This window comes from Arthrobacter methylotrophus (genome assembly GCF_039539965.1).
GTDB classification, from domain to species: Bacteria; Actinomycetota; Actinomycetes; order Actinomycetales; family Micrococcaceae; genus Arthrobacter; species Arthrobacter methylotrophus.
Window position 1 is genome coordinate 4,178,484 of the sequence record NZ_BAABED010000001.1, and the last position, 110,181, is coordinate 4,288,664.

Consider the following 110,181-nt stretch of genomic DNA (forward strand, 5'->3'; position numbering starts at 1 on the left):
TTCCGCTCCGGCGCGCCGGTCCAGGCCCTGGGCGGCGGACACGAAGGCGGCCCTGCCCACGCCGTGCCCGCTGTCACGGGTCCACTGACGCTGATGCTCCGAGCACAGGTCCGACCCGCCCGTGCGGGTGCGTTCGCATCCCTGGACCACGCACTCCCACCGGTAGATCGCGTGGCCACGCGGGATCGCGATGACCTCCGGGCGGAAGATCGGGTCGAACGACGGCCCGCTGATCAGCGCGGTCAGGATCTCCAGCCGGTCCCGGCCGACCCGGTCCGGACGCCCGGCGAACAACGGCCGAAGGTACTCCTGCCGCCGCATCACGCCTCACCCCAGACCGCGCGCAGTGCGGCGTCGAACGCCGGGTCGTGGACGTCGACGTGCCCGTAGACCTCATCGACCATCGCCGCCGACGCCCAACCGCCCGCGTCACGGGCGATCAGCAGGTTGCCGTCCGCGGCGTCAAGAACCGCTGAAGCAAACGTGTGCCGGAAGGCATGAGGTTTCACGAGCCCCAGACCGGCGCGTTTCCCGGCCCGGCCGAGCATCCGCCGGGCCCCGACCGGGGACCACGGCTGACCGGTATCGGTGCCATGCAGCTGGACCAGGAGCATGCCGTGGCCGGCGCCGGCCGGGTACTCGGTGATGACGTACTCGAAGTAGGCGTGCACCATCGCCGGACTGACCCGCTTGATCAGCCCGCCGGTCACAATGCCGTGCTCGACCCGCCAGGGATGCTTGGTCTTCGCCTCGGCCCGGTTCGGGTTTCCCGGACGGTGGCAGACGTGCAGGTGCGGGGCGCGACACTCGCCGCACCCCGCGTTCTCCCGCAGGTGCAGGTCGACCATGTGCAGCCCGCACAATTCACCGATCCGCAGGCCACCGTCCGCGAGCCAGGTCACCACCAGCCGGTCCCGGGCCGCATTCACGGCGGCCAGCAGCTTCCCTCTTGCGCCGTCCGGGAGCATCTTCGGATGCCGGCGGTGCGGCCCCGAGGGCGCGAGCTGGTTGGCCGGCAGCGTGGACTTCACGTGCCCGAGGAAGGACCGGCGCCGGTCCGCCCGCGACGGCAGCCGGGACGTGTCGAGCTTCCTGCCGAGCTCCCCGTTGATGCCGAGGGAGGACTGGTGCAGGTAGAAGCCCTTCAGACAGGCCGCCGCAGTAGACAGGGCCGAGCGTCCGTAGGGGCGCTTGCCGACCCTCCACGGTTCGCCGAGCGGCATGCGGACCTCGGCGCCGACGATGCCCATGTAGCGCTCAAGGTCCCGCAGCCGGACCTTGTCCAAGGCCAGGCATTCGCGCTCCAGCCACCGCAGGTGGTCCACCAGGTAGTACGCGTACGTCTTCTGCGTCCCCGAACCGTCATGCCGCCGCAGGAACCGGTCCGCCTCCTCATGGACTGTCCCCTCGGGCCACACGATCGTCCACGACCGCTGCCCGTCCTTCCGATTGATCTGCTGGACCCTCAGGTCCCCGACCACCACACGCTGTACCACTTCGTCCTCCAAACCGACACCAGAACATGACGAACGTCCCGGTCCCGGTCGGTAAACGGGCCCGTGACGATCGGATCACAGGCTCGAACGGACATCACGAACAACACAAATCACGGTCGGTAAAGTCCACGATGACGAGGTCTGTCTTTGCGTCTGTGAGGACCTGGCAGACGGCGTCGGCGATGTCGGTGACGTTCTGGCGGGGGCGTTGGGGCAGTCCGAGGAAGTTGGCGAATTCGCTGGCCAGTTTCCGGGGCGAGCCTTTGGGTGGCGTGGTGATGTAGACGACGGGGATGCGGTCCTGTCTGGGGTACTTCCGCTTGATCAATAGCTCATGCGTTTTGCCGAGGAGTTTGATGGCGGTGGTTTTGCCGGAGGCCCAGGGGCCGGAGACTACCAGTCCGCGCCGGGCGCTGATCTCACGCTGGTTGAGCATCATCAACAGCCGGCCCTGGTTCGTGATGGAGCGCACGGTTGAGGTTTCCACGATGACCAGTTCGGAGTGGTAGCTGATACGTTGCTCGTCGTAGCGTTCACGCTCGATGGCACTCATAGCCGCCAGTACCGCCGGGTCGGGCGGATCCATCTCGGGCGCGACTGAACTGACGAAGCTCCGCCAGCCCTGCAAAGTCGTGGTTGGCGCGCGGCTGGCGCTGGGAAGTTCTGCTGTTTCTACCACCATTCGTCGGCCTTTTCCTGGGGGTTGTATATCTTCAGCGGAATGACCTTCGCCAGCTGCGGGGTATCCGCTTCTCGTTCCGTGGCTGGTCCGGTCACTGGGTCCGGCGTCGGGGGCTTTTCCAGAGCAGGCTGAACGGTGTGTGGCCGCGGACGTTGGGCCACCACGGCAGCAGTATTGCGGGCGGCGGCCCGCTGGTCTTTCCTGTTCCTCGCCCGCGGTTTGGCCGGGGGTGAGGCTTTGTCGAGGATGCTGTCCACCGCAGCCTTGATGGTTTCCTCTGAGGGGTTCGTGATGCCGCGTTGCCCGACGATCTGGCGTCCGTAGTCCCAGATGTCGTCCCCGAAGGGTTGGGGAGAGGCGGACAGGTGTCGCCAGTAAGCGGTGATCCAGCCGCCGTCGTGGTGGTTGCGGATCCAGACACAACCGGCGTCATAGGGGTCGTATCTGACCTCCCATAGGTCCTTGAGCGCTTTCATCCCGGATTTCTGGCCGCGGTAAGGATTCAAATCGGCGGTGTCGTAGACCCGGTGGCGGATTTTGACACCATAGCTGTTGATCACCCGTGTTTCGGCGGGCAGGAGTTCCAGATAGTCCTCGGCGCCGAGCGGTACCGGGATATAGCCGCTGACCGCAAGAAGGGCCGCGTATTTCTCGTTCGGCGTCAGTACCCGGGAGGGTGTGAAGGGGTCCCGGAGCCCGTCGTGGGGGCGGTTTTGCCAGCCGGTGACGATCCATTCATCGAGAAGGTCCTGGATCTCCAGCAAGGAGAACACGGCCTGGTGCTCGGCGTTCTTGCCGCGTCGTTCGACGGAGGAACCCAGGTAGCCGGTGACGTATTGGGCGAAGAGTGTGCCGATGGACTGCAGGGTGCGTTCAATGACTGGCTTGTCGGTGGGCGTGTCGGGGTGTGCTGGCTGCAGGCTGATGCCCTGGCTGCGGCACGCGCTCTTGAAGGTGTTGGAGAGGTAGGCCTTGCCGTGGTCACAGACAATGGTTTCCGGAACGATAATCGGTTTCGCGGCGGCGTACTCGAGTCGTTCGTCGATGGATTTCATCGACCGGTAGGGCAGGGCGGAAGCGGCCATGGATGCCGCTTGGGCCCAACCAGGCCGCATCAGCTCGGGGGTCAGGCACCGCGCGAGCAGCAGGGCCGCGTCAACAGCCTTCGTTGCCGGGCGCACGACCGCTGCCGGGATGCTGCGAGTTGCGATGTCGACCATTGCGGTCAGTTCGACGCGGCCGATGACGCCGTCGTCGAGTTCGACGGCGATGTCCAGGGGAGTGGAGTCAATCTGCATCAATTCCCCGGGCCTGACCGGGTAGACGGCGCCGAAAGGTCCTTCCGGTTGCTGGGCAAGTGTGCGCCGGGTCCGGGCTGACCCGGTTGCGTGGCGCCCCTCGGCAAGCCTGCCGATGAGGCGGTGGAATGTGGCCCTCGACGGCAGAGGGACAACGTCCGGCCCGTGATCGGCTTCGAGTTGCTTGCGTACTTGGCGCATCAAACGGTCCGTGGTTCCTGATGACTGATGGGTGTTGCCTTCCAGCACTGAGAGGATGGCATCGACCACCCGCTGGTCCGTCCGGCCTGCCAGGGGCGTTTGGCGGATGAGCCGCCGGTCAACGAGCCCGAGGATGCCCCTTTTCTCGTAGGCATGGCGCAACCGCTGCAGCGAGCCGATGCTCATGGTTTCGCCCAATTCGTGAAGCTCCGCCAATTTGGCCTGTTCGCGTTGCCGCAAGGATGTGAGTTCGACGTCGAAGGTCCTTCTGGCGGTCTGGCCCGGATCGGCATTGCAGGGGATGCCCTCCAGGACTTCGGTCATGTGGCTTTCCATCCACCGCGCTCTTGCCTGCACGTCGGAAGGGAGCGATTCGAACAGCGGTGACGGGCCTGCGATCCGCCGCCGCGTTGGCTGAGTTCCCACGATCCTGAAGGTCTTGTCTGCCAGGAGTGATCCGACTTTGATCGCGACAGGTGCCTCGCCGGCAACGGCAAGCATGGCGACCTCACCGTCAAGAGCAGTTAGCCGGTAGATGACCCCTCGGAGCTCAACGTCATCACCGAGGGTCAATACGGCCCGCCCGCCCATCACGGTGCTTCGCCGTTCAGCCAGACCATCGTGCCCTGATGGAGGACCCGGGCGCAGATGTCAGTGCCGATGCGATGGGTCCAGAGAAGGTGGAACAACGGTGCAAGGATCGTGACAGGGTCACCGGTTGCAGCAGCCAGGCTACGTATTGACATCGGGCCGTCGGCGGCGAGCCTGTCCAGGAGCTTGGCTGCTGTCGACGGCCGAACACACCTCGGGTGCCGGTATCCGGACAGCCACCGCAGATTTGCCAGAAGAACAGCCGGCAACCCTCCGAGGCGCCTGTACGCCCAGCCGACCGTCGCGCACAAGTCCTCCGTCGCATGAAAAATGTCCTGATCCGCCGGAGTCACCCTGTTGTCAGGCCGGACATCGATCACGGCGGCCGAGCCATCCGCCAGCCGGACGAAGTAGTCCGGCACGTGTGAACCCTGGGGGAGGGAGGAAGGCAGGGTCATGCGGAAGGGTTGGGATGAGAAGCCGGCGACATCAGGGTCGAAGTCCAGAAGCATCAGATTGTCACGTTCGCACCAGGATTCGAAGCCGACGTGCCGCTGGTTCGTGGCGCACCACCAGAGACCGGCGAAGTTACGCTGTCCCTTGAATGCTGTCAGACGCCGAATCGGCAATGAGTTCTCAAACGGGATCATCCAGCAATCAGCGAGATAACCAGTCCTGGACGCAGAGGAAAATTGCTCCCTGTAGGTCAGGGCGCCTGGAGCAAGATCGCGTCCGGCACAAGCTTCGGACGCCGCCGCAGCGTGTCCCATGCCACAACTGTAATGAGACAAAACCGGCCAATGCCTTAAGTGAGGTGAGACACGCCGCACCAATGCCTTAACTGCAGTGAGACAAAAAAGGCAATGCCTCATCTGTAGTGAGATTGCCTCACCTTAGGTGAGACAGGACACGCCCTCCCGATTTGAAGTTTTTCCGACTCAGCTGCCGGAGACGCTACTTGACGGAATCTTCATTATCGGCGTTTTGGGTGTGTTTTAGGGTGTGTTTTAGTCCTTGATTTCACCTGCTTTCCGTGGGATCATCAGGTATGACAGCAGTGACGGGAGCCCGTGGAGGGCTAAAGGCCCATCAGGATTCCATCCGTCTTCCCGACCCGGAGCTGGTCCGCGATCTGAGGGATCTGCTGGGGGCGAAGCTGGTCGCGTACATCGGATCGGTGAAGGAAACGCGCGCTGTACGGCTTTGGGCGGACGGGGAAAGGAAGCCCTCCGCCGATGTAATGCGGCGCCTGCGCACGGCCTACCACGTGGCGGCCCTGCTCGGTGAGCGTGATTCCAGGGCCGTGGTGCAGGCCTGGTTCCAAGGGATGAATCCACAGCTTGACGATGTCCCTCCGGCGCGTTTGCTCCGCGAGGGGCAGCTGGACGACGCCGGCCCGCTCGTCCTGGCCGCTGCACGCGCTTTCGCGGCGGCAGGCTGATCGGTGGCTTCTGAACAACTGACCGCGACTGAAGCCGCGGCAAGAGTCTGGCGCGTCGGATTCCAACCGGAGCCATGGGCCTGGAGCGGCTGGGAATGGGCCACGGACGGCAGATTCCCGGGCCGATGGGACGACCTGCACGGCAACTTCCGCACAATCTACGCAGGCTCGAGCCTGCTGGCTTGCCTGCTCGAGGTTCTGGCCGGCTTCCGTCATGACGCCAGACTCAGCATGGAGCTGGACGAGATCATCGAGGACGACGAGGACAAGGTCCTGCATCCGACAATTCCCCCTGGACAAGTCCCCAAGGAATGGCTCGATGAACGCGCGGCCGGATCGGCTGAGTTGTCGGGCCGCTACTGTGCGGTGACCGCCTCCGGCAGCGTCGCAGCCCTGTACCCGCACTTCATCGGTGTGGCCCTGAGCCTGGGCCTGGCTGACTTTGACGCAGCGGCGCTGAAGGACGCCCGGCCGCGGCGCCTGACACAGGCTGTCGCCGCGTGGCTCTATGAAATGACAGACTTCGATGGCGTCACTTTTACTCTCCAGTCTCCCGTTTCGGCCCGGCCAACTACACTCTCACAAGACCATTGCTTTGAATCAAAAGAAACGTTCGTAATCTAACTAGAACCATTGACTAGAACAACCGTCCATGTGAAGGTGAACCAAGGCTCTGAAACCGAGCCTCCGGACGACGGTTCAGTACCCGGCACGCGACAAGACTGGCCAAAGGATCCCTGATGGCATGGCTGCTACTTATTTTCTCCGGCGCACTTGAAGCCGTCTGGGCAGCAGCGCTTCACCGTGCTTCCCAGGCCTCGGGCAGGCATCGCCTCGCCCCCGCCGCCGTGTTCCTGGCCTCCGTGTCCGCCAGCACCGGCGGTATGGCCATCGCGATGCAGTCCATTCCCACCGGCACCGCCTACGCCGTGTGGGTAGGCGTCGGCGTGGTGCTGACCTCTGCGTATGCCGTCATCACCAAAGTTGAAGGCTTGACGGCGACGCGCCTGCTCCTGCTGTCCGGCATCGCCGCGTGCGTGGTTGGCCTAAAGGTGGCCGCGTGATGCTGCAGCGTTCCATCCCCTGGTTCGTACTTCTGACCTCGGCCGTACTGGAAGCCGTGTGGGCCACAGCCTTAGGGATGTCCGACGGCTTCAGCAAACCCCTGCCGACCGTGGTCTTCGCCGCCACAGCAACGCTGAGTATGCTCGGGCTGGGCTGGGCTATCCGCACAATCCCACTCGGCACCGCCTACGCTATCTGGGTAGGTATTGGTGCCGCACTCACGGTGGGCTGGGCGATGGCAACCGGCGTGGAGCCCCTCAGCCTGCTGAAACTGCTGTTCATTTCGGGCATCGTGGGCTGCGCCGCTGGCCTGAGAGCCCAGCCCAGTGGTGCTCCCGAGGGGGAGCTCGAGGCAGTTTCTTCCCGCCGCTGACTCGGAGTGTTCGTCCGGTGAAAAGTTCGCTAGATTTTGCATTCTTAGCTCCCCAGCAACCTTAAGGGGACGCGGCATGCCACACCTAGGCAACAGGTAACTCTTCGGACGGTCGCCTCCGGCACATTGGAGCCTGCATGCTAGAGGCACACCCCAACCCGACGTCAGCCAGGTATCCGAAAGCTGTCAGAATAGGGTCCGATTCTTCTTTTTCTGACAAGGAGTCGAGAATCTCTTAGACCGTAATCTGACAAAAGTGGCACGATCCCAACCGCCAGCGCGACGTATGGGCAGACAGCGGCGCACAGATTTGTGCGGGCACCTTTGCGCGTTCTCGATTCCCCAAGTTGATTGGGCTGGCGCGCAAGAGCTTGCTGCGTCCGACGGTGACGCACGCGTCTCATTCCTTGGCCGGCAAATCCTTAAGTTAGTGGCCGAGCGCTCCACATTTCTCATCCCTCGGCATCCGGAACGCACTTCCCCATCATTCACACGTCTGGCATCCAAGCCAGTAACAGCCGGCTATCGATCGAAAAGGGACAGCCGCCTATTGCCGCCGCTGGTCATGTGCCCGAACCCGTTGCGGACGATGAAGGGGCGTGAAGCAACGGCGAAACACCATCATCACCCCCAGCCCGGTATGCGGTCCCTGCCGGCATTCCGCGGCTGTTCCTGGGCCATTGCGGTGACGATGTCCATTGCCCGGCTGTCTGCGGATGCCGGGGTCAAGTACCCGCTGAAGACCACGGCCCATGGTGATGTGACCGTGCGCGATCTGACGGACTACTACACGAAATCCGGTAACCCGCCCGGGACCTGGCTGGGCAGCGGCATGGACGGCATCGGCCTTGCCCCCGGCACCGTCCTGACGGATGATTCGGCGAAGGCAGTCTTCGACGGAGCACTGCATCCGGTCACCGGTGAGCCGCTGGGCCGCCGACACGGGCAGCGGGCCACTGTCCCGGCAGGGCCGGGCCGGAAAACCGGAACATCAACGCGTTACCCCGTCGCCGGGTTCGACTTGACGTTCAGCGTTCCGAAGTCGGTCTCGGTCCTGTGGGCGCTCAGCCCGCAAGACATCCGGGATCAGGTATTCGCGGCGCATCACCGCGCCGTGCAGGACACCCTGGTCTGGCTCGAGCGCCGGGCCATACGCACCCGGACCGGCCGCAACGGCGTGGCCCACGTCCCGGTCCGCGGAGGAATCGCCGCCGCGTTTGATCATTGGGAATCCCGGGCCGGTGACCCCCAACTGCACACCCACCTGTCATCGCCAACCGCGTCCAACGAACCACCGACGGGGCGTGGACCACTCTCGATTCCCGGACCCTGTACAAGGCGGTGGTCGCGGCCAGCGAGCACTACAACGGCCTGCTCTTCGACGAGCTGCGGCGCAGCCTGGGAACCGAGACCGAGCTGCGGACACCGGCCTCGGTCGAACGCAACCCCAGCCGCGAGCTATCCGGGATCGACGCCGGGCTGATCACCGAGTTCTCCGCCCGGGCACGGATCATCGAACTCGAGAAGGACCGGCTGGTCCGGCTCTGGAACCTCGAACACGGGACCAATCCCTCCGACGCCACCATCCTGAAGCTGCGGCAACAGGCCACCCTGTCCACCCGGACGGCCAAGGACGCCCAACCCGTACCGCTGGCAGAGCGGCTTACATCCTGGCGTCGCCGGGCCGAAGGCCTTGGCTGTTCGCCGGAACGTTTGAGTGCCGGCACTGTCCACCAGTCCCGCACCCGGCCCCTCACGGGTGCGGACCTGTCCCTGGAATGGCGGCAGGTCACCGGGCAGCTGGTGATGGACCTTGTCGCCCAGAAACGCGCCACCTGGAACCGGTGGAATCTGCTCGCCGAGGCCGAACGCGTCTGCGCCGGCATCCGGATGGCCAGCCCCGCCGAACGCACAGCGATGATCGACGCCCTTGCCGACGAAGCCCAGACACTTTCTGTCCCGCTCAACGACTACCGGTATATCGCTCCGGAGAACGCCCGGGCTGATCTCGCCGCCGACGGGCACACGGTTTTCGACCCGGCCACCGACCGGGTCTTCACCAACGCCCGGATCCTGGCCGATGAGGAGGCCATCATGGCTGCCAGCCACGCCACCGACGCGCCCGGATTGGAGCCCTGGGACGCCGTCGACGCCGTCACCGCCACGCCCGGCAGTGCGGGGTCCGTCCTGTTCGCGGACCAGCAGGACGCCGCCCTCCGGGTCCTGAGCAGCCGGCGCCGTCTGGACGCGCTCACCGGCCCGGCCGGGGCAGGGAAGACCGCCACGATGAAGGCCGTGAGCGATGGCTGGCAACGGATCCACGGTCCCGGCAGCGTGGTCGCCCTCGCCCCGGCCGCCGTGTCCGCCGACGTCCTCGGCGACGCGTTGGGACTCGGAGCGGAAAACGTGACGAAATGGCCACCGCGGCAGGCGCGAAACTGGTGCTGGTCGGTGACCCTGCCCAGCTGGATTCCATCGACGCCGGCGGGATGCTCGGCTGGCTCGACCGCACCGGCCGGGCAGTGCGGCTGACCTCACTGCACCGCTTCACCCACGCCTGGGAAGGCGCTGCCTCGCTCCATCTGCGGGCCGGGAACTGGGACGGGATCCTCGAGTACCAGCGGCACGGCCGGATCCTGGCCGGAAACGACCACCGGATGATCGAGGCTGCGTACGCGGGATGGGCCGCGGACGAGAAAACGGGGCTGGCCTCCATCCTCATCGCCGCGGACAATGACACCGTGACCGTCCTCAACCGGCGCGCACAGGACGACCGGGCCGCCGCCGGAGCCGTTGACACCCGGCACACCGTGCCCCTGGCCGATGGCCTCACAGCCGGTTGCGGGGACGTGATCCTGGCCCGGCGCAACGACCGACGAATCAGGGACAGCCTGGGCGGGTTCATCCGCAACGGCACCCTCCTGACCATCACCGCACCCCCCACCAAAGCCGGCAGCGTGTCCTGCGTCAGAAAAGACACCGGCGCCACCATCAACCTTGACCGAAGCTACCTGTCCGGGTTTACGGAATTGGGGTACGCAACCACAGCGCACCGCTCGCAGGGAATCACCGCCGACACCGGGCACATCGTCGTCACCGAAGGCAGGCTCACCCGCGAACTGTTCTACGTCGGCATGACCCGCGGCCGGACCACCAACACCGCCTACATCGTTGAACCCGACACCGACGCGGACGAGCAGATTGATCCGACAGCTCTGCCTGGCTGGCCAGAGATCCTCGGCCAGGTCCTGGCCGCCGAAGGTGCCGAACACACCGCACACGAAACCCGGCAGGAACTCCAGGACAGCACCGATACCCTCCACCATCTCGCCGCCGAGCACGACTACCTCACCCAACTCGCCGCCGACGAGGACCTCGCGGATTTCCTCACCACCAGCTTCCCCGGTTCGGCCGGGGATCTGCAACGCTCCCCGGCATGGGGACCCACTGTCGCCGCCTGGAAGCGGCTGGCAGCACATGACCGGAACCTGGCCGAACGCGAAGTGCTCAACGCAATGGCGCCCCGCGGCGAAGTCCGCGACCTAACCGCCATCATCCACAACCGGCTACGCACCGCCGCCAACCTCCACGAAGCACCCGAAGGGCTCGTCCGATGCCCCGGCAACCGACCCGACTTGAGCAATCTCATGACCCAGGTCGAACAACGCATCCGCAACCGCGCCAAACTCGTAGCCACACGCATCCCCACCCGTCAGGAACCATGGGTGCAGGACCTCGCCTCACAACTCCAGAACATCCCGGACCCGGACCGGCGACGGCGAACGCTACAGGAAATCCTCATCTACCGGGACCGCTGGGCCATCACCGACAACACCAACCCGCTCGGAACCCCAGTCAGCTGGGAGGAACCCGACATGCAAAACCAACGCCAACGCCTCCAGACAAAGCTCTCCCCTGCTACCCAGACTCGCACCAGCCCCGCCAACGCGACAGCGCACCCCTACCAGCCGTCCCCGTCGACACTGGACATGGGACTGGGGATCCAGATGTCGCTCATGTCGTAACCGAGCATGGCAGCGTTTTGTCCTGCGAAAATTCCGGGTCGGTAGTCCGTGTTTCGCTTACAAATTCTTGTCGGATAACCGCCGCTTCGCGCCCATCACGTCCGGCAGTGCAAATAGCTACAGTTTCAGCTACACCTAGATGCACTGAATCCCCAAGAAACGAAAAAACCCCCGAATTATCGGGGGTTTAAGGTGGCTCCGACCGGCGTCGATCCGGTGACCTTTCGATTTTCAGTCGAACGCTCTACCAACTGAGCTACAGAGCCTTAGGTGACAATGTCACCATGATTGCCGGAATTTCTTCCGGCAATCAGAGCGACCCTGACGGGACTTGAACCCGCGACCTCCGCCGTGACAGGGCGGCGCGCTAACCAACTGCGCTACAGGGCCTTGCAGTGTAGTATCTCTACTACGCTCGCAGTATCTCTACCGCGATTTTTTCAAGGATCCCAGCCTACCAGACTTTTCAGTCCGACCTGACCAGTTCCTTGCGTACCCCCAACGGGATTCGAACCCGTGCCGCCGCCGTGAAAGGGCGGTGTCCTAGGCCGCTAGACGATGGGGGCCTGGAACAATCCGAATTCGCGACGGTCAACAACGCCATGCGATTTCCCGCCTGCGTCCCGCTTCTCGCTCGTCCGAACTGGACTCTAAAACTTTAGAGCATAGTCAGGGATATTCCCAAATCGCGCACTTAGCTGTTCAAATCGGGACGCAACCGGGCCTCAAACGAGGGCCGCTAACGGGCCTCAAATCCACTTCGATAGAGTTGGCGGTTTCTTGTTGAAAGACGTCCGAAAACCGCCAGTCCGTCCTGCAATTGGCGGGCTAGATTGGCATCATGGCCACAAGCACCCCAAGTTCTCCGGCGACCACCAACTCCCGGACCATCAGCAAGCTCGGCATCGCCGCCGTCGTCGTCACCGTTGTCCTTTGGGCGTCCGCCTTCGTAGGCATCCGCGCCGTGGGACCCAGCTTCTCCCCCGGTTCCTTGACGCTCGGACGGTTGGTGGTTGCCGCCGTCGCGCTCGGTATTGTCGCCCTGCCGCGGCTCAAGCACTGGCCTGAAGGTCGCGAATGGCTGCCCATCCTCGCCTATGGCGTCATGTGGTTTGCCGGTTACAACCTCGCCCTGAACGCCGCCGAGCACATGCTCGATGCCGGAACCAGCGCGATGCTCATCAACGTCTCACCGATTCTGGTCGCGGTTCTCGCCGGCGTCACCCTGAAAGAGGGATTTCCACGCTGGCTGATCATCGGCAGCCTCGTGGCATTCGGCGGGGTTGCGCTGATCGCGCTCGGTTCGGGGCAACGCTCGACGGCGGACGTCACCGGAGTGCTGTTATGCCTGCTTGCCGCTGTGCTCGCCGCCGTGAGCATGACTGTCCAGAAGCCCGTGATGCGCAGGTTCTCAGCAGTGCAAGCCACCTGGTTCGGCATCCTGGTGGGCGCCGTGTGCTGCCTGCCGTGGGCCGGTCAACTGGTGGCCGAAGTGCAGGCCGCGCCCCTTCCGGCAACGCTGGGCTTGGTGTATTTGGGGATCTTCCCCACGGCTATCGCTTTCACCACGTGGGCCTACGCCCTGTCCCTCATCCAGGCCGGGAAACTCGCCGCCACGACGTATCTGGTTCCAGGCACCACGATCCTGATTTCTTGGGCGGTGCTCCAGGAGATCCCCACCATCTGGGGCTTGGTAGGCGGCGCGATCTGCCTACTCGGCGTCGGGCTGACGCGGCGCAGGTCCCGCTAGGGGCCGCTCCTACCTTGCCATCCCCGCGAGAAGCTCGCGGTGGGTGGGCGGGTTGGCCCCCGGGCGCCCGACCGTAATTGCGGCAGCCATGGAGGCGGTCTGTCCGATGCGTTCGAGGACCGTGGGGGCAAGTCCTTGGCTACCGCGCAGCAGGAGTCCGAGGATGAGCGCCGACATGTAGGAATCGCCGGCGCCGATCGTGTCTGCAACCATCGACGTGACGGCCGGGACCGTGATCCGGGTGTGCGGCGTCGCCATGAGGGAGCCTTGGGCGCCCCGGGTGAGAACAACCAGTCCGGCGCCGAGGCCCAGGATGTGTTCGGCGCTCTCTTCCAAGGACTTGCCGGGGTAGAGCCAGAACGCGTCGTCATCGCTGAGCTTCACGACGGTGGTCAGCGGGACGAGCTCTTCGAAAATGCGGAGCGCCTCGCTGTGGCTGCCGAGGAGGTCCGTGCGGATGTTGGGATCGTAGGTGACGATGGACCCGCCTTGTGCCTGCTCCATCAGGTTCCTGACGACGGCAGCACCAGGCTCAAGGAACGTGGCGATCGATCCCGTGTGCAGCACTTTCGGGGCGTAGGGGAGGGCTGCGGGGGCCAGCGTCCACTCGATGTCGAAGGTGTACTCGGCCGAACCGTCCGCGGCGATCTCCGCCGTCGCCGTCGCGGTCTTCGCGAGCGATTGCGAGCCCGGCAGCACCACCACGCCGGCGCTTGCAAGGTGCGCCGCGATGGCCTCGCCCCGCGGATCACGCCCGACGGCGGTCAGCAGCCCGGCCTTCACGTCGAGCCTTCCGAGGCCGTAGGCGACGTTTGCCGGCGAACCGCCGGGGTATTCGGTTTGCCCTTCGGGCGAGTTGACGATGTCGATGAGCGCTTCGCCGACGACGACGACGTCGAGCGGCTCGGGCGCAAGGGGCGCGGAGTACTTCATGCTGTTCCTGTTCCTTGGGTGGGGAGTTTCAGTGGCAACTGGTGGATTTCGGGGGCGCTACGGAATGGCGTTCGACAAGGGGGCATTCAAAATATTCTGTGCTGCCGTCGCGATCCGCACCGGCCAAGATCAGTTCGACGGCTCGCCTGCCCATCTCAAGGAAGGGCAGCTGCAGGGTGGTCAGCCCGGGCCGCAAGTGCGGTGCGAGCGTTTCCTGGTTGTCGAAACCCACCAGGGACACATCGTGCGGGATAGACACCCCGAGCCGGGCCAGCGCTTGGTAGGCGCCCCAGGCAGTGCGGTCGCTGGCGCAGAAGATGGCCGTGGGTGGCCGCGGTTCGGCCATGAGTGCAACGGCGTTGGTGAAACCGCTCGATTCATGGCCGTCACCACTGCGGTGAAGCCGGGGATCGGCACGGATGCCAGCCTCCTCGAGCGCGCGGAGGTGGCCCGCATAGCGTCCGACGACGGCGGGAAGCTCACTGTCCACCGCACCGATGTTGATCATCGCAATGCGGCGATGGCCGGCGTCGAGCAGGCGTTTGGTGGCGGTGTACCCGCCCAGCTCCTCTTGCGGGACGAAGCTGGGGAAGCGTCCGGAACGGTCGCGCGAATTGAGCACGACGGCGGGCACTTCCGCGAGGACGTCGGGCACGTCAAGGACCCGGTGCTCCATGGCGGCATAGACCACTCCGGCCACCTTGTACGACAGCATCGTCTCCAGCGAAGCGGCTTCTAACGCTTTGTCCCCGCCGGTGTTGACGGTCAGGAGCAGCAGTCCGGCCTCCCCAGCCCGGGCCTGGGCGCCCTCGATGATGGTGCCCGCGAAGGGCGCGGTGGCCACGAAGTCGCCCACGAAGCCGAGCATCCCGGCCACGCCGTCCCGCAGAACCTTGGCGTGGGCGTTGGTCCGGTACCCCAGTTGATGGGCGGCAGCATGGACCCGGTGCCGGGTTTCCTCCGAGAATCTGGTTCCCGCTGCATCGTTAAGCACCAGGGAAACCGTGGCCTGGGAAACGCCCGCAGCGGCAGCGACGTCGTTCATCGTCGTGCCGGGCCTACTCCCGGGGCGGGTCATGTGCGGGCCTGTCTGTTGGAGCGTTTGGGTGCTGGTCACAGGATCTGCACGAGCGGCTGGGCTTAATCTAGGGCGTGGTTATACGAATTACCGGCCTGGGAAACTGTAGCTGCCAGCAGATCCGGCGTCAACGACCGGGCCGCGGACTAGAGTCGGAACATGCCCGCGAATTTACCTCCCGGCTTGCCGATCGTTCCCGACGGCGAAGCCCCCGGCGGCCAGCATATGTCCTCGTCACTCCCCGGAACCGGGCCGGCGCCGCTTGGTGTGGCTTCGTTCAGTATGTCGCCGGAAGACTTCGAGGCTGCAGTCGGTGACGCCCTGCTCCTGATCCCCGACAAAGCGGCCCGTGCCATGGACAATGTGGCCATCTTCATCGAGGACGACTACACACCACAGCCCGGTGACGATCCTGGCACGGTGCTGCTTGGCCTGTATGAGGGGGTGCCTCTGACGGAACGGGACTCGTGGTGGGATGCCGGCTCCCTCCCGGACCGGATTACCATCTTCCGGCAACCGATCCTGGATATCTGCGGATCGCGTCAGGAAGTGATCGACGAAGTCGCCATTACCGTGATCCACGAGATCGCCCATCACTTCGGAATCGGCGACGACCGTTTGCACGAGCTCGGCTGGGGATAGCCTTGTAGGCATGGGGCACGATCACAACCACTCACACGGCGTCACCGCAACGGGCAAACACCGGAAGCGGCTCATCGCTGTCTTGGGCATCACCCTCGCGGTGGTGGTCATCCAGGTGGCGGGCGCCGTCGTCTCCGGTTCATTGGCGCTGCTGGCTGACGCAGGCCACATGCTCTCCGATGCCGCAGGCGTGTTCATTGCGTTGCTTGCCGCCTGGATAGCCACCCGGCCCGCGAGTGATCAACGCACTTACGGGTACCAGCGTGCCGAGGTCCTGGCGGCGCTGGCTAACGCCCTCATTTTGATTGTGATCTCCGTGGTGATCTTCATCGAGGCGCTCCGCCGTTTCGGGGAGACACCGGAGATCCACACTGACGTCATGCTCTTTGCTGCCATTCTGGGCGCGGTCGCCAATCTGGTCTCACTCCTCATCCTGCGCGGGGCCCAGAAGGAGAGCCTGAACGTCCGCGGCGCCTACCTCGAAGTCCTGGGCGATCTGTTGGGTTCGTTCGCCGTCATCGCGGCCGCGATTGTCATCACGGTCACTGATTTCCGGGCCGCCGACCCCATCGCCTCCATCCTGATCTCGCTCATGATCCTGCCCAGGGCCTGGCATTTGCTGCGCGATGTGGTCGACGTACTGCTGGAGGCCACGCCCAAGGGTGTCGAGGTCAAAATGATCCGCGAGCACATCCTCTCCGTCGAAGGCGTGGTGGCCGTTCACGACATCCACATCTGGACCATCACCTCGGGCGTTCCGGTCTTCTCGGCCCACGTAGTGGTGGAGGACCGGATACTGGACGCCACAGGCGCGGACCGGCTCCTGGACCAACTCGGGTCCTGCCTCGGCTCGCACTTCGACACCGAGCACTGCACCTTCCAGCTGGAACCCGCTGGCCACTCGGCACACGAAACGCACCAACACGCCTAGCTCGGCATTGAAATCGAGCTAGGTGGCCACCGTCCCCGTGGCGCCGTCCACCGTGATCCTCTGGCCCGAACTGATCCGGGACGTGGCATCCGGGACGCCCACGACTGCCGGGATCCCGTACTCCCGGGCCACGACGGCGCCATGGGAGTTGGGCCCACCCATCTCCATGACGAGGCCCCCGGCAGTCAGGAACAGGGGCGTCCAGCCGGGATCCGTGGACGGTGCCACCAGGATTTCCCCGGGTTCGAGATGCGCGCCCACAGGGTCCATGATTACCCTGGCCGCAGCGGTCACCGTTCCCGCCGACGCCGGGGTTCCCAGCAGCATGCCGTCCGACGGCGGAACTCCGGTCCCTCGGCGCAGGCCGGAGGGCAGCGCTTCCGGTTCCGTGCCGTCCGAGAGCAGCACGCGGGGCACGTGCCGACGCCTGAGTTCAAGCTCATAGGCCTCACGCCTCTCCGCTACCAAGGCACGGAGATCCGCGCCCTCCAGGCTGCGGTGGGCGTCATCGAAATCCAGGAAAAATATGTCCCCGGCGTCCTCGATTCTTCCCTCGTCCGCCAGGACCTCCCCGACGGAGGCCAGCTGCGCGCGGACCGCAGCAAAGCCCAGCACCAGGTTGTACTTGGGATGTTCGCGGAGTCCCGCGAACATCCGCGTCCGCTCAAGTGCCATTTTCACGATCCTGGCGTGGAGCGGACTCCTGGACCGCGCACGGGCCACCAACACGGCAGCCTGTTCCTCGGCGTCGTGGGCTGCTTTCTCGAACTGTTTGTCCGGCGACAGACGGGTATTGTCCAGGCGGAGATAGTTGGCCAAGACTCCGACGATGTGGGTGGGGTCCTCGGACCAGCGGGGCACGCCCAGGTCGATCTCCGCGATGGCCCGGTGCCCGTAGTCGCGCAGGAACGCCGCCAAACCCGACTGCGCGACGGCGGGCAGCCCGCCGTCGCGGTAGCTCTCCGCGAGCGGAGCGGGCTCGCCGTTTGTAAAGGCCCCGGCGGAAGCTGGATCGTCGCGGATACTGCTTGCGAGTCGCCACAGCGCAAGGTCCATTTCCGTAGTCACGTTGTTGGGCAGGCCGCGGATGACCGTCTGGAGCTCACCCCAGGAGGCCTGCTCGCCAAGGAGTTTGCGGACCAGCCCCATCATTGCGAAGCCAAGTGCCACCGGGGGCAACATGGCGGGGAGCATGGGGAACAGTTCCTCGCCCAAGATCCGCTCTGCGTGGTCCAGCCTTTCCCGGGCTGTGGCATCGGCGGAGATTTCGAGCGCAGCCTTCAGCTCGCCTCCCACCCGTTCCACCTTGTCCAGGGCGGCGGTCGGCCGGAAGAGAGCGCGAAGGAGGTTTTCAGGGACGCGGAAGCGGAGCAGGATCGGGGCGACGTGCCGGATCAGCTTGAACGGCGTCCTGCTGGTGACGGCGAAAAGCGGGTCCTCGAACAGGGCGCGCATCATCGCCGCCGAACGCGCCTCCATGACGTCGAAGATCCTGGGCACGAGGCTCCGGCCGGTCTCGCTCCGCAACACAGAAGAGAAATCAAAGTAGATCCGCTGCCCTGCCTCGTAATAGGGCGAAGGGCCGTTCCGTGGTTCGGGAACCTGGAATCCCGCCGCGCCAGCTACCGAGGACGCCATGAGCCTGATGCCTGCCAGGCCCATGGGAGTCAGGGGACGGGTCAGCCCTTGGGCGAGGCTGAAGCAAAGGTACGCGTGCGGACCAGGGACTGCGGGCTGGCGGGTCATTTGCGGGTAGAGCGTGGTGATGGGCCGGGCCTGGGTGAGCCACAGCTTGCGGTCGCCGTCGATGGCCCATTCGGTGTCCTGCGGTGCCCCGAAGTGCTCCTCGACGCGCTGGCCCAAGACAGCGAGCGCCCTGATTTGGGAGTCGTCAAGGCAAGCAACACCCGGTGCGTTCCGGGATTCGGGAGCGTCGATCCGTTCGGTGCCCCCTCCGGGGATGGACCGGATCAGCAGCTTCCGGTCCCCGATCCTTCGTTCCGTGATCCTGCCCGTCAGCGAGTCCACCACGAAGTGGTCCGGATTCACGGCGCCCGAGACCACGGCCTCGCCAAGTCCGGGACTGGCATCAATGACCGCCTCGCGGCGCCGCCCGGTCACCGGATTGGCGGTAAACAACACCCCCGCTGTCTCAGCGTCCACCATCCGTTGAACGACGACGGCGAGGCTCACCGCGGCGTGGTCAATCCCGTTGCGTGCCCGGTAGCTGACCGCCCGGTCCGTCCACAGGGAGGCCCAGCACTTGCGGACGGCTTCCAGCACGGCGTCCGCACTCACGACATTCAGGTAAGTGTCCTGCTGTCCGGCAAAACTCGCGAAGGGCAGGTCTTCGGCCGTGGCGGAGGATCTGACGGCCACCGCGGCTTCCGGGTCCAGCGCCGAGTAGGCCAAGCGAACTGCGTCCTCGACGGCGGCCGGGATCCCGGCGTCGAGCACTGCTTCCCTTGCCCCGGCCGCAAGGGAAGCGAGCCCCTCGAGGTCGCCGGGATCTGCTGCCCTAAGACCACGGAGAATATCCCCGAGCCCTCCCGTTCCTGGGCTGGCTCCGGGCTGAAGTGCGCGCCGATACGCCTCGGTGGTCAGGCAAAACCCGGGCGGGACCGGAAGCCCCGCCCAGATCAGTTCGCCGAGGTTGGCCGCCTTGCCGCCGACCCTTGGCAGCATGTTTGCCCGGATCCGGAACAGTTCGATGATGTAGCCAGGGTCTGTGTAATCCGCCATCTTCGCCTGCCCGCGTCCCCCGGTCCTTGGCCGCTTGAGAGCTATACGGCGCCGAGCATGGGACCGAAGCTGACGCGGTCTGCCAACCTGGGATCCTCGCGGTCAGGAACAACCAGCACAGGGCCTTTGGCGTGGTGCAGGACTCCGTCGGACGTCGATCCCAGGAGCATCCCTGCGAAGCCTCCCCGTCCTCGGGTGCCGAGCACGACGAGTTCGACGCCGCGGCTCACTTCCACGAGGACTTCAACGGGCGAACCATCCAGCAGTTGCGTCTCCACGGGAAGCTTGGGGAAGTGGCTCTTAATCCATGCCAAGCCTGCTTCGAGTTGAACCTTGATGTCCTTGAAGAGCGCTTCCCGGTCCAAGGGGGCCGGAACCCAGGCCAAGGAGCCGCTGTACTCAGGTACGGCGCAAATGACACGCAGCTTTGCACCCATGCGTTGGGCTTGTTCGGCGGCTTCCAATACAGCTACACGAGCCTGTTCCGAACCGTCTACACCCACTGCCACCACATTCTCGATCATGTGGGGACCGGCCTTTGCCCGCTCGGCCTTGATGTGCTTGTCCTCCGTGGTTTCGCCCAAGCGGTCCGCGCAGAAGAGCGGGACAGTCACGGTGGGGCACTTGGAGTGCGCCGGAAGGGCGCTGCTCACGGAGCCCAGGAGCCTGCCCACGAATCCGCCGCGTCCCCGGGTACCGAAGACCAGGAGCTCTGCCGTTTCGGATAGATCAAGCAGCACACCGGAGGCATCTCCGTTCTCCACCGATCCATCGACGTCGATGGCATAGCCGGAAACCTTCTCAAGGGCCTGCTTGACGATTGCCTCGGCACCGTCCCGGATAACGGAGTCATCCACGGTTGCATAGCCCCCGTCCAAGCCGGAAGCCGCGAAGATAGGCACGGAGTAGGCCGTGACTACATGCAGCGGAAGCTGCCTGCGTTCGGCCTCGCGTGCAGCCCAAATGAGGGCGCATTGACCGTGTTCGCTACCGTCAACGCCCACCACGATCCCGCCGGGGGCAATCGATGGTTCCACTCTGTTGCCTTCCGTCTCTGCATGATGACTTTCAGAGTGTTTGCCGTGCTGGTCCATGGGCCCTGCTTCCTCGCACTGCTGCTGGCTGATGTTGCGGCTATTCTGCCAGAGGCCGCGCCAACAACGTGTTTCTTGCTTGACTGCCGTGAGTTGCGGTCTCCAATGCTCACTATTCTCGTTTGCAAGGGCCGAATCAAGCGGCACGAATCGCTGGTGGAAACCCGTCCGAGCGGCTTGGATTCGGTAGGATCGCCGCGTAAAAAACGCTTTGGCAGACATGCCGATGACGGGGCTATCCACCACGCGATTTCTTCTGTAATGTTCGAGGCACTGGTGACCGGGGATGGTGTTTTTCAACACGTCAACGGCCATCATTTGCGACCGCTTGGGGGACCCGGACGCCGCCCGTGTTGCCTTCGGCAATGCATCTTTCAAGGAGGAGCCAAGCTGTGTCAACCATGCCTGCTGCGAGTACGGAACGCACCACCACCGTGGTCATCGGTACCGGCATGTCCGGCTTGGCCGTAGCTAGTGAACTCAGCCGCTACGGAGTGGACGCGATCGTGGTGGACGGGATGTATGTCCCCCGTACTTCGCAGCCGCTCAACACCGGCATCCTCCAGCGCTGCGACGCCGCTGACGCGGCCTGCCTCCAGGAGCGCAGCGAAATCCTGAGGCACCTGCGCAACTACGCAGCCAGCCACAGCCTCGATGTACGGAGCACGACGCGAGCTGTCCGCCTGGATCGTTTGGACGAGGCCCCCGCCGGCGCGGTCTCGCCGGGCTTGGCCTCTCCAGAAGCGCCTTCCCGCCAATGGGCCATCCACACGGCCAACGGAGTACTTCTAGCCGACCACGTTGTTGTCACTCGCTGCGGGCAGAGCCAGTTGCGGAGGATGCTCGCCGAACTCGGCATCGCGATCGGACAGAACCTCGTCGCCGCCATGCGCGCGATGGGAATGTATCTGGTGGGCGTTGGTGAGCTCGCCACGCCCACGCCGAAGGAAGTCCTGCGCCAAGCCAAGGTAGTGGGCCAGGCGATTTCCGCCAAGGTGCACCCGGGCAGCGTCCATGGGGCCCTTACTGGCACCTTCGCAGCAGTTCCGGCCCTGGCCTAGCCTTCCTGACCTTCTTTGAATTCCCCACGCGCGCGACACGCTCTTGCTGAGGTATGTCGCGGGAATTTCTGGCTCAAACAGGGTCAGGAAGGAGCGTTCCGGCTACGGTTCCTTTGACTCATCGTCGCTGGACTCCTCGGAGTCCCCTGCCAGCCGGCGTCGTGCAGTGACACCCAGGAACACCAAGAGCCCCGCGGCCACTACTGCGAAGGCCACGATGCTCCAAGGGAAGGGCTGGGAAGCATCGGTGGTGTTTTCCGGCGTCGTGGTGGACCCCGGAGCCGCAGTGCCGGCGGTGGGAACCTCGACCGAAGGCGCGGGTCCCACCGCGCCGCCGCCCGCCGTCGTACTTCCTGACTTCGCAGTGAAAGTGAACGTGCCCTCAATGGGGTGCGAATCCGAACTGACCACACGCCACACCACCGTGAAGGCCCCGGCAGGTGCCCCGGACCGCAACTTCTGCGATACCACGGTGTCCACAATGTCCACGGAACCGTCTGCCCAGTCCTGCCCGGACGCGTCCTTGACCTGCACCTGCGAGCCGAGCAAAAGCGGCCGGTTGTTGAAGGTGATCGACACGGAATCGGGGACGCTGGCAACGGTTGATCCGTTGGCGGGCGAGGTTGACTCGGCGACGTCGTGCGCGAAGGCAGGTGCCGCCGAGAACAGGGCGGCCGAAAAAAGGGCCGCGGTGAAAGCGAGGACGACGGCCAGCAACTGGCGGATGGGGCGCATGAGCGATGGACTCCCTTAGTGTTGGATTCCTTACAGACTAGGCGAATTCGCGAGTGCACCGAAGCTGCGGGCATAGGATTTGAGAGCACATTTCCCCGATTCCCGGAGACCTCCATGCTCAAACAGGGCTCAGCCATCGATCGCTACTTCAAGATTTCGGAACGCGGATCCAACTACTCGCGGGAAATCCGAGGCGGCTTCGCCACCTTCTTTGCCATGAGCTACATCGTGGTCCTCAACCCCTTGATCCTTTCCGGGGCGGACTCCCATGGCGCCTCGCTAGGGTTCGCCGCCGTCGCCGCCACCACTGCCTTCGTGGCAGGCATCATGACCATCATCATGGGAGCTTGGGCAAAGCACCCCTTCGCAGTGGCTACCGGACTGGGCGTCAATGCGTTCGTGGCCGTCACGATTGCCTCGCATCCCGGCCTGACGTGGCCGGACATGATGGGCCTCGTCATGCTCTCGGGGTTGACCATGCTCATTCTGGTGCTCACCGGTTTCCGGACCGCGGTGTTCAAGGCCGTACCCGAGGCACTGAAGACTGCGATCGTGGTGGGCATCGGCCTCTTCATCGCCCTGATCGGCCTGGTCAATGCCGGCTTCGTGCGCCGCATCCCGGACGCCGCCGGTACCACCGTCCCCCTCGGCCTGGGCGTCGACGGGAAGCTGCTTGGCTGGCCCACCCTGGTGTTCGTCGTTGGCCTTGTCCTGACCATCGCCTTGGTGGTCCGCAAGGTGCGTGGCGCCATCTTGATCGGCATCATCGTCTCCACGGCCCTCGCAGCCATCCTGGAATTCACCCTGCACATCGGTCCGAGTTTCGACGGTAAGAACTACAACCCCCGCGGCTGGTCCCTGGTTGCCCCCAAGTTCACCGAGTGGGCCGCCCCGGACCTGTCCCTCATCGGCAAGGCCAACCCCCTCGGCGCCTTCCAACACCTCGGCATCATCGCCGCCACCCTCTTGGCTTTCGTGATCCTCCTCAGCATCTTCTTCGATGCCATGGGCACCATGGTGGGCCTGGCGAGGGAAGCCGGAAACATCGACAAGCACGGGAACATCCCCAATGTGGACCGTGTCCTCCAAGTGGACGCCCTCAGCGCGATCGTGGGCGGCGGGGCCTCCGTGTCCTCCAACCAGATCTTCGTGGAGTCGGGTGCGGGCATCGGCGAGGGCGCCCGCACCGGGCTGGCTTCGATCGTGACGGGCCTGTTGTTCCTGGTGGCCATGTTCTTCACCCCGCTCATCAACTTGGTCCCGTTCGAGGCTGTGGCTCCCGCCCTGGTGGTGGTGGGCTTCATGATGGTGTCGCAAGTGGGGAAGATCCATTGGCAGGACTGGGGTGTGGGCATTCCTGCGTTCCTGACCATGTCCCTCATGCCGTTCACCTACTCGATCGCCAACGGCCTGGGTGCGGGGTTCATTTCCTTCGCCCTGATCCGCACGTTCCAAGGCCGGGCCCGCGAAGTCCATCCGCTCATGTGGGCCGTGGCCGCGGCATTCCTGCTGTTCTTCGGGATCGGTCCGGTCGAGGAAATCCTGGGCGTCAAATAGGCCTTTCCGGAATACCGGACACCCTTCGGCCGCCGGAGGTGTATTTCGGCGCCGCCATGAGCTGAGCTTGGATCATGGAGATTTCCCCGGCTGTTGCCGACATACGCCCGACGCCGTGGACCGGCCGTTTCGACGGCGACGGCGAGCAGCACCGGCGCTGGTGGCAAGTGGTGACGCCTTACACCCCCTGCGCAGAATCCCCCGGCGCGAGCGAAGCGGGTCCCCGGCCCGCCGTCGTCGTGGGGTTTCGCAGTGATGAGGGGGTGCGGCGCAACAAAGGCCGGACCGGCGCGGCGGCCGCGCCGGTGGCTATCCGGCAAGCCTTGGCTCCGCTGGCTTTCCATCTGGACCGGGACGTCTTCGACGCCGGCGACGTCGTTGTGGAGGACGGCTCGCTGGAGGCGGGGCAGGAGCGCGCCGGCCGCGTGATCTCCGCATTGCTCGACGCCGGCAAGCTCACGGTACTGCTCGGCGGCGGCCACGAAACCGCCTTCGCAAGCTACCTGGGCGTGGCTGGCTCAGAGGCCATGCGCAGTGGGAAGCGGCTCGGTGTGCTGAACCTGGATGCGCATTTCGACCTGCGTGACGAGCCGGTGCCGAGCTCGGGCACGCCGTTCCTGCAGATGGCGCGAGCGGAAGCCGCCGCCAGCCGCGAACTGAAATACGCCGTCGTCGGAATTTCCGAGCCCAACAACACCCGTGCACTCTTCGACACGGCGCATCGCTTGGGCGTGAAGTACTTACTGGATGAGGACTGCTCCGCGGAAGCCGTTCGGGAGTTCGTGGGGCGGTTCCTGGACACCGTGGACGTGCTGTACCTGACGATTGACCTGGACGTGCTTCCGGCATCGGTGGCTCCCGGCGTGAGCGCTCCCGCGGCGTATGGCGTTCCGTTGCCCGTCATCAGCGCTGTGTGCCGGCAACTCGCCGCGAGCGGGAAGCTCCTGCACGTGGACGTCGCCGAACTCAACCCCGGATTCGACATCGACTCGCGGACCGCCAAGGTAGCCGCGCGCTTGGTGAACACGCTGCTGGGCTAGCGGTCTGGTCGCCCGCCCAACTGACTCGCATTTGTTGTCGTTCTGAGGCGTTATAACGATACCTACTGCGAGTTAGTTGGGCGCCTGCATGTTGGACGACAGCCGGTGATCCAGCTCCCAGAATGAAGGACATCCCACGACTCTTTGCTACCTTTTGATGCAGGAATTGCCGCTCCCCCCTGCGGCACCCTGCAGAAGGAGCCCCCAATGAACACCGCAACAATTGAACACAACGAAATCCGCTTGTCCTTTTCGTCCGTCGACGAGGTCCACGCCGGGCTGAACCGTGCTGTGGGCACCCTCATCGAGGCTGCAGCAGACAACGGCCGCTGCGGGATCCTCGTGACCCGCCACGAGCCTGGAAACTACACAGTGGCCCTTGACGAGTCCGTGCCGTTCGGCCAGACCCGCGAAGTCATCGCCGCCTAGTTTCACATGCCAAGGAGCGGCCCTTCCGCGTCATCGGGAGGGCCGCTTCTTGGCATCGAAATTCACTTGTTCGACTAGCTACGCCCGGCGCAGCACCACGCCGTCGGACTTCATGAAAAGCTGCTTGGCGGCTTCGTCAGCACCAGGTCCGGCAGGTTCAAGCCACACAACATTGCCGCTGCCCGAGACTTCCTGCACCTCCCCCGCCGCGACCACGTGTGCATGCCTTAAGACTTCGATCCGCTCCCCCACCTTCAAGCTTCCCCAATTGGAAACGACGGCGGACTGTGCGATTCGCCTGGACAGGACTGTCCCGCGTGCCTTCATTGAACTTCTACCCCTTTGTGGATGTTCGTTGTTTCAGTTGTGAACGGATATTCCCCCGGCAGGCCCACGACATCGTCGGCGTGGACATGCCGTACCCCATAAGTTCTACTACACAGAAAGCGCCCCGTGGCACGTATTGCCAAACATTTCCGGGGCGCTTCCGTTTTTTCACCCGAACGGTTTTTTGTTCGGTCTCAGGCGAGAATTCCGACGGCGGATTCGGCGGCCGCCCGCACCTCGCCAGCGGCTACCAAGCGGTCCGCCGCTTCCAGTTCAGGTGAGAGGAAACGGTCGGTTCCGGGGCCGTCGACGACGCCGCGCAGCACCTCGATCACGGCGGCGCCAGCGGGTCCCGGAGTAAGTTCGCCGCCGGACAGTTTCGTGCGGATGTCCAGTGCGCGTGCACTTGTCACGAGTTCCACGGCCAAGACGCGGCGCAGGTTCTCGATGGCCTTGCGCAGCTTGCGGGCGGCATGCCAACCCATGGAGACGTGGTCTTCCTGCATGGCGGAGCTCGGGATGGAGTCCACCGACGCCGGCACGGCCAAGCGCTTGTTGTCCGAGACAAGACCGGCCTGGGTGTACTGGGCGATCATGAGGCCCGAGTCCACGCCGGGATCGTCGGCAAGGAAGGCCGGGAGTCCGTGTGAGCGGGCCGGGTCCAGCATGCGGTCCGTGCGGCGCTCTGCGATGGAGGACAGGTCCGCGACGGCGATGGCCAGGAAGTCCAGCACGTAGGCCACGGGGGCGCCGTGGAAATTTCCGTTGGAGGACACTCGGCCATCCGGAAGCACCACGGGGTTGTCGATGGCGGCTGCCAACTCCCGGGAGGCGACGAGCTCAGCGTGCGTCACCGTGTCGCGGACTGCGCCGGCCACCTGGGGCGCGCAACGGAGCGAGTATGCGTCCTGGACCTTCGTGTCATTCACACGGTGCGAAGCAACGATCGGTGAGTTGGAGAGCACCCTCAGCATGTTGTCCGCGCTGGCTGCCTGGCCCGGGTGGGGACGCAATGCTGCGTGCAGCTCAGGCAGGAAAACCTGGTCCGTACCGAGCAGCGCCTCGACGCTGAGCGCAGCGGTGATGTCCGCCGTCGTGAGCAGCAGGTGCAGGTCGGCGATGGCCATCAGGAGCATGCCGAGCATGCCCTCGGTGCCGTTGACCAGCGCCAGGCCTTCCTTTTCCGCAAGGACGACGGGCTCGATGCCGTGTTCGGCGAGCAGCACGGCGACAGGCTTCGTGCCGGCAGCGCCATAGAGTTCGCCGTCGGGACCGATCGCTTCACCTTCGCCCATCAGGACCAGGGCGCAGTGGGACAGCGGAGCAAGGTCTCCGGAGCAACCGAGGGATCCGAATTCGCGGACGACGGGGGTGATGCCGGCGTTGAGGACGTCCACCATGGTCTGCAGGACCACGGGACGAACTCCCGTGCGGCCCGATGCCAAGGTCTTGGCGCGAAGAAACATGATGCCGCGGACCACTTCGCGTTCCACTGCCGGGCCCATGCCGGCGGCATGGCTGCGGATGAGCGACTTCTGCAGCTGGGTGCGGAGTTCGTTGGGGATGTGGCGGTTGGCCAGGGCGCCGAAGCCCGTGGAGACACCGTACGCGGGGACCTCGCTGTGGGCGAGGTCGTCGATGTGTGCGCGGACCTTCGCCACCGTGTCCAGGGCTTCCTGGGAAATGGTCACCTTGGCGTCGTGGCGTGCGACGGCGACGACGTCCTCCGGTGTGACTCCGCTGGAGCCGAGGGTGACGGTCTTTGGTTCGTGTGTTGTAAGTGTCATGGTGTTCCTTTCTCACCCAACTAGCTGGCAGTTAATGTCGTTTTGAGCGCTCAAAACGACATCTAGTGCGAGCTAGTTGGGGTGGATTCGTTCATGGGGATGCGGACGCCGCGTTCCCTTGCGACTTCGACGGCGCGCGGGTAGCCGGCGTCGACATGGCGGATGACGCCCATGCCGGGGTCGTTGGTGAGGAGGCGTTCGAGCTTCTCGGCAGCGAGCTCGGTGCCGTCGGCAACAGAAACCTGCCCGGCGTGCAGGGAGCGGCCGATACCCACGCCGCCGCCATGGTGGATCGAGACCCAGGTCGCGCCGGAGGACGTGTTGAGCAGGGCGTTCAGCAAGGGCCAGTCGGCAATCGCGTCGGAGCCGTCGGCCATGGACTCGGTTTCCCGGTACGGGGAGGCGACCGAACCGGAGTCCAAGTGGTCGCGGCCGATCACGATGGGAGCCTTGACCTTGCCCTCCTTCACGAGCTGGTTGAAGAGCAGGCCGGCCTTGGCCCGTTCGCCGTAACCGAGCCAGCAGATCCTCGCCGGCAAGCCTTCGAACTCGACCCGCTCGGCAGCAGCATCGAGCCACTTGTGCAGGTGGGTGTTCTCCGGGAACAGTTCCTTGATCGCCGCATCGGTCACGGCGATGTCTTCGGGGTCACCGGACAGCGCGACCCAGCGGAACGGACCAAGGCCCTCGCAGAACAGCGGACGAATGTAGGCCGGGACGAAACCGGGAAACTCGAACGCCCGGCCGTAGCCGCCCTTGCGGGCCTCGTCGCGGATCGAGTTGCCGTAGTCGAAGACCTCGGCGCCGGCGTCCTGAAACTCCACCATGGCCTGCACGTGCCGGGCCATGGAGGCCTGGGCCTTTTTCGTGAAGCCTTCCGGGTCCGCCTCTGCCTCGGCGTGCCAGTCGGTCACGGTGATGCCCTCGGGCAGGTAGGACAGCGGGTCATGCGCGGACGTCTGGTCGGTGACGACGTCGATGGTCAGCTCGCCGGCCTTGTGACGGCGCAAGAGTTCCGGGAACACCTCGGCAGCGTTTCCGACGTAGCCCACGGACCAACCGCGGCGCGCTTCCTTGGCCTTGACGACCTTGGCGATCGCGGCGTCGAGATCGGTTTCGACCTCGTCCAGGTAGCGCTTGCCGGCACGGCGGCGCAGGCGGCTCTCGTCGACGTCGACGATCAGGCACGCGCCGCCGTTGAGGGTGACAGCCAAGGGTTGGGCGCCGCCCATGCCGCCGCAACCGCCGGTCAGGGTCAGGGTCCCGGCCAGCGGGCCTTCCGTGGAGCCTTCGGCGACGGCGGCCAGGCGACCGGCAGCGTCATGCCTTGCGGCCCCGAGTTTGTTCCCGACGGCGGCAAACGTCTCGTAGGTGCCCTGCAGGATCCCCTGGGTGCCGATGTAAATCCAGGACCCGGCGGTCATCTGCCCGTACATCATCAGGCCTTCGGCCTCGAGGCGCCGGAACTCGGGCCACGTTGCCCAATCGCCCACGAGGTTGGAGTTGGCCAAAAGCACCCGGGGTGCCCATTCGTGGGTGCGGAAGACGCCGACGGGCTTGCCGGACTGGACCAGCAGGGTCTCGTCCTTCTCCATGGTTTCCAGGGTGCGGGTGATCGCGTCGAACGCGGCCCATGAACGGACGGCACGGCCTGTGCCGCCATAGACGACCAGGTCATCCGGGTGTTCGGCGACCTCCGGGTCCAGGTTGTTCATCAGCATGCGCAAAGGCGCCTCGGTCTGCCAGGACTTGGCAGTGAGCTTGGTGCCGCGGGCGGCCTTGACCGGACGGGCTCCGGTGGTGAAATCGGCGGGTGCCATGATGACTCCTTCGTCTCTGGAGGTTGCTGGATGTAAGTCCTTCTGTATCCAGTAGAGCCCCTCCGCATCCTTCTTGGAACGGCTTTATGAAGGGTCCTGTCCGGAATACCAGACTCAACTGACTCGCAGTTAATGTCGTTTTGAGGGCTCATAACGACAACGATTGCGAGCTAGTTGGGTGGGGTTGCCGGGAGGCTAGGCGGGGCGGCCGTGGATGCGCACCGACAGCTCGTCCGCCGTCTTTTGGATTCGTGCGGCGAGGGCGGGCCAATCCTCGGCTGGCACCCGGTCCTCGAGGAAGGTCACGGCGACTGCCGCCGTCGGCCATCCCAAATGGTCGGTGACGGCGGCAGCCACCGAGCCGAAGCCGGGGGTGACTTCGCCGTGTTCGGTGGCGTAGCCGCGCTGACGGACTTGGTCCAGGTGCGAGGACAGGGCCGAGTACTTCATGATGGGCGATTCCATCTCGTGCCGGGCCGTGAATGCCGCCGCATTCGGATACAGGGCCCTCACCTGCGATTTCGGCAAGGCGGCCAGGATGGCGCGGCCGCTGGCAGTGAGGTGGCTGGGAAGCCGGACCCCGACGTCGGTCACCAGGGACGGACGGTTCTTGGCGCGCTCCTCCACGATGTACAGCACGTCGCGGCCATGGAGCACCGCCAAATGCGCGCTCTCGCCGATTGAATCGACGAGGGCGGCCAGTACGGGGCGGCCGAGCCGGGACAACGGCTCTTGCCGCGAGTACGCCGAACTGAGTTCAAAGGCACTGATGCCCAGCCCGTAACGCTGCTCCTCATGAAGGTGCAAGACGAAGCCGTTGGCCTCCATGACGCCAAGCAGGTGATAGACGCTGGATCGGGGCAGGTCCAGCGCAGTGGCTATGTGGGACGCCGCCATCGGGCCGCGTCGGGAAGCGAGCAGCTTCAGGATGCGCAAAGTGTTCTCGGCGGCGGGAACCTTGGAAGCGGCCCGGCGTTGGGTGGACGACTGTATGGTCATAGCTCCTCTTCGAGTCCACGGAAGTATCCGGACGCCCGGCTGGCGCAGGCCATCAGGCGGGCGTCCGTGATCCCGTACTTAAGCGTGCGCCCCCTACGAAGGGTCGCAAGGCCAATCACAAACCCAATTGTCTGGAATACCAGACAATTGCGATCCTATTGGATCAGACATGCTTTAGCCGGTCCCGTCATGTCCCCACAGACCCGGCAACCCCGTTGGCTGCCGCCTTGGCGGCAATGTGGATGTCAAACAACCTGCCGGAGGTACGCGGGTCCCCGCCCAAGAGTTCCTGGATCTTGTTCAGGCGCTTGTGCATGGTCTGCCGTTCAATGTTTAATGTCGCGGCGGAAGCCGTCGTGTTGCATCCCAATCCCAGCCAGCAAACCAGCGTTGCCAGCAGGTCCGTGCCATGCTTCCGGTCCCACTCCAGCAACTCCCCCAGACTTGAGCGCACATATAAGTCCAAAAATGCAGGATCGGGCACCGCACCGAATATTCGCCGGCCCAGGAACTCCATGGCGTCAAGCACTTGGCCCACGGCTGGCATGTCGAGTCCCAGGATTTCCCGTGCCTCCACATAAGACTCATGCGCACTGAGGCCGTCAACCACGTTCGGCCCGAAGGACGCGCAGATGTCAGAGCCGCCCACAGCCTCCCGCGCCGCCATAATCAGCGCTTCGCGCGCCGCCCGTGCATTGTTCGGTCCCAGGGCGAAAAGCACCACCAGCTCCCCGTCCCGCAGGTGTGATTTCACGTTCACTCCCCCAGCACGCAGGGCACGTTCGACGGCGGAGAAGTTGACTTCCCCCCTGCCGGGCGTTCGGAATACGGCCACAACCGCTCCATGGCCGGGCTGCAGCCCGGACTGCAGCCACATCCGCCGGACGTCGGCCGGGTCTCCACCCTCGATCACCGACTCCAGCAGGCGCGCCTCGGCCACTTGGGCCGGCGTGGGGCGGAAGGCCTGCGCCAAAGCCAGGGCCAGGATGCCGGACAGTCGGTCGGCCGCCAGCTCCAACAGGAAGGGATCCGGCGACGGGGACCGCAGCGTGAGCTGGGCAGCAAGCTGCCCGCCGACCACAATGTCGGCCACGGCCATTGACCCCTGCTGTTCAACCGCGCTGCCCGCATGGCCCAGCGGCAGTCCATCAACAGCGGCCAGCGACACCTGTGCCGCCAACCCCGTCGCCACCAGTCCAAGTATGGTGGGCAGGTGGGGGCCCCTGTCGGTGATCTGGCGTGCAATCCGGCGGGAGATGTCGTCAACCACGAGGTGGGCATCCGCCTGTTCATTGACCACCCTGCGGTTCACCGCCTCGGCAATGTCAACGAACGGCGCCACCGCGCGCAGTTCGATCAACGGCAGCCCGCTCTCATTGGCGGCGGCAATCAGCCCGTCCGGCAGCGGGGCCACCCGACCGGCCGTCTGCACGGCCAGGGCCGTGACGTTCCGCCCCGCCAGGCTGCGGACATAATCAAGCTGCTCGCCCGCAGGAAGGGCCAGTAGCGTCTCGCCACCCGAGAGCAGCAGCTCCCCTCCGCGCAGGAGCGGGGCAATTTCGAGCACCTCGCTTGAATGCACCCAGCGGACGACTCGCGCCAGCGTACCCGGGACATTGCTGCACAGCCGCGGGTCCGCGGCGGACATGGGCGCCGAGGCAAGGACTTCAGCAAGGGTGATCATGGACGTCCAAAGATTGGATGGCGACATTTAGTCATCTGATAATGAATAAGTGTACTCATTATGTCTCTGTATTGTGGGCCAAGTCACCAATAGGCTGGAGCAAGATTGCATTCCCCTCACAATGTAGTGAATCGAGTACGGCATGAACCGCACCAAACAACGGTCGAACGAATCGGCGACCATCGAGGTCGAAGATGTTCTGCAGCCCATCCCTGAATCGGCACGAACCAACAAACTCTCAGGCCAGTTCTGGATCTGGGCGGGAGCCAATGTCGCCCCCATCAACTGGATTCTCGGGGCCCTCGGCATCCAGCTTGGCCTGGGCCTCCGTGACACCCTCATCGTGTTGATCGCAGGAAATGCCATTGGCATGGCCGGCTTTGGATTCTTCGTCATCCTTGGCCAGCGGACGGGCGCCACAGGCATGCTCCTGGCACGCGGGGCCTTCGGCCGGCGCGGCGCCTACCTCCCGGCCGCCATCCAGGCGACCATCGCCATTGGCTGGTCCGCCGTGAACACCTGGGTCATCCTGGACCTGGTCATGGCCCTGTTCGGCATGATCGGCTGGGTGGACCCAAGCCAGCGCAACCTCTTGGTTCGCATCGCCGTTGCGGCCGTCATCATGAGTATTCAAGTGGCCATCTGCTACCGCGGATACCGGGCCATCGCCAAGTTTGAACGCCTCACAATGCCACCAACCATCATCGTCCTGGTTGCGATGTCCATCATCGCCTGGACACACCTTGACATTAATTGGGGCTACGCGGGCCCCGCCGGAGCAGTTTTGGAGGGCATGCCGCGAATCGCCGCTATGTCCGCGATCATGACCGTCATCGGCATCGGGTGGGGAATCGGTTGGTTCACCTACGCCCCGGACTACTCCCGCTTCGTTAGCCGCAAGGTCAAGCCGGCCAAGCTGTTCACGGTCAGCGTCCTGGGCCAGTTCCTGCCTGTAGTCTGGCTGGGCATCCTTGGCGCCAGCCTCGCAACAAAGAACGGCTCGGCCGATCCAGGGGAACTGATCGTCTCCAACTTCGGTACCATGGCCATCCCGGTGATCCTGCTGGTGATTCACGGCCCTATCGCCACCAACATCATCAACCTCTACACGTTCGGCGTCGCTTTCCAGGCACTGGATGTAAAGATCTCCCGACGCAAGCTATCGATCCTCGTCGGCATCTTGTCCATGGTTGCCGTCATAGCCTTCATGTTTGCCGAGGACTTTGCGACGATACTCGATACTTGGCTCGGGACCATTGTGGCTTGGGTGGCCACCTGGGGTGGCATCATGGCCGTCCACTACTTCATTTTTGAGCGCCACCACAAGGACTATTCCTACCTGTTCCTGGATTCAAAGTCCACGGCCCTGAAATCCGTCAATCCCATAGCATTCATCGCCTTCTTCGCAGGCATCATCATGACCTGGATGTTCATGTACGGCGGGATCCCGGCCCTCCAAGGCCCTATCGCCACGGCCATGGGCGGCATCGATCTGTCCTGGCTGGCCGGCACCCTCACCGCATCGGTCGTCTACTTCGCACTCGGCTACCCCCGCTTCCGCAAGCGCATCAAGGCGGGAGTGCCACTCGGCATCCGGGTTGGACTGGATGAGGATGCCGTGCTGGCTGAGCACGGTGACGCCTGCGAGGAAAAGGTTCCGGCTCCCGAGCCGGCGCTCACGGCCTAAGACCTTCCCCACCACCCACCCGGCCGCCGAAGTACCTGCCATTGGCCAGCGGCCTTTACCGAGGAACACCCCCAATATGAACAAGTCAGTATTTCTGGAAGACCTGGACGCCTTTACCTACCGCGAAGCCCTGGCGTCCGGAGAGGCGATAGTCCTCATCCCTGTCGGTTCGCTAGAGCAGCACGGACCGCACCTGCCGCTAGGAACGGACACTATCCTGTCTTCGCATTTCGCAGAGGGTGTCGCCAAACGCCTCGGGGCACTCGTTGCCCAGCCCATCGCCTATGGGTACAAGTCACAGCAGAAGTCCGGCGGCGGCAATCACCTCCCCGGAACCACCAGCCTGGACGGTGCCGCACTCATCGGTGTCGCGCGCAATCTGGTCAAGTCCTTCCTTAACCAAGGCGTCCGGCACGTGGTCTTTATCAATGGGCACTTTGAGAACTACCAGTTCCTCTACGAGGGGATCGACCTGGCCTTGGAAGAGCTGGGAATCGGCCCGGGGGCGGAACAGAGCGTGCTGCTGCTTTCCTACTGGGACTTTGTCAGCCAGGACACGCTGGCCCGGGTCTACCCCGACGGCTTCCCGGGTTGGGAGATCGAGCACGGCGGTGTCCTGGAAACCTCGCTCATGCTCCACCTTGAGCCGGCTCGTGTGGCCATGGACCGGCTGGTCGATGGCCCCGCCGCCGTTCTCCCCCGCTTCGACCGGCTCCCCGTAGTGCCGGAGCGGACGCCGGCCACCGGCTGCCTTTCATCGGCAGCCGGGTCCAGCGCGGACAAGGGCGTACTGCTCTACGGCCAAGTTACCGACCACCTCGCCCTGGAACTGGCCGGCGAGCTGCTTGGCCAACCCGCAGTCATACCGGTCTAGGCTGCGTTCCTCTTTACAGGCGTAGATAGGAAGGCAGGCTGCAATCGACCAGGGCCTGCAGACTTCACGCTCCATGGCCCCTGCATCGCGCGGCAGCGTCTGAGAACCGAGACAACAATGTGCCGTGAGACCCATCACAACCCGCCGCGAAATGGTGTGCTGGATACCAGTCCCCTCCCAATGACGAGAAGGTATTCGTATGCAGCAGGCACCAACAGCCGTCAGGACACCAGCGGTCCAAGCCGTCGAAGGCATGGTAAGCACTGTTCTCAGCCGCGGCCTCAACGTCCGCCACATCCGCTTTATGGCCCTCGGATCGGCCATCGGAACAGGGCTCTTCTACGGCTCTGCTTCCGCCATCCAAAAGGCAGGCCCGGCCGTCCTGTTCGCGTACATCATCGGTGGCGCCGCCGTCTTCATGGTGATGCGGGCCCTCGGCGAAATGGCTGTCCGCCATCCAGTCTCCGGCTCATTCGGCCAGTACGCCAGCCGCTACCTCGGACCGCTCGCCGGGTTCATCACCGGCTGGACCTATGTCTTCGAAATGGCCATCGTGGCGATCGCGGACGTGACCGCCTTCAGCATCTACATGGGCTTCTGGTTCCCGCACGTGGACCGATGGATCTGGGTCCTGGCGATTATCCTGCTCCTTGGCGCCATGAACCTCCTGAGCGTCAAGGTTTTCGGGGAGCTTGAGTTTTGGTTCTCCCTCATCAAGGTGGTGGCGATCATTGCCATGATTGCGGGCGGGGCGGGGATCATCGTGTTCGGCTTCCACTCGGGCGACGGCGGTGTGGCACCAGGTGTGGGGAACCTCGTTGACCACGGAGGCCTGTTCCCGAACGGCTTCGAAGGGCTCCTGGCCTCGTTCGCCGTCGTCATGTTCGCCTTTGGCGGGATCGAAACGATCGGCATCACCGCAGGCGAAGCCGCCGACCCCAAGAAAGTCATTCCGCAGGCCGTCAACACGGTGCCGGTGCGCGTCCTGCTGTTCTACGTCCTCACCCTCGGCGTGCTCATGAGCCTGTTCCCTTGGAACGAGATCGGAAACAACGGCAGCCCGTTCGTGCAGATCTTCAGTGGCCTCGGCATCCCCGCCGCTCCCCACATCCTCAATGCGGTGGTCATCACGTCGGCGCTGTCCGCCATTAATAGCGATATTTTCGGCGCCGGACGCATCCTCTTCGGACTCTCCCAGCAGGGACATGCTCCGAAGAGCTTCGGCAAGATCTCGCGCCACGGGGTTCCATGGATGACCGTGGTCCTGATGGGCGGCATCCTCCTGGTGGGCGTGGTGCTCAACGCCGTGATCCCCGAAAACGTGTTCCTGGTGATTGCCTCCATCGCAACCTTCGCGACGGTGTGGGTGTGGGTCATGATCCTCGCATCGCACGTCGCCATGAAGCGGGAGATCAAGCTCAGGGGCTTACCGGCGTCGGAATTCGCATCTCCCTGGTGGCCGGCCGCGTCGGTGTTGACCATCGCCTTCATGGCCTTGGTAATCGTGATTCTTGGCGTCTTCGAGGACACCCGCGTTGCCTTATATGTGGGCGCATTATGGCTCGGGCTGCTGGTGCTGGCCTACAGGTTGTGGGTCCGCGGTGGCGGGCTTATGCGGGCGGAACTGGTCGATGAAACTTCTCAGCCGGCCGGAATCCAATCCACGCGCGAATCTGAATCATAGACCCGGCAGACACGCACTCCGTCCTGGGAAGGACCATCGACAAGCTTCGTGGTGATCTTCATCAGGACGTCGTACGACGCCTTTCCGGAGGCCGCCGTTGACCGTGCCGGGGTTCCGGAGAAGGCGACGGAAACAATGGTGAATGGCCGGGGCACCACCGTTCCGGTCACGATTGAAGAGTGGCTGGCATCGCTTTGCAGCCGGGCTGTGCAAGCATTCTCGATGCGCTGGACCCCCGAGGCGTCGAGCCCCGGTGCTGCCGGAGCCGGCACGGCGGGAACAGGCGCAGCCGACGCTGGTGTAACCGGAACGTCAGGCTTCGCGCTGCCCGGAGCGGACGCCGCCGGGGTCGCGGCCTGACTTGAGGGCGCAGCGCTGACTGAGGGGTTGGCGGCAGCACCGGCGCTCGGCGCCTTGGCGGAGCCCGTTGCGGAGGGCGCCGCGCTTGCGGTGGCCGACGGCGGGGCGCCGGCATCTGCGTGGGATGCTGTCTGTGTGGCGTTGAAGGTGATCGCGCCGGCCAATCCCACCGCAACCACGCCCGCAACCACGATTCCTGCTTTTGCCGCTTGTTTCATTGTTCCCAGCTCATTTCCCTGACCTTTGCGCGGCCAACGGCCGTGCCCTCCCATACGTGAAGCTCCCGATGTTTCACATTGCCGGCGCCCCGACCGTGTCGTACATGGCGTAGTCGTCAGTAGTCAGCGTGCCGTTGCTGAAAAGGTTCAGGCCGAAGCTCACGGCTGTGGCACCGTCCGGTAGCACGGGAGTGGTGAAGCTGGCTTGGGTATAGGTGTCCGACGCCGCCAGCCAGGGACTCGAGGTCCAATAGACCCAAGTGCCCGTAGCATCCCGGTAGTACACCGTAAACTGGGTCACCGCCGTCGACGTGTACCAGGTCCTGAGCGAATAGCTGTGGCCGGCGATGGCCGGCGGAGCGCAGCTGCCGTTGTCCATTGTCTGGAGCAGTTTGGCGTCGCCGTCGGTGTAACCACTGACAGTGAGTTGGACCGCCGTCGTGCCGCTGTGCGCAGCTGGCACGGTGCTGAAGCCCGGGGTGTTCGTTCCATAGCCCCCGGTCTGCCAGCATTGCGGTGCCCAGCCGATTCCCGCCGTCTCAAGGCCGGCGTTCTGCACCAGGTTGGTGCCGGGAGCCGGTGGTGTCGGGGCAGGCGCTGTGGCGGTGTCAAACATTTCGTAGTCATCGGTGATGAGAGTGCCGTTGCTGAAGAGGTTCAAGCCGAAGCTGATTCCGTTTGCTCCCGCCGGGAGTGCGGGCGTGGTCCACGCAGCCTTTTGGTAGCTCGTCGCCGCAGCAAACCATGGGCTGGATGTCCAGTACTTCCAGGAGCCCAAGCCAGTTCTGTAGTACAGGGTGAATTGCGTGGGCACGGTGGACGTGTACCAGGCTCCGATGTTGTATTGATGCCCCTCAGTTGCGGTGGGCGAGCACCCGCCCAGGTCCAGGGCCGGCAACAATTTCGCGTCGCCGTCCACGTAACCGGTCATCACGAGCTTCTCGGCGACCGCGCCCGTCCGGCCAGGGCTGACCACGGAGTAGCTGGGCGTATTGGTGCCATAGCCACCGGCGAACCAGCATTGCGGCATTCCGCTCACCAGGGTCTCCAGCCCAGGGTTCTGCACAAGGTTGCCACTAGGTGCCTGGGGAGGCACCGCCGGGCCGGCGACCAGCGGCTTGACCGCTCCGCCGATCACTTGGTTGACGGTCTTCACCGTGGTCGTTGCGGGACGTGCCTTGAGCCATGTCAGGAATTGGTCGAAGAGGGCTGGTTGGATGTTCAAGGGGTCCGTGCTGTTCGCATCAATGTGGTGGAAGGTCAGCTGCACCCAGCCGCCGGCCGCCTCGGCTTGGGTGACCGAGGTCTGCAGATCCGCCAGCGTCCACGTGGAATCCACCTCATCGGGCGCCGCGGTGTTGTAGGGATTGGCCGGCGGCATCGTCTCAGCCAGGGCGCAGGTGGAACAACTGAAGCGCGTCTTGATATCACCAAGGCCACGGGCGCTGTTGTAGCCGCAACCCTGCGCGATGGTCTCGGCCGCTGCGTTCTCCGAAGCAAAGGGGTAGGCGAAGTCGGTGATCGAGAACCCCCAGTTGCTCAGGTTCACCCTGTCGTTGCAGATCTGACGCTTGGCTTCGTCCGCAGGCAAGGTGATCAAGTCGGGGTGGGTTACGGTGTGACCGCCGATCTCGTTGCCGTCCGCGACAAGTCCGTGGAGGTCCGCAACGGACAGGTAGCCGGGATTGTCCGTGAATCCGGAGGTGATGAAGAACGTCCCTGCCATGCCTTGGGCCTTCATCGTTTGGGCCGCGTTCAGCTGGTCCGCATTCCCGTCGTCGAACGTCAGGGAAACCACGGTGGGATTGGCAGCTTGCGCGGCGGGGGCCGCCACTACCAGCCCGACGCTGGCCAGGGCGATGGCGGCAACGGCCGCGATCGCACGGGAACGACGACGGCGGGAGCCCGCCGTCGGAATGACCCGCGGCTTGAGCTTCTCTTGAGTGGACGGATTGGACAAGTTCATAGACAGACCCCATCTGGCTGCGGCTCAAGGAACCGTAACGGCACGCAGAACGGGGATACCGAACAGCCCCCGGAACTGACGGAACATTTGCCTTGAGCCTAGGGACCGTTCGCCCGGCCTGGCATGCGTGGCGCCTACCCGTCTTTTGCCGGTACTACTCGGCTCACCACTTGCGGAGGCCGAGGATCCATCCGAGTAGTTGACTAAGTGCCGTGAGTGGCCTGTGTGGCAAAACGGGTGAAAGTCACTCCTGCGTCGCGAGTGTTAGGCGCCTACCGTGGGCACAACCGGGCTGGAAGGAGTGGTTCTCATGCTTGATCCCCGATCAAGAGACACCCTAGGGGTGTTGGTGCCTGTTTTGCAGTGGCGCCGATTCGTGCTGAGCCCACGACTGCGCCAAGCACTTTCCCGGGCAGCGGAGCTGGCCAAAGCGGCGTCGTCCCCTTTCAAAGTTGGCGACTACGTGTCCGGTGACGATCCTTTCAACGGCTGCCAGGAAGGCGTAGTAACCGCCATCAACGGCTCATCGATCGGGTTGCGGACAACCGCCCCCACGGCCGGGGCTGTTGTCTACTACGACTACCGCCAGTTGCGGAAGCCGTGGTGAACATGTCCGCCGCCGGCTTTCCAGCCAACCGTTTCATGACAATCGCAGAGGTCGCCGAGGCCTTGCGGGTATCCAGGATGACTGTTTACCGCCTCGTGAATTCGCACGCTATCCATGCAGTCCGCTTCGGGCGGTCCTACCGCGTTCCGGAATCGGCGGTGGAGTCCTACATTGAACATGCTGCCGTGGACGAGGCCGAGCAAAAGGCGCGCGACGACGGCCGCCAGCAGCACGATTGACAGGCGCCGACGTTAGGACGTTGCACAGACCACGCGGTTCCGCCCGAGGGACTTCGCCTGGTACAGGGCTTTATCAGCGGCCGCGATCATGTGCGTTATCTCGGCGTCGTTCGCCGTGCTGGGCGCGATGCCGTAGCTCACAGTGGGGAATGTGATGCCCTCCGAGGACTTTGCCGCGGCCAAACGGCGGCTGATTTCGCTCGCAACGATCTCGGCGCTCTCCACGTTGGCTCCTGGAAGCAGGATGGTGAATTCCTCTCCGCCATACCGTCCGACGAGATCCGTGTTGCGGACCGAGGCCCGGCACGCGGCGGCAAATGCCTGGATGGCCGTGTCGCCCGCGGCGTGGCCATGGCTGTCATTAACGGCCTTGAAGTGGTCGAGGTCGGCAAGGATCAAAGTGGAGACCGAGCCTGCAGAGTGCAATCTGTTGATTTCCTGCGTGGCCAACTCCATGAAGGCCGTGCGGTTGAGGAGCCCCGTCAGGCCGTCGTGTGTTGCGCGTTCGTTCAGCCCATTAATCAGCTGCTCGTTGCTCAGCGCCGTCATGCTGAAGGACACCGAGACCAGCAGCACCAAGGTGACTACGCTGGTGCTTGCCGAGCTGAGATAGGTGCCGAAGTCCGGCCCGTCGGGTCCTTCCACGAGGTACGCGACCCCTTGGCAGAGAAAGAATGCGGCGAGGACTCCCGCGGCCGCTGCCAGGGACCGGTGGGCGTGTGATGCGCTGGGCTTCAAACGCCACAGTTCAACCGTTGCCAAGCCCATGCCCATGGACATCATGGCCAGATACACGAGTCCGCCGGACCATACATTCGTTGCAGGGTTCTCGAGCGCAGCGGCCACAGCGGTGACGATGGGTCCCGTGAGGAGCTGCCACCACGGCATCGGGAGCAAACGCAACGAACGCGAACCCGCCCACACGCTGAAGGACCCCGACACCAGCAAAGTGCTGCCAAGGGGGACCGCCCAGATTTGCTGTGACGTCCCGCTGAGCAAGTACGCCACGTTCCCCGAAAGAAGGAACACCAAGGCGAGGCACCACCAGCCGCTATACGGAGAGCGGGTCCGGCGGAACGCACCGAAAAACAGCAGGCAGAGGGTAAACGCGACGACACCCAGAGCTATCTTCAGACTGACCGGATCGAGACCCATATTCGCTTCCCCTCGTGCGATACAAGCCTACGGCACCACAGATGATTCGCCCCGGTAACCACCATCGAACCGTTGCCGGGCCGAGCCGGCGTCAGCGGGCGGACCAGCCCCCATCCATGGTGTAGCTTGCCCCGGTGACCATACCGGCGTCGTCGGACGCTATCCACGCGGCCAGCGACGCTACTTCCTCCGGCTCCACGAGGCGCTTCACTGCTGACTCCGTCAGCATGACCTTCGCGAGGACCTCCGACTCCGGGATATCGTGCAGCAGGGCCTGGTCCGCGATCTGCTTCTCGACGAGGGGCGTACGTACGTACCCCGGATTGATGCAATTGGAGGTGACTCCATGCTGCCCGCCTTCGAGCGCGGTGACTTTGCTTAGACCCTCGAGTCCGTGCTTCGCCGAGACATACGCGCTCTTGAACGGCGATGCCCGCAGCCCGTGGACCGAAGAAATGTTGATGATCCGGCCGAAGCCGTTGGCGTACATGTGCGGAAGTGCGGCTCGGATGAGCAAGAAGGGCGCCTCGAGCATGAGGGTCATGATGCGGCGGAAGTCTGCCGGTTCAAACTCCTCGATGGGAGCAACCTTCTGGATGCCGGCATTGTTGACGAGGATGTCGCAATCCAGGCTGAGGCCCGCCAACGCTTCCGTGTCGAGCAAGTCGACGGCCCAGGCGGTGCCGCCCAACGTGTCGGCGAGCGCCGCGGCTCCGGCCGCATCGACGTCGGCCACTACAACCTTCGCGCCGCGGGCGGCGAGGGCTGTAGCACATGCTGCCCCGATGCCGCTCGCCCCGCCGGTGACCAGGGCCTTGCGGCCTTCCAGGGTCATGCTCGGACACCCACGGGAAGGCCGTGGCGAATGGCATCGGCGTTGTCGACGTCTTCAAGCGCGACGCCGCGGGTCTCCTTGAGCGTCAGCACGACGACGGCGGTAATGGCGCATGAGATCACCAGGTAGACGGCAGTGGGAAGCCATGACCCGGTGTCCTTGAGCCACTCGGTCGCGAGGAGCGGGGCCAGCGAACCAGCGAAGATCGACGTGACCTGCGAGCCCAGGGAAACGCCCGAGTAGCGCATGCGGGTGGGGAAGAGCTCGGTCATGATGGCCGGCTGTCCCGCGTACATGAAGGCGTGGAGGCACAGGCCGATGGTCACGGCGGCAACGATCACCACGGGGTTCTTGGTGTCGAACATGGGGAAGGCGAAGAACGGCCAGGTGGCACCGCTTATGGCACCGATCAGGTAGACCGGCTTGCGCCCCCAGGTGTCTGCCAGCCTGCCTAGCTGGGGGATGATCACGAAGTGGGCGACGTGTGCGATCAACAGGGCGAGCAGCAAGGACGAGGTGTCGTACTTGTCCACGGCTTTGAGGTAGACGATGGAGAAGCTCACCACGAGGTAGTACATGATGTTCTCGGCGAGCCTCAGTCCCATGGCCTGCAGGATGCCCTTGGGGTACTTGCGGATGACTTCGCCGACGCCGTAGCTCACGGCCTGTTCTTTCTCCACCTGGGCTTTTGCCTCAAGGAAGATCGGTGCTTCGGTCACGTGGGTGCGGATGTAGTAGCCCACGAAGACGATCACGGCGGAGAGCCAGAAGGCCACACGCCATCCCCAGCCGAGGAAGGCTGCGCTGCTGAGGGTAGTGGACATGATGAACAGGACCAGCGTGGCGAGGAGGTTGCCAACCGGCACGGCGGCCTGCGGCCAGCTCGACCAGAATCCGCGGGACTCCTTGGGGCTGTGTTCTGCCACCAGGAGCACGGCGCCACCCCATTCGCCACCCAGCGCGAAGCCCTGGATAAAGCGGAGTGCCACGAGCATGGCCGGCGCCCAGTACCCGAGGTCGGCGAAACCGGGCAGGCAGCCCATGAGGAAGGTGGATACGCCGACAATCACGATGGTGAGCTGAAGTGTGGGTTTGCGGCCGAGCCTGTCGCCGATCTGGCCGAAGACGATGCCGCCCAACGGCCGGGCCACGAATCCCACCGCGTACGTCAGGAATGCTTGGATGATGCCGTCGAGATCGTTGCCGGTGGGCGGGAAGAAGTACTTGCCGAATACCAGCGTCGCTGCGGTGGCGTACAGGAAGAATTCGTACCATTCCACCACGGTGCCCACCATCGAGGCGGCGACGATCGTCTTGAGGCCTGTGCCTTTGCTTGAGGCCGTGGCGCCTGCGGAGCGTTGTCCTACGCTCATCTCCAACTCCTTAGTGTCTGCGCTGACACGCGTTGTGATCCACAACACGAAATGCTCCACTGAGTATTGCCGCACATTTCTGTCGCTTCAATGGCCAAAAAGGCACCAAGTATGTGCAGAATTGCAGATATGAACCCGAATCCCGACGACCTTCTGGTCCTCCTCGCCGTATCGCGCTCAGGAAAGTTCACGACGGCGGCCCAAGCCCTGGGGCTGAACCACACCACCGTTTCCCGAAGGATCGCCGCGCTCGAGAAAGCGCTCGGCGGCCGGGTCCTGGCGCGGGCAGCCGGAGGCTGGGAAGTGACGGAGCTCGGAGCCGAGGCAGTGGGCGTAGCCGAGCGGATCGAAGCTGCGGTGGGCACGCTGGGACCGGAGGACCGCGCACCGGACCCCATTGCCGGCGTCGTACGCATGACCGCAACCGACGGTTTCAGCGCGTACATCGCGGCGCCCGCCGTGGCGCGCTTACGGCGCGTGCACCCCGGGCTCACGGTCGAGATCATCACCGTGACCCGCCGGGCGCTCCAGCAGCGTTCCGGCCTGGACGTCGAGGTTGTGGTGGGCGAACCCCAAGTGCACCGGGCCGAGGCGTTGCTGTTGGGCGAGTACATGCTGGGGATGTATGCCTCGCGTGAGTACTTGGCCTTTCACGGCGTGCCCGGCACCGTGGAAGAGCTGACGCAGCATCAACTGGTCTATTTCGTGGACTCGATGCTGCAAGTGGACGATCTCGACGCCCCTCGCCGGCTGGTCCCCTCCATGCGCGATGGCTTGAGCTCCACCAACGTCTTCGTCCACGTGGAGGCGACGCGCGCCGGGGCAGGCATCGGCTTCCTGCCGTGCTTCATGGCCGACCGGCACGCGGACCTTGTGCGGCTGCTGCCCTCGGACTTCGCTGAGCTGCTCCCCTACTGGATGGTCCTCCGGCCCGACTCGATGCGCCGCCCGGCCGTTGCCGCCGTCGTGCAGGCCCTGCGAGAGGAGACGGCCGCGCACCGCGAGCTCCTGCTCGCCCGCCGCTAAACCCCGCTCACGGCCGGGACTAACCCCCGCGCGAACTGGCAGTTGATGCCCTTAAATTCGCGTTTCAAGGGCATCAACTGCCAGTTCGCCCCTGTGTTTCGGCAGGGGGTCGTGCCGGACCTGGGCTCCGACGGCGAACGCCCGGACCTTGGCATCGTTCCAGATGTGCGCGGGAACAGCTCCGCCGAGCAGCTTCCGGGCCAGTTGAGGATCGTCCCCGAAGGGTTCGTGGCTCCCCGCCATGATCATGTTGCCGTACCGGCGCCCCTTGAGCATGGCGGGATCGGCGATGATCATGGTGTGCGCGAACGTGTCCGCGATGGTAGCGGCGTCCTCGCGGGCGTTCTTGAGGTCCGGGGCATCGCCGGAATTCACCACATAGAGCCCACCCGGAGCCAGCACCCTCTGCGCGTGATCGTTGAATTCGCGGGTTGTCAGTGACCTGGGAGTGAAGGCGCCGGCAAAGACGTCCCGGATGATGAGGTCCCGGGTGTCCGGAGTGAGGCTCTCGGTGACCTCCCTGGCTTCGCCCACGCGGATTCGAAGCAAGGGGGCCTTGGGGAGATCGAACCAACCACGGACGTATTCGGCCAGCTTGCCGTCGAGCTCCACCACCACTTGGCGCGCATCCGGGTAAGCGGCATGGAAGTACCTGGCGAGTGAGCATGCTCCCCCGCCAAGATGCAAGGCGCGCAGCTTCGGCCGCGACTCGGGCGGCCACTTGGATTCGACCAGGGCCGCAATCCAACGCATGTACTCGAAGTCCAGGAACAACGGCTCTGCAACATCGATGTGCGAACTCATCACGCCGTTGATCCTCAAGAGCCAACCGTTGGAGTTGTCCGGGTCGGCGACGAGTTCGCAGTCACCGGTGTCGATGTAATACACGCCCTCCACCGGACCGTTGGGCTTCGTGCCGGCCGGTACCTCAATGACCCCGGCGACTTGTCCGGCGATCCTGCCCTTGCCACGCTTTGCCACTACAGCAGCCCTCTTCCGGTCATGCTTCAACCCTAATTGACGCGGGGGTCAGGGATTCAACGCAGTTAGCGTCAGACCACCAGGGCAATCGCGAAGCCGTCCCACCCCTTGGATCCAACCGTTTGGATGGCCGTTGCATCGAGGCGCGGATCCTTGCCCATCATTTCCAAGGCGCTCACGATGCCCGGAGCGTTCACCTCGTCCATGGAGGGATCCAGGATGGCGCCCTCCCAGATGACGTTGTCCATGACGATCACCGTTCCCGGCCTCCCGAGCCGGATGGCCCAGTCCAGGTAGCTGGAATCGTTCTCCTTGTCGGCATCTATGAAGACGAAGTCGAACGGGCCGTCCCGGGCAGGATCCTCGGCCAGCGCAGCGAGGGTCTCCAACGCCGGCCCGATCCGGATGTCCACCTTGTGGCCGATCCCTGCCATGTCCACGTTCGCTCGGGCAACCTCAGCGTGCTTCGGCAGGTATTCGCACGTGACCAGGCGTCCGTCGTCGGGCAGTCCCTGCGCCATCCAGATCGCGCTGAACCCGGCCAAGGTACCGATTTCCAGCACGCGCCGCGCACCGGACAACTGCACCAGCATCTTGAGCAGCTTTCCGGCGTTGGGCGCCACTTCGATGGGCGGCATCCCGGCGTCAAAGGCTGACTGCACCGCGTGCCTTAGCGCCGCATTCGGGCGAACGACGGCGGCGGACAGGTATTCCTCGACGGCCGCCCAGGTGGGCTGGACCTTGTGTTCAAACCTGGCGTGTTCAAGCATGGCCCCAGTCTGGCACCGGGTCCCGGTGGAGGGAAGGACCGGCTATTCGCCTTTCGCGATCGCGTTCTCCAGTCGCTCCACTTTGCCAGTGAGCTCTCCCCTGTACCCAGGCCGGATATCCGCCTTGATGACCAGGGAAACCCTGCTTCCATATTTTCCGACCGCCTCGGTGGCGCGCTTGACGACGTCGAACACCTCATCCCATTCGCCCTCGATGGTGGTGAACATCGAGTCCGTCTGGTTCGGGAGCCCCGATTCGCGGACGATCTTCACGGCCTCGGCAACGGCGTCGTGCACCGAGCCATCGACGGATACGGCGCCAGCAGCGGGCTGGCCGGACGGGGCAACTGAGAAGGCAAGCAACATGAAACCAGTCTTTCACGCGCAAGAATGTCACAAAAGTGACGGAAGCCCCTCCGTTGCTACTGTGAGCAGCATGGACCGGCCCGTAGAACGCAAGCCCCTCAGGGCTGATGCTGCACGCAATGTGGACAAGATCATCACAGCAGCACGCCAGTGCTTCCGCGAGCTGGGGCCCGAGGTTCCGCTTCAAACGATCGCGGCCACCGCTGGTGTCGGCCCGGCTACCCTGTTCCGCAACTTCGCTGACAAAGAACAACTCGTCCTCGCCGCACTGTCGAGGGAGCTCAGGCTCCATGTGGACCCGGTCGTGGAAGAGTCCCTCGCGGGCATGGACGCCGCCGTCGGGCTCATCAACGTGATCGACGCCGTGGTGCAGGTTGCCAGCGAAGACGCGAATCTGCTTGGCGCCGTCGCCGGCCGCCGCGGGCTGCTGGTTGGCATCACCGGGGGCTTGATCGACTCCATGGCTGAACTGCTGATGCGCGGCCAAGGGCAGGGTTCGCTGCGCAAGGATATTTCGATCGAGGACATGGTGCGACTTGTTGCCATGCTGATCGGTGCCGTTGACACCATGGAGCAGGGATCCCGCGCATGGGAGCGGCCGGTTGCCCTGCTTGAAGACGCCATCCGCAGCGAACGTCCGTCGCGCCCCCTGCCGCAGCAAACCCCCATCCCGGGGATGGCGTTCGAGTAGATCGATTGCCGGTTAGTGCCAGCCGAGCAGCCGCAGGCAAGCCGCCGCCGCTGATCCGACGATGACCACCACGAGGAAAGGGGCCCGGAGCCACAAGGCGATGGCCCCCGCAGCCAGTGCGCCGAGGCGGGCGTCGAAGGCGAGGGCCTGCCCCGACGCCACCGCGTTGACCACGGTCAGGGATGCCAGCAGGCCGATGGTCATGGTGCCGGCCACGCGCATCATCCGGGGACTCCGCAGCAGCTTCGCGGGCACGAAATAGCCCGAAAGCTTGGTGAAGTACGCAAGTCCACAGGCGACGAGGATCCAAAGCCAGAGGTTCATTCGGCGCTACTTTCCCGACTCTCCTGGCCACCGGGTTCCGCGTGGCCGTGCGCGTAAGGGTCGACGTCGGGCTCCATGCCTTCATCGCTCCGTCCGTGACTGAACCAGCCGATGGCTCCGGCGACTACGGCAGCTACGAGGATGGGCACGCCGGCCGGGACAAACGGTACCGCAATGACGGTTGCCAAGGCAGCAGCTGCGGCAATCGCCCAGGGCTCTCGGCCCTTGAGTCGCGGCCACAGCAAACCCAGGAACGCCGCAACTGCGGCCCCGTCGAGCCCCCATTGCTTGGGATCGCCCAAAGCATCGCCAGCCAAGGCGCCCACTGCCGTGAAGATGTTCCACAGCACGAAAATGCCGATGCCCGCGGTCCAGAAGCCGCGGCGCCGTTCATCCGGAGAGCTTTGGCCCGATGCGGTGGCCGTGGATTCGTCGATGGTGATGTGGGCTTGAGGGTATTTGAGCCAGCCTTTGGGGCGTAACAGCGCGTTCATCTGCATTCCGTAAATGCCGTTGCGCAGTCCCAGCAGGGCGGCCGCGGTCATGGCGGCAACCCCGGATCCGCCACCGGCCACCACACCAATGAACGCGAATTGCGAGCCACCACTGAACATGAAAAGGCTGAAGGTCATGGTCTGCCAAAAAGTGAATCCGGACGCCGAGGCCAACGCCCCGAACGAGACGCCGTAGAGGCCTGTTGCGATGCTGATGGACAGGCCGACCTTCACCGCCGGGGATTCACGGAGTTTCATACGCGTGTTTCGCCCCGGCCAAGCTCCATGCCCACAGGATCAGGGGCAGCTGCAACGGGAGCCGCAACGTATGGATCCGCCGCTCGGACGCGGTTCCGCCAGCACCGTACGCGCGGCGGAGCGCATCCACGTGGCCGGCCAGGAATGCCGTGAACATCAATGCGGTGCCGCGTGCTGCGGCCTTGCGCGTGGCAGGAATCAAGAGCCCGACGGCGGCAGTCGCCTCGAGCAGCCCGCTCACCGCGATCCACTCCTCCCGGGACATGACCGCCAAGGCGCCATTCCGCGGGGTGGTCATGCTGTCGTTGTTTTCGAGGTCGACGTACCCGGTCCCGTCGTCTTCACGGCAAAGGTAGTCCGGGACCACCGAGGTGAAGAATTTTGGCTGCTGGAAGTGCTTCTTGGCGCTGACAAGCAACAGTGCACCCATGGCCACCGCGGAAATTGTCTGGGTTGTCCGGGCGGACCATGAAAAAGGCATGTCTTCATGCAACCACAGGCCCGCCCGACGCGGTAACCGGCGAGTTGCGTCACGCCGTCCTCGCAGCCCAACTGACTGGCAGTTGTTGTCGTTATGACGCCTCAGAACGACAACAAGTGCGAGCTAGTTGGGAACCTCTAACTGGGCGATGACCTGGGCCGGTTTGTTGGTGGTGATCTCGTGAATGCCCAGTCCTTGGCACAGGGCAACATCGTTCTCCGTATCGACGGTCCACACCCGGAAGCGCCGGCCGGATTCCAACCAGCGCTGAACGGTGCGGGCATGCTTGCGAACGTAGTCGATACCCGGGCCGGCGAGCCCAACCTCACAGTCATCCAGGATCCGTTCGCCCTCCTGCTGGGTTGCCTTCATGAGGTTTGCCACGGCTCCCCCTGTGATGACGCCCAGTCCAAGTTCATCGCGGACTTCCTCCACGGTGACGTCGTCCACCAGTTGGCAAATGTGCTCCGCAGGAACGAACTGGAGCAGGTGCTTGACGGAATCCGGGCTGAAGCTCATGAACGAAACCCGGACGTTGTCCAACGTGGACGTCTCCGCGTTCCAGCCTTCGCTGCCCAGAAGCTCCAGTACACGGTCTTCGAGCTTGAGCTGGTAAGGGCTGGGGTGCTTGAGTTCAATGGCCAAGCCGATCTCCCTACCGGCACCGCGCAGGATCTCCAACAGCTCAGGGAGCGTGAGGAACTGGTCCGATTTCGCGCCATATTGCTCTGGGATCCGGGCGCCCTTCCAAGAAGAGAAATCCAGCTGACGCAGCTCCTCGAGTGTCTTATCGGCCACTGGACCCGTCCCGTCCGAGGTGCGGTCCAGATTTGAGTCGTGAAGCAGGACGACCTGCTGGTCCCGGGTCAAGTGGACATCTCCCTCGACGCCGTCGGCGCCGTCGGCGATTGCCTTCAAGTATGCGGCACGCGTGTGCTCCGCGAATGCCGCACTGGCTCCGCGGTGGGCGTAGACCATAGGCCTCGGGTTTTGCTCCGTGCTTTGGTCTGGGCTGTGCTCCATGCTTTGCTCTGTGCGACCGAGCTTGTCATTCGTCATGGAGATACGGTAGCCCACGCCTATGGCAGCCACGGGGCTACGCTGGGCACATGCAGGTGAACTCTGAACAAATCACGGTGACGGACAGCGACAGTGGCCTTCCGGGAGGGGCCCCGCGGCACGGAGGCCACGTCAAGGCCTCGACGGTTGCGGCCGACGTCGGGCAGCGGAACGGTGACGCCGAAAAGGCGGCTGCCCTGCGCCGGATGAAATCGGTGGCGCTGGCACTGCTGATCGTCATGGCGGTAGTTTTCACCGCCGCTTTCGCCTTGCAAAAGCAGTATCCGTGGCTGGAATACGTGCGGGCCGCAGCAGAGGGAGGCATGGTGGGAGCGCTGGCCGACTGGTTCGCCGTCACCGCGCTGTTCAAATACCCCATGGGCCTGAAAATCCCTCACACAGCCATCATCCCGAGGCGCAAGGACCAGATCGGCGCCTCGCTCGGGGAATTCGTGGAGACCAACTTCCTGTCCGAACAGGTGGTCCAGGAAAAGCTTGCGAGCCTTGACATCGCCCGGAAAGCCGGAAAATGGCTCGGGTCTGCCGCGGGCGCCGAGCGCGTCGCAAAGGAAGGGTCAGCGCTGATCCGAGGTGCGTTCACGGTGCTGAACGACGACGACATCCAAGCAGTGATTGAGGGCATGGTTCGCAAGCATTTGCTCGCACCGCCGTGGGGGCCACCGGTGGGACGGATGGCCGAGCGGCTCTTCGCCGAAGGCCACCACCACAAGCTTGTGGACCTCCTGGTGGATCGCGCGGCCGACTGGGTGGAGGCGAACCACTCCACGGTGAACCGGGTCGTGTCCGACCGTTCTCCCCTCTGGGTTCCGTCCTTCGTGGACGACCTGGTGGGCGACAGGGTCTACAACGAGATTGCCAAGTTCGTCCGGGCGGTGCAGCGGGACCCCGATCACCAGGTGCGCCAGTCAATCGACACGTATCTCGGGGACCTCGCCCAGGACCTTCAGCACGATCCCGCAATGATTGCCCGGGCCGAGGGAATTAAGACCCAGATCCTTGGTGATCCCGAGGTCCGCGAACTGGCCTCCCGCACCTGGGGCACCATCAAGAACGCGCTGCTCACCGCCGTCGACGATCCCGACAGTGAGCTGACGCAGCGTTTCAAGAGCGCCATGCGGGACTTCGGTGCCCGGCTTGTCAGCGACGACGAGTTGGCAGGCAAGGTCAACGTCTGGATCGGCGACGCTGCCGGCTACCTCGTCAAAACGTACCGCTCCGACATCGCCGGGGTCATCACGGACACCGTTGCCCGCTGGGATGCCCAGGAAACCTCGGAAAAGATCGAACTCCAGGTTGGCAAGGACCTGCAATACATCCGCATCAACGGAACCGTGGTGGGGTCGCTGGCAGGGCTGGCAATCTTCGCCGTGGCGCACTTGGTGTTCGGCTGACTTCCCCACAACCGGCACCAATGGACATGCCCACCTTTGAGTAGCTCGAAGGGACATGCCCCACGTGGTCATCCAGAACCGGAAATGGACATGCTCACCCCTTGCCACAAGCAATGGACATAATCCCAATATGTCCACTCCTCACACCCAGCAAGGGACATGCCCCACGCGGTGTGCGCGCGAAGAAGGGACATGTCCACTCCTTGCAGCGAAGAAGGCGCATGTCCGGTGGAGCGGAACCTCAGCCGAGGAAGCGGATCCGCTGGCCAGGGCGCGCCTGGCCCAGCAGGTCCAGATCCGCGCGGCGCACCACCGCGATGACCGGATAGCCACCTGTCACGGGATGATCAGCCAGGAATATCGTGGGGAGGCCCGACGGCGGCACTTGCAGGGCGCCGAGCACCATGCCTTCGCTGGGCAGTTCCTCGTTCCGGGTCTGGGTCAGCGGGCGGCCCACCAGCCGGGCGCCAATCCTGTTCGAATCAGGCGACAGGGTCCATTCCTGGCTGACAAGGCGGCGCCAGGACTCGTCGTCGAACCAGTCTGATCGGGGGCCGCGGTCCACGCGGGCGGTGATGGCTCGCCCGGGATCAGGGGCCCGGCGGATAGCAGGGAGCGTGCCCGCCCCACGCCCCGTGCCCGCCCCACGCCCCGTGCCCGCCCCACGCCCCGTGCCCGCCCCACGCCCCGTGCCCGCCCCACGCCCCGTGCCCGCGCCGGGCCCCGGGCCAGGCCCTGACACCAAACCGTTGCCCGCGGAAACTCGCCCAACCACCAATTGTTCGCCCGATTTCAACGGAGCAGGGCCTTCACCGGAGAGCATGTCCGTACTGCTGGACCCGAGGAGCTGGGGCGCATCGATTCCGCCCTGCACCCCTAGGTAGTACCTCAGTCCGAACAGCGGTGCGCCAAAGTCCAACACAGCACCAGGTGCCACCCGGACGGCTTGGTTGAGCGGAATCTCGGCACCGTTGAGGGTCACGATTCCCTCTGCGCCCGCCACCGCAACGGTGGACGCGGTGATGAACCTCAAACGCAGGCCGCCCAACAGGATCTCAAGCCCAGCCGCCTCCGGAGAGTTCCCCACCAGCAGGTTGGCAAGGCGCAGGGATTGCCGGTCCAGGGCACCGGAAGGACTCAGCCCCAATGAAGCCCAACCCTGTCTGCCAAGGTCTTCCACCACAGTGAGCGGGCCGGGGTTCAGCACCACAATCCCCATCAGACCTCCACGAAGCGCACCAGGTCACCCGGCCTGATCAGCGCGGGCTCGGCTTTGGACGCGTCCCAAAGTGCCGCCGTCGTGATTCCAATCAATTGCCAACCGCCCGGCGAGGATCGCGGGTAGACGCCGCTGAACTCGCCCGCGAGCCCAACAGAGCCAGCCGGTACCGCTGTCCGGGGAGTGTTGCGTCGCGGGACACGGAGCCGTTCGTGGCTGGTGACCAGGTACACGAATCCGGGCGCAAAACCCGAAAAGGCGGCCGTCCATTCAGAGCTCGTGTGGAGTTTGACCACGTCCGCCTCGCTCATCCTGAGGAACTGCGCCGTTTCTGTGAGGTCGGGGCCTCCGTAGGACACCTCGATGGTCACTTCACGGCCCGAGCTGACGACGTCGCGTGCCGGTTCGGCGGATTGCAGCCAGTCGCAGACCTCGGAGGGGCGGATCGTCCCCGGATCGAAGGTGACCAGGACAGTCCGTGCAGCGGGCACGACGTCGATGATCCCCGGCGGTACGGCTAGACCCGACGCGCCGGCCCCGGTCAGCCCGCGGTAGTAAGCCACAACGGCGGTCAGCTCGGGCAGTTCCACCAAGAACGCGCTGTCTCCACAGGGCAAAATAATCCGGGTGCCGGAGTCACGCGAACCGAGGGCCTCAGGCGAAGGATGCAATCTCCACACCGGCTTCCTCAAGGCCGGCGCGCACCGCCGCGGCCAGCTCCACGGCGCCCGGGGTATCGCCATGGATGCACAGCGAGTCGGGATTGACCTGCACCACCGTGCCGTCCACGGCCAATACCTCGCCCCGTACGGCAAAGCGCACGGCCCGCTCGACGACGGCCGCGGCGTCGTGCACGACGGCGCCTTCCTGCGAGCGCGGCACCAGCGTGCCGTCCGGCAAATAGCCGCGGTCGACGAAAGCCTCCCGAAACACCGGGTGACCGGATTCTTCGGCAAGACGCAGCAACGCGGAACCAGGCAGCCCAAGGACGGGAAGCCCGGGATCGTAGGCGTGAATTGCCGCAACTACGGCTTCGGCCTGATCGACGTCGTGGACGATCCTGTTGTACAGGGCACCGTGCGGCTTCACGTAGTCCACGGATGCGCCCACGGCATGGGCCACTCCGTCCAGTGCACCTAGCTGGTAGAGGACGTCGCCGAAGAGCTCATCGAAGGACATGTCCATCGATCGCCGCCCGAAACCGTGCAGGTCCCGGTAGCCCACGTGGGCGCCGACCCGGACGTCGAGCTCAAAGGCCGCACGGCAACTGTCCAGCATGGTCACGGGGTCTCCGGCGTGGAAGCCGCAGGCGACGTTGGCGCTGCTGACAATCCGGAACATCGCCGCATCGTTCCCCATGGTCCAGGAGCCGAACGACTCCCCCGAATCAGCGTTGAGGTCCACTATGTCCGCCTTCCAGCGCGTTCTGGCGGGCGGCTGGAAGCAGCTCGCCCGGAATGATGTCCGGCATAGGACCAAATGCCTCCCGCGCCGAGGCGGCCACTGCGCGCCCCATGACGCGATTCCCGACGCCACCCACCACAGCCCCCACGCCGAAAGGCAGGGCACGGCCAAGGAACGCAGCACCTTGGCGCCTGAGCAACTTCTTGAGGAAGGCGCGCTGGATCGCGTCGCGAACCACGCCGAATCCTCCGCCAGGCAGCTTCCTGATGAGAGTTCTGCCCCAGGCCTGCGTCACGCCGTTGCCCTTGCCGAGCGATTGTCCACTGAGCGCACCCAACAGGGTGGTGCCCTCCTCGCCGAGCATGATCGCCATGACCATAGTGCGTGCACGGTCCGGATCGGTCAGGCGGATGCCGTGGAGCTCGGCCAAGGAAGCGGCATAAAGCGCCGTTCCTTCCAGGAAACCGATGGTCGCCACGGCGGACAGGCCCAGCGAGGCTGCGGTGCCGATGCCAGGCACGACGGCGGTTGCCCCGACGGCGGCCCCTCCACCAGTGACGGCGGCGAGGTAGTCGCGCTCCAGCTTGGCGGCCAGCTGTGCCGCCGTGGCCTGCGGGTGTTTGCGCTGCAGGCGACGCAGGTTCGCCAGGACAAGGGGACGCTGGACGTCGACGGCGCGGAGCAGCACGTGGTGGACACCGGGCTTGGCTTTGCCGTTGGCGTCGAACATGGCGTTGTGGGCGGTTTCCTGCGCAATCTTAACTGCCGGGTTGGGCCGTCTGGCCATTCTTCACCTCTGCATTCAGCCGTTGGATTCGTGCGGTAGTTCCTTGGCCTAGCCTAGGCCACATGTCCCCTTCCCGGCGTAGACTTGAGTGCATTCACGGGAACAGTCCAACGAAGGACGGGGAGTATCCGGAATGAACAAAGCAGCAGAGCCCAACGACGTCCGGCATCACAGTGACGCGCCTGCCGAAGGGGAAACCGACGGCTGGGTCCTTCACGAGACCGGGCTACACAGCCAGGATCCCGCCGAAGGGCCGGACACCGACGACGCCCCCGCATAGCAGCCCGCGCACGCCTAGGCGTAAAAGTGACTTCGCATGGAGTGCTCGTCTCTCCGGGGGATACCCAGCCGGGGGAATTGTTAGCGCGCGTCCTCGACGAATTGCGCGCTTTGGAGAAGCACGACGCCGCGAGCTTCCGTGCCGTCCGTCGCCGCGTCTCCGCGGAGATCGCCCCGATGGAGGCCGCCGTCGTCTTCAGTCTCGCCGACGGGCTGGCCGAAGCCGGGTTCAGGTGGGAGGGATGGGAGTTCATCAACGCCCACCGCGCGGCTTTTGCTGCCCTCACGCCGGCACGGCTGGAACATCTGGGGCGAGGCATCGCTTCTTGGAGTAATGCCGATGCCTTTGCCACCATCCTGCTGGGGCCAGCGTGGCGCGAAGGGCTCGTCTCGGACGCTGACATAGACGGCTGGGCACGGAGCGCGGATCACTGGTGGCGGCGCATGGCACTTGTCTCCACTACCGTTCTCAACACGAGGTCCCGATGGGGAACGGGGGACACGCAACGGACGCTCGCCGTCGTCGGGATCCTGATCCATGATCGCGACGAGACGGTAGTCAAAGCGGTGAGCTGGGCTTTGCGATCCTTGGTGCCGTGGGATCCGCGAGCCGTCCGGGGGTTCTTGGAAATGCATGAGACCGAGCTTGCCGCGCGAGTGAAGCGCGAGGTTCGGACCAAGCTGGAGACGGGGCTGAAATCGCGCCGGCGCAGCGTTCATGGCACTCGCCTTTCCATATGAAGCGCCCGGCCATGCATATCGCTTTCGTCTGTTTACCTGCAGCGGGCCATGTGAACCCCACCTTGCCGGTTGTTGCGGAGTTGGTGCGCCGGGGCCACCGCGTTACTTATGCCACGTCGGCAAAGTATGCCAAGGCGGTTGAATCTGCTGGCGCCTCGTTCTTTCCCAGCGGGGAGGATCTGGCCAGCTTCCTGCCCCGGCGCGCCGCTTCCCCTGAGGGGGGTCCGGCGTCGTCCCCGATGGCGGGGATGTTTGCCGGAATGGGGGCCGGGATGATGCCGGGACTGCTGGAGCGGATTCTTGAGAGCGCCAGGGCCGAATTCCCGGCGCTGCTGGTCCGTCTGGCGCAGGACCCGCCGGACGGAGTCTGCTACGACGCCATGACCTTATCCGGGAAGATGGCAGCTGCGAAGCTCGCATTGCACGATATTGCGTTGCTTCCGAGCTATGCCACCAATGAACATTTCTCGATGCGCGATCTTATGCCGGGCCCACCCCCGGCTGCCATGATTGAAGCCTGGAAACAGATCGGTCGGCTGATCAACGATTTCGCCGCCGAGCACGGTGTGGGCCATCTGCAATTCATGGGAGGGCCTCCCGCGTCGTTGAACATCTCCTTCATCCCGCGGGAGTTCCAGCCCGCGGGGGAGACGTTCGACGCCAGGTTCCATTTCGTGGGCCCCTGTCTCGGCGTACGGGGAAACGAGGACGGCTGGCAGCCCCCGGCGATGGACATGCCCCTTTTGTTCATCTCCTTGGGTACTACCCCGTTGAACGACCGACCGGATTTCTTCAGGATGTGTCTGGAAGGATTTGCGGACACCGGCTGGCAGCTTGCCATGGCAATCGGAGAGCGCGCGGAACCGTCCGAGCTCGGGAAGATCCCCGGAAACGTCGACGTACGCCCCTTCTTTCCGCAGCTGGAAGTCCTGCGGCATGCACGTGCCTTCCTCTCCCACACCGGGATGAATTCGACCATGGAAGCGCTGTATTTCGGGGTGCCGCTGGTGGCCTACCCGCTACAGCCCGAACAGCAGGCCAATGCACGCCGGGTCGAGGACCTGGGACTCGGCCGCCGCCTCCCCGTGGACGGGCTCTCTCCCGAGCTGATCCGGGAAACCGTCATTGAGGTCAGCGGCGACCAAGTGATCCGGGGCAACCTCGAGGCCATGAAGGCGCGCGTCCGTGCTTCCGGCGGAGCCCCCGCCGCGGCCGACGCCATCGAAGATTTCCTGCGCGGCCCCGCTGTCCGCCTTCCAGTGCCGCCCAGCTCTGTCTAGCCCACCCGACGGGTACCACACCTTGTGGCCTTCAAAACGTGCGGCAGGTTCGGGAGGTTGCTCATCTTAGAATGCCTTGAGTGCTGGGGCCGAATTGTTTTTGAACCCAGCTGAACTGCTCCCTGGTGAGTATGCCTTGGGTCATGACCAGATTGAGAATCTGACCGGTGAACCCCTCCCCCAGACGGATGGGCTGGGTCGTGGAGGGAAGGTGGGTTTGTGTCGCGGCGACCGTGGTCCAGGTCCCTGAGTAGCCAGCGGAGCTTGCGGTCATGCGCAATTGCTGGTTGACCTTGTCATAGACCGCGGTCAGAAAAAACCACTGGTTTGATGTCTGTCCTGTCAGTATCTGGACCTGATCGAGGGTGCCGCCTGTTGTCCAAGTATCCAGTTCAGGCTGTCCTTGCGCACTCAACCGTACCGCCGCAGCCAGGTCTCCGGTGTCGGAGAGCTGCGCTATCAGCGACTGGATGGCGTTTCCGCCCGGCGCCGGATTGGTGGGGCAGAACCACCCTGAGACGCTGAAGCTCTCCGCTGTGTTCACGGCAGGCGACAGCGTCTCCCCGAACTGGCCGGGAAGGCCGTTAAGTTGTAGGGCGTTACCCGTAGGGCTCCCCGGGTAGCCCGCGCTTGCATCTCCCTCACAGGACTCCGTCGCATAGGGCGTCCCATTGGCTTGGATGGCAACGGGAACCCAACTTCCGCCACTTGGTGCAGTGATCGGGAGCACTGTAGCGGGCACGGGCACGGTGTTTGTCACCCTGAACTCGTAGGACGCTGGATAGCTGACATTGCCGACGTAGTCGAAGGCCCACACCTTCAAAGAAGTAAAGCGGTCGGCGGGCCCCACCGTCACCGTTGCCTTCCGCCCCTCGGCCGGACAAACCACCACGAATTCGCGGACCCGAGGCGTATCGCAACTGAGCGTGACCGGCAGTGACGTAGGTCCGGGCGCGTCACTTACCGCGTATGCGAAACCCCGGGCCGGATACGTGCCCGGCTCACTAATGCTGAAATCGTATTGCCCCACACCAACAGTCCCTCCGCCATTGACCGTACCGGTATTGGTTCCGGTGATGGTCGTAATGCTCGTCGGCGGCGTGATGACCGGCGTCTCCGGCGGCAATAGCTTCCCCATAAAGTAGCCCGAGACGTCGGCAATCAGGTGGGATGTTCCGGCAGAACGGTTGAACAACGTCACCTTCCCGTCAGCCCCCACCGGCACCGTCACCGAGTTCGCCACCGTCTGACCCACACCAAAATTCACATTCGACGCATTCGGACGCTCCGTCCCGGAAGCAAACGCACTCACGAACCCGAACGACTGAGGCCCCGTCACCGTCAGATTGAACACCACAGCCGAAACACTCGCCGGGATCCCCGACACACCGCCCACCTGAAACGACAAAGGCGCATCAGCACCCGCAGGCGAACCGCCACGCGTATCCAGCATCCGCGAAGGAGCCAACGGCGCAAACGCACCCGGAACCACCGGAGCCCCCGACAGGTAATAGCCAGAAACGTCCGCAATCAGGTGGGATGTTCCGGCAGAACGGTTGAACAACGTCACCTTCCCGTCAGCCCCCACCGGCACCGTCACCGAGTTCGCCACCGTCTGACCCACACCAAAATTCACATTCGACGCATTCGGACGCTCCGTCCCGGAAGCAAACGCACTCACGAACCCGAACGACTGAGGCCCCGTCACCGTCAGATTGAACACCACAGCCGAAACACTCGCCGGGATCCCCGACACACCGCCCACCTGAAACGACAAAGGCGCATCAGCACCCGCAGGCGAACCGCCACGCGTATCCAGCATCCGCGAAGGAGCCAACGGCGCAAACGCACCCGGAACCACCGGAGCCCCCGACAGGTAATAGCCAGAAACGTCGGCAATCAGGTGGGATGTTCCGGCAGAACGGTTGAACAACGTCACCTTCCCGTCAGCCCCCACCGGCACCGTCACCGAGTTCGCCACCGTCTGACCCACACCAAAATTCACATTCGACGCATTCGGACGCTCCGTCCCGGAAGCAAACGCACTCACGAACCCGAACGACTGAGGCCCCGTCACCGTCAGATTGAACACCACAGCCGAAACACTCGCCGGGATCCCCGACACACCGCCCACCTGAAACGACAAAGGCGCATCAGCACCCGCAGGCGAACCGCCACGCGTATCCAGGGCTCGGAACGGTGAAAGGGAGACAAATGTGCCAGGGTCAACCGGTCCAGTTGGACCGCGCATCCCAGCAGATGCCGGGGAATTCTCGGGAACGCGAGCAGACGCCGGGCGGGCCGAAACCCCTATCGAGGCGAGTAGTCCAAGCAGGACACCGAAAACAGCCAAGAACTTTAATCCACGCACGCCCAACGAGACCCCCAATTGCCCCGACGGCATGGATCACCGTCATTTTGCGACAATCTACCAGAAGCGAGCTGGTCCACCGCAGCCAAACAACGCTGCCGTACTGAGGGCCCACGTAACTGCCGTTCTGGACGCTCAGAACGGCAGTTACGACGCCATCGAGGATTTCCTGCTGGAGCAGGTTCCGCGGGACGAGGTTGCCCGTCCTCGTCCCGCGTAGCAAGCCGTTGGGATCAGATGCGCACGTTGCCGATCACCGGGAGTCCCGCTGTCGGGAAGAGGCTCGGGAAGACCGACGGTTCGGGAACCGGCACTGTGTCGAGCTGCACGGTAACTGCCTCGACGCCGACGACGATCCGTTCCCCGCGCACGCTGAGCTCCAAAGGCTCCGCACCCTCCAAAGGCGCCGTGCCCTCCAAAGGCTGCGCACCGGCGTCGGGCGCTGAATCCGCAACCAGCGCAAGGCTGATGGATCCTGGCCGTAGTTCGACGGACAACAGCCGCCCGCGGATCGTGAGCCGGAACGACAAGCTGTCCCACTCTGCCGGCAGCCGCGGGTCGAAGTGGAGGACCTGGCCCTGGTCCCGCATGCCCGCGAAACCGCACACCAAGGAACTCCAGATGCCGCCCGTGGACGCGATGTGCACGCCATCAACGGTGTTGTTGTGCGTGTTGTCCAGGTCGATGAACAAGGCTTCGGTGAAGTGCTTGAGCGCGACGTCGGAGTAGCCCACCTCGGCCGCCATGATGCCCTGCACGCATGCGGACAAGGTGGAATCGCCAGTGGTGATGGGATCGTAGAAGTCGAAGGCGCGCTGCTTTTCCTCGGCCGTGAAGTCCTGCCACTGGAGGAACATCGCCAGCACCGTGTCCGCCTGCTTGAGGACTTGGTGCCGGTAGATCACCAGCGGGTGGAAATGAAGCAGGAGCGGGTACTTGGACCGCGGCGTGGACCAGTCCCACGGCTCCAGGGTCATGAAGTCGTTGTCCTGGCTGTAGATCTCCATGTCCGGATCGTAGGGAAGGGACATGCGCGCGGCGGCCTGTTGCCACACCATCCGCTCGGTTTCCGGGACGTCCGGATGTTCCAAGGCCGCGGCGGCGCGCAGATTAAAGCGCGCCATGACGTTGGTGTAGAGGTTGTCGTTGACCACGGCCGTGTATTCGTCCGGGCCGGTGACGCCGTGGATGTGGAACATCCCGTCTTTACCGAAGAAGCCCAGCGAGGCCCACATACGCGCCGTCTCGATCAGCAGATCCGCGCCCACCTCGGAACGGAAGCTGCCATCGCCACTGGCCCACTGGTAGCGGTTGGCGGCGAAGGAGATGGCGGCAGCGATGTGGAACTGCGCGGTGCCGGCGGCGTAGTACGCACTTGCCTCAAGCCCGTTGATGGTGCGCCACGGGAAAAGAGCTCCGTCCACGCTCAGCTCCTTGGCCCGGATCCGGGCATCGGGAAGCATGGCGTGGCGGGATTCCAGCACCTGGCGGGCGGCGGCCGGGTTGGTGTACGTCAGGTACGGCAGCAGGTACACCTCCTGGTCCCAGAAGTAGTGGCCCTCGTAGCCGGAGCCGCTGACCCCCTTGGCCGGGATGCCCGCGACACCGGCACGCGCGGTGGCCTGGGCTAGCTGGAACAGGCTCCAGCGCACGGCCTGTTGCTGTTCGGGCTGGCCGCCAATAGTGATGTCCGCGGATGACCAGTAGTTACGGTAATGCGCTTCACCTTCGGCGAGGATGGCACTGAACGGCACGAGCCCGAGCTCGGCGTGTGATGCCAGGATCTCGCCGGGGTCCGTTGCGCTCACGTCGGCGCTGTTGACGACGTAGCTGACGTTCTTCTCCAGGCGGAACGTCTCGCCCTCATTGACTGCCATGACGTAGCGGACCGTGGACTCGTCCTCCCCCACCACGGTTTCGAAGGGTTGGCCTTCAGCGGAAATCCAGTGGTCCACTGCCATGCCGATGCGCTGCCGGGATTCCGCGGTTTCCCAAGCCATTCGCAGGGATCCGTCGGAACCTTGGAGGTGGAGCGGGAGCAGCACCCTGCCGGCGTGGCGGCCCGAGCGGCGGGGATCGTGGGCCGAGTGGTCCTCCACAGGCTGGTCCTGCCTGTTGATCACCAGGGACGTGATGTCCACAGACACCAGCCGATCGGCTGTGAGGCTCAGTTCGATGCCAAGGGAACCCCTGGATTCGATCCCGACGGCGCGGCGCTCCACCGTCGTGACGGTGGCACCCGAGCGGCATTCCCAGGTGATCGCGCATTCGTACACGCCCGTGGCGAAGTCAATGCTGCGGCGATAGTTCTGCACCGCAGACTCGGCGAGGCTCAACTGCTCGCCGTCGATGACTACATTGAAGTTGTTGGCATCGGGGATGTAGACGATCCTCTGTCCGGTGCGTGCAAAGCCATAAGCGTTCTCGGCGTGCTTGATGTCCCACGTTTCGTGGAAACCGTTGATGAACGTACCGGGAAGTTCGGCGTCCGCCCCGGCCCAGTGGGCGCCGCGGATGCCCAAATGGCCGTTGCCAAGGCTGAAGAGAGTTTCGAGCGTACCGGCGTCACCGGGAACGTGGATGCTCTCCACGAGCTTCCACGGTTCGCACGGGAAGCGCAGCCGGTCGGAGCTGATAAGTGCCATGGAATGTTGGGTTCCTTCTGTTTCTGGTGAAACGGCGTAGTTAGAGAAGATCGTCGAGGTCGTCGACCACGAAGGTTGCCCCGGCGTCGAGCAGGGTCTGGTGGCCCGCCCCGCGGTCCACCCCGATGACCGCGCGGAAGTTCCCGGCACTGCCGGCCTGCACGCCGGACACGGCGTCCTCGACGACGACGCATCCCGCGGCGGGAACGTCGAGCAACTTGGCGGCATAGCGGAACGTGGCGGGATCCGGCTTACCGGGAAGCCCGACGGCGGCGGCCACCTGGCCATCCACTACCACCGGGAAGTAGCCATCCAGTCCGGCCGCCTTCAGGACTGCGGGTGCGTTGCGGGAAGAGGATACGACAGCGAGCTTCAGCCCCAGCTCCAAGGCGGCGTGGATGAAGCGGAGGGAACCGGCGTAGGGCTCGACGCCGCGCGAATCCACGATCTCGTTGAAGATCAGGTTCTTGCGGTTGCCCAGGCCCTGCACGCTCGCGTTGGCTGGATCGTCGTCGGTGGGTCCTTCCGGCAGCGTGATTCCACGGGAAGTGAGGAAATCCCGCACACCGTCGAAGCGCGGCTTGCCGTCGATATGGTCGAAGTAGTCGCTTTCCTGGTAGCCGTCCGGATGGCCGGATTCAGCCAGGTAGCCGTCGAACAGCTCCTGCCAGGCTCGTTCGTGCACGACGGCGGTGGGCGTCAGCACGCCGTCGAGGTCGAAAAGGAGCGCGGTAGCGCCCGTCCAGGCAGTTTTCTGGATTGTTTGGCTGTCAGTCATGGTGTGCAGCGTTCCGTTCAGCGCTGGCGGCGCGTCGTTTTGCGTTCAATGAGCTTGGTGTCGAGGAAGTGGTTGGAGGGTTCGTTGGGGGCATCAGCGTTCTGGAGCCGGTCAACCAGGAGGTTGGCGGCGAAGGCACCCTGGTCCGCCACTGGCTGTGCCACAGTGCTCAGGCCAAGGAACCAACTCATGGGGTGGTCATCGATTCCAATCACGGAGATATTTTTTGGGGCGGCCAAGCCATGCTCGCGCATGGCCATCAAGGCCCCGAAGGCCGCCTCGTCACAGTCGGCGAAGACAGCGGTCGGAAGGCTCCTGTGGGCAATGAGTTCGTTCATGGCTTTACGACCGCCGTCGATGGTGGAATCCGAGCTAATGACAAGGTCCGGATGCACGGTCAAGTGATGGTCTTTCAATGCCCGGCCGAATCCTTTGAGGCGGTCGCTGGAGGTCAGCACGGAATTCTCCTGGGTTTCGCGGCCGGAAAGCACGGCCAAATCCCAATGGCCCAGCCCCAAGAGGTGGGAGGTGGCCTGCCACGCCGCGAGTTCGTCGTCAATCCCTACGTTGTCCCACGGTACGGAAGTCATCCCCACGCTCGCAACTGCAAGACCGGACGCAGCCAGGAGGGAGACCTCGGATTCGCTCAAATCGACGTTGAGAAGCAGGACGCCATCGACGCGTTGGGACAAGCCGAGGAGGTCGCCGAAGATCTTCCGTTTGACGCTCGCCTTGCCGCGCATGCTGATCAAAACAGTGTCGAAACCGCTGTCTCCGAAGACTTCCTCGGCTGCTTCAACGGCCTGGGCAAAGAACCACGCCGTGGCGGTCGGGGCGATGATCGCGATGGAACCGGTACTTCCGCCGGCCAAGCGGGCTGCTGCGGACGATGCTTTGTAACCAAGCTTTGCGGCGGCGTCGGCCACTTTCACTTGCGCTTTCTCGGACACGTTCGGCAGGTTCCGCAGTGCGCGGGAAACTGTGCATATCGACAAGCCCGAGAGGACTGCAACGTCCTGGATTGTCGCGCGGTGAGCCCTAACCATTCAACACAGCCTCAACCCTTTCATCTTCTGGATTTGACGACACTTCCTTGCACCGCCGAAGAAGAGTGTAAGCGTTTACAATTTTGGCAATCAAGAGTTGTATTCCAGTACCGTCGAATGTGACATGCGCCTCACTTTAGCGGAGGACGTAAAACCGCAAAAAAGCGCTGACATCGGCCAGTTCCCGGGCCTCGATCCGGTGGCCCATGCCAGGATACGTTCGCGCTGTGAGGGCCGTGTTCTTGTTGAGCCATTCGCCGGTGTGATCAATGGCATCCCTGAAGATCACGGGATCGGCCTTGTCCCTGCCCCAGAAGAACGGCGGTGGCGAATCGAAGGATTCACTGAGCGTCAACAACTCGTTTTCCAGGACGAACCCGGAAAGGCCCGCGGTCGCTTTGAAGCCTTCGGGACGGAGTCGCAAGAGGGTGCTGGCCATGGCCATGCCCTGGGAGTAGCCCAGGAGGCTCACACTGCTGTGATTGCGTTTGACTGAGTCAATCCAGGCAAAGACCTTGTTGGTGGCCGTGATGACCTCCGCAAAATCGTTGGCGAGGAAGTAGTCCAGCAGGAACCAACCGTAGTGGTCACCGATCGTCATCGGCCCCCGGAGGGCGGCGCACGTGAATTCCCGTGGAAGCCGGGGAAAGAGATCCACCATTCGTTGCTCGTCCGTGCCATATCCGTGCATCATCACCAGGAGCGGCGTTCCGGCACGCTCATTTTCCGGTTTGGACCAGACCACAGTTTCCATGGGACGAGCCTATGGGACGCTTCCGGGGAGACGCCTATGCTTATGAAATGCAAAGTGTTGGTGCGGACGAAGGGGCGGCCAAGACGGTGGACCACCGGGCCTTGGCAGTCTCGATGATCGACATTTCCTCCGATGTCCGCCGGAAATCCCACAATGAGACAGGCGTCAGGCCGCTGTCGAACGGCGTCCTGGAAATCCTGCGGGTCATCGAAAGCCACCCGGGCATCACCGTTGCGGAAGTCGCCTCGCGCCTCGGGCGGCAGTTCAGCAACGTCAGCGTCCAGCTCCGTGAGCTCGTGGCCGCGGGCCTCGTTACCCGGGCCCGAGACGCGGCAGACAAGCGCTACGTGGCGCTCCATCCCACAGCGGAATCCCAGCGGATCAAGGCACTTCTTGAAGGTTCCTGGGCGGAGGTCCTTGCCTCGGCAAGTTCCCGGCTACTGCCCGAGGAGCGCAAGCAAATTGCCGCAAGCCTCCCAGCCCTGCAGCGCCTCGCCTCCATCCTCGCGGAGCCCGAGTAAGCAATATCACGCCCAATAACTGCCCTCGGAAGACAAGATTAATACTTATACTTTTATAAGTATTACTACTTTGAGGAGCAGGCGCGACTATGGCAGCACAGTTGGCAGTTGCAAGGACGAAACAACGAAGCAGGCACCACCGTTGGTGGGCGTTGGTGTTCCTGGCGCTCGCCCAGTTCATGGTGGTTTTGGACGGCACTATCGTGAATCTGGCACTGCCACGCCTCCAGATAGAGATGGGCATCAGTGACGCGACACGTTCCTGGGTGATCACGGCCTACGCGCTGGCCTTCGGCGCCTTCCTGCTGCTCGGCGGTCGGATCGCCGATTTCTGGGGCCGCAAGCGGACATTCAGCCTGGCCGCAGTAGGCTTTTCGCTCGCATCCCTGCTCGGCGGTATCGCCCAGCAACCGTGGGAGCTGATCGGCGCCCGCGCCCTACAGGGCCTGTTCGCGGCGCTCTTGGCTCCAGCAGCACTGGCCTTGCTGACAGTGGCCTTTCCCAGTGGAAAAGACCGCGGCACCGCGTTCGCGATCTTCGGCTCCATCACCGGCGTCGGGGCCGCCGTCGGCGTTCTTCTGGGTGGCTTCCTGACGGAACACGTGACCTGGCGCTGGTGCTTCTTTGTCAACGTGCCCATCGCGATTATCGCCCTCGTCGGCGTGTGGTCCCTCGTACGGGAGAGCAAGGCCCACGGCTCCACCAAATATGACTGGCCCGGCGTCGTCCTCGCTGCCCTTGGACTCGGATCCCTTGTCTATGGATTCACCAACGCAGAGGACGGCTGGGGAGCCCCCGAGGCCTGGGGCTTCATTGCAGTGGGCGTCGCGCTGATGGTGCTCTTCGTCGTCGTCGAGCGGAAGGTCAAACATCCGCTTCTGCCGCTGCCCGTCGCCACCGAGCGGAACCGCGGAGCCGCCTTCCTGGCCTCCTTCCTGTCCGGCGCGGTACTCATCGGCGGCATCCTCTTCATCAACTTCTATATCCAGATTGTGCTTGGCTTCGCGCCCTTCCTCGCCGGCCTTGCTTCCCTGCCCATGACGGTGGTCTTGATCATCACCGCAGGGCTCGTCGCGAAGAACCTGCCGAAACTCGGCGCGAAAATCCCGACGGCGGCGGGGCCGGTCTTCATTGCGGCCGCAATGCTGTGGCTCACGCAGGTCAGCGCCGCCGGCAGCTACCTCGTCAACGTACTGCCCGCCCTGCTTCTCCTGGGTGCCGGGCTGGGTATGGTGTTCGTGCCGATGCAAAACCTCGCCCTGTTCGGTGTGAACAAGGACGATTCCGGCGTCGCGAGCGCCCTGGTCAATGCCTCGCAGCAAATCGGCGGTTCCCTCGGAATCGCCTTGTTCAGCACCATCGCCGTCGCCGCGGGCGGCGGAGGCTCGCTGGCCGCCCTCTCCACAGGCTATGCAGCCGTCTTCCTCTGGGCCGCGGGCATCGCGATCCTGATCACCCCGATCGCCCTCCTTCTCATCACCATCGACCGCAAGAAATTCACGGGGTCCGACGGCGACACGCCCATCGTTCACCTGGGATGAAGCCGCCCCAGCGCTCCTGAACCCTCGCGCCAGCCCGCGCCGTCCGTCCCGGGCGTAGACTCTGTTGCGCCGGTTCAGGGCGCAGGGCAGCAGACAAAGGGGAAGAGCATGACGGGCAACTTCGTTGCGGGTTCAACCATCACGATTCACGCAAACGCAGATCGGGTGTGGTCAGTGCTCACCGATCCCCAAGCCATCAAGGAGTTCATGTTCGGAACCGAGGTTGTCACCGACTGGACGGTTGGCGGGTCCATCGCTTGGCGCGGTACTTGGCAAGGCAAGGAGTACGAAGACAAGGGCACCATCCTGGAATTCGAGCCCGGGAAGCGGCTGGTAAACACCCATTTCAGCCCGTTATCCGGCCAGGAAGACACTCCCGGGAATTACCACACGCTGACGTGGACGCTCGAGCCTGAAGGCGGAATGACCAAACTGACGCTGACCCAGGACAACAACGCCAGCTCCGAAGAGGCGGCACATTCGAAGGGCATGTGGGACAGCCTGGTGGAAAGCGTCAAAAGAATCGCGGAGCGCGGCTAGCGCAGTCGCTTAAGCCTGGAAGTGCGAGACTGGCTCCTCGTTGGTCAAGGATCGGAGCAGGGATTCCGCGACATCCCGGAGCTTCTGGTTCCTGCCGTTGGAGGCCTTGGTCAGAATCCTGATTGCTTCTTCCTGGCTGCACCTGTTCTGGCCCATAATGACGCCGGTTGCCAGATCAATGGCCGTCCGGGAACGCATGGCCTGCTCGAGGTCTTCCGCGCGTTGTCGCGTGGCACCGATCCGAACCGCCAGCCTCAAGGCCTTTTCTGCTTGGCTCCCGAATTGCTCGCAGCTACGGATGGAGGCCTCATCGAAAGCATCCCGCTGCGGGGCGAACAGGTTGATCGCCCCGGTCGCGCCCTCCTCCAGGCGCAGGGGCACGCAGAGCACGGCCAAGTGCCCGCGTTCGGCGATAGTGGAGCAGTATTCAAGCCACCGCGAGTCCGCCGACGTGTCCGAAACCAGGACCGGCCTCCCGCTTCTCATGGCCTCCAAGCACGGTCCGTCTCCGTATGCTTGCTGCACCTCGTCGATGAGGCGGGCCTCGTGGCTGCTTCCGGCGACCGTCATTGATCTGCGGCGCCGGCTCAACGTGACCCCGCACAGGACGTCCTGGCCGCGCGAGGCTGACAGCGATGACGCCGCGAACACCGCAAGGTCTTCGAGGAAGCCACTCACATCCTCGCTGTCGATAACCAAATCCTGGAGTTGCTCCACTACGGAGGCGTTTTGGCTCATTTCGTCCATGGCTCAGTCTACGAGCAACACGGGGCCGTAATGGAGGAAAAAGGCTTCCCAATCCTGCGTCCGCCACGTGGACACACCCTCCGCCGGGGTTGCGCACGTGGAAGGTGCGTTGGACAATTCTTCTAAGTCCGCGCAGGCCGGACCACGGCCGGGTCTTCGGCCTTTTCGCTCAAGCAGCCGGGCGCCGTCACTCAAGGTGAAGGTACTGCCCCATGAGCAATTGCCCGATACCGGTTCGGATCTAGTCGATGTCGGCCCTCTCCGAATCCCCGGTACCCCACGAATCGCATGAACCCCATGCCGTTCCTCTGTGGTGTAGCGGTTGTGGCACAGACGAGCATCTGGTCATCGAATCCATCCAGGCCACGGCTCCGCGTCCTTCGCAGCAACTCGCCGTGTTCTACACATGTACCTCCTGCGGGCGTTCCTACAGCCATCCAGCTACCGTCCAGCAGGCGGGGGCCATCCTGAATCGTCGGGGGATTCAGGATGGCCTCTTGGAGTTCGGAACCCACTATTTCCACTGCAGCGAGCCCCTCAGGGAGGTGGAAACCGCACTGCGAAGCGTCGAAATACCGCCGTCCGGCCGGCCGCGATCGCGCAGCTCTCCCCAGAAAGCGTTCCTACACACCAGGACCCTGAGATGCAGTTGTGGGTTCGAGTTGGAATTACCTGCCTAGCCACGCCGTGCAGCATTACCCAAAGGAAGCAATATGAAGCTCGAAAGTGCATACAAACACCACCCCGAAGACGGCCGTCGGCAAGAGCCCGATGAGCTAAGCGAACAGAACAACAAGCATCGGAAGGAAGCGGATTCGACGCGGCAGTCCCGATTGCCCGATCCTCCCGACCCGGACAACCTCCCCATCGAGTACCCCGCTCCGCGGGAAATCGAATGGCCGTAGGGCACCTTCCGGTCCGGCGAAGGACATCCAGCCCCTTCTTCGACTACCCCCTCCGGGGCTAACCCGCCCTTCGTCGGACCGGTCCAATGTCGCCATCCCGGCCGGCGCAACGTCGCGCTGGTCATCCACGATAGATTCTGCTGGATCATTCCGGCCCCCAGGCCCGCGTGCCCCGTCATTCCGGGGCCGACGCAAAGCCACTGTCCAATGATCCAGCAGAATCGGCCGCGCCCCGACCCACCCAGCCACAAACGCGCTCTCCAAACACCCCTCAAACCCATCCCACACACCCAAATCTTTGTTTATGTTGTTTTCTGTTGACAGACCAACATGAACAAAGATAGAGTCAAGCAATTCCACATCATGTGACCACAGTCACTGATGCACCGACAGCTTGTACGCGATGGAGGGTATGTGTTTGCTGAGGAGCGCCAACAACTGATTTCCGAGCTCGTCGCCGAGCTTGGACGGGTCAATGTCACAGACCTCGCGGACCGGTTCAGCATCACCACGGAGACTGTCCGCCGTGACCTCGCCGCCCTCGAATCCGCCGGCAGCCTCCGCCGCGTGCACGGCGGGGCGGTCCCCTCGGACCGCCTCAGCACCCGCGAGGAAAGCGTGGTTGAACGTGCTGTCCAGCGCCAACCGGAAAAGCTCCGCATCGCCGAGGCAGCCCTTGCCCTCATCCCCGCGAACGCGGCCGGCAGCATCCTGATCGACGCCGGCTCCACCACCGAGGCGCTCGCCCGCCTGCTGGACCAGCGCACGGCCCAACACGCGGCGTCCTCCAACGGGAATGGCCCGCGTGAAGAACTAGTGGTCATTACCCACGCCATCCCCATCGCCGGGCGGCTCTCCGGCAACCCGAACATCGCCCTCCAGATCTTGGGCGGACGCGTCCGCGGGCTAACCCAAGCCGCCGTCGGGCAGTCCACGGTCGACGCCGCTTCCCGGCTCCGCCCGGACGTTGCCTTCGTCGGCGCCAACGGTATCCACGCCACATTCGGGCTCAGCACTCCTGACCCCGAAGAAGCCGCCGTCAAGGCCGCCTTCGTCACGTCCGCACGGCGCGTCGTCGTCCTCGTGGACTCTTCCAAGCTGGACGCGGAAACCCTCGTCCAGTTCGCTGCCCTGAAAGATGTGGACACCGTGATTACTGACCACGAACCCTCTGAGGAGCTCTCCGCCGCTTTGGCCGAGGCCGGCGTCGACGTGGTGGTCGCATGATCGTCACCCTGACCGCCAACCCGAGCCTGGACCGCACCGTGGAGCTCCCGGCCCCCTTGGCCCGCGGCGAGGTGCAACGCGCCGTCGCTGTCCACCAACACTCCGGCGGCAAGGGCGTCAATGTCTCCCGGGCACTGGTCGCCTCGGGCTTGGACACCGTCGCCGTCCTGCCGGGCGGGGATTCCGATCCCGTCCTCGCGGGACTGCTCGACGACGGCGTCCCCTACGCAGCGCTTCCCATCAGTGAGCCGTTGCGCAGCAATGTGACGCTCACCGAACCGGATGGCGTCACCACCAAGATCAACGAACCCGGCCCGGAGTTGAGCCTGGACGAGCAGGAAGCCCTGATCGGGCTGCTGCTGGACCGCTCCCGTGGCGCGAGCTGGGTGGTTCTTGCCGGTTCTCTCCCACCAGGAGTTCCAGCAGATTTCTACGCCACGATCGCCCGCCGGCTCCGTTCCAAGAACAACAATCCAGCAAACGGCAGACCGCCACTTATCGCGATCGACTCCTCCGGCGCCCCGCTTGCTGCCGCCATCCGTGGCGATTCCAACGGCATCAGCGGCAAGCCCGATCTCCTGAAGCCGAACGCGGAAGAACTTGCCGAACTGGCTGCCGCAGCCGGCTTAACAGACGTCCACACGGCTGACGAACTGGAAGCGGACCCGGTCCTTGCCGCCCAGGCAGCCGCCGCCGTCGTCGGCAGCGGTGTGGGTGCAGTACTTGCAACACTCGGTTCCAAGGGCGCCGTCCTGGTAACCGCCGACGGCGCGTGGTTCGCCACGCATCCGCCGATCCAAGCCGTCAGCACCGTTGGTGCCGGCGATTCGTCCCTTGCTGGCTATCTGCTGGCCGCCACCAACGGCGGATCCGCGCAGGACTGCCTTCGTCAGGCTGTGGCACATGGTGCCGCCGCTGCTTCGCTGCCGGGCTCCACTGTCCCGGCGGTATCCCAAACAACTCCCGACGCCGTGACCATCACGGCCCTTCAGAAGGACTAACAGTGACCCAGCTCATCACCCCCCAACTGGTCACCCTTGACCAGAACCTCGGCGATTCTCCCGCCGATGTCATCCGCTTCCTGGCAGGCAAAGTTGCCGCAGCCGGTCGCGCCTCCGAGGTTGAAGGGCTCTTCGCGGACGCCTTCGCCCGCGAGCAGAAGACTGCCACGGGCGTGCCCGGCGGGATTGCCATCCCGCACTGCCGCTCCGCTGCCGTGATCGAGCCGACCCTGGCAATGGCCCGGCTTTCGCGCAAAGTGGACTTCGGCGCCAAGGACGGTCCCGCGGACATCATCTTCTTCATTGCAGCCCCGGAAGGAGCGGACCAGGAGCACCTGAAACTGCTCTCCAAGCTGGCCCGTTCCCTCATCAAGAAGGACTTCACTGCAGGGCTGCGCGCAGCGGCCTCTGAGCAGGACATCGTTGACTTGGTTGACGGCGCGCTGGCCGACAAGCCGGCCGCGCACGCCGCAGAATCGGCAGCAGCGCCCGCCGCCGAGGCCGCGCCGGTTTCGGCCCGTGCCGCTTCTGCCAGGCCGAAGCGTATTGTCGCCGTCACGGCTTGCCCCACCGGCATTGCCCACACGTACATGGCGGCCGATTCACTCGTGGCTGCGGGCAAGGAAGCCGGGGTCGACCTGCAGGTGGAAACCCAGGGCTCGGGAGGCTTCACCGCACTGGACCCGGCAGTCATCGCGGCTGCTGATGCCGTGATCTTCGCGGTAGACGTCGACGTCCGTGGCAAGGAGCGCTTCGCCGGCAAGCCCGTCATCAACGCACCCGTGAAGCGCGGCATCGACGAGCCGGCCAAGATGGTCCAGGAAGCCATCGCTGCCGCCTCCGACCCGCACGCCCACCGGGTTCCGCACTTCGGCGCCGAAGAGAGCGCCGAACAGGCGTCAGAGGCTGCCAGCGAGCACCTCGGCACGAAGGTCAAGAAGGTCCTCCTGACCGGCGTCAGCTACATGATCCCGTTCGTCGCTGGCGGCGGCCTCCTCATCGCCTTGGGCTTCCTGCTGGCCGGTTACGACATTGCTCTAGGGACAAAGGCCAATGACATCTTGGCCCACAACACGCTGCTCAACCTTCCCGACGGCAACCTCGCCCTGTACCTGGGTACCGTTGCCTTCAAGATCGGTGGCCTCTCGCTTGGCTTCCTGGTCCCTGCCCTGGCCGGATACATTGCCTTCGGCATCGCGGACCGGCCCGGCATTGCCCCCGGCTTCGTGGCCGGTGCTGTTGCCGGATTCATGGGCGCAGGCTTCCTGGGCGGCCTGGTGGGCGGTCTGCTGGCCGGTCTCACGGCACACTGGATCGGTACGTTTAGCGTTCCGCGCTGGTTGCGTGGACTCATGCCGGTGGTGATCATCCCGCTTTTGGCTTCAATCGTCGCTTCGGGCCTCATGTTCTTGGTTCTCGGCGGCCCCATCGCATGGGTGACCACCCAGCTCAACACCTGGCTCACCGGCATGACCGGCGCGTCCGCCGTCGTTCTCGGCATCATCCTGGGGCTCATGATGTGCTTCGACCTGGGCGGCCCGGTCAACAAGGTTGCGTACTCCTTCGCCGTTGCCGGCCTGGGCGCTGGCAGCTTGGCCAACCCGGCACCGCTTCAGATCATGGCTGCCGTCATGGCAGCAGGCATGGTCCCGCCGCTGGCAATGGCTCTCGCCACCACCCTGAACAAGAAGGTCTTCAGTCTGGCTGAGCGCGAAAACGGCAAGGCTGCATGGTTGCTGGGCGCCTCATTCATCTCCGAAGGTGCCATTCCGTTCGCGGCGGCCGACCCGTTCCGGGTCATCCCCGCGAGCATGGTCGGTGGTGCCGTGACCGGCGCACTGTGCATGGCTGCAGGCGTGACCTCTCAGGCCCCGCACGGCGGCATCTTCGTCTTCTTCGCCATCGGAAACCTGGCGATGTTCATCATCTCGATCGCGGTCGGCGCCGTGATTACCGCGCTGGTCCTGCTCGCCCTCAAGCGCTGGGCAGTCCGGAAGCCCGTCGAGGCAGAACGCGTTCCGGCCGTCGTCGCGGCCTGACGCCACCGTCAACGGGACGGCGCGCCTCTAGACTTTTCCCAAGCCCACAATCGAAGGAGCAACAATGTCCGAACGTACCGCCACCATCGCCAGCCGCGTCGGCCTGCACGCCCGCCCGGCAGCCATCTTCGCCGAGGCCGCCGGCGAGCTTGACCTCGAGGTCACCATCGCCCGCGAAGGCGAGCCCATCGACGACGCCATGGACGCCGCCAGCATTCTCTCCCTCATGAGCCTGGGAGCTTCATTCGGCGACGTCGTGGTGCTCCGTGCCGAGGGCGCCGGCGCCGACGAAGCACTGGACCGTCTCGTGAAGATCCTCGAGACAGACCACGACGCCGAATAACCCACCGAGCATGCCCCCTCCTGGCTGCGAGGGATGGACATATTCCTACTATGTCCATCCCTCGCAGCCTACGGGGAGCATGCTCCTTGCTTTTCAGGGCAAATGTTCAGGGCAAATGTTCAGGGCAAAGACGCCCAGTAGGCCGCGATATCCCGCTCCGTGGCCCTGAGATGAGCGAGATCGCCGGCCAGGAACCCGTCGACGAGGCGCGGATCTATGTAGGCGGCCCTCGCCACCGTTGGGGTGTTGCCAAGCAGTTCGGCAGTTTGCTTGATGGCTTCAAGGATTCGACGGCGGGCAGGCACTTCAGATTCGCCTGCCAACGCCATGCCGGCAGCCACTGTGCCTTTCCACGTCCGGAAGTCCTTGGCCGTGTAGTTGCCGCCCGTGATGTGACGAAGATATTCGTTGACCATCGTGGCGTTCAAGGAGACCCGGTTGCCACGTTCATGAAAGACCAGCAGCGGCTCCTTTGCAGCCCTGCTGGCCACGGGTTCGAGGAATCGGGCCAGCGCAGCGTCCTCGATACTTGATTCCCATGCTTGGCCGCTCTTTCCCGGGAAATCCAAGGACACCACGTCTCCGGTGACCTGCACGTGCTTGCACCTCAACGTGGTGAGGCCATACGAGCCGTTGCGGCGCGTGTAGCCATCTGATCCAACGCGCAACGCCCCGAGATCCATGAGCCGCACTGCCGCGGCCAGGGCCCTGGTCTTTTCCGAGGGTGACTCTCTCAAGTGTCGTGATGCCAAGCGGCGCGCCTTGGGCAGGACAGTGCCGAGCCGCGCAGCCCGGGTGAACTTTTCAGTGTCCTGACGGGCCCGCCACTCCGGGTGGTAGATGTATTGGCTCCGGCCGGCGTCGTCCACCCCCATTGCCTGGATATGCCCGTTCTCAAAGGGACATATCCAGACATCCGCCCACGCCGGAGGGATCGCCAGCGCATCAAGGCGCTTGCGATCCCCACCCGCGATAAGGGATCCGTCCGGGCGGTGGTAGCTAAATCCGCGGCCCGACCTTGTCCGGGAAATGCCGGGCATCCCGGGTTTGCTGCGGCGGAGCCGTGGCATGCCCTGACACTTTGTCTAGATAGCGGGCCGCTAGGTTTCTAGGCCCTTAGGCTTCCTGCGGATCGGCCACGGGTTCGCTGGCGGGCATGATCTCGGCACTGATCATCCAGGCGAGTTGTTCCAAACGGGCGATGAACGCATGCAGCAGATCCGCCGTCGTGGGATCTTCCTCATCCACCTCATCGTGGACATCGCGCATAGTCTTGACCGTCCGCTCCAGTCGGTCGGTGATCAGCTTCACGGCGTCCTTGGTCTTGGTTAGTCCCGCCGGGAACTGTTCCAGCCTGGTGGAGCCAGCGATCGTGCTGCTCCGGCCATCGGGCAGGGCATGAAGCGCCCGCATCCTTTCGGCTGTTTCGTCGGCGAACTCCCGAGCTGCTGCCACGAGTTCGTCGAGTTGGAGGTGCAGGTCCCGGAAATTGGCGCCCACGATGTTCCAGTGGGCCTGTTTTCCTTGGAGCTGGAGTTCTATTAGATCCGTCAGGACAAGCTGAAGATTATCTGCAAGAGTTTGCGATGCTTTCACGGTTTCCCCTCCAAGACGACTGCTGACAATAGGGTCTGATGCATTTCAGGAACGAGCACAAGACCTTCCATCTACCCTACGACGATACCCAAAAAATTTGCTAAGTGTGCTTAGCACTTGATTTGATAAGCGACCTTAGTAGTACCATGGAGGAAGTCGGAGGCAGCCCGTACCGGATGAAAATTCCGGAAAACGAGGCGGCATCCGCTCCAGCAGGACCTCGCATGCGGTCCGGGGGCCTGGTGAGGAACAACGGTTCGCAAGCGAACCGACAACCGAATACATCGCATGGGATCCGGGCGCTTGCCAGCGGTCCCACTCAAGTAAGGAATGTGTGACTGTGAACACTCTTCTGATCATTGCAGGCGTTGTGGCAATCGTCCTTCTGCTCGTTGGCGGCTTCTCGCAAGCCGTGAGCTGGCTCCTCTGGGTCGGCGTGGTCCTCCTCATCGTCGCGGCCATCGGCTGGCTTCTCAGCTTTATGTCCGGCCGGAGGTCGCACGGCGTCTAAGCAACGGCACTTAGCCGACGAGGACGGCTGGCCCCTCATCGGCCAGTCCCCACGCCGCTTGGCGTAATGAAGCAATCCATTACCAGCAAAAAGGAGTACGTCCATGGGTGCAGATGACAAGATCCAGAACGCCGGAGAAAAGCTTGCGGGCAAATCCAAGGAAACGGCTGGAAAGCTGACGGATGACCGGAAGCTGGAAGCCGAAGGCAAGATGGATCAGACCAAGGCCGACCTGAAAGCGGCCGGGGAAAAAGTAAAGGACGCCTTCAAGAAGGACTAAATCCGCTCGAAGTGCGGCTCCCGCCCTGCGCGGGGGCCGCACTTCTCGGTTCAAGGAGTGATGTCAATGCCGACTATCTCTGACCCGGTTGTTCCCAGCGGCGCACCGCGCCCAGGAGCGGAACGAATCTGGTGCGGCAAATGCGGTACCAACGAGCACGTGATTCTAGATTCAATTGAGCCCCTGGAACCGCCGTCCGCAGAGCTCGTGGATATCGCTTACACGTGCGTTGAATGCGATACGTTTTATGCCCATGCCTCGACTTTCAGGGACGTGGCGGAGATCCTGAACCAACGCGGCACGGTATCAGGGGTGCTTCAATTCGGCGGTGAATACATCCATTGCGGGGAACCCATGAAGATCGCGGGAACCGGATTCCACAGCGTGTATGCACCAATGTCCACCGAAGACCCCGCGGTGGATCTTCTCGACGTGTACCTGGCGACGAAGGTGTTGCGGTGCCGCTGCGGGTTCCGGATGGAACTTCCGTCATAGCCGGGACTGGACCGCAGGAGGAACTCATGCCAAACAAGAAGAACCCCAGCCTCAAAGATCCGGAACTTTACGAAACTCTCCGGGAGGACGGCGCCTCGAAGGAAAAGGCCGCCAGGATCTCCAATGCGGCTGCGAAAGAGGGCCGCAAGGAAATCGGCCGCCGCGGGGGCACCTCGGGAGACTACGAGGACTGGACCGTGGCCCAACTGAAGTCCCGCGCCAAGGAGCTGGGCCTCACAGGCTACTCAAGCAAGAAGAAGGCCGAGCTGATCTCGGCGTTGAGGAACCACTGAACCACCACTGGACATGCCCTCCGCTCAGGCCAAGGAACGGACATATTCCCTTCATGTCCACTCCTGCCTTCGCACGAGGGACATGTCCAGTCTTCGCGCGGGGACAACGAGGGACATGTCCAGTGGTGTCGCGCAGGGGGACCGGGGGACATGTCCAGTGTTCGTGCCAAGGAACGGACATATTCCCATCATGTCCACTCCTGCCTCCTCACGCGGGGCATGTCCAGTCTTCGCGGGGCGCACGACGGCGGCGCGTCAGGCTTTCTTGACCCTCGCCCTGGGCTTGCTGGCCGCCTTGGCGCTAGCGGCGTCGTCGGACTCCTCAGCGGCCGAACCAGCGGCCGAACCAACGGACGAACCAGTAGACGCCTTGCCGCGCTTCTTGTCGAGGCTGCGTTTGAGCGCTTCCATGAGGTCGATGACTTCTCCACCTTCGCCTTCGCTCGCAGAAACGCCGAACGTCTCCTCGGTGTCGATGGAGTCGCCCTTTTCGAGTTTGGCGGCGATGAGTTGGCGCAATTGAACCTGGTAGTTGTCGGTGTATTGCTCGGGCTCGAAGTCACGCGCCATGGAGTCCACGAGGGCCGAGGACATCTCCAGCTCCTTGTCCGAGATTTTGACGTCGGTGTCCAGCGAGGGGAAGTTGGCCTCGCGGACCTCGTCGTCCCAGAGCAGGGATTGCAGCATCAGCACGTCACCACGTACCCGCAGCGCGCCCAACCTGGTCTTCTGCCGGAGGGCGTACTGCACAATGGCGACGCGCTCGGTGTCCTGCAGGGTGCGCAGAAGCAGCATGTAGGCCTTGGGAGACTTGGAGTCCGGTTCGAGGTAGTAGGGACGCTCGTACATGATGGGGTCCAACTGCTCCGCAGGGACGAACTCCACCACTTCGATCTCGCGGCTGTTCTCCGCGGGCAGCGACTTCAAATCGGCCGCGGACAGCACCACGGTGCGGCCTTCCTCTTCGTAGGCCTTGTCGATATCCTCATAATCCACAACAGAGGCACAGATTTCGCACTTCCGTTGGTAGCGGATGCGGCCTCCGTCCTTGTTGTGGACTTGGTGGAGACTGACGTCGTGGTCCTCGGTGGCACTGTAGAGCTTGACGGGTACGTTGACCAGCCCAAACGCGATAGAACCCTTCCATATGGCCCTCATGCACTAAGTGAACATCACAAGAAGGCGGAGGTGAAGAGGTGGCAACCAGTCAAAAGGAACGCGTCAATGTTGAAGGTCATGAACTGACGCTCACCAATCTAGGCAAAATCATGTACCCGGAGACTGGCACCACCAAGGCAGAAGTGCTCGAATACTATGCCGCGGTGGCCCCGTTCCTCATCCCCGCCGCAGCCAACCGACCGGCCACCCGCAAACGCTGGGTGCACGGGGTGGGGACCACGGAGGAGCCCGGGAAGATGTTCTTCCAAAAGAACCTGGACGACTCCACGCCGTCGTGGGTTCCCCGGGTGACCATTCAGCACAGGGACCACAGCAACGTTTACCCCCTAGTCAACAACTTGGCCACCCTGACGTGGCTAGCCCAGATCGCCGCCTTGGAAATTCACGTGCCGCAATGGCAAGTGGACGCCGACGGAACCATGCTGCCACCGGACCGCCTCGTCCTGGACCTTGATCCGGGTCCCGGAACCGGTCTTCCGGAATGCGTCGAAGTCGCCAAGCTGGCGCGCAGCATCCTGCAGGACATAGGCCTTGATCCCGTCCCTGTGACGAGCGGCAGCAAAGGGATCCATCTCTACGCGGGGCTGGATGGCACCCGCAAATGGGAGCAGGTCTCCGCGTTCGCGCACGAATTGGCACGCTCGCTCGAGGCTGACCATCCGGACCTCGTGGTCAGCGACATGAAGAAGACCCTGCGCAACGGCAAGGTCTTGGTGGACTGGAGCCAGAACAGCGGGAACAAGACCACCATCGTCCCCTATTCCCTTCGCGGACGCGCCCACCCGATGGTCGCCGCACCGAGAACCTGGCGGGAACTCGCTTCCCCCAAGCTTGAGCACCTGGACTTCACTGCCGTCATGAAGCGCGTCAAAGAGGGGAAAGACCCCTTCGCCGCAGTGACTGCCGCGCGATCGGGGCATGCGCCCGCAGGCAACGATTCCAGGCGCTCTGCCACGTCCGGAAACAAGAACGACGACGGCGACTCACCCGGCTCTGCCCGCGCCAGCACCGCCGTCGGGGGCACCGCCGTCGCGGCCACCGCCGTCGTGCGCACCGCCGTCGTGAACCCGCGGCTGGCCAGCTACGTGGACAAGCGGGACCCCCAGAAGACGCCCGAGCCGTTTCCCGCCGTCGAACACCGTGAATCGCGTCCGGTCCAGGCTGACGCAGAGCCCCACCCTCCGGGCGGGATCTTCGTGATCCAGGAGCATCACGCCCGCCGTTTCCACCTGGATTTCCGCTTGGAGCACAATGGCGTCCTGGCGTCCTGGGCCTTGCCGCGGGGCGTTCCGGACACTCCGGCCAAAAACCACCTGGCCGTACGGACCGAAGACCACCCGATGGAGTATGCGCAGTTCGCGGGCATCATTCCCAAGGGCGAATACGGCGCCGGAACGGTCAGCATTTGGGACAGCGGCGAGTTTGAGTGCGAAAAATGGCGCGACGGCAAGGAAGTCATCGCCACCCTCACCGGCAAGCCCGGCGGCGGATTGCACGGCACCCGTCGATTCGCACTCATCCACACGGGAGAGTCGCCATCGCAGTGGCTGATCCATCTGATGAAGGACAATCCGGGCCATCGAACGGTCCTGTTGCCTGAGAGCGCGCCACAGTCGAACGGGACCCCCAGCTACGCGCCCATTCTCGCGACGTCCGGGACCGCAGCCGACGTCTCCGAAGGCGATTGGCTGTTTGAGCTCAAGTGGGACGGATTCCGGACCATCGTTTCAGGTTCGGGCGGCAAAATCAGGCTAACGAGCCGCTCCGGAATCGACATGACACCCACGTATCCCGAACTGTCGGATCCGCGTTTCTGGCCGGACCACGACTTCGTGGCAGACGGTGAAATCGTGGCACTTGGCAAGAACGGCCGGCCCAGCTTCGAGTTGCTCCAGAAGCGGATGAACCTCTTCAAGCCGGGTGACGTCGAGCGCGCCCGGGCCGGGGTCCCCGTGCAGTTGATGCTTTTCGATCTCCTGTACGACGCCGGATCTCGCGGCAGTGCCGCAAAAGGGGACAGTGCCGACCTCACCTCCCTGCCGCTCGGCGAGCGCCGTGACAGGCTGGCGGCGTTCCAAGCCAGGCTGCCTGCTGAGGGTTCCCCCATCCATATATCCGAGGTCCTGAAGCATGACCTCGACGACATCCTGGCCAGCGCCGCCGAGCTTGGCTTGGAGGGGGTCATGGCCAAGCGTGCGGATAGCCGGTACCAGCCGGGGCGGCGTAGCAGGTCCTGGATCAAGCTGAAGCTGGAGCGCATGCAGGAAGTGGTGGTGGGTGGCTGGCGCCCGGGCGCCGGGGCAAGGCTCGGTACCATCGGGGCGCTGCTTGTGGGGATTCCCGACGGCGACAAGTTGCGCTATGCGGGGCGGGTAGGCACCGGGTTCAAGGACTGGCAGTTGCGCGAGATCCTGGAGCGCCTGCAGGGGCTCGATCGCCCGGAGTCCCCCTTCCACGACATCCCGGCCGAAGACGCGGCCACCGCACATTGGGTTTCGCCGGAGCTCGTGGGAGAAGTGACCTTCGGCGACTGGACAGGCAGCGAGAGAATGCGCCATCCGGTCTGGCGCGGGTGGCGTCCGGACAAGTCCCCCGACGACGTCGAGCGCGGCTAGCCCAGCGCGCGCAACCCGTCCCAACTGACTCGCACTTAACGTCGTTTAGAGGGCTCATAACGACGTTAAGTGCGAGTCAGTTGGGCTGGCGCGGGGGGTGAGTAACCTCTAAGAAGAGTGCGGCAGCTGAGGACGGCTGGTGCGGTGGACCGCGATGACCGCCGCCTGCTGGCCCACGCGGCCGTGGTTGGCGCCGCGATCCTTGGGGTGCTTGGCCTTGGCGCTAGCATCTGGCCAGACCGGTCCTTGGGTCGAGCCCAGGGTCATGGACACTGTTGCCGGAGCCGGCGAGGGCGCCGTGTCCATGGATTCGACCAGATGGCTGGCAACCTCGGAGTTGATTTGTTGCTCAACATGCTTCGCAGTCATTGTTCTTCCTTTCTGCAGTGAAACGAAGGGATTTTCATACTAGGTGGGAGCGATCCGCTTGGCTCCAGGATCTACCAGCGGACCTTCTTCTCGGACTTGGCCAGCTTGCCACTGGCCTGCGTGGGCTTGTGTCCTTTACCGGTGCTCTGCCAACTGTTCGCTGCACCACCACGGGACTTGCTGGCCAGCATTTCCTTTTGGGCGTCAGTCAGTTTCGATTTGATACCGGCAGCCGGGGCGTCGGTTTCCTGCGTGGCAGGTTCCGGCTCGACGTTGGTTTCGGGTGTGTTCGCTGTCATACAGTGCGCTCCTTAAGCTCTTTTCTGCCGGAGGAGGTTTCTGGACTGCGACGTCCGCTGCGAGACCCTGGGTCCAAATAGCAGCAGCAACAGGAACGGCGCGGAGGCGAAGCCTCAACAGGCATGGATTTTTGTCGTATCAAACTCAGCGGCACCGGTAAGAGTCTGCAGTGCCGTTCCCGGCATGTGCGACGAACCAGGACCCGCTGGTCTATTCAAAAATCAGTGTTCCCATGCACCCACCCTAGACACTCCGGGCCATGTTTGTGAACCCCGCGCGTTTTCTCATGCCCACGCCGTCAGGGACGGCTCCAACACGTCACCGACAACGCTGCGTGGGATGGCGCCGGCGACAGCCGATTCAAGACCGGCGTGTGTGTTAGCGCAGGCAGCGGTCGTCCGGGTCAATGGCGGTCATGATGCGCCGGCTGATCTCGCGGAGTTGTTTCAGCTGGGCCTTGGTCAGCGGGTCGAAGACGAGGCTGCGGACGGTTTCGACATGGCCGGGTGCGCTAGCGACAACCTTGTTCCAACCATCGTCAGTGAGGGTGGCAAGGGTGTATCTGCCATCGCTCGGATCCTGGGCCCTGCGGACCCAACCGCGCTTTTCCAGCTTCGCCACCACTTGGGACAGCCGCGGGAGCATGGCTTCGGCCATCACAGCCAGTTTGCTCATCCTCAGCGTGCGTTCCGGGGATTCCGACAGCGCGGACATCACGGCGTACTCGAAGTGGCTGAGTCCGGCATCCCGCTGAAGCTGTGCGTCCAACGCCCCCGGCAACCGAAGGGCCATACTGGCCAGCGCAATCCAAACAGCCTGTTCGTCTTCGCTCAGCCATCGGGGCTCGCTCACGGCCTGGGCAGTGGCCGAGTCACCGGAAACCTCCGCGATGCGTGACCTTTCCATGCCTGCAATAGTACAGGGATCACTTTGGATGTGAAGTATCTTCTTCAAAAAAACACTTGCATATTGAAGTAATTCATGATTAGTGTTTAGTTCAAGCTTGAAGTGACTTCGGGAGCCACGCACTCTCCGGCCGCGAACATCACCCACCCCCGCATCAAAGAGGAATCCACCATGAACATCACCCTTTGGATCATCGCCTCCGTCCTCGCCTTGGCCTTTCTGGCTGCGGGCCTGATGAAGATCGCCCAGCCGCAGGAAAAGCTCGCCACGTCCGGTCTGGCCTGGACCGAAGATTTCAGCTCCGGAGCAGTGAAGGCCATCGGCTCAATCGAAGTCCTCGCAGCCCTCGGCCTGATCCTTCCGGCCGTCAGCGGTATCGCCACCTTCCTCGTCCCGGTTGCTGCCACCGGCCTGGCCATCGTGATGGTCGGCGCCATCATCACCCACCTCAAGCGTGGCGAGAAGCAGGCCGTCATCGTCAACGTCGCCCTTGGCGTCCTGGCCCTCTTTGTCGCCGTCGGGCGGTTCGGCGCCTAGGTCCCTTTGCTCCACCCCCTGTGTCCCCGGCTCGAAAGGAAACCCTTCCCGTGACTCAGAGTCCCTTTAACCCGACTGTTCCCGCCGGCGCCTATGACGAGCTGCTCGCCCGCGTCCTTCCCCAAGCCCGCGACCAGAAACTGTGGGAACCCTCCGACGGGCCGATGCCCTCGCTTTTCGTCAGCCACGGCGCACCGCCCACCCTCGATGACCCGCAGTGGCTGGACGATCTCTACCAGTGGGGCCGGTCCATGCCCAAGCCACGCGCCATCGTGGTCGTTTCAGCCCACTGGGAGAACGCCCCCATCGCCATATCCGGAAGCGCCGCCGGCACCCCCCTGTACTACGACTTCGGCGGCTTCCACCCACGGTATTACACCCTCAAATACGACACCCCCGACGCGACAGACCTCGCGCATCGGCTCGCAGGCACGCTGGGCGCCGGCACCCCGATCCACCATTACGTGGACCGCGGGCTGGACCATGGCGCGTTCATCCCCCTGATGGCGATGTACCCGGCAGCAGACGTCCCTGTGGTGCAGCTGTCGATGCCCGGCCTCGACCCCGAAGCACTCCTCAAACTCGGTCAGCGCCTGCGCTCCCTCCGTAGTGAAGGCATCCTGGTCATCGGCTCGGGATTCATGACCCACAGCTTCGCCATCATGCGCGACCCCAGCCTGGCTCCCTACACAGCCGCCTTCGACGAATGGGCCATCGCTACCATCACCCGCGGCGACGTCGACGCCCTTACCGACTACCGCCGCAAAGCGCCCGCCGCGGACATCGCCCACCCCACGGCCGACCACTTCGTACCACTAATGCTCACACTCGGTGCCGCCGACAACCCGCAATCAGCCACATCCGTCATCGACAGAATGTTCTTCGGGAACTCCATTCGATCCCTCCAATTCGCCTAAAGGCCTTGGTCAATCTCGAAATCGGCGGACCGCCACGTTAACCGGCCCCCAGGGCCCAACAACAGCATGGCCTCCACGTCCGCGCTCGGTTAGGATGGCAGTTCCAGCGACCTGCGCCACGTCTTGAAGCCAACAGGTTTTATGTCAGCACCCTCGTTCCACGCGTCCCATTCCGTCGTGACCTCCCGGCTCCGTTCCGCCGGTTGCGTGTTTGCCGAAGACGAGGCCAAACTCCTGATCGCTGCGGCGCAAGCTCCCGAAGAGCTCGAGCGGATGGTCGAACAACGCGTCGCAGGGTTACCCCTTGAACATCTCCTTGGCTGGGCTGAGTTCTCCGGCCGGCACATTGCCGTGGACGCCGGCGTTTTCGTCCCTCGTCACCGCACGGAGCACCTCGTCCAGGAGGCGGCCCGCTGCGCCTGGCCGGGCGCCGTCGTCGTCGATCTGTGCTGCGGTTCGGGTGCTGTGGGCACTGCCTTGGCGGCAGCTGTGGGCGGCATCGAACTGCACGCCGCCGACGTCGACCCCGCCGCCGTCCGCTGTGCCCGCCGCAACGTCGGCCCGGTGGGCGGACAAGTGCATGAAGGCGATCTTTTCGCGGCCTTGCCGGGCACCCTTCGGGGACGGGTGGACGTGCTGATGGCCAACGCACCTTATGTGCCTACGGACTCGATCGGGATGATGCCGCCGGAGGCACGGCTGCATGAACCGCTTGTAGCGCTCGACGGCGGCGCGGACGGCTTGGACGTGCAGCGCCGGATCGCGGAAGAGGCTCCGTTATGGCTGGCTTGCGGGGGCCAGCTGCTGATCGAGACGAGCGTCCGGCAGGCGACGACGACGGCGGCGCTGTTCGAGCTCGCGGGCCTGTCCGCCCACGTGGTCCATTCCGAAGAATTCGATGCCACGGTGGTGCTCGGAAAACTACAGGAAACCCACCGAAAATGATCAGCAAACTGTGCGTTTCGTGGTCCCGGCCCAAACAATTTGGGAGGGCGGTTCCGGAACACGCCTAATCCCCGTGATTCCAGGGCTGTAGGTGGCATGTAAATGTCAGGCATGTGCGTCGAAAAGGGGCCAAATCGGCCCCCGAATTCGGAGTCCGACTCTCAGTTTCGGGGAATGTCGCGTAAAATTGAAACCCTGCCCAGAGCGGAGCAGCTGTATGTCGCAAGCAAATGATCTCCCTAGGAGAAACCCAAATGCCCACAGACCGAAGCATCACCGACTCCTCAGCAGGCGCTAGGAACGCCGCTGCAACGAGCAAAACCGCACCACGCGGTGCCTCAAAATTGAAACTTCCAACACGCCGTCGACTCAAGGTGTCCGACGTCAACGTCGTAGACCAGCCGATGCTGAAAAAAGCCCTCGGTGGCACGATCGTCGGTAACACCATGGAGTGGTACGACGTCGGGGTTTTCGGCTACCTCATCACCACGATGGGTCCAGTCTTCCTGCCCGAGGCCGACAAGTCCGTGCAGACCCTTTTCCTGCTCGGAACCTTCGCCGCGACTTTCCTGGCGCGACCGCTCGGCGGTGTGGTCTTCGGTTGGCTGGGTGACAAGGTGGGCCGCCAAAAGGTGCTCGCCACAACACTCCTGCTCATGGCGGCGAGTACTTTCGCCGTCGGACTCCTGCCCGGATACGCACAAATCGGCATTTGGGCAGCGGTGCTGCTCGTCGTCCTGAAGCTGGTCCAGGGCTTCTCCACGGGTGGCGAATACGCCGGCGCCACCACGTTCGTGAGCGAATACGCTCCGGACAAGCGCCGCGGTTTCTTCGCGAGCTTCCTGGATATGGGCTCGTACATCGGCTTTGCCCTCGGCGCGGCCCTTGTGTCCATCCTGCAGCTCACCATCGGCCAGCCGGCCATGGAGGACTGGGGCTGGCGCCTGCCGTTCCTCATCGCGGGCCCGCTCGGCGTCATTGCCGTCTATTTCCGTAGCAAGATCGAGGAATCTCCCCAGTTCCAGGCCACTTTGGATGCCCAGGAGGCAATCGCCGCGGACGCCGCAGCCGGCGATGCCGCAGTGGCAAAGGGCCCCATCGGCATCGTCAAGGCTTACTGGCGCCAAATCATCCTCGCCATGATCCTCGCGGCTGCCGCCAACACTGTGGGCTATGCCCTGACGTCGTACATGCCCACTTACCTGACCGAGTCCAAGGGCTACGACCCCGTTCACGGCACGCTGCTGACCATCCCCGTACTGGTGATCATGGCCGTTTGCATCCCGTTGACCGGTAAGCTCTCTGACCGAATCGGCCGCCGCCCTGTGCTGTGGATCGGTGCCGTCAGCACCATCGTGTTCGCCATTCCGGCATTCCTGCTGATCGGCCTCGGGGACATTTGGTCCACCCTTGCCGGCTTGGCCTTGGTCGCCTTCCCTGTCACCTTCTACGTGGCCAACCTCGCCTCCGCACTGCCGGCGTTGTTCCCGACGTCGAGCCGTTACGGCGGAATGGGCATCGCCTACAACTTCTCCGTGGCGATCTTCGGCGGTACCACTCCGTTCATTGTGGCCGCCCTGATCCAAGGTTCCGGCGATGACATGATGCCGGCGTACTACCTCATGGGCACCTCCGTGGTGGGCGCGATCGCCATCTACTTCCTGCGTGAATCCGCGCAGCGCCCGCTCCCGGGTTCCATGCCCAGCGTGGACACCCAGGCCGAAGCTCGCGAGCTGGTGGCCACCCAAGACACCAACCCGCTGATCGACCTGGACGAAATGCCGTTTGAGGACCCGCTACCCGGCACTCCCGAAGCAGCGGAGCCGGGCCGGGAACACGTCCCGGCCTAGTCCCGGGCCGCGGGCTGAAGCCCCCAGCGGCTCAAGCCTTGCGGTTCGCCTTCTGCTCCTGCATCCGCTTTGCCTGCGCTTGGATCTTCGGACCGTAGCCGCCGTTCAGTGCGGTGTCCTTGATGTGGCTGGCTTTCGCGAGCCGATCTCCGTCGGCCGCGTCCTTCAGCGCCTTCAGATCAGCTTGAAGGGCCGCCGGAAGCTTCGCGGCCAGCTTCGGACGCTTGTCCAGGATGAACGTCGCGATCTTCGCGGCGCGCTGACCGTAGTTGGGCTTGCTGCTGTCACCGTTCACGAAGAACCGCAGGGCGGTCGCCAACGGATGCCGCGCCAAAGCGGTCTTGGCCGCGGCGGCGGTGGCGGTCGGCTGGGTGGCGACGGCCGCCGTCGTGTTTGGTGCGTTTGACGAGGTTGCGGCGTTTGCGGCGACCACGCCTCCGCCCAGCAGGAGGCCGGCCGCAAGAACGCCGACGACGGCGGCGCGGGCCTTGCTGCCTTTGCGCCTCTGGGTGGGGGTAGTGGAGAGTTCTGTGCTGCTTTTCATGTTCAGTGTCCTTCGTCCTGGCCGGCGGCGCATCCACCAGCGCTCTTCACAACACTCTTGTCCGGCCACGTGAACTGATTGTTCGGCCAATGTTCGAGGAATGTAAAACCGGCCCCGCCAGCTGCCAAGCGCGCTCCGGGGAATCCGTCCTTGCTGTTGAATGGAGGCATGGAAGACAGCCGCGGATTGGTGTTGATTGCCGAGGACGAACAGGCAATCGCCGATATCCAGCGCCTGTATCTGGGCCGCGCCGGTTTTGGCGTCCATGTGGAACGGGATGGGATCTCCGCGCTGGCACAGATCAGGCGGCTCAAACCGGTCGCGGTGATTCTCGACGTCGGACTGCCGGGCCTGGACGGGATCGAACTCTGCAGGCAACTGCGGCAGGCGGAAGACTGGACGCCGGTACTGTTCGTGACAGCCCGGGATGAGGAGGTGGACCGCGTCCTTGGCTTGGAACTGGGCGCCGACGACTATCTCACCAAGCCGTTTTCGCCCTCCGAACTCGTCGCCCGGGTCAAGGCTGTGCTGCGCCGGACCGAAGGCACGCCGCGTCCCAAGCCGCTGGTGCTGGGCAGCGTGGAGTTGGATCCGCTGAACCGAACCGCGCGCGCAGGCACCGTGGAACTCACCTTGACCGCCACCGAGTTCGACCTCCTCGCCTATCTGATGGCCCAGCCCGGCCGGGTCTTTTCGCGTGAGCAACTGCTTTCGGCAGTCTGGGGACAGGCCAGTTATGCGGCGGGAAGGACCGTGGATGTGCACGTCGCGCAGCTCCGCGCCAAACTCGGCGAGCACTCCCCCATCGCGACGAGCCGCGGCGTCGGGTACTCGGCAGTCGGGCCCTCCGGAGGCAGCGCGTGAGGCGCTGGTTCGGTACGCTGGCCGGGCGCACGACGGCGGTGATCGCCGCCGTCGCGACTGTCGCCGTCGTGCTTGCCGGCCTTCTGGCAGCGCAATTGGTGAACGCCACAGCCGTGGACGAAGCCAAGAAGTATCTCGCAGTTGAGGCCGATTCCCTCAGCAAACAGTCAAACCTCGGAAGCCTCCAGGACCTTCGCGCCGATCTGCTCACCCATGGCGCGAGGCTCGCTGCGATCGGTCCCGATGGCCGCGTGACCGGTGGCGGGGCCCGGCTTGTGGATGCGAAGACGGTGGCGGATGTGCTGGCCGGCAAGGCGGTGTCCAAAACGGTGGACGGTCCGCAGAACACGGTGGTCCTCGAGGCTCGGCCTTTGGCGGCGGGAGGTGGCGTGGTGCTGGCGCAGCCCGTGTCCGAGATCCGGGCCGCCGCCGCTCCCCTGTTGAGCCGCATGCTGATCGCCCTTGCAGTGTGCCTCGTGTTCTCGATCGTGGCGGGCGGCCTGTTGGCGCAATGGCTGAGCCGGCCGTTGGTGCGTACGGCACAGTCGGCGCACCGGCTCGCGGCGGGCGAACGTGCAGTGCCGGTAGCGCCCGGCGGCCCGGCCGAAGTGGTGGAGGTTTCCCAAGCCTTGGCCGCCCTCGACGCCGCGCTCCGGACCAGCGAGGGACGCCAACGCGAATTCCTGCTCTCTATTTCGCATGAAATCCGGACACCCCTCACGGCGCTGCGGGGCTACGCCGAGGCCCTCGCGGATGGCGTAGTCAGCGGAGCCGAAGTGAGCGGGGTCGGGCGGACCCTGGTGGCCGAAACCAACCGTTTGGACCGATTTGTCCGGGATCTCCTGGAATTGGCACGGCTCGAGTCCGACGATTTCCGTGTGGAACTGCAGCCCGTGGACGCATCCTTGATCCTGCGCGAGAGCTGGCAGGCCTGGCAGGCAGTGTGCGTCCAAAACGGGATCGCGGCGCGGCTCGAACTGCCGTCCGGAGCATTGCGCGTCCGCAGTGATGGCCAGCGGTTGCGCCAAGTGGTGGACGGACTGCTGGAAAACGCGCTGCGCGTGACTCCCGAGGGCTCCCCCGTGGTGCTCGCCGCTAACGTTTCCGGTAGCGGGCTCACGGTGGAAGTGCGCGACGGCGGCCCTGGACTCACGGAGGCGGACGCCGCCGTCGCGTTTGAACGTGGTGCGCTCTTTGCCAGATACAGCGGTGCGCGGCCCGTGGGCAGCGGACTGGGCCTGTCCATTGCGGCGAGGATCGTGCAGCGGCTGGGTGGACGCATTAGCGTGCGCACGGCTCCGGAAGGTGGCGCGGCGTTTGTGGTGGAGTTGCCGGGCATTTGACCGTTCCGGCGGGCTTCAAGCAAACGTAGACTCTCCGCATGGCTGAAGATCCAGTGGGTTCGCTGCACCATGTCGAGATTTGGGTGCCACATTTCGAGCGCGCGGCGGAGGAATGGGGCTGGCTGCTCGGGGAACTCGGCTACGAGCCGTTCCAGCTGTGGCCCCACGGTTGCAGCTGGAAACTCGGGGCCATGTACATCGTGGTGGAACAATCCGCGGCGATCACCGGAAGCACGCATCGCAGAACGGAGCCCGGACTCAACCACCTCGCCTTCCATGCAGGCACCAGGGAAAACGTGGACCGGCTCCAGCAGCTCGGCGCCGACTCCGGTTGGTACGAGATGTTCGAGAGCAAATATCCCCATGCCGGGGGTCCTGACCACTACGCCGCCTATCTGGTGAACACGGACGGCTACGAGGTAGAACTAGTTGCGGGCTGATGAGCCGTCGGCGGTAGTGGGACTGTGGCAGCCGCCCCGCGTCTTCCCTGGAATGTTGAACGCACCGAGGCTGAACTCATCGTTAGTTAGCCCACGGAACACATGTACGGGTCAGCCGAGGATGCGACAGGGCACCTTGACACCCTTGATGGGCCAGTCCGTAGGGGCTATCGGGACGATCTGCTCCGGTTCGGCGCCAGGAGTCCGGCATGCCGCGCGGGCCTGCTCGAGGTGGTCCGTCCAGATTGGTCCGAACTCGCGACCCACGGCCACGGGGAAGAAGTAGACGACCATCAGCACGGCCAGAATGCCGAGCAAAGCTGGTCGCGCCGAGCCCCCCAGAACTTCCCCTAGAAGCGGCAAGAGGGCGAGGAGGAACATGGACGGCGCGACAGCGTAACGCCCGAGGTGCAAGGCGTTCCATCCGGCGTCGTCGAATGCGGCGTAGTCGAGGAACGGGCGGAAGTTCAGGGCCACGGCCGCGCACGCTATCACGAGCGACCCGCCAAGGAACGCGCCTGCGGCCACCTTCTCCCGTATCCGGCCTCGCACAAGGATGACAGCGGACGCCGCGAGGAAGAGAGCCGCCGCCAGCGCCACGGGCACCCAACCGAAACGGACCACCACGCGGGATATTTGCCCCGCCGTTCCGAACATTACGGCGGACGGACCGTCGACGAACCACCCGTATACGACCGATAGCCAGTTCACCGGCGGCGCGGCCGGGTTTTCGCGCGGGTACGCCAGCGTTGTGAAAACCTGCGCCCCGACACCGGCGAGGAGGGCTAGCCGCGGACCCCAAAGCCGCGCGTCTCGGAGTCGGTATGCAAACAGGGGAACGAACACCGCAGCCTGTATCTCCGTCAGGCCGACGAGCAGCGCCGCAACTGTTAGGACGGCACCTTCAACCCATGTCCGGGGCCGTTTCAGAAGGAGCCACGGCGCCAAGTACAGGAAGTACCAATGCAGGTTCGCGAGGTTTCCGAGTGCCTCCTCCGGGCTGGCGGCAACCAGGACAGGCACCGCTGCGAACCCGAGCCGGACCCAGACATTCCTGGACAGCACGGACGAGCAGTGGAACACGAGCGCCGCGACACCGCCCACGATCAAGCACGCCGCCACGGTCACGGCGATCGCCCACGCATCCACAGGGAGCAGCCTCACGACCAGCCACGCGACGCCACGAGGCACCACGTGGAGGTACCCCTGGTACGGGGCGAAGATGCCTCGGAGGCCGGCGTCCTTGAGCACGTCGTTGATGAAGATCCCGCCATCCTCTGCCCACAGGGTTCCGATAGCCGGGGCCGGGAGCCGCGCGAGCGAGAGCAGGGCCGAGACCAGGACGATCGACGCGTACACCACAGGGTTCCGCCAGTGGACAGTAGGAGCGAAAAAAGCGCGACGGTGCACAGTCAGGACAGCCAAGCGGGGACCCCCAAGAGAAAATTGCAGACAGAATGCAAATTTTACATCGTCATCGAATCCCCGGGGCCCGCTAGTGCACCCTCTCGTGGGCAGACACGCGGTTCGCTTCCGGCAAGCGCGTGATAGGCGACTTTCGCATCCGTTCACCGGCAAGGAGAGAGTGTTTTGACCGAATGTCCGGTGGTGCGCCATCAGCCAAAGAATTACGGGCAGATGCCAGGGATAAAGCACGTTGGCTGCGATCTTCAGAGGATCTGTGAGCCCGCCGATGTCTTCCAAGGGTCCCGTCTGCACTTGGAATGATGCCGTCAAAGCAGGTAATCAGGTTCGTTCGGCCGTCTCACTCAGTGCCGGGACCCGGGTTCTGGAGCCGGGCCTTCAGTGCCGCCGTATCCACGCCCAGCTTATTGAGCAGGACGGCTGCCGGATCGGGTTGCTGCCGTTCCAGCAGGGCGAGCAGGAGATGCCGGGTGGTGATCCTGCGGGCCTTCTCCTTGGTCGTCAGAATCAGGGCGTCCTGGATGACTGAGCGGGCGGCCGACGTGAAGGTGGTCCTGCTGCTTCCCTTCGGCGCATTCAGTGGCCCGAAGTCCCCCAGCGTGATGCCGACGGCTTCCAAGGCCTCCTGGTCGAGGGCATCGAGCTGAGCGCGGGCAGGTTCAAGGTCCACGGCCAGGACCCGGCAGCTTCCCGGGTCATGGAGCAATCCCAGTAGCAAATGATCCGTACCGATTCTCCGGTCACCGCGGCGCTTGGCTTCCTCGGCACCGGCATGGACAGCGGTCCTGGCCTCAGCGGCAAATCGTTCAAACATGGGAGACTCACTTTCCGTATTTGGCGTGGACCGACTGCCGGGAGACGCCTAGGGCATCGCCGATTTGCTCCCAGGACCAGCCCTGCTGCCGGGCGAGGGCCACGTTGGTAGCCTCCACTCTTTCGGCCAGGCGATGCAGGGCTCCGACGGCGCGGAGGCCGGTTGCCGGGTCCGTCGCCGGGATGGGGGAAGTCAGCTCATCACCGTTCATGCTGTCAGTTTGAACTGACAGCATGCGTCTGTCAATACAGACTGACAGACGCGGCGCCGGCCGAATGCGGCTCAACCCGCCGGCGCATGGCGATCCTCGGCCAGCGGCTCAGGCCTACCAAGGTCTCGCACTCGAGGATGCCGCGCAGTCCGTCGTCGAGCATGTCCGGCTCCAGCTCCTCGAAACCCAGCCTGCGATAGTACGGTGCGTTCCACGGCACGTCGCGGAACGTGGTCAGGGTCAGCCACTCCAGCCCCTCCGCCTGCGCCCACTTTTCGGCGTTATCAAGCAGCTCACTCCCGAGACCTCGACGCGCATGCGAAGGGTGGACACTCAATTGCTCCACGTGCGCATTACCATCCAGCCGCTCAAGCAGGAGATAGGCCACGGGAACATCCGAGGCATCGGTGAAGACCAAGGCGCCGCCGCGCGTCTGGAAGAGTGCCAGCTCAGTGACGGTCAATGGCTCGTCCTCAGCGATGGCATCCATTCCTAATGAGCGGAAGATTTCGCCCGCGGCGAGTTCGATTCCGCGCAGCCGTTCCAGCTCGTCCGCGCGCGCTGCCCTGATCATGCGGCCGCACCGCTGCCAGCGAGGTATCGATTGCGCTGTTCAATGAGGTTCCGGAGGTATCTTCCCAGAACAGCTTTCTCCGCAAGCCGGCCCACCACTCCGAAAGGCGCCGCGAACTCGACACGATCGATCATGAGCGTGCCGCCGTCGTCGGGAATGAACTCATGAAGGTGCCGAAAGAACCGGAAGGGACCACGCACTTGCTCGTCCGTGAAGGAATCGGGGAAGTGAAATTGGGTGATCCGGCTGCTCATCCGCAAGGGCAGGGCGAAATGCCAAGCCTGCCAGGTGACCTCGTCGCCTTCCGAGAGCAGTCCGGACACGACGCCGGCCACTGTGCGTTCCCGGGACCTGGCCATGGAACCAAGGTGCGCGTCAACGTTGCGGGCTAGGTCAAATAGCTCCGCGGGTTCACGTTGGATGTGGGTGTGGCAGGCGAACGAAACAGTCACCCTTAGATCCTGCCACTGTTTCCCTTTGCGCCCGCTCAGCCCAACTGGCTCGCAATTGTCGTCGTTTTGAGGCCTCATAACGACAACAACTGCGAGCTAGTTGGGTCCCGCAACACAAAGCAACGTTGTGACCCAGCTAATGGCACGGATCGTGGGGTGTTGATAGCTTCCGAGTGATCGGCTGAAATGATTGGTGGTGTCCGATGCGATCAATCATGGCCCATGCCCGCGCCCTTCATGCGGTCCCACCGGCAAGCAACGATCACCTCGCCGCAGTCCGGGTCGCACTGAGCGTCGCGGTGCCAGCATTGGTACTTCTCGCGCTCGGGCGGCCGGACCTCATCATCTACGCAGTCTTCGGCGCCCTGACAGGCATGTACGGCCGTGCCGAGTCGCACCAATTGCGGCTCAAGCACCAGGCCCAGGCCGCCGCGGTGCTCTTGGCCGCGGTGTCCGTGGGCACTTTCTTGTCCGTCTCCCATATTCATTCATGGGGCCTCGTCGCGGTCGAATCGATCTTGGCAGGCGCGGGTTCATTGTTCTCGGACAAAGTACGGCTCAAGCCGAACGGTCCGTTCTTCGGGATCCTGGCGCTAGGAGCATGCGCCTCCGTTCCAGCGCATATCCCGTTCTTTGCCGCCGTCTTGATCTGCGCAGCATCAGCAACATTCTCGATGGTGGTCGGTTTTGCCGGTTGGTTCCGGCACCGGATATGGGAACGAGGCGCCATCCGGGACATTCCGGCATTCAGCGTGAAGCTCCGCCAGGCCGCCGGGATACACGCGGCCCGGTACGTGCTCGCCGTCGGCGCGGCCGGAGCCTGCGGAGTGCTCACCGGCAGCGGACACCCCCACTGGGCCATGGCGTCGGCCGCTGTTCCACTGGCCGGAGCCGATATGCCAAGCCGGCTACACCGCGGCATCCACCGCATCGTAGGGACGTTCCTTGGCTTGGCGATTGTCGCCGTCGTACTCTTCCCCGGCCCGCTATCGCCGCTGCATTACTTCCCCGGACAAACGACGATCATCCTCGCCCTGCTGGTGATCGCTTTCCAGTTTCCCACGGAGCTGTTCATGGCCCGGCACTACGGTTGGGCCATGGTGTTCTTCACCCCGGTCATCTTGCTCATGACCCAACTGACGGTCCCCACAGATCCGGGCGTGCTGGTCCTGGAACGCGGAGTGGAGACTTTCGTGGGAGCCGTGATCGGGATTGCGGTGGTAGTGCTGGTCCAGGCTCCGCGGTTTGCCTCGCGGAGCTAGCTTACTTTGCGGGGAGGCGGGGTGGACCGGAGGTAAGCTTCGCCGGCAGGAAACGCATAAAGGCTGTGATCGCCTTGTACCGCTTGGTGGGGATGGAAACGCCTTTACCCTTTGCGTTGTCTTCCAACCCTTCCCGGACAACGCGCTCGGCCTGCAGCCACAAGAAGCGCGGAGCGACCGACTTGTCCATGCCCATGCGGTCATGGAATTCGGTGTGCGTGAAACCCGGGCACACGGCCGTGACTTTCACACCGTTGCCGGCATAGGCCGTGTTCGCCCAACGGCTGAAGCTCACTTGCCAGGCCTTCGCGGCCGAATAGCTGCCCCGGTTCGCGAAGGCCGCAACACTGGCGACGTTGACAATCCGGCCGGTCCGGCGCGCCAGCATGCCCCCCAAGGCCGCATGGCACAGCTCCATGGGCGTCTGGACGTGCAGGCGCAGGTGCCGCTTTTCGTCTTCCACATCGTTCTGTTCGAAGGACTTCAGCAGCCCGATTCCGGCGTTGTTGACCAGCACGTCCACCGGCCGCGAAGCGTCCCGCAAGCGGTCCGCCACAGCCGCGACCCCGACGTCGGAGGTCAGGTCGGCTGGCAGAACCTCCGCCGAGATACTGAAGTCCCGTTCAAGCACCTCGGCGGTTGCCCGCAGCCGCGCTTCGTCGCGGGCGACGAGGACGAGGTGGTGGCCGGATTCGGCGAGTTGGCGGGCGAATTCCGCCCCAAGCCCTGCAGTAGCGCCGGTGACCAAGGCAGTGAGTTCATTGGCTCGAGTTGTCATGCGCCCAGACTAGTCCCGTTGACTCCGAGTCTGGGCCGAAGTGGCCTACACGAACTTCGGGTTGGCGAGCCGCCCTGCTATCTGGAGGCCACCGGACGGATCCGCGAGGTCCAGCATGTGTTGGTTGTTGCGCAGCTGCAGGCGGTTCAGGCAGGAAAGCTCGAAGTCGGGCGCGAAGAGATCGTGCATGGCGAACTGCTCCGCCAGCTCCGGATGGCGCGCTTGGTATTCACGCACGACGGCGGCGGCCGTCGCCCAAAATTCGTCCTCGCTGATTGTCCCGTCCTCCACAAGGAGCGCGGCGAGGAAACGGAAGATGCAGTCGAAAACGTCGGTGAAGACGGCCAGTACCATTTCTTCGGCAGGAATCTCGGCTTTGATGCGCGAGACCTCCTCTGGAAGGTGGAGCCGCTCCCCCATCACCACGATTTCCTCGCCGATGTCCTTCATGATCGCCCGGACCGGTACGCCGTCTTCCAGCACCAGGATGACGTTCTCGCCGTGCGGCATGAGCGCGAGTTCGTATCCATAGAGGAAATGGACCACGGGCACGAGATAGGCCTCGAAATAGCTGCGCAGCCACTCGGCCGGCGCCAGTCCCGAGCGCCGGATCAAGGCGGAGACCATCGACACACCGTCGGCATCGACGTGCAGCAGGGAAGCCATGGTCGCCAACTGCTGACCCTCCTTGAGCAAGGGAAGCGGACTCTCCCTCCACAGGGCCGACAGCATCTTCCGGTACGGGGAACCCTTCGCTGAAGCAGCCTCGTAGTAAGGGTTGTGGTACCCGATGGCTGCGGCCTCACGGATGATGGCCAGGCCCCGGTCCTGGAGCTCCTGGTCATCGGCGATGAGTTGCTGGAGCCAATCGTTGATCGCCGGAGTGGCTCTCATGTATTCCGGCGAGAGACCCCGCATGAAGCCCATGTTCAGCACCGACATCGCGGTCTTGACGTACGACTTCTCCGGCGCGGTGGTGTTGAAGAACGTCCGGATGGATTGCTGCGCTTGGTAAACGTCCTCCCCCGTCCCCAGGTGGACGATGTGGCGCTGGGCGATTTCTGCTGCGAACGTCACGCTGAGCTTGTTGTCCCACTGCCAGGGATGCACCGGCATGAGGAAGTAGTCCTCCGGCTCCACGCCCCTGGCCAGCAACTCCGCGTCAAAGCCGGCCAGCGTGGCGGCACCGAGCTCGGTTTCGAAGTGGGTCCGGTAATCCAAGCCCGCCCTTGAGGTGAACACGGCTTTGCTCCGGTGGACCCCGATCCATTGGAGTTGCACGGCGGCGCCGGTTTCCGGGGCGAACGAGTGGTAGTCCGAGATGCCGAAGCCGAGCCTGCCGTTGTTGGCAACGAAGCACGGATGCCCCTCGCTCATGCTCTGTTCAATCGCTTGGAAGTCGGCTGCGGGGTCCGAGCCGCCGGAAACCCCTGCAACAAGGTCCATTGAGCTGCGGCTGGCACCCTGTTTGTAGGCGTGGCTCGCCAGCGTGCTGCTGATTTCCTCAAGGTAGACGGGCAGCATCTCCTCCCGGATGCCAAGGGTGTCACGGAATTCCGTGATGAAGGCCAACGCATCCAGGGGCAGCCCGGGGGCGCCTTCCGCGGCTCCGAGCTCGATCCGCACCATGGATTCCGCGACAATCGACCAATGATCGAGCTCCAGGATCCGCGCACGAAAGCGGTACTCAACGGTGCCGTCGTCGCTGGCTAGGCTATAGAGGCCGACGCCGTCTTCACGGATCAGCTCCGGTTCCAGGAGCTCCGGGGTCAGGATGCGTTCGTGCGAAAACTCAGCGAGCGCTTTGCGGACCAGATGTCGATTGGCGATGGCCCAACGTTCCGGGTTCAGGTGGGCAGTGGACTGATCGGCGGGCATTGTCTCGTCAAGAATGCTGGTCATCGCTGTTCTCCTACGGTTTCCGCTGCATTGGCAGCGAGGATGGGTGTCAGGGTCGCGAGGAAATCGGCGCGCGTGCAAAAGCTCAGCAGCGCTTCCTTGCGGGTTTCGGGCTGGCTGGTTTCGGGCTGGCCTGTTTCGGGCTGGTGGGTTTCGGTGCAGCCCGGTGCCTGCTCGACGGCGGGAAGCGTCACCAGACCGCTGGCGCGGAAGCCCACGCGTTGGTTGAGGAGGTGGATCTTGTGGTTTCGGGAATCCGGTTCCACCACGACGCGTGCCGTCCCGGGATCTTCGAAGAGGTGCGCCATGACGGATTGCATCACGCAGGTGGTGTACCCGGGAATCGAAGGGCCGGCGGGCGCGGCCACCAGGAGGTGCATTCCGGTGTCGCCCGGCTGCACGTTGTAGACGCTGGCCAAAGGCGACTCCTCGGGCCGGTACCTTTCCATCAGGAACGCGGGGACGCCGCCGTCGAGGCCTAGGAACGCTTGGTGGTGACCGCTGCCGGCGATGCGCGTGTACTCCTCCACAACGTCCTGGACTGTTGCCGACACCATGCCCCAGAAGCGCGCACGCGCCGCGCTCACCCAGCTGTGGAGGAGAACTGCATCGGCGGCCGGATCGACGGGACGGAAAGTAAACGTCACGCGCTGGCCTCCGCGGGAACTCTGGCAGGTGCCGACGCCGGAACGGGTGCTCCAAACTGCTGGAACGCGATGCTGCGTTCCACGGGATAAACTTCGCGGCCGGTAATTTCGCGCAGGATGCGGGAGTTGCGGTACGCGGCCATGCCCAGGTCGGGAGTGACGAAGCCGTGGGTGTGAAGCTCCGCGTTCTGGACGAAAATTTCGCCGGGCTCGACGCCGATGCCGTAGTTCCGTGCGACGTCGAAGCGGCCCCTGGGGTCGCGCCGGATGCGGTCCTGGATTCCCGAGAGGAACACCGGCTCCTTGTAGGAGTATCCCGTGGCAAGGACTACCGCCTCGGACTCCAAGGAGTAGTCGCGCCCCTGCTCTCCATGGTGTAGCTGCAGCGTGTGCATACCCGCGGCAGGGTTCCATTCCGCGGCTACCAGGCTTGAGTGCGTGTGAAGCCGGGTGTCCACCATTCCGGAAAGGCTCTTCGCGTAGAGGAGATCGTAAATGGCGTCGATCAGCTCGGAGTTGATGCCCTTGTACAGGTTCTTCTGGCTGCTGATGAGCGAATCGCGCTGCTCGCCGGGCAGGGAATGGAAGTAGTCCACATACTCCGGCGAGGTCATCTCGAGGGTGAGCTTGGTGTACTCCAGGGGGAAGAACCTGCCCGAGCGGGTGACCCAGTTCAGCTGGTAACCGTGGACGTCGATCTCCTGGAGGAGCTCAAAGTAGATTTCGGCCGCGCTCTGGCCGCTGCCAACGATGGTGATGCTGCGCTTGGACTGGAGTTGACTCTTCCTCGACAGGTAGTCGGCGTTGTGGAGGACAAGTCCGCCGCCGTCAACGATGCCGGCACACGCCTGGGGAATGTTCGGCGAGGTCCCCGTGCCGAGGACCAGCCGCCTGGCGCGAAGCACCTCGGCGCCGGCGGGTCCTTGGAGCGAAAGGTGGTACACGCCGTCGTCGTACGCCGCATTTAGCACATCCGTGCCAAAACGTAGCGAGGGCAGCTGCCCGGCCACCCACTGGCAGTACTGGTTGAACTCGGCCCGCAGCGGGTAGAAGTTCTCCCGGATGTAGAAGCGGTACAGTCGCCCGGTCTGTTTGAGGAAGTTCAAGAACGAGTACTTTGACGTGGGATCCGCCATTGTCACAAGGTCGGCCAGGAACGGGACCTGCAGGTGCGCGGGCTCCAGCATCATGCCCGGGTGCCAGTCGAAGGATTCCCTGCGCTCGAGGAATACGCACTCGAGCCCGTCCAGCGGCGCACTGAGCGCGGCAAGGCCCAGATTGAAGGGCCCGACGCCGATGCCGGCGACGTCGTAGATCTTGCCGCTGAGTTCGGGGTGGCTTTCGGGTCCGCTTTCGGGGGCGCTCATGCCGCGGCCCGCGCCTGCTCGGCCGCCTGATCCGCGAGCAGGCCTGCGCCTGTCCGCCGGATGAGCTCGACGATTTCCCGAATATCACCGAGGGTCGCCTCGGCATTGAGCAGGGTGAACTTCAAATAGTGGCGGCCAGCCACCGTGGTTCCGGCGACGACGGCCTCTCCGGAGTCGAAGATCGCGGCTCGAATGGCGGGGTTGAGGACGTCGCTGGCGCCCTCGGCGAGGGCGCTTCCCCCGGCGACGGGGCGGTAGCGGAAAACAAGGGTGCTCAAACACGGTTTCGCAGCAAGCTCGAAGTCCGGATCGTTAGCCAGCAGGAATCCGACGCGTTCTGCCAGGTCGATCGCTTCGTCGAAGAGCGCGCCGATGGCGTCAGCACCCATGATGCGCAGAGTCAGCCAAAGCTTCAGGGCGTCGAAGCGACGCGTGGTCTGGATGCTCTTGTCCACCTGATTGGGGATTTCAGCCAAGGCGGCGCTCTCCGGATTCAAGTAGTCGGCGTAATAGGTGACGTGCCGCATCATGGCTCCAACGCGGAGTAGCACGGCGCTGGAGCTCACCGGCTGGAAAAAGGTCTTGTGGTAATCCACCGTCACGGAGTCGGCCAAGCGAGTGCCCTCGAGGAGGTGCCGGTAACGGTTGGAGACGAGCAAGCCCCCGCCGTATGCAGCATCGATGTGCAGCCAGGAATCGTAGGCATGAGCCAAAGCGGCGAGTTCCGCGAGCGGGTCCACAGCCCCGAAGTCCGTAGTCCCGGCGGTGGCCACGACAGCCATAGGCACCAGCCCGGCGTCGTGCGCTTCCGCCAAGGCGGCCGCCAAGGCGCAAGGATCCATGCGATGATCCGCACTGGTCGGCACGGCGATGACGGCATCGAAGCCCAGGCCCAGCATCGACGCCGCCTTCCGGATGCTGAAATGACTGTCCAGGGAAGTAAAGATCCGCAGGCGCTCGAGGAGCACCGGCAACCGCGACTCGCCGATTTCGGCCCGCAGCTTGGCCACTGCATGGTTGCGGGCGATCAGGAGGGCCTGGACATTGGACTGGCTGCCGCCCGAGGTGAACACACCGTCGGCGTCCTTGCCGAAGCCAAGCCGTTCCGCGGTCCAGTCGATCAGGCGGCGCTCGATCATCGTGGCGCCAACGCTTTGGTCCCACGTGTCCATGGAGGAGTTCACTGCCGATAGCACGGCTTCGCCAAGCAGCGCCGGGATCACCACCGGACAGTTCAAATGCGCGGCATAGCGGGCGTCGTGGAAATAGACGGCGTCTTGGAGGTAGAGCTCGTCGAGCTCCTCCAAGGCGGCGGCAGTGTCCGGCAGCGGTTGTTCAAGGTCGACGGCGGCCACCCGGGCCGCCATCTCGGCATGCCCGACGCCGGTGAACGGCCGGGCAGTCCGCTGCACCTTGGTGGCGACCGCGTTGACCCCCTGCAGCACCTGGGCGACGTACCTCGGCGAATTTCGGGCATTGAAAAGCTGGTTGGTGGCCGCAAGGGCCAGCTCCACGCTGGAGCCGAAATCCTTGTCCGGTTCAGTCCGGTCTTCGACACTGGCTTCGACACTGGGCGACGTCACGTCGGCTTCCTACTTTCAGGGTTGAGACACTGGGTTCGCTCCACAAGGAGACAAAGGCAAGCCTTACTTAGGTTTACCTTTTCGTCAAACTTTTGTGTTGTTATTCACCGAAAGATGAGGGTTGTTTGCATGTGACTGGAATTCGCGGGCCAGAAGGGCTAATTTAGCCACTTCAACGCGGCCTCACGCCAGGTAGCCTCGGCGGAGTGCGCACGGTAGCGTGCCCCTCAAGTGCGCGGCGTACGCCTCACCGAAACCGATCCTCCCCCGCGGCCGATCGCCGGCGCCCGCCGCGGCCCGCTTGAAGACTCGGGAGGCTTGCCGGGGTACGGGGAGATCCTGGACGTCCTCCCCGACTCCGCCGACCCGAATCAGTCGAAGTGTCGGAATGGATCGCCGGGGGTCCCCCGCGTCTAGCGCTTCTAGATGTCCCGCCGAGGTCCCATGGCGAGCACCAGGACGATCAGTTGGGCGTCCCGGATCTCATCGATGATCCGGTAATCTCCGGTGCGGACACACCAGTCACCGCTGCTGCCGGAGAGTTTCTTTACTTCCGGCGGACGTGGCGTTTCGGCAAGGAGCTCCATTGCGGCCTAGATCCGCCACTGAACAATGGATCGGGTACCTGCGGGTGAGCACGTTGGACCAACCGGCACAACCGGCCTGCCGAACCGACAACGCTAGTTTGATCGAATGTCCATTATTGGCGTTGAAATACGGGATTTCAGCAGCTGGAAGCCCCCATGTATTGGCGAGTCTTATGGTGCCGCTGCCAAAAGCAAATCCACGCAGACAGCCTCGGGGCGAAAGCGTCCCGCCGGTCCAAAAGTGTAGTAATAACCGTCAGAAATCAGTGTTTCGCCTACCCGTTTGATTCGGGATTATGGGTATCAATAGAAGCATCCGTTCGGCCGTTACGGGCCGGTGAGCCAATCGAAAGGGATTAATCGTGAATCCGACAGCAAATGCGGTGCGTGGCTTGTTAGATCCTGAGGCAGGGACCCTTGACTGGACGTCCGAGGACCGGCTTGCGGTGGATACCGCCCGGGTTTTGGCTGCTGATGCGGTGGAGAAGGTCGGTAATGGTCATCCGGGCACGGCGATGAGCTTGGCGCCGGCTGCGTATCTTCTTTTCCAGAAGTTGATGCGTCATGACCCGCGTGATCCTGCTTGGCTGGGTCGTGACCGGTTCATTCTGTCTCCGGGGCACTCGTCGTTGACTTTGTATATTCAGTTGTTTCTTTCCGGTTATGGTCTGGAGCTGGATGATCTTAAGGCGTTGCGTACGTGGGGTTCGTTGACTCCGGGGCACCCGGAATACAAGCACACCGCGGGTGTGGAGATCACTACGGGTCCGTTGGGTCAGGGTCTGGCGTCCTCGGTGGGCTTTGCGTATTCCCAGCGCCGGATGCGGGGTTTGTTCGATGCCGATGCTCCTGCCGGTGAGAGCCCGTTCGACCACACGATCTGGGTCATTGCTTCCGACGGCGACCTCCAGGAAGGCGTGACTTCGGAGGCTTCTTCCCTGGCCGGGCACCAGGAGCTGGGCAATCTTGTGGTGGTTTACGACGAGAACCACATCTCCATCGAGGACGACACCGACATCGCGTTCACCGAGGACGTGCTCAAGCGTTACGAGGCGTATGGCTGGCACACGCAGCGGGTGGACTGGACCCGGACCGGCGAATACGTCGAGGATGTCCAGGAGCTGTACTCGGCTTTGCTGGCCGCGAAGGCGGAGACTTCCAAGCCCTCGATCATTTCGCTGCGGACCATTATCGGTTACCCGGCGCCGAAGAAGCAGAACACGGGCAAGATCCACGGTTCGGCCCTGGGTGCCGAGGAAGTCGCGGCCCTGAAGGAGGTTCTGGGCTTTGACCCGGCCAGGTCCTTCGAGGTTGACCAGGACGTCCTGGCACACGCCCGTAAGGTTGTTGAGCGCGGCGCGGCTGTTCGTGGGCAGTGGGATGAGGCTTTCAGTGCGTGGCAGACCGCGAACCCCGAGGGTGCTGCGTTGCTGGAGCGGATCGAGGCTAAGAAGCTTCCGGTCGGGCTCGATGCCGCGCTGCCGGTGTTCGAAGCGGGCAAGGATGTCTCGACCCGGGCCGCGTCCGGGAAGGTCCTGAACGCGATCGGTCCGGTTCTTCCGGAGCTGTGGGGCGGTTCGGCGGACCTTGCCGAGTCCAACAACACCACGATCGAGGGTTCGCCGTCGTTCATTCCGGCTTCCCGTTCCACGGGAGCGTGGAAGGGCAACCCGTACGGGCGGGTGCTGCACTTCGGTATCCGCGAGCATGCTGCGGCCTCGATCGTGAACGGCATCTCCCTGCATGGCCGGACGCGGGCGTTCTCGGGTACGTTCCTGATCTTCTCCGATTACCAGAAGCCGGCGATCCGTCTCGGTGCCCTGATGGGTGTCCCGTCGATCTATGTGTGGTCCCATGATTCGATCGGTCTGGGCGAGGACGGCCCGACCCACCAGCCGGTGGAACAGCTCGCTACCCTGCGCGCTATTCCGGGCCTGGACGTGGTCCGTCCCGGTGACGCGAACGAGGTGGGTGTAGCGTGGAAGACCATGTTGGAGAACCACGAGAACCCGGCCGGTATCGTGTTGACCCGTCAGAACATCCCCACCTATGCCCGCGGCGAAGGAGCCGCGAACGGTGACACGTTCGGCTCCCCGGCCGGGGTCGCGAAGGGCGGGTACGTCCTGGCCGAGGCATCCAGGGATGGTGCCACGGTCCCGGCGCAGGTGCTGCTGATCGCCACGGGTTCGGAGGTCCAGCTCGCTGTGAAGGCCCGCGAAGCGCTTCAGGGCGAGGGTATCGCTGCCCGTGTTGTCTCCATGCCGTGTGTGGAGTGGTTCAACAAGCAGGACGCCGCGTACCGTGAGTCGGTGCTCCCGGCCGCTGTGAAGGCCCGTGTCTCGGTCGAGGCAGGCCTTGCCCTGGGCTGGAAGGAATTCGTCGGTGACGCCGGCCGTTCCGTCAGCCTGGAGCACTTCGGTGCCTCGGCGGACTACCAGCGCCTGTTCCAGGAGTTCGGCATCACGGCAGAAGCAGTCGCTGCCGCCGCGAAGGACTCCCTCGCCGCGGCAGGCAACTAACACCCCCCCACTGCACGGCGTCCGGCGCCGCGGAGTGCCCGAAAGGCATTCCGCGGCGCCATCGCAAGCTGCCATCAATTTCGAAGGAAGAAACAGAAGCCATGACCGATGCAACACCCACCGCACAGCTTTCCGCCGCCGGCGTGTCCATCTGGTTGGATGACCTTTCACGGGAACGTCTTTCCAGCGGTAGCCTGCAGAAGCTCATCGACGAGAAGAACGTTGTCGGTGTGACCACCAACCCGTCGATTTTCCAGGCCGCGATCACTTCCGGCAGCGACTACGACGCCGTGATCGCCGGGCTCGCCGCGAAGGGCGCCGGCGTCGAGGAGACGATCTTCGAGATCACCACCACCGATGTTGCCGATGCCTGCGATCTGTTCGCCCCGGTCGCCGCCGCGACCAAGGGCGTGGACGGCCGGGTCTCCATCGAGGTGGATCCCCGCCTGGCGTGGGACACCGAAGGCACCATCGCCGAGGCCAAGGAGCTTTACAAGAAGGTCGAGAAGGACAATGTCCTGATCAAGATCCCGGCAACCCTGGAAGGCCTCCAGGCCATCACCGCGGTCCTGGCCGAGGGCATCAGCGTCAACGTGACCCTGATCTTCTCCCTGGAACGCTACCGGGCCGTCATCAACGCTTTCCAGTCCGGCCTGAAGCTGGCGAAGGAAAACGGGTACGATCTCTCCCGGATCCACTCCGTGGCGTCCTTCTTCGTCTCCCGCGTGGATTCCGAGATCGACAAGCGCCTGGACGCCCTGGGCACCGAGGAAGCCAAGGCCCTCAAGGGCAAGGCAGGCGTGGCCAACGCCCGGCTCGCGTACCAGGTCTACGAAGAGCTGTTCTCCACCGAACGCTGGGCCGTCCTGGCCGAAGCCGGTGCGCTCCCGCAGCGTCCGCTGTGGGCCTCCACGGGTGTGAAGGACCCGGCCTACCCCGACACCCTGTACGTGACCGGGCTGGTCGCCGCCGACGTCGTGAACACCATGCCGGAAAAGACCCTCGATGCGACCTTCGATCACGGCGTGGTCACCGGGGACACCATCACGGGCACCTACGAGGAAGCAAACAGCGTCCTGAACGCACTGGAGGGCCTGGGTATTTCCTACAACGACGTCGTCGCCCAGCTGGAGTCCGAGGGCCTGGAGAAGTTCGTGGCCAGCTGGAAGGAACTCCTGGCCGACGTCGAAGGCGCCCTCGCCGCCGCCCGGAAGGCCGACTGACCGGCGGGTGTCGTTCAGGCGCTGCTGCGCCCGCCGCCCCGCCCCGAGGCATGGAGACTCTTCGGAGTCTCCATGCCCTCATCTGCAAGCTCTGACCGCTACCGAAAGGCAGACACCATGTCCAGTTCACCCCGGAATTGCTGTATCAACCCCAGCATCCTCTCGGCTGACTTCGTCAACCTCGAAGCCGAGCTTGCCCGCATCGGCAACGCCGATGCCGTTCACGTGGATGTCATGGACAACCACTTCGTGCCGAACCTCACGATCGGGCTGCCCGTCGTGGAGCGGCTGCAAAAAGTCAGTCCCGTTCCGCTGGATGCCCACTTGATGATTTCCAATGTCGACCGTTGGGCGCCCCAGTTCGCCGACGCCGGCCTGCACTCGGTCACGTTCCACGTCGAGGCGTCCGATGCCCCCATCAAACTCGCCCGTGAGCTACGCGCACGAGGAGCCAAGGCAGGCATGGCACTGCGCCCGGCCACCCCGGTCGAACCGTACCTGGACATGCTCCCCGAACTGGACATGCTGCTGATCATGACCGTAGAACCTGGTTTCGGCGGCCAGGCATTCCTGGACGTCATGCTCCCCAAGATCCGCCGCGCCCGCGCCGCGGTCGAGGGCTCCGGGGTGAACGTCGCCATCCAAGTTGATGGCGGCATCACCGAGGAAACCATCACCCGCGCCGCCGAGGCCGGCGCCAACGTCTTCGTGGCCGGATCAGCCGTCTACGGCAAACCCTCACCCGCCGACGCCATCGAGGCACTCCGGGCCAAGGGCCAACTCGCCTTCGCCTCCAAAACAACCACCCCCGAACCCCGGAAAGCCTGAAGGACAACCCATGCGCGTTCACATCGCAACCGACCACGCAGGTATGGAACTAAGCTCGCACCTCATCACCACACTCTCCGCCCACGGCTACGAAATGGTGGACCACGGACCCGCAGCCTACGACGCCGAAGACGACTACCCGGCCTTCTGCATTAACGCCGCTACTGCCGTCGTGGCCGACCAAGCCGCGGGCGTGGACGCCCTCGGCATAGTACTCGGCGGCTCAGGCAACGGCGAGCAAATCGCCGCGAACAAAGTCAAAGGCGTCCGCGCGGCCCTGGCCTGGAACCTGGACACCGCCAAACTCGCCCGCCAACACAACAACGCCAACGTCGTCGCAGTCGGCGGACGCCAACACACAGTCCACGAAGCCACCGAACTGATCAAAGCATTCCTGACCGAACCATTCACCAACGCCGAACGCCACGAACGCCGCATCGGCCAGATCGCCACCTACGAAACCACCGGCGAAATCACCAACTAAACCAGCGCTCCACCCAGGGACCCGGTGCGGGTTCCGCCAAAGCGGAATGGATTCTGGGCAGGCCGAGAGTAGGAACTCAACGGCACCCGACTTTCTACGCACCCAGAACCGTATCGACGCGATCCTCGCAGTGAGTGGAGAGGGCACCCTAACTACAGCCCCGCATCGCAGAAGAGGCTGAAATAGGCACGGTCGGTGGCGAGGAAGCCGGCGTCGACCTTCGGCAACGTCCACGGCTTCTACAAGCCGGGCAACGGCAAGGACAAGCCGTTTGATCTGGTGCTCCACAGCGGCTCGGGTTCCACCGTGCAGGAGATCGCGGAAGCCGCAAAGCATCTCGGCTCGGTAGGCAAGACCTTCTAATGTCCGACAAATTCCACAAGAACCTGATGGGTCCCGAACCGACTCTCCTGCCCGCCGAAACCAAAGTCCGCAAGGTGGCATAGTCGTCGGCGGACCCGTGTACGGTGACCAGGTCGGCACCGGCTTTGAAGGCGATGTCGGCTTCTAGTTCTTGGCATCCATGGTCTTGAGGTCGGCGAGGACGATCTTGTCCGGGTGCGCCGCCTTGACGCCGGTGACGGCGGAGAACCCGGCGGCCTCGATCAGGGGCACGATCACCGGAGGCAGGTTCAGCCTGCCGAGGAGGCGAGCAGTTCGGTCTTGCCGTGCTTCTGCTTGCGCTGGAGATCGTGGACTCGCTGGTTGCGGGGATCGGCGATGAGTGCCTTCTTCAAGCGGTTTCAAGCGGTCGCTGTGCATACGGTCCCGGCAGAGCTCAGTCCGCAACGCCTTCCCACGTGCGCTCAGCCATGCAATGTCCGTTCACTCATGCCGCTTTGCCCTCCTCCACGAGTAGAAGCTGAGGTCTGCCTTCGAGGATTCCCAATACTTGAGGGACGTCGATCACGCCTGCGGCGAGCATGTTGCGGAGCAGGTACGCGGCTTGCGCGAGACGCCGCTCTGCCTCGTTCATGCCGCCACCTTCTTCGGGAGGCCGAAATGCGAATAGACGATCGTGGTGAGCGGTGTGAGGTAGCTCCGGGCCGTCTCGTGCGCCCAGATCCGGTCGTCAGCCGTGGCATAGGCCTCGCCGGCCAGTTCGAGGGCGTCGTCTTCGACGGTGACGAGATCCAAGGGAACTTGGAGTTTCATGATGTTGCTTCTTTCTGCAGGGAACTGCGGTTGGTGTGCATCCATCGTCCAGCCATTTGCGGGTAGGGGATACGCTAATTCAGGATGGTCAAAACTACCTTTTTGGGTGGGCCGCCTGGGTCGTCCAATTACGTGGGCTAAATGAATGAGCCCACAGCGCAAGACGACCGAGTCCGGGCTGTGGTGGCCGCTCCTTCGTTTCATTGCCCGGATCTCGGGCGCGGCGCTCTCGCGAATAGCCGGCCGGCGAACCAGCAGATCAGAGGCCAGTGCCGTACGGACCGGCAAAACGCCCACCGCCATCTGCTCCTTACCCTCGGCGCGGCGAATCAAATACGTTCTGGGTTCTTGACCCGAACTGCTCCCTGAGGCAGTCATGCCTTTCGCCAGCGGAAACGCACTGGTGATCTTCACGGAGGAGAGAACAGGTGGGATCGGCGTCGGGCAGCACAATTCCGGCGCCGTTGCCGCTGAGCTCCAGGAAGAACCGTTTGACCGGTGTCGGCTGAGGACTTGATGAGGCATTCCGGATTCCACAGTTCTGTCCCCTGATTGGGAATAGGGTTTGTTCCCGGGACACAGGACGCCCTGCTGGCCGGGCTGAGAGAACACCCATTGAGTTCGTATAGCGAAGGGATGTTGCGGATGACTATTCGACTGCTGCCTGGGCCATGCTCGAACGAGTCCGGGAGACCACGCCCCTGATCCAGCGCCTGGTCATTGCACTGGCCGGCCAGGTATTAAACTGCTGCTTCGACGGCCAGGCTGAGGCGGTCGACGCCGTGGATGGCGTCGGCGGCTCTGACCAGGGTCAGGTGTGAGAATGCTTGGGGAAAGTTGCCGGCCATCCGTCGTTCGTTCGTTGCGTATTCTTCGCTAAGCAGGCCGAGCTCGTTGGCAAACCCGACGAGTTTGTCCATGAGCATTGTTGCCTCGGCCTGACGGCCTGTGCGGGCATATTGTTCCACGAGCCAGAAAGAGCATGCGAGGAAAGGATGTTCGCCCGGTTCCAGGCCGTCAACGCCGCTCTCTGTTCGATAGCGCAGCAAGAGACCGTCGTCGGTGAGGAGTTCTTTTTCCAGCCGTGCGACTGTGCCGAGCATGTGTTCATCGTTGTAGGGGAGAAAACCGACCTGTGGAATGACGAGTAACGCAGCGTCGGTTTGGCCTCCGCCGTAGGTCTGGGTAAAGGAGTTAATCCTCCGGTCGAATCCCTCGCGCATTATCTCTTCGCGCAACCGGCCACGCAGATGCTCCCACTTCGTTATATCTCCGGATAGTCCGTGGATCCGCACTGCCCGGATCCCGCTGTTGAAGGCGGCCCACATCATCACTCGTGAGTGGGTGAAGTACTGTGCCTGGCCGCGCATTTCCCAAAGGCCGAAGTCCTTGTCATCGAAGTGTCTTTCGACGAATCCCAAGAGGGCCCGCTGAAGGGCCCAGGAGAAATGGTCTTCTTTACCTCCGGCCATACGCAGTCTTTCCAATGCCACCATCACTTCGCCGACAACATCGGCCTGGAACTGTGAAGCGGCCGCATTTCCAATGCGAACAGGCTTGGAGTTCGCATATCCGGGGAGGTGGTTGAGCTCGCGTTCAGGAAGTTCCCGTTCTCCCCCGACCCCGTACATGATCTGAATTTGCTCGGGGTTGCCGGCCAGTGCCCGAAGGAGCCAGTTGCGCCACTGAAGCGCCTCCGTTTCATAACCGTGGGTCAGCATCGATTCCAGCGTCAGGGCCGCATCGCGCAACCAGCAATACCGGTAGTCCCAGTTCCGTGATCCGCCGAAATCCTCCGGGAGGGACGTCGTGGGAGCTGCGACAATGCCGCCGGTTTCAAAATGCGTCAGGGCCCGCAGTACTAACAACGAACGTTTCACCGCACTCCCATAGGCGCCGTCTTGCCGGCAGTGGCTTCCCCAGCGGCTCCAGTACTCAGTGGCTTCTTCAAGAGCAGCATCAACGTCAACCGCTGCTGGCAGGGGGCGGTGGGAGGGGAACCACGTTAGTTCAAAATCCACCTTCTCGCCCTTTGAAATGAGGAATTTTCCCTCGTGCCCGTGCGCATGGGCTTGTGGAAGATGAGGTCCTCTTAGCGCCAGAGCATCCGGACCGGCCATGGCCAACAGGACCGGAGCCGCCGTCGGCGCATTGTCCCGGACACGACTCACCCAAGGCACGACCGTTGAATATCCCGGGCGGATCCGAAGTTCCTGATGCATCTCAACGCTGCCAGCCAAACCGGTAACCCGGCGGATAAGGGAGGAACCGTTATCCCCCAGCGGCATGAAATCGGTAACCAGGACGCTTCCGCCACCGGTCTCCCAGATGGTTTGGAGCACGAAGGTCGAGTCAAGATAGTGTCGATCGACAACCACAGCACCTGATTCGCTGGGAGCCAACAGCCAGCGGCCGTGCTCATCGGTGCCCACAATTCCACTGAACACGGACGGCGAATCGAAACGCGGGAAACAGAGCCAGTCCACACTGCCGTCCCGGGATATAAGAGGCCCGGTCTGAAGATCCGATAGCAACGCATAGTCCTCTATGAGTGCAGCCATGCTCCACTCAATCACAACTTCTCCACATTAGGTTAGGCCCGCCATATGCCCATCAACACGGAACCACCAGCCCGGTAGCGGCGATAGACCCGTCGCCCCTGGAGTCTGAGCTCCGCGATCATAGGTGGCCAGTTGAATGTCACGGAGACTGGCTGTGGGGAAGATGAGCCACGTCGGCGATTATGCGAGTCGTCGCGCTAGCCACACATTCCCGGCCGATCACGGCAATTGCCGTGTCCACGAATTGTCTCCGGCGATAGCTGACGGGCTACTCGCCGTCGGTCCTCATCTTGAAGGCCAGCGTCCCGGGTACTCCCCTTTGTTCTTCAACGTCACTTGGCCTCTTTGGCTATTTCGTCGGGCACCCAAATACAAATCGAAAACTGGACCTATCCATTCATCCTCCTGTTGCTCCCACTCAACTGTCCGTGGCTTCGCGTGAATCACGATAAGGGGACGGCGGCCAGCAACACGACCCATCCGGCCCTATCGGCAAATGTCGTAAACCGACGGCGAGATTCTGGCTAAGGAACCATCGGCGCAACCGGAACTTGCGCGTTTCACGCGCTCGGACCGTCTACCGGAGGCTGTTCCGCGTACCCCAATCCTTAAGGGTAGTTAGAACCGTCAGAAAATAGCGTTACCCCTGCAGGTTTGCTTCGAGATCATGGATATCAATCAGAAGGACCCATTCGGCCTTTATGGCCGATTGCCGAATCGAAGGGACCAAATCGTGAATCCGACAGCTAACGCGACGCGTGCGGTGTATAGCACTACGAGTGATATTGTGCGTAATTTGGCGCTTGTCAGGGATGAGATCGCGGACACGGCGGCCAAGATTGATGTGCAGGAGTTGGCCGGTCTTGCGGGGCATCTGGGCCAGCCGGGCCGGGTGTTCGTCGCCGGGGCGGGCCGGAGCGGTCTGGTGTTGCGCATGGCCGGGATGAGGCTGATGCATTTGGGTTTGACGGTCCATATTGCCGGGGATACCACTACTCCGGCAATCGCGTCCGGGGACC

At 63.9% G+C, this 110,181-nt stretch carries 114 protein-coding genes, 3 tRNA genes, 3 pseudogenes and 1 riboswitch (2 of these 121 running past the window's edge); of the genes and pseudogenes, 56 read left to right on the forward strand and 64 right to left on the reverse strand.

Going from position 1 to position 110,181, the window contains the following annotated elements:
- On the forward strand, positions 1-390 hold the 3' portion of the coding sequence (locus ABD884_RS21535) for a hypothetical protein (RefSeq protein ID WP_345046062.1). Its footprint begins 453 nt before the window's first position; 390 of the gene's 843 nt are visible here — the last part of the coding sequence; its start codon lies off the left edge, out of view; it ends in the stop codon at positions 388-390.
- Here ABD884_RS21535 and ABD884_RS21540 read toward each other — a convergent pair.
- The 4 genes from ABD884_RS21540 to ABD884_RS21555 all read right to left on the reverse strand — a co-directional run bounded on the left by ABD884_RS21540 (position 321) and on the right by ABD884_RS21555 (position 5,038).
- A complete protein-coding gene (locus ABD884_RS21540; RefSeq protein WP_345046063.1) occupies positions 321-1,496 on the reverse strand; it encodes a tyrosine-type recombinase/integrase in 1,176 nt (391 codons plus the stop codon). The genes ABD884_RS21535 and ABD884_RS21540 overlap by 70 nt on opposite strands.
- Before the next feature lie 94 nt (positions 1,497-1,590).
- On the reverse strand, positions 1,591-2,178 hold the full coding sequence (locus ABD884_RS21545) for a TniB family NTP-binding protein (protein WP_345046064.1): 588 nt from the start codon (positions 2,176-2,178) through the stop codon (positions 1,591-1,593).
- The gene (locus ABD884_RS21550; RefSeq protein ID WP_345046065.1) at positions 2,169-4,250 is read right to left on the reverse strand and encodes a Mu transposase C-terminal domain-containing protein; all 2,082 of its coding nucleotides are present in this window, start codon (positions 4,248-4,250) and stop codon (positions 2,169-2,171) included. Before ABD884_RS21550 ends, ABD884_RS21545 begins: the two co-directional genes overlap by 10 nt.
- A 17-nt stretch (positions 4,251-4,267) precedes the next feature.
- Entirely contained in the window at positions 4,268-5,038 is a 771-nt protein-coding gene (locus ABD884_RS21555) for a TnsA-like heteromeric transposase endonuclease subunit (protein WP_345046066.1), read from the reverse strand.
- A 278-nt stretch (positions 5,039-5,316) separates the two neighbouring features.
- Between ABD884_RS21555 and ABD884_RS21560 the strand changes: the two genes are divergently transcribed.
- The 5 genes and pseudogenes from ABD884_RS21560 (at position 5,317) to ABD884_RS21580 (ending at position 11,172) form a co-directional block, all read left to right on the forward strand.
- A complete protein-coding gene (locus ABD884_RS21560; protein WP_345051637.1) occupies positions 5,317-5,709 on the forward strand; it encodes a hypothetical protein in 393 nt (130 codons plus the stop codon).
- Positions 5,710-5,712: 3 nt separating this feature from the next.
- Complete coding sequence (locus ABD884_RS21565) at positions 5,713-6,333, forward strand: RES domain-containing protein (RefSeq protein ID WP_345051640.1); 621 nt, start codon at positions 5,713-5,715, stop codon at positions 6,331-6,333.
- A 41-nt stretch (positions 6,334-6,374) separates the two neighbouring features.
- Positions 6,375-6,440: riboswitch (guanidine-III (ykkC-III) riboswitch) on the forward strand.
- Positions 6,441-6,449: 9 nt separating this feature from the next.
- A complete protein-coding gene (locus ABD884_RS21570; RefSeq protein WP_345051643.1) occupies positions 6,450-6,773 on the forward strand; it encodes a DMT family transporter in 324 nt (107 codons plus the stop codon).
- Positions 6,773-7,147 carry a DMT family transporter gene (locus tag ABD884_RS21575; protein WP_345051646.1) on the forward strand — a complete coding sequence of 125 codons (375 nt, stop codon included), beginning with the start codon at positions 6,773-6,775 and terminating at the stop codon, positions 7,145-7,147. The genes ABD884_RS21570 and ABD884_RS21575 overlap by 1 nt, the downstream gene beginning before the upstream one ends.
- A gap of 672 nt (positions 7,148-7,819) precedes the next feature.
- Positions 7,820-11,172 (forward strand): annotated as a pseudogene (locus tag ABD884_RS21580) (AAA family ATPase).
- Between the two features lie 193 nt (positions 11,173-11,365).
- Here ABD884_RS21580 and ABD884_RS21585 read toward each other — a convergent pair.
- From ABD884_RS21585 to ABD884_RS21595, 3 genes are all read right to left on the reverse strand, one after another.
- Positions 11,366-11,438: transfer RNA gene (locus ABD884_RS21585), tRNA-Phe, on the reverse strand.
- Positions 11,439-11,488: 50 nt separating this feature from the next.
- A tRNA-Asp gene (locus tag ABD884_RS21590) sits at positions 11,489-11,562 on the reverse strand.
- Positions 11,563-11,665: 103 nt separating this feature from the next.
- Positions 11,666-11,738: transfer RNA gene (locus tag ABD884_RS21595), tRNA-Glu, on the reverse strand.
- A 275-nt stretch (positions 11,739-12,013) separates the two neighbouring features.
- Between ABD884_RS21595 and ABD884_RS21600 the strand changes: the two genes are divergently transcribed.
- Entirely contained in the window at positions 12,014-12,922 is a 909-nt protein-coding gene (locus ABD884_RS21600) for a DMT family transporter (RefSeq protein ID WP_345051650.1), read from the forward strand.
- A gap of 9 nt (positions 12,923-12,931) precedes the next feature.
- Here the strand turns inward: ABD884_RS21600 and ABD884_RS21605 are convergent, their stop codons facing one another.
- Positions 12,932-13,855, reverse strand: a complete 924-nt coding sequence (locus ABD884_RS21605) for a carbohydrate kinase family protein (protein WP_345051657.1) — start codon at positions 13,853-13,855, stop codon at positions 12,932-12,934.
- Positions 13,856-13,883: 28 nt separating this feature from the next.
- Positions 13,884-14,972, reverse strand: a complete 1,089-nt coding sequence (locus ABD884_RS21610; RefSeq protein WP_345051660.1) for a LacI family DNA-binding transcriptional regulator — start codon at positions 14,970-14,972, stop codon at positions 13,884-13,886.
- 120 nt (positions 14,973-15,092) lie between these two features.
- Between ABD884_RS21610 and ABD884_RS21615 the strand changes: the two genes are divergently transcribed.
- Both ABD884_RS21615 and ABD884_RS21620 read left to right on the forward strand, forming a co-directional pair.
- Entirely contained in the window at positions 15,093-15,575 is a 483-nt protein-coding gene (locus ABD884_RS21615; RefSeq protein ID WP_345051663.1) for a metallopeptidase family protein, read from the forward strand.
- Positions 15,576-15,585: 10 nt separating this feature from the next.
- Entirely contained in the window at positions 15,586-16,506 is a 921-nt protein-coding gene (locus ABD884_RS21620) for a cation diffusion facilitator family transporter (RefSeq protein WP_345051666.1), read from the forward strand.
- 18 nt (positions 16,507-16,524) lie between these two features.
- Here ABD884_RS21620 and ABD884_RS21625 read toward each other — a convergent pair whose 3' ends face one another.
- Complete coding sequence (locus ABD884_RS21625; protein ID WP_345051670.1) at positions 16,525-19,248, reverse strand: PEP/pyruvate-binding domain-containing protein; 2,724 nt, start codon at positions 19,246-19,248, stop codon at positions 16,525-16,527.
- A 41-nt stretch (positions 19,249-19,289) separates the two neighbouring features.
- Positions 19,290-20,342 carry a universal stress protein gene (locus ABD884_RS21630; RefSeq protein ID WP_345055180.1) on the reverse strand — a complete coding sequence of 351 codons (1,053 nt, stop codon included), beginning with the start codon at positions 20,340-20,342 and terminating at the stop codon, positions 19,290-19,292.
- A 401-nt stretch (positions 20,343-20,743) separates the two neighbouring features.
- Here ABD884_RS21630 and ABD884_RS21635 point away from each other — a divergent pair, with 401 nt between their 5' ends.
- Positions 20,744-21,403: an NAD(P)/FAD-dependent oxidoreductase gene (locus ABD884_RS21635; protein WP_345055183.1), complete on the forward strand. Its 660-nt coding sequence runs from the start codon at positions 20,744-20,746 to the stop codon at positions 21,401-21,403.
- 102 nt (positions 21,404-21,505) lie between these two features.
- Here the strand turns inward: ABD884_RS21635 and ABD884_RS21640 are convergent, their stop codons facing one another.
- Positions 21,506-22,138 carry a copper resistance CopC family protein gene (locus ABD884_RS21640; protein ID WP_345051674.1) on the reverse strand — a complete coding sequence of 211 codons (633 nt, stop codon included), beginning with the start codon at positions 22,136-22,138 and terminating at the stop codon, positions 21,506-21,508.
- 114 nt (positions 22,139-22,252) lie between these two features.
- Here ABD884_RS21640 and ABD884_RS21645 point away from each other — a divergent pair, with 114 nt between their 5' ends.
- The 3 genes from ABD884_RS21645 to ABD884_RS21655 all read left to right on the forward strand — a co-directional run bounded on the left by ABD884_RS21645 (position 22,253) and on the right by ABD884_RS21655 (position 25,164).
- Positions 22,253-23,695: an NCS2 family permease gene (locus ABD884_RS21645; protein ID WP_345051677.1), complete on the forward strand. Its 1,443-nt coding sequence runs from the start codon at positions 22,253-22,255 to the stop codon at positions 23,693-23,695.
- Positions 23,696-23,769: 74 nt separating this feature from the next.
- Entirely contained in the window at positions 23,770-24,735 is a 966-nt protein-coding gene (gene hutG, locus ABD884_RS21650; RefSeq protein WP_345051681.1) for a formimidoylglutamase, read from the forward strand.
- A gap of 207 nt (positions 24,736-24,942) precedes the next feature.
- Positions 24,943-25,164, forward strand: a complete 222-nt coding sequence (locus ABD884_RS21655; protein ID WP_028265637.1) for a hypothetical protein — start codon at positions 24,943-24,945, stop codon at positions 25,162-25,164.
- 78 nt (positions 25,165-25,242) lie between these two features.
- Here ABD884_RS21655 and ABD884_RS21660 read toward each other — a convergent pair whose 3' ends face one another.
- From ABD884_RS21660 to ABD884_RS21685, 6 genes are all read right to left on the reverse strand, one after another.
- On the reverse strand, positions 25,243-25,491 hold the full coding sequence (locus ABD884_RS21660) for a hypothetical protein (RefSeq protein ID WP_345051686.1): 249 nt from the start codon (positions 25,489-25,491) through the stop codon (positions 25,243-25,245).
- Between the two features lie 194 nt (positions 25,492-25,685).
- Positions 25,686-27,278: a histidine ammonia-lyase gene (hutH, locus tag ABD884_RS21665; RefSeq protein WP_345051692.1), complete on the reverse strand. Its 1,593-nt coding sequence runs from the start codon at positions 27,276-27,278 to the stop codon at positions 25,686-25,688.
- A gap of 62 nt (positions 27,279-27,340) precedes the next feature.
- Positions 27,341-29,098 (reverse strand): urocanate hydratase, encoded by a 1,758-nt coding sequence (locus ABD884_RS21670; protein WP_345051696.1) that lies wholly within the window; start codon positions 29,096-29,098, stop codon positions 27,341-27,343.
- A gap of 195 nt (positions 29,099-29,293) precedes the next feature.
- Complete coding sequence (locus ABD884_RS21675; RefSeq protein ID WP_345051699.1) at positions 29,294-30,097, reverse strand: IclR family transcriptional regulator; 804 nt, start codon at positions 30,095-30,097, stop codon at positions 29,294-29,296.
- Positions 30,094-30,216 carry a hypothetical protein gene (locus tag ABD884_RS21680; RefSeq protein WP_345051702.1) on the reverse strand — a complete coding sequence of 41 codons (123 nt, stop codon included), beginning with the start codon at positions 30,214-30,216 and terminating at the stop codon, positions 30,094-30,096. Before ABD884_RS21680 ends, ABD884_RS21675 begins: the two co-directional genes overlap by 4 nt.
- A gap of 68 nt (positions 30,217-30,284) precedes the next feature.
- A complete protein-coding gene (locus tag ABD884_RS21685; RefSeq protein ID WP_345051704.1) occupies positions 30,285-31,781 on the reverse strand; it encodes a PucR family transcriptional regulator in 1,497 nt (498 codons plus the stop codon).
- A 142-nt stretch (positions 31,782-31,923) separates the two neighbouring features.
- Here ABD884_RS21685 and ABD884_RS21690 point away from each other — a divergent pair, with 142 nt between their 5' ends.
- From ABD884_RS21690 to ABD884_RS21700, 3 genes are all read left to right on the forward strand, one after another.
- On the forward strand, positions 31,924-33,468 hold the full coding sequence (locus ABD884_RS21690; RefSeq protein WP_345051708.1) for a purine-cytosine permease family protein: 1,545 nt from the start codon (positions 31,924-31,926) through the stop codon (positions 33,466-33,468).
- Positions 33,469-33,544: 76 nt separating this feature from the next.
- Positions 33,545-34,342 (forward strand): creatininase, encoded by a 798-nt coding sequence (locus ABD884_RS21695; RefSeq protein WP_345051711.1) that lies wholly within the window; start codon positions 33,545-33,547, stop codon positions 34,340-34,342.
- A gap of 199 nt (positions 34,343-34,541) precedes the next feature.
- Entirely contained in the window at positions 34,542-36,026 is a 1,485-nt protein-coding gene (locus tag ABD884_RS21700) for an amino acid permease (RefSeq protein ID WP_376954274.1), read from the forward strand.
- Here ABD884_RS21700 and ABD884_RS21705 read toward each other — a convergent pair.
- Both ABD884_RS21705 and ABD884_RS21710 read right to left on the reverse strand, forming a co-directional pair.
- Positions 35,984-36,604 (reverse strand): hypothetical protein, encoded by a 621-nt coding sequence (locus ABD884_RS21705; RefSeq protein ID WP_345051714.1) that lies wholly within the window; start codon positions 36,602-36,604, stop codon positions 35,984-35,986. The genes ABD884_RS21700 and ABD884_RS21705 overlap by 43 nt on opposite strands.
- 73 nt (positions 36,605-36,677) lie before the next feature.
- Positions 36,678-38,570 (reverse strand): polysaccharide deacetylase family protein, encoded by a 1,893-nt coding sequence (locus tag ABD884_RS21710; RefSeq protein WP_345051717.1) that lies wholly within the window; start codon positions 38,568-38,570, stop codon positions 36,678-36,680.
- Positions 38,571-38,847: 277 nt separating this feature from the next.
- On the opposite strand from ABD884_RS21710, the gene ABD884_RS21715 reads away from it, so the two are divergent.
- Together ABD884_RS21715 and ABD884_RS21720 are read left to right on the forward strand one after the other, a co-directional pair.
- Positions 38,848-39,177 carry a hypothetical protein gene (locus ABD884_RS21715; protein ID WP_345051721.1) on the forward strand — a complete coding sequence of 110 codons (330 nt, stop codon included), beginning with the start codon at positions 38,848-38,850 and terminating at the stop codon, positions 39,175-39,177.
- Between the two features lie 35 nt (positions 39,178-39,212).
- A complete protein-coding gene (locus ABD884_RS21720; RefSeq protein WP_345051724.1) occupies positions 39,213-39,416 on the forward strand; it encodes a helix-turn-helix domain-containing protein in 204 nt (67 codons plus the stop codon).
- Between the two features lie 12 nt (positions 39,417-39,428).
- Here ABD884_RS21720 and ABD884_RS21725 read toward each other — a convergent pair whose 3' ends face one another.
- The 3 genes from ABD884_RS21725 to ABD884_RS21735 form a co-directional block, all read right to left on the reverse strand.
- Positions 39,429-40,571 (reverse strand): GGDEF domain-containing protein, encoded by a 1,143-nt coding sequence (locus tag ABD884_RS21725; RefSeq protein WP_345051727.1) that lies wholly within the window; start codon positions 40,569-40,571, stop codon positions 39,429-39,431.
- 91 nt (positions 40,572-40,662) lie between these two features.
- Complete coding sequence (locus ABD884_RS21730) at positions 40,663-41,406, reverse strand: 3-hydroxybutyrate dehydrogenase (RefSeq protein ID WP_345051730.1); 744 nt, start codon at positions 41,404-41,406, stop codon at positions 40,663-40,665.
- The gene (locus ABD884_RS21735) at positions 41,403-42,779 is read right to left on the reverse strand and encodes an MFS transporter (RefSeq protein ID WP_345051733.1); all 1,377 of its coding nucleotides are present in this window, start codon (positions 42,777-42,779) and stop codon (positions 41,403-41,405) included. Before ABD884_RS21735 ends, ABD884_RS21730 begins: the two co-directional genes overlap by 4 nt.
- Positions 42,780-42,908: 129 nt before the next feature.
- Here ABD884_RS21735 and ABD884_RS21740 point away from each other — a divergent pair, with 129 nt between their 5' ends.
- Complete coding sequence (locus ABD884_RS21740) at positions 42,909-43,805, forward strand: LysR family transcriptional regulator (RefSeq protein ID WP_345051738.1); 897 nt, start codon at positions 42,909-42,911, stop codon at positions 43,803-43,805.
- Between the two features lie 51 nt (positions 43,806-43,856).
- Here ABD884_RS21740 and ABD884_RS21745 read toward each other — a convergent pair whose 3' ends face one another.
- The 3 genes from ABD884_RS21745 to ABD884_RS21755 form a co-directional block, all read right to left on the reverse strand.
- Entirely contained in the window at positions 43,857-44,786 is a 930-nt protein-coding gene (locus ABD884_RS21745) for a spermidine synthase (protein WP_345051741.1), read from the reverse strand.
- A 71-nt stretch (positions 44,787-44,857) separates the two neighbouring features.
- Positions 44,858-45,556, reverse strand: a complete 699-nt coding sequence (locus ABD884_RS21750) for an O-methyltransferase (protein ID WP_345051744.1) — start codon at positions 45,554-45,556, stop codon at positions 44,858-44,860.
- A 42-nt stretch (positions 45,557-45,598) separates the two neighbouring features.
- Positions 45,599-45,922: a thiamine-binding protein gene (locus tag ABD884_RS21755; RefSeq protein WP_345051747.1), complete on the reverse strand. Its 324-nt coding sequence runs from the start codon at positions 45,920-45,922 to the stop codon at positions 45,599-45,601.
- A gap of 70 nt (positions 45,923-45,992) precedes the next feature.
- On the opposite strand from ABD884_RS21755, the gene ABD884_RS21760 reads away from it, so the two are divergent.
- On the forward strand, positions 45,993-46,613 hold the full coding sequence (locus tag ABD884_RS21760) for a TetR/AcrR family transcriptional regulator (protein WP_345051750.1): 621 nt from the start codon (positions 45,993-45,995) through the stop codon (positions 46,611-46,613).
- A gap of 12 nt (positions 46,614-46,625) precedes the next feature.
- Here the strand turns inward: ABD884_RS21760 and ABD884_RS21765 are convergent, their stop codons facing one another.
- The 4 genes from ABD884_RS21765 to ABD884_RS21780 all read right to left on the reverse strand — a co-directional run bounded on the left by ABD884_RS21765 (position 46,626) and on the right by ABD884_RS21780 (position 49,193).
- Positions 46,626-46,937 carry an AzlD domain-containing protein gene (locus tag ABD884_RS21765; RefSeq protein WP_028265618.1) on the reverse strand — a complete coding sequence of 104 codons (312 nt, stop codon included), beginning with the start codon at positions 46,935-46,937 and terminating at the stop codon, positions 46,626-46,628.
- Positions 46,934-47,689 carry an AzlC family ABC transporter permease gene (locus ABD884_RS21770; protein WP_345051755.1) on the reverse strand — a complete coding sequence of 252 codons (756 nt, stop codon included), beginning with the start codon at positions 47,687-47,689 and terminating at the stop codon, positions 46,934-46,936. The genes ABD884_RS21765 and ABD884_RS21770 overlap by 4 nt, the downstream gene beginning before the upstream one ends.
- A complete protein-coding gene (locus tag ABD884_RS21775) occupies positions 47,676-48,170 on the reverse strand; it encodes a DoxX family protein (protein WP_345051758.1) in 495 nt (164 codons plus the stop codon). Before ABD884_RS21775 ends, ABD884_RS21770 begins: the two co-directional genes overlap by 14 nt.
- 123 nt (positions 48,171-48,293) lie before the next feature.
- Positions 48,294-49,193 (reverse strand): glycerophosphodiester phosphodiesterase, encoded by a 900-nt coding sequence (locus ABD884_RS21780; protein ID WP_376954282.1) that lies wholly within the window; start codon positions 49,191-49,193, stop codon positions 48,294-48,296.
- Positions 49,194-49,279: 86 nt separating this feature from the next.
- Here ABD884_RS21780 and ABD884_RS21785 point away from each other — a divergent pair, with 86 nt between their 5' ends.
- Positions 49,280-50,641, forward strand: coding sequence for a DUF445 domain-containing protein (locus ABD884_RS21785; protein ID WP_376954284.1), 1,362 nt, complete (start codon positions 49,280-49,282; stop codon positions 50,639-50,641).
- 68 nt (positions 50,642-50,709) lie between these two features.
- On the opposite strand, the gene ABD884_RS21790 is transcribed toward ABD884_RS21785, so the two are convergent.
- From ABD884_RS21790 to ABD884_RS21810, 5 genes are read right to left on the reverse strand one after another with little or no spacing between them, the layout of a single operon-like run.
- Positions 50,710-50,835, reverse strand: coding sequence for a hypothetical protein (locus ABD884_RS21790; protein ID WP_345051761.1), 126 nt, complete (start codon positions 50,833-50,835; stop codon positions 50,710-50,712).
- A 47-nt stretch (positions 50,836-50,882) separates the two neighbouring features.
- Positions 50,883-51,860: a 5-oxoprolinase subunit C family protein gene (locus ABD884_RS21795; protein ID WP_345051766.1), complete on the reverse strand. Its 978-nt coding sequence runs from the start codon at positions 51,858-51,860 to the stop codon at positions 50,883-50,885.
- Positions 51,860-52,540, reverse strand: coding sequence for a 5-oxoprolinase subunit PxpB (gene pxpB, locus ABD884_RS21800; protein ID WP_345051771.1), 681 nt, complete (start codon positions 52,538-52,540; stop codon positions 51,860-51,862). The genes ABD884_RS21795 and pxpB overlap by 1 nt, the downstream gene beginning before the upstream one ends.
- Positions 52,515-53,264, reverse strand: a complete 750-nt coding sequence (locus ABD884_RS21805; protein ID WP_345051775.1) for a LamB/YcsF family protein — start codon at positions 53,262-53,264, stop codon at positions 52,515-52,517. The genes pxpB and ABD884_RS21805 overlap by 26 nt, the downstream gene beginning before the upstream one ends.
- The gene (locus ABD884_RS21810; protein ID WP_345051780.1) at positions 53,248-54,051 is read right to left on the reverse strand and encodes a hypothetical protein; all 804 of its coding nucleotides are present in this window, start codon (positions 54,049-54,051) and stop codon (positions 53,248-53,250) included. The genes ABD884_RS21805 and ABD884_RS21810 overlap by 17 nt, the downstream gene beginning before the upstream one ends.
- A gap of 133 nt (positions 54,052-54,184) precedes the next feature.
- Here ABD884_RS21810 and ABD884_RS21815 point away from each other — a divergent pair, with 133 nt between their 5' ends.
- From ABD884_RS21815 to ABD884_RS21825, 3 genes are read left to right on the forward strand one after another with little or no spacing between them, the layout of a single operon-like run.
- Positions 54,185-54,331, forward strand: coding sequence for a hypothetical protein (locus ABD884_RS21815; RefSeq protein ID WP_345051783.1), 147 nt, complete (start codon positions 54,185-54,187; stop codon positions 54,329-54,331).
- A 26-nt stretch (positions 54,332-54,357) separates the two neighbouring features.
- A complete protein-coding gene (locus tag ABD884_RS21820) occupies positions 54,358-55,071 on the forward strand; it encodes a DNA alkylation repair protein (RefSeq protein WP_345051787.1) in 714 nt (237 codons plus the stop codon).
- Positions 55,068-56,351: a macrolide family glycosyltransferase gene (locus ABD884_RS21825; RefSeq protein WP_345051793.1), complete on the forward strand. Its 1,284-nt coding sequence runs from the start codon at positions 55,068-55,070 to the stop codon at positions 56,349-56,351. Before ABD884_RS21820 ends, ABD884_RS21825 begins: the two co-directional genes overlap by 4 nt.
- 61 nt (positions 56,352-56,412) lie before the next feature.
- On the opposite strand, the gene ABD884_RS21830 is transcribed toward ABD884_RS21825, so the two are convergent.
- Complete coding sequence (locus tag ABD884_RS21830) at positions 56,413-57,738, reverse strand: hypothetical protein (protein ID WP_345051796.1); 1,326 nt, start codon at positions 57,736-57,738, stop codon at positions 56,413-56,415.
- An 829-nt stretch (positions 57,739-58,567) separates the two neighbouring features.
- Here ABD884_RS21830 and ABD884_RS21835 point away from each other — a divergent pair.
- On the forward strand, positions 58,568-58,942 hold the full coding sequence (locus ABD884_RS21835) for a hypothetical protein (protein WP_345051799.1): 375 nt from the start codon (positions 58,568-58,570) through the stop codon (positions 58,940-58,942).
- Positions 58,943-58,955: 13 nt separating this feature from the next.
- On the opposite strand, the gene ABD884_RS21840 is transcribed toward ABD884_RS21835, so the two are convergent.
- The 4 genes from ABD884_RS21840 to ABD884_RS21855 all read right to left on the reverse strand — a co-directional run bounded on the left by ABD884_RS21840 (position 58,956) and on the right by ABD884_RS21855 (position 63,945).
- Complete coding sequence (locus tag ABD884_RS21840) at positions 58,956-61,367, reverse strand: glycoside hydrolase family 65 protein (protein WP_345051802.1); 2,412 nt, start codon at positions 61,365-61,367, stop codon at positions 58,956-58,958.
- 40 nt (positions 61,368-61,407) lie between these two features.
- Positions 61,408-62,145 carry an HAD family hydrolase gene (locus ABD884_RS21845; protein WP_345051806.1) on the reverse strand — a complete coding sequence of 246 codons (738 nt, stop codon included), beginning with the start codon at positions 62,143-62,145 and terminating at the stop codon, positions 61,408-61,410.
- A gap of 17 nt (positions 62,146-62,162) precedes the next feature.
- Positions 62,163-63,191: a LacI family DNA-binding transcriptional regulator gene (locus ABD884_RS21850; RefSeq protein WP_345051810.1), complete on the reverse strand. Its 1,029-nt coding sequence runs from the start codon at positions 63,189-63,191 to the stop codon at positions 62,163-62,165.
- 136 nt (positions 63,192-63,327) lie between these two features.
- Entirely contained in the window at positions 63,328-63,945 is a 618-nt protein-coding gene (locus tag ABD884_RS21855) for an alpha/beta hydrolase (RefSeq protein ID WP_345051813.1), read from the reverse strand.
- A gap of 11 nt (positions 63,946-63,956) precedes the next feature.
- On the opposite strand from ABD884_RS21855, the gene ABD884_RS21860 reads away from it, so the two are divergent.
- The 3 genes from ABD884_RS21860 (at position 63,957) to ABD884_RS21870 (ending at position 66,547) form a co-directional block, all read left to right on the forward strand.
- The gene (locus tag ABD884_RS21860; protein ID WP_345051816.1) at positions 63,957-64,466 is read left to right on the forward strand and encodes a MarR family winged helix-turn-helix transcriptional regulator; all 510 of its coding nucleotides are present in this window, start codon (positions 63,957-63,959) and stop codon (positions 64,464-64,466) included.
- An 89-nt stretch (positions 64,467-64,555) separates the two neighbouring features.
- Positions 64,556-66,007: an MFS transporter gene (locus ABD884_RS21865; RefSeq protein ID WP_345051820.1), complete on the forward strand. Its 1,452-nt coding sequence runs from the start codon at positions 64,556-64,558 to the stop codon at positions 66,005-66,007.
- A gap of 108 nt (positions 66,008-66,115) precedes the next feature.
- Entirely contained in the window at positions 66,116-66,547 is a 432-nt protein-coding gene (locus tag ABD884_RS21870) for an SRPBCC domain-containing protein (protein WP_345051824.1), read from the forward strand.
- Positions 66,548-66,556: 9 nt separating this feature from the next.
- Here ABD884_RS21870 and ABD884_RS21875 read toward each other — a convergent pair whose 3' ends face one another.
- Positions 66,557-67,294, reverse strand: coding sequence for a GAF and ANTAR domain-containing protein (locus ABD884_RS21875; RefSeq protein WP_345051827.1), 738 nt, complete (start codon positions 67,292-67,294; stop codon positions 66,557-66,559).
- Between the two features lie 248 nt (positions 67,295-67,542).
- Between ABD884_RS21875 and ABD884_RS21880 the strand changes: the two genes are divergently transcribed.
- From ABD884_RS21880 to ABD884_RS21905, 6 genes are all read left to right on the forward strand, one after another.
- Positions 67,543-67,974, forward strand: a complete 432-nt coding sequence (locus tag ABD884_RS21880; protein ID WP_345051830.1) for a hypothetical protein — start codon at positions 67,543-67,545, stop codon at positions 67,972-67,974.
- Positions 67,975-68,007: 33 nt separating this feature from the next.
- Positions 68,008-68,199, forward strand: a complete 192-nt coding sequence (locus ABD884_RS21885; protein ID WP_345051833.1) for a hypothetical protein — start codon at positions 68,008-68,010, stop codon at positions 68,197-68,199.
- Positions 68,200-68,613: 414 nt separating this feature from the next.
- Positions 68,614-69,426: a DeoR/GlpR family DNA-binding transcription regulator gene (locus ABD884_RS21890; protein WP_345051836.1), complete on the forward strand. Its 813-nt coding sequence runs from the start codon at positions 68,614-68,616 to the stop codon at positions 69,424-69,426.
- The gene (locus tag ABD884_RS21895) at positions 69,423-70,427 is read left to right on the forward strand and encodes a 1-phosphofructokinase family hexose kinase (protein ID WP_345051840.1); all 1,005 of its coding nucleotides are present in this window, start codon (positions 69,423-69,425) and stop codon (positions 70,425-70,427) included. Before ABD884_RS21890 ends, ABD884_RS21895 begins: the two co-directional genes overlap by 4 nt.
- A 2-nt stretch (positions 70,428-70,429) precedes the next feature.
- Complete coding sequence (locus tag ABD884_RS21900; protein WP_345051846.1) at positions 70,430-72,466, forward strand: PTS fructose transporter subunit IIABC; 2,037 nt, start codon at positions 70,430-70,432, stop codon at positions 72,464-72,466.
- Positions 72,467-72,530: 64 nt separating this feature from the next.
- The gene (locus ABD884_RS21905) at positions 72,531-72,809 is read left to right on the forward strand and encodes an HPr family phosphocarrier protein (RefSeq protein WP_028265598.1); all 279 of its coding nucleotides are present in this window, start codon (positions 72,531-72,533) and stop codon (positions 72,807-72,809) included.
- Positions 72,810-72,928: 119 nt separating this feature from the next.
- Here ABD884_RS21905 and ABD884_RS21910 read toward each other — a convergent pair whose 3' ends face one another.
- Together ABD884_RS21910 and ABD884_RS21915 are read right to left on the reverse strand one after the other, a co-directional pair.
- Positions 72,929-73,879, reverse strand: coding sequence for a DNA topoisomerase IB (locus ABD884_RS21910; protein ID WP_345051853.1), 951 nt, complete (start codon positions 73,877-73,879; stop codon positions 72,929-72,931).
- A 46-nt stretch (positions 73,880-73,925) separates the two neighbouring features.
- The gene (locus ABD884_RS21915; protein ID WP_345051857.1) at positions 73,926-74,405 is read right to left on the reverse strand and encodes a Dps family protein; all 480 of its coding nucleotides are present in this window, start codon (positions 74,403-74,405) and stop codon (positions 73,926-73,928) included.
- A gap of 340 nt (positions 74,406-74,745) precedes the next feature.
- Here ABD884_RS21915 and ABD884_RS21920 point away from each other — a divergent pair, with 340 nt between their 5' ends.
- The 4 genes from ABD884_RS21920 (at position 74,746) to ABD884_RS21935 (ending at position 75,984) form a co-directional block, all read left to right on the forward strand.
- Entirely contained in the window at positions 74,746-74,916 is a 171-nt protein-coding gene (locus ABD884_RS21920; RefSeq protein ID WP_139359614.1) for a DUF2207 domain-containing protein, read from the forward strand.
- Positions 74,917-75,019: 103 nt separating this feature from the next.
- Positions 75,020-75,196 (forward strand): CsbD family protein, encoded by a 177-nt coding sequence (locus ABD884_RS21925; RefSeq protein ID WP_035741405.1) that lies wholly within the window; start codon positions 75,020-75,022, stop codon positions 75,194-75,196.
- A gap of 66 nt (positions 75,197-75,262) precedes the next feature.
- On the forward strand, positions 75,263-75,691 hold the full coding sequence (locus tag ABD884_RS21930) for a hypothetical protein (protein WP_345051862.1): 429 nt from the start codon (positions 75,263-75,265) through the stop codon (positions 75,689-75,691).
- A gap of 26 nt (positions 75,692-75,717) precedes the next feature.
- The gene (locus ABD884_RS21935) at positions 75,718-75,984 is read left to right on the forward strand and encodes a DUF7218 family protein (protein WP_345051866.1); all 267 of its coding nucleotides are present in this window, start codon (positions 75,718-75,720) and stop codon (positions 75,982-75,984) included.
- A gap of 255 nt (positions 75,985-76,239) precedes the next feature.
- On the opposite strand, the gene ku is transcribed toward ABD884_RS21935, so the two are convergent.
- On the reverse strand, positions 76,240-77,142 hold the full coding sequence (gene ku / locus ABD884_RS21940; protein WP_345051871.1) for a non-homologous end joining protein Ku: 903 nt from the start codon (positions 77,140-77,142) through the stop codon (positions 76,240-76,242).
- A gap of 38 nt (positions 77,143-77,180) precedes the next feature.
- Between ku and ABD884_RS21945 the strand changes: the two genes are divergently transcribed.
- Positions 77,181-79,778, forward strand: a complete 2,598-nt coding sequence (locus ABD884_RS21945) for an ATP-dependent DNA ligase (protein WP_345051874.1) — start codon at positions 77,181-77,183, stop codon at positions 79,776-79,778.
- A 108-nt stretch (positions 79,779-79,886) separates the two neighbouring features.
- Here the strand turns inward: ABD884_RS21945 and ABD884_RS21950 are convergent, their stop codons facing one another.
- From ABD884_RS21950 to ABD884_RS21960, 3 genes are all read right to left on the reverse strand, one after another.
- Positions 79,887-80,147, reverse strand: a complete 261-nt coding sequence (locus ABD884_RS21950; RefSeq protein WP_345051878.1) for a hypothetical protein — start codon at positions 80,145-80,147, stop codon at positions 79,887-79,889.
- 71 nt (positions 80,148-80,218) lie between these two features.
- Positions 80,219-80,446 (reverse strand): hypothetical protein, encoded by a 228-nt coding sequence (locus ABD884_RS21955; protein WP_345051883.1) that lies wholly within the window; start codon positions 80,444-80,446, stop codon positions 80,219-80,221.
- A 379-nt stretch (positions 80,447-80,825) separates the two neighbouring features.
- Positions 80,826-81,353 carry a MarR family winged helix-turn-helix transcriptional regulator gene (locus ABD884_RS21960; protein WP_345051888.1) on the reverse strand — a complete coding sequence of 176 codons (528 nt, stop codon included), beginning with the start codon at positions 81,351-81,353 and terminating at the stop codon, positions 80,826-80,828.
- A 102-nt stretch (positions 81,354-81,455) separates the two neighbouring features.
- On the opposite strand from ABD884_RS21960, the gene ABD884_RS21965 reads away from it, so the two are divergent.
- The 4 genes from ABD884_RS21965 to ABD884_RS21980 all read left to right on the forward strand — a co-directional run bounded on the left by ABD884_RS21965 (position 81,456) and on the right by ABD884_RS21980 (position 85,602).
- On the forward strand, positions 81,456-81,890 hold the full coding sequence (locus tag ABD884_RS21965; protein ID WP_345051891.1) for a DoxX family protein: 435 nt from the start codon (positions 81,456-81,458) through the stop codon (positions 81,888-81,890).
- Positions 81,891-81,940: 50 nt separating this feature from the next.
- Positions 81,941-82,807 carry a DODA-type extradiol aromatic ring-opening family dioxygenase gene (locus ABD884_RS21970; protein WP_345051894.1) on the forward strand — a complete coding sequence of 289 codons (867 nt, stop codon included), beginning with the start codon at positions 81,941-81,943 and terminating at the stop codon, positions 82,805-82,807.
- Positions 82,808-82,948: 141 nt separating this feature from the next.
- The gene (locus ABD884_RS21975) at positions 82,949-83,752 is read left to right on the forward strand and encodes a putative protein N(5)-glutamine methyltransferase (protein ID WP_345051897.1); all 804 of its coding nucleotides are present in this window, start codon (positions 82,949-82,951) and stop codon (positions 83,750-83,752) included.
- Positions 83,753-84,006: 254 nt separating this feature from the next.
- Complete coding sequence (locus ABD884_RS21980) at positions 84,007-85,602, forward strand: MFS transporter (protein ID WP_345051902.1); 1,596 nt, start codon at positions 84,007-84,009, stop codon at positions 85,600-85,602.
- Between the two features lie 31 nt (positions 85,603-85,633).
- On the opposite strand, the gene ABD884_RS21985 is transcribed toward ABD884_RS21980, so the two are convergent.
- Positions 85,634-86,146 carry a hypothetical protein gene (locus ABD884_RS21985; protein WP_345051907.1) on the reverse strand — a complete coding sequence of 171 codons (513 nt, stop codon included), beginning with the start codon at positions 86,144-86,146 and terminating at the stop codon, positions 85,634-85,636.
- A 2-nt stretch (positions 86,147-86,148) separates the two neighbouring features.
- A complete protein-coding gene (locus tag ABD884_RS21990) occupies positions 86,149-86,316 on the reverse strand; it encodes a hypothetical protein (RefSeq protein ID WP_345051910.1) in 168 nt (55 codons plus the stop codon).
- On the opposite strand from ABD884_RS21990, the gene ABD884_RS21995 reads away from it, so the two are divergent.
- Genes ABD884_RS21995 through ABD884_RS22005 form a run of 3 tightly spaced genes read left to right on the forward strand, consistent with a single transcriptional unit; the run spans position 86,315 to position 88,793 of the window.
- On the forward strand, positions 86,315-87,010 hold the full coding sequence (locus ABD884_RS21995; protein WP_345051915.1) for a response regulator transcription factor: 696 nt from the start codon (positions 86,315-86,317) through the stop codon (positions 87,008-87,010). The genes ABD884_RS21990 and ABD884_RS21995 overlap by 2 nt on opposite strands.
- The gene (locus tag ABD884_RS22000; RefSeq protein WP_345051918.1) at positions 87,007-88,353 is read left to right on the forward strand and encodes a sensor histidine kinase; all 1,347 of its coding nucleotides are present in this window, start codon (positions 87,007-87,009) and stop codon (positions 88,351-88,353) included. Before ABD884_RS21995 ends, ABD884_RS22000 begins: the two co-directional genes overlap by 4 nt.
- A gap of 38 nt (positions 88,354-88,391) precedes the next feature.
- On the forward strand, positions 88,392-88,793 hold the full coding sequence (locus ABD884_RS22005; RefSeq protein ID WP_345051925.1) for a VOC family protein: 402 nt from the start codon (positions 88,392-88,394) through the stop codon (positions 88,791-88,793).
- A gap of 111 nt (positions 88,794-88,904) precedes the next feature.
- Here the strand turns inward: ABD884_RS22005 and ABD884_RS22010 are convergent, their stop codons facing one another.
- The 5 genes from ABD884_RS22010 to ABD884_RS22030 form a co-directional block, all read right to left on the reverse strand.
- The gene (locus tag ABD884_RS22010; RefSeq protein WP_345051928.1) at positions 88,905-90,155 is read right to left on the reverse strand and encodes a hypothetical protein; all 1,251 of its coding nucleotides are present in this window, start codon (positions 90,153-90,155) and stop codon (positions 88,905-88,907) included.
- A 403-nt stretch (positions 90,156-90,558) separates the two neighbouring features.
- Positions 90,559-91,032 carry a Clp protease N-terminal domain-containing protein gene (locus tag ABD884_RS22015; RefSeq protein ID WP_345051932.1) on the reverse strand — a complete coding sequence of 158 codons (474 nt, stop codon included), beginning with the start codon at positions 91,030-91,032 and terminating at the stop codon, positions 90,559-90,561.
- A gap of 7 nt (positions 91,033-91,039) precedes the next feature.
- Positions 91,040-91,243, reverse strand: a complete 204-nt coding sequence (locus ABD884_RS22020) for a helix-turn-helix domain-containing protein (protein ID WP_345051938.1) — start codon at positions 91,241-91,243, stop codon at positions 91,040-91,042.
- 31 nt (positions 91,244-91,274) lie between these two features.
- Positions 91,275-91,817 (reverse strand): GNAT family N-acetyltransferase, encoded by a 543-nt coding sequence (locus tag ABD884_RS22025; protein ID WP_345051942.1) that lies wholly within the window; start codon positions 91,815-91,817, stop codon positions 91,275-91,277.
- The gene (locus ABD884_RS22030; protein ID WP_345051945.1) at positions 91,814-92,269 is read right to left on the reverse strand and encodes an SRPBCC family protein; all 456 of its coding nucleotides are present in this window, start codon (positions 92,267-92,269) and stop codon (positions 91,814-91,816) included. Before ABD884_RS22030 ends, ABD884_RS22025 begins: the two co-directional genes overlap by 4 nt.
- A 203-nt stretch (positions 92,270-92,472) precedes the next feature.
- On the opposite strand from ABD884_RS22030, the gene ABD884_RS22035 reads away from it, so the two are divergent.
- Positions 92,473-93,531 (forward strand): FUSC family protein, encoded by a 1,059-nt coding sequence (locus tag ABD884_RS22035; RefSeq protein WP_345051948.1) that lies wholly within the window; start codon positions 92,473-92,475, stop codon positions 93,529-93,531.
- Between the two features lies 1 nt (position 93,532).
- On the opposite strand, the gene ABD884_RS22040 is transcribed toward ABD884_RS22035, so the two are convergent.
- The 5 genes from ABD884_RS22040 to ABD884_RS22060 are packed head-to-tail and all read right to left on the reverse strand — an operon-like array spanning position 93,533 to position 99,805.
- A complete protein-coding gene (locus tag ABD884_RS22040) occupies positions 93,533-94,309 on the reverse strand; it encodes an SDR family NAD(P)-dependent oxidoreductase (RefSeq protein ID WP_345051953.1) in 777 nt (258 codons plus the stop codon).
- Between the two features lie 45 nt (positions 94,310-94,354).
- Complete coding sequence (locus tag ABD884_RS22045; protein ID WP_345051956.1) at positions 94,355-96,211, reverse strand: IucA/IucC family protein; 1,857 nt, start codon at positions 96,209-96,211, stop codon at positions 94,355-94,357.
- Entirely contained in the window at positions 96,208-96,855 is a 648-nt protein-coding gene (locus tag ABD884_RS22050; RefSeq protein WP_345051962.1) for a GNAT family N-acetyltransferase, read from the reverse strand. The genes ABD884_RS22045 and ABD884_RS22050 overlap by 4 nt, the downstream gene beginning before the upstream one ends.
- Positions 96,852-98,222: a lysine N(6)-hydroxylase/L-ornithine N(5)-oxygenase family protein gene (locus ABD884_RS22055; protein WP_345051965.1), complete on the reverse strand. Its 1,371-nt coding sequence runs from the start codon at positions 98,220-98,222 to the stop codon at positions 96,852-96,854. The genes ABD884_RS22050 and ABD884_RS22055 overlap by 4 nt, the downstream gene beginning before the upstream one ends.
- The gene (locus ABD884_RS22060; RefSeq protein ID WP_345051968.1) at positions 98,219-99,805 is read right to left on the reverse strand and encodes a pyridoxal phosphate-dependent decarboxylase family protein; all 1,587 of its coding nucleotides are present in this window, start codon (positions 99,803-99,805) and stop codon (positions 98,219-98,221) included. The genes ABD884_RS22055 and ABD884_RS22060 overlap by 4 nt, the downstream gene beginning before the upstream one ends.
- Positions 99,806-100,036: 231 nt before the next feature.
- Here ABD884_RS22060 and ABD884_RS22065 point away from each other — a divergent pair, with 231 nt between their 5' ends.
- The gene (locus tag ABD884_RS22065; RefSeq protein WP_345051971.1) at positions 100,037-100,222 is read left to right on the forward strand and encodes an IS1096 element passenger TnpR family protein; all 186 of its coding nucleotides are present in this window, start codon (positions 100,037-100,039) and stop codon (positions 100,220-100,222) included.
- 5 nt (positions 100,223-100,227) lie between these two features.
- Here the strand turns inward: ABD884_RS22065 and ABD884_RS22070 are convergent, their stop codons facing one another.
- Positions 100,228-100,392, reverse strand: coding sequence for a type II toxin-antitoxin system RelE family toxin (locus tag ABD884_RS22070; RefSeq protein WP_345051975.1), 165 nt, complete (start codon positions 100,390-100,392; stop codon positions 100,228-100,230).
- Between the two features lie 362 nt (positions 100,393-100,754).
- Here ABD884_RS22070 and tkt point away from each other — a divergent pair, with 362 nt between their 5' ends.
- From tkt to ABD884_RS22095, 5 genes and pseudogenes are all read left to right on the forward strand, one after another.
- Complete coding sequence (tkt, locus tag ABD884_RS22075; protein WP_425548301.1) at positions 100,755-102,911, forward strand: transketolase; 2,157 nt, start codon at positions 100,755-100,757, stop codon at positions 102,909-102,911.
- 101 nt (positions 102,912-103,012) lie between these two features.
- Positions 103,013-104,134: a transaldolase gene (tal, locus tag ABD884_RS22080; RefSeq protein ID WP_345033427.1), complete on the forward strand. Its 1,122-nt coding sequence runs from the start codon at positions 103,013-103,015 to the stop codon at positions 104,132-104,134.
- A 117-nt stretch (positions 104,135-104,251) separates the two neighbouring features.
- Entirely contained in the window at positions 104,252-104,962 is a 711-nt protein-coding gene (rpe, locus tag ABD884_RS22085) for a ribulose-phosphate 3-epimerase (protein WP_345033435.1), read from the forward strand.
- A gap of 10 nt (positions 104,963-104,972) precedes the next feature.
- On the forward strand, positions 104,973-105,446 hold the full coding sequence (locus ABD884_RS22090) for a ribose-5-phosphate isomerase (RefSeq protein WP_345033439.1): 474 nt from the start codon (positions 104,973-104,975) through the stop codon (positions 105,444-105,446).
- Between the two features lie 210 nt (positions 105,447-105,656).
- Positions 105,657-105,782: pseudogene (locus ABD884_RS22095) on the forward strand (class II fructose-bisphosphate aldolase); the annotation flags it as partial.
- 99 nt (positions 105,783-105,881) lie between these two features.
- Here the strand turns inward: ABD884_RS22095 and ABD884_RS22100 are convergent.
- From ABD884_RS22100 to ABD884_RS22110, 3 genes and pseudogenes are all read right to left on the reverse strand, one after another.
- Positions 105,882-106,058, reverse strand: a pseudogene (locus ABD884_RS22100) (orotidine 5'-phosphate decarboxylase / HUMPS family protein); the annotation flags it as partial.
- Between the two features lie 217 nt (positions 106,059-106,275).
- The gene (locus ABD884_RS22105) at positions 106,276-106,422 is read right to left on the reverse strand and encodes a hypothetical protein (protein ID WP_155854296.1); all 147 of its coding nucleotides are present in this window, start codon (positions 106,420-106,422) and stop codon (positions 106,276-106,278) included.
- Positions 106,419-106,601 (reverse strand): hypothetical protein, encoded by a 183-nt coding sequence (locus ABD884_RS22110; RefSeq protein ID WP_345051980.1) that lies wholly within the window; start codon positions 106,599-106,601, stop codon positions 106,419-106,421. Before ABD884_RS22110 ends, ABD884_RS22105 begins: the two co-directional genes overlap by 4 nt.
- A gap of 145 nt (positions 106,602-106,746) precedes the next feature.
- On the opposite strand from ABD884_RS22110, the gene ABD884_RS22115 reads away from it, so the two are divergent.
- The gene (locus tag ABD884_RS22115) at positions 106,747-106,953 is read left to right on the forward strand and encodes a hypothetical protein (RefSeq protein WP_345051984.1); all 207 of its coding nucleotides are present in this window, start codon (positions 106,747-106,749) and stop codon (positions 106,951-106,953) included.
- Between the two features lie 24 nt (positions 106,954-106,977).
- Positions 106,978-107,118, forward strand: coding sequence for a hypothetical protein (locus ABD884_RS22120; RefSeq protein WP_345051987.1), 141 nt, complete (start codon positions 106,978-106,980; stop codon positions 107,116-107,118).
- Positions 107,119-107,341: 223 nt separating this feature from the next.
- On the opposite strand, the gene ABD884_RS22125 is transcribed toward ABD884_RS22120, so the two are convergent.
- Positions 107,342-109,162 (reverse strand): glycoside hydrolase family 15 protein, encoded by a 1,821-nt coding sequence (locus ABD884_RS22125; protein WP_345051990.1) that lies wholly within the window; start codon positions 109,160-109,162, stop codon positions 107,342-107,344.
- 733 nt (positions 109,163-109,895) lie between these two features.
- Between ABD884_RS22125 and hxlB the strand changes: the two genes are divergently transcribed.
- Positions 109,896-110,181: the 5' end (the start) of a 6-phospho-3-hexuloisomerase gene (hxlB, locus tag ABD884_RS22130; protein WP_345049957.1), read on the forward strand. It continues 314 nt past the right edge of the window; the window shows 286 of its 600 coding nt (coding positions 1-286); the start codon lies at positions 109,896-109,898; the stop codon falls past the right edge of the window.

Coding starts and splice junctions, on each gene's coding strand:
- ABD884_RS21825 (WP_345051793.1), top strand. CDS start 55,068: ATGAAGCGCCCGGCCATGCATATCGCTTTCGTCTGTTTACCTGCAGCG.
- ABD884_RS21695 (WP_345051711.1), top strand. CDS start 33,545: ATGAACAAGTCAGTATTTCTGGAAGACCTGGACGCCTTTACCTACCGC.
- ABD884_RS21810 (WP_345051780.1), bottom strand. CDS start 54,051: ATGGCCAGACGGCCCAACCCGGCAGTTAAGATTGCGCAGGAAACCGCC.
- ABD884_RS21720 (WP_345051724.1), top strand. CDS start 39,213: ATGACAATCGCAGAGGTCGCCGAGGCCTTGCGGGTATCCAGGATGACT.
- ABD884_RS21705 (WP_345051714.1), bottom strand. CDS start 36,604: ATGAAACAAGCGGCAAAAGCAGGAATCGTGGTTGCGGGCGTGGTTGCG.
- ABD884_RS21690 (WP_345051708.1), top strand. CDS start 31,924: ATGAACCGCACCAAACAACGGTCGAACGAATCGGCGACCATCGAGGTC.
- ABD884_RS21545 (WP_345046064.1), bottom strand. CDS start 2,178: ATGGTGGTAGAAACAGCAGAACTTCCCAGCGCCAGCCGCGCGCCAACC.
- ABD884_RS21770 (WP_345051755.1), bottom strand. CDS start 47,689: ATGAAACTCCGTGAATCCCCGGCGGTGAAGGTCGGCCTGTCCATCAGC.
- tal (WP_345033427.1), top strand. CDS start 103,013: ATGACCGATGCAACACCCACCGCACAGCTTTCCGCCGCCGGCGTGTCC.
- ABD884_RS21785 (WP_376954284.1), top strand. CDS start 49,280: ATGCAGGTGAACTCTGAACAAATCACGGTGACGGACAGCGACAGTGGC.
- rpe (WP_345033435.1), top strand. CDS start 104,252: ATGTCCAGTTCACCCCGGAATTGCTGTATCAACCCCAGCATCCTCTCG.
- ABD884_RS21870 (WP_345051824.1), top strand. CDS start 66,116: ATGACGGGCAACTTCGTTGCGGGTTCAACCATCACGATTCACGCAAAC.
- ABD884_RS21645 (WP_345051677.1), top strand. CDS start 22,253: ATGCTCAAACAGGGCTCAGCCATCGATCGCTACTTCAAGATTTCGGAA.
- ABD884_RS21755 (WP_345051747.1), bottom strand. CDS start 45,922: ATGTTGCTTGCCTTCTCAGTTGCCCCGTCCGGCCAGCCCGCTGCTGGC.
- ABD884_RS21575 (WP_345051646.1), top strand. CDS start 6,773: ATGCTGCAGCGTTCCATCCCCTGGTTCGTACTTCTGACCTCGGCCGTA.
- ABD884_RS22025 (WP_345051942.1), bottom strand. CDS start 91,817: ATGATCAGGGCAGCGCGCGCGGACGAGCTGGAACGGCTGCGCGGAATC.
- ABD884_RS21630 (WP_345055180.1), bottom strand. CDS start 20,342: ATGGACCAGCACGGCAAACACTCTGAAAGTCATCATGCAGAGACGGAA.
- ABD884_RS21765 (WP_028265618.1), bottom strand. CDS start 46,937: ATGAACCTCTGGCTTTGGATCCTCGTCGCCTGTGGACTTGCGTACTTC.
- ABD884_RS21600 (WP_345051650.1), top strand. CDS start 12,014: ATGGCCACAAGCACCCCAAGTTCTCCGGCGACCACCAACTCCCGGACC.
- ABD884_RS21710 (WP_345051717.1), bottom strand. CDS start 38,570: ATGAACTTGTCCAATCCGTCCACTCAAGAGAAGCTCAAGCCGCGGGTC.
- ABD884_RS22045 (WP_345051956.1), bottom strand. CDS start 96,211: ATGACCAGCATTCTTGACGAGACAATGCCCGCCGATCAGTCCACTGCC.
- ABD884_RS21990 (WP_345051910.1), bottom strand. CDS start 86,316: ATGCCTCCATTCAACAGCAAGGACGGATTCCCCGGAGCGCGCTTGGCA.
- ABD884_RS21685 (WP_345051704.1), bottom strand. CDS start 31,781: ATGATCACCCTTGCTGAAGTCCTTGCCTCGGCGCCCATGTCCGCCGCG.
- ABD884_RS21980 (WP_345051902.1), top strand. CDS start 84,007: ATGCCCACAGACCGAAGCATCACCGACTCCTCAGCAGGCGCTAGGAAC.
- ABD884_RS21780 (WP_376954282.1), bottom strand. CDS start 49,193: ATGGAGCACAGCCCAGACCAAAGCACGGAGCAAAACCCGAGGCCTATG.
- ABD884_RS22055 (WP_345051965.1), bottom strand. CDS start 98,222: ATGAGCGCCCCCGAAAGCGGACCCGAAAGCCACCCCGAACTCAGCGGC.
- ABD884_RS22040 (WP_345051953.1), bottom strand. CDS start 94,309: ATGACAACTCGAGCCAATGAACTCACTGCCTTGGTCACCGGCGCTACT.
- ABD884_RS21735 (WP_345051733.1), bottom strand. CDS start 42,779: ATGAGCGTAGGACAACGCTCCGCAGGCGCCACGGCCTCAAGCAAAGGC.
- ABD884_RS22035 (WP_345051948.1), top strand. CDS start 92,473: ATGCGATCAATCATGGCCCATGCCCGCGCCCTTCATGCGGTCCCACCG.
- ABD884_RS21555 (WP_345046066.1), bottom strand. CDS start 5,038: ATGGGACACGCTGCGGCGGCGTCCGAAGCTTGTGCCGGACGCGATCTT.
- ABD884_RS21860 (WP_345051816.1), top strand. CDS start 63,957: ATGGGACGCTTCCGGGGAGACGCCTATGCTTATGAAATGCAAAGTGTT.
- hutH (WP_345051692.1), bottom strand. CDS start 27,278: ATGACACTTACAACACACGAACCAAAGACCGTCACCCTCGGCTCCAGC.
- ABD884_RS21700 (WP_376954274.1), top strand. CDS start 34,542: ATGCAGCAGGCACCAACAGCCGTCAGGACACCAGCGGTCCAAGCCGTC.
- ABD884_RS22125 (WP_345051990.1), bottom strand. CDS start 109,162: ATGGCTGCACTCATAGAGGACTATGCGTTGCTATCGGATCTTCAGACC.
- ABD884_RS22105 (WP_155854296.1), bottom strand. CDS start 106,422: ATGAACGAGGCAGAGCGGCGTCTCGCGCAAGCCGCGTACCTGCTCCGC.
- ABD884_RS21740 (WP_345051738.1), top strand. CDS start 42,909: ATGAACCCGAATCCCGACGACCTTCTGGTCCTCCTCGCCGTATCGCGC.
- ABD884_RS21855 (WP_345051813.1), bottom strand. CDS start 63,945: ATGGAAACTGTGGTCTGGTCCAAACCGGAAAATGAGCGTGCCGGAACG.
- ABD884_RS21880 (WP_345051830.1), top strand. CDS start 67,543: ATGTCGGCCCTCTCCGAATCCCCGGTACCCCACGAATCGCATGAACCC.
- ABD884_RS21725 (WP_345051727.1), bottom strand. CDS start 40,571: ATGGGTCTCGATCCGGTCAGTCTGAAGATAGCTCTGGGTGTCGTCGCG.
- ABD884_RS22015 (WP_345051932.1), bottom strand. CDS start 91,032: ATGTTTGAACGATTTGCCGCTGAGGCCAGGACCGCTGTCCATGCCGGT.
- ABD884_RS21875 (WP_345051827.1), bottom strand. CDS start 67,294: ATGGACGAAATGAGCCAAAACGCCTCCGTAGTGGAGCAACTCCAGGAT.
- ABD884_RS21850 (WP_345051810.1), bottom strand. CDS start 63,191: ATGGTTAGGGCTCACCGCGCGACAATCCAGGACGTTGCAGTCCTCTCG.
- ABD884_RS21845 (WP_345051806.1), bottom strand. CDS start 62,145: ATGACTGACAGCCAAACAATCCAGAAAACTGCCTGGACGGGCGCTACC.
- ABD884_RS21675 (WP_345051699.1), bottom strand. CDS start 30,097: ATGACCATACAGTCGTCCACCCAACGCCGGGCCGCTTCCAAGGTTCCC.
- ABD884_RS21670 (WP_345051696.1), bottom strand. CDS start 29,098: ATGGCACCCGCCGATTTCACCACCGGAGCCCGTCCGGTCAAGGCCGCC.
- ABD884_RS21840 (WP_345051802.1), bottom strand. CDS start 61,367: ATGGCACTTATCAGCTCCGACCGGCTGCGCTTCCCGTGCGAACCGTGG.
- ABD884_RS21935 (WP_345051866.1), top strand. CDS start 75,718: ATGCCAAACAAGAAGAACCCCAGCCTCAAAGATCCGGAACTTTACGAA.
- ABD884_RS22090 (WP_345033439.1), top strand. CDS start 104,973: ATGCGCGTTCACATCGCAACCGACCACGCAGGTATGGAACTAAGCTCG.
- ABD884_RS21815 (WP_345051783.1), top strand. CDS start 54,185: ATGAACAAAGCAGCAGAGCCCAACGACGTCCGGCATCACAGTGACGCG.
- ABD884_RS21750 (WP_345051744.1), bottom strand. CDS start 45,556: ATGCTTGAACACGCCAGGTTTGAACACAAGGTCCAGCCCACCTGGGCG.
- ABD884_RS21790 (WP_345051761.1), bottom strand. CDS start 50,835: ATGTCCCTTCTTCGCGCGCACACCGCGTGGGGCATGTCCCTTGCTGGG.
- ABD884_RS21795 (WP_345051766.1), bottom strand. CDS start 51,860: ATGGGGATTGTGGTGCTGAACCCCGGCCCGCTCACTGTGGTGGAAGAC.
- ABD884_RS21995 (WP_345051915.1), top strand. CDS start 86,315: ATGGAAGACAGCCGCGGATTGGTGTTGATTGCCGAGGACGAACAGGCA.
- ABD884_RS21615 (WP_345051663.1), top strand. CDS start 15,093: ATGCCCGCGAATTTACCTCCCGGCTTGCCGATCGTTCCCGACGGCGAA.
- ku (WP_345051871.1), bottom strand. CDS start 77,142: ATGAGGGCCATATGGAAGGGTTCTATCGCGTTTGGGCTGGTCAACGTA.
- ABD884_RS22070 (WP_345051975.1), bottom strand. CDS start 100,392: ATGGAGCTCCTTGCCGAAACGCCACGTCCGCCGGAAGTAAAGAAACTC.
- ABD884_RS21930 (WP_345051862.1), top strand. CDS start 75,263: ATGCCGACTATCTCTGACCCGGTTGTTCCCAGCGGCGCACCGCGCCCA.
- ABD884_RS21865 (WP_345051820.1), top strand. CDS start 64,556: ATGGCAGCACAGTTGGCAGTTGCAAGGACGAAACAACGAAGCAGGCAC.
- ABD884_RS21625 (WP_345051670.1), bottom strand. CDS start 19,248: ATGGCGGATTACACAGACCCTGGCTACATCATCGAACTGTTCCGGATC.
- ABD884_RS21730 (WP_345051730.1), bottom strand. CDS start 41,406: ATGACCCTGGAAGGCCGCAAGGCCCTGGTCACCGGCGGGGCGAGCGGC.
- ABD884_RS21895 (WP_345051840.1), top strand. CDS start 69,423: ATGATCGTCACCCTGACCGCCAACCCGAGCCTGGACCGCACCGTGGAG.
- ABD884_RS21640 (WP_345051674.1), bottom strand. CDS start 22,138: ATGCGCCCCATCCGCCAGTTGCTGGCCGTCGTCCTCGCTTTCACCGCG.
- ABD884_RS21605 (WP_345051657.1), bottom strand. CDS start 13,855: ATGAAGTACTCCGCGCCCCTTGCGCCCGAGCCGCTCGACGTCGTCGTC.
- ABD884_RS21950 (WP_345051878.1), bottom strand. CDS start 80,147: ATGACTGCGAAGCATGTTGAGCAACAAATCAACTCCGAGGTTGCCAGC.
- ABD884_RS21910 (WP_345051853.1), bottom strand. CDS start 73,879: ATGCCACGGCTCCGCCGCAGCAAACCCGGGATGCCCGGCATTTCCCGG.
- ABD884_RS21655 (WP_028265637.1), top strand. CDS start 24,943: ATGAACACCGCAACAATTGAACACAACGAAATCCGCTTGTCCTTTTCG.
- hutG (WP_345051681.1), top strand. CDS start 23,770: ATGGAGATTTCCCCGGCTGTTGCCGACATACGCCCGACGCCGTGGACC.
- ABD884_RS21955 (WP_345051883.1), bottom strand. CDS start 80,446: ATGACAGCGAACACACCCGAAACCAACGTCGAGCCGGAACCTGCCACG.
- ABD884_RS22120 (WP_345051987.1), top strand. CDS start 106,978: ATGCCTTTCGCCAGCGGAAACGCACTGGTGATCTTCACGGAGGAGAGA.
- ABD884_RS21660 (WP_345051686.1), bottom strand. CDS start 25,491: ATGAAGGCACGCGGGACAGTCCTGTCCAGGCGAATCGCACAGTCCGCC.
- ABD884_RS22020 (WP_345051938.1), bottom strand. CDS start 91,243: ATGAACGGTGATGAGCTGACTTCCCCCATCCCGGCGACGGACCCGGCA.
- ABD884_RS21905 (WP_028265598.1), top strand. CDS start 72,531: ATGTCCGAACGTACCGCCACCATCGCCAGCCGCGTCGGCCTGCACGCC.
- ABD884_RS21775 (WP_345051758.1), bottom strand. CDS start 48,170: ATGCCTTTTTCATGGTCCGCCCGGACAACCCAGACAATTTCCGCGGTG.
- ABD884_RS21925 (WP_035741405.1), top strand. CDS start 75,020: ATGGGTGCAGATGACAAGATCCAGAACGCCGGAGAAAAGCTTGCGGGC.
- ABD884_RS22110 (WP_345051980.1), bottom strand. CDS start 106,601: ATGAAACTCCAAGTTCCCTTGGATCTCGTCACCGTCGAAGACGACGCC.
- ABD884_RS21620 (WP_345051666.1), top strand. CDS start 15,586: ATGGGGCACGATCACAACCACTCACACGGCGTCACCGCAACGGGCAAA.
- ABD884_RS21635 (WP_345055183.1), top strand. CDS start 20,744: ATGCCTGCTGCGAGTACGGAACGCACCACCACCGTGGTCATCGGTACC.
- ABD884_RS21985 (WP_345051907.1), bottom strand. CDS start 86,146: ATGAAAAGCAGCACAGAACTCTCCACTACCCCCACCCAGAGGCGCAAA.
- ABD884_RS21560 (WP_345051637.1), top strand. CDS start 5,317: ATGACAGCAGTGACGGGAGCCCGTGGAGGGCTAAAGGCCCATCAGGAT.
- ABD884_RS21960 (WP_345051888.1), bottom strand. CDS start 81,353: ATGGAAAGGTCACGCATCGCGGAGGTTTCCGGTGACTCGGCCACTGCC.
- ABD884_RS21760 (WP_345051750.1), top strand. CDS start 45,993: ATGGACCGGCCCGTAGAACGCAAGCCCCTCAGGGCTGATGCTGCACGC.
- ABD884_RS22115 (WP_345051984.1), top strand. CDS start 106,747: ATGAGCCCACAGCGCAAGACGACCGAGTCCGGGCTGTGGTGGCCGCTC.
- ABD884_RS21975 (WP_345051897.1), top strand. CDS start 82,949: ATGTCAGCACCCTCGTTCCACGCGTCCCATTCCGTCGTGACCTCCCGG.
- ABD884_RS21570 (WP_345051643.1), top strand. CDS start 6,450: ATGGCATGGCTGCTACTTATTTTCTCCGGCGCACTTGAAGCCGTCTGG.
- ABD884_RS21885 (WP_345051833.1), top strand. CDS start 68,008: ATGAAGCTCGAAAGTGCATACAAACACCACCCCGAAGACGGCCGTCGG.
- ABD884_RS22005 (WP_345051925.1), top strand. CDS start 88,392: ATGGCTGAAGATCCAGTGGGTTCGCTGCACCATGTCGAGATTTGGGTG.